Source organism: Paraburkholderia solisilvae, from assembly GCF_902859875.1.
Lineage (GTDB): Bacteria > Pseudomonadota > Gammaproteobacteria > Burkholderiales > Burkholderiaceae > Paraburkholderia > Paraburkholderia solisilvae.
On record NZ_CADIKF010000002.1, the window covers coordinates 1 to 113,356 of the forward strand.

Sequence of the window (113,356 nt, forward strand, 5' to 3'; positions counted from 1 at the left end):
TGAAGGCCGGCTTGCGGAAGGCGGAGCGAGCTCGTACTTCGCAGTGGACGGCCTCGGACAAGAGCCCCGGTAGTTTTGATCAGCCTGCATGAAGCCACGCGACGACGGACCGATACTCCTGCAACATCAAACACGGTGCGGACTTCAAACCCGAGCTTCTCGTACACGCTGGCCGCGACGCCATTATCGTTTTTCATGTGTAGAAACGCAGTGTCGCCACGTTCGAGGATGGTTTTGGTGATCGCACCGATCAGTAGTGGCGCGTAGCGCTTGCGCCGGTGCTCAGGGTGCGTGCAAACGCCGCTCACCTCCATTACACCATTGAAGCGACGTGACCCGGTCAGGGGCCTAGCTCTTTGTAGCAGTCGACATCTGGTGAGCAACCTGGGCGGCACGTTCAGCGCTTATCCGGCCGTCTGCGCATAACTGTGCTCCCTGGCGCCCGATTTCCTGCTCACCGCTTTGCAAAGCCGCCTGCTCCGTATGCACGGAGTAATAGCCCTCGATCAGATCGAACGGACTGTGTTGAGCCGATCCCAGTAGAAAACCACAATCCTCTTTTGCAAGAAAGTCGACGCTGTGCCCGGATTGCTCAAACACCACCAATTCGCCCTCCGAAACTTCCTCACCGGCATCCAGAGAACCGGAATACACCGAAATCCATAACACATCGTGATCGCGAGGCGGCGTGTAGCGCCATCTCTCGCCTTGACTCAGGCGGACATTCAGGCAAGCCATGGGCTGCGGCTCACTTATCGGACTTGCTTGCCCGTTCAGACGACCAAGCAAGACCTGAGCGGGGCCCTCCGACGGCATCTCATCTGCTTTCAGAAATATTTCAGACGGCGTACTCAATTCGAGCGCCGGAGGCAGCGCAATCCACAGCTGATAGAGCTTTACTGAGCCAGTGGTCTTCGCGAAGCCCCCATGCCATACGCCGCAACCGGCCTGCATCCATTCAATGCCCCCGGCCGACATTGACCTCGGCCGTCCCTTGCTGTCCTGATGATGCAACGATCCTTCCACGAGCGCCGTGAGGGTCGCAATGCCCGAATGAGGATGCAGGGGAGTTTCGGTCTCGATCGGCGATTTGACGCCGATATAGCCCAGGAACACAAATGGCTTGATCAGTTGTCCAATATCCGATGGGCCGGCTAGCCGGGTGATTGGTCCCGTGGCTTTCCCTCGGGTTCGTTGCAGAACCCGACGCACGTTTTGAGAGCCGGCACTTACCCGAAAATCTGTCGCTTGCTTCATATGTCACCATTCCTTCAAGATAGCGGCCATACCGTAAGCTTTCGTTACTGGGCACTGCTGGGGCGGCTGCTTGTCACGCTTGCAGCGACCGCAGTAGCCACCGTCTCACTGCTCTCTGTATAACGTGCAACGCTGCTTTCTATTCCTGTGCCCGACACAGGCACGCGTACCTTCACGCGACCTTCATCAATGAGCGCAACACTCGAAGTGAGTTGTGAACCTTCCGGCTGCGCACGCCCCGGGCGCGACGTGCGAAGGCTTCGGTGATCGCAGATGCCTTGCCAGGCAGTGAGCGCGGTAAGCGGCACTGCGCCTGCGGCGAGGATATCGACAGAATGTGGCGTCTCGGCGAGCGCTGCGCTGTCGACAATGACATAGTCGGCGAACGCTCTCTGCCCCTGACCAACAAATGCGTACACAAGCTGATCAGCGCGCCATTGCACCGCGTCGCGGCCGACGCGCATCACCTTGCTCGCGAAATCACGTCCCAACATATAAGGCAGTACCGTCCGGAATCTCGCGGAGCGGACATTCAAACAGTGTGGGCATGGTTGCGCCCAACGGCCCTGCAAAAAGATGAATCAATATAGCGGCCATGCGAGAGTTTTTCTTCGATGAAGCTTAGGGCCGGATCTCATGTCGCTGTGCGCCAAGATGTTCGATGCCGCATTCGAGTACGTCACCGACCTGCATGAAGCGGTCTTTGCCGAAACCGACGCCCGGCGGCGTACCCGTGGCGAGCAGATCGCCCGGTAGGAGCGTCATGTGGGTCGAAAAGTAGGCGAGCATCTCGCCGATTCCGAACAGCATGTCGCTCGTATTGCCGCGTTGTTCGAACTGGCCGTTCAGTTTCGTCCATAGATCGAGATTCATGCCGTCGACACCGGTGACAAGGTACGGCCCGATCGGCGAGTAACCCGGCCGGGACTTCGCGCGCACGAGATGCTGTTGGCCTTCCGCGTCGACTTGGGTGGCACGGTCCGAGATGTCGTTGATGCAGACGAAGCCGAAGATGTTGCTGGCCGCGTCCGCCGCTACGATGTCGCGAGCCTCGCGGCCCACCACAATCGCCAGTTCGACTTCCCAATCGAGCTTGACGCCGGGGTTGGGGCCTCGCGCGATCGCGTCGTTTGGCCCGGCAAGCGACGTGACTGCCTTGAGAAAGACTTCCGGTTCCGTCGGCGGCTTCATCTTGAACTCTTCGATATGCTTGCGGTAATTGAAGCCGGTGGCCGCGATCTGGCGGACGCCGGCGATCGGCGCCAGGTAGACGAATTCGCCGCTCACCGGCTCAAGCGCAGCCGTATCGACCTGGTTTAGTATGCCGCTCGCGATTGCTTCGGGTGTGATGTCCGCCACGATCGGGCGCAGGTCCAGATGTTCGCCACCGTTGACAATGATGGGAACGGCCTGGCCTTTCACTAACACTCGGGCAAATTGTTGCATGATCAACGCTCCTTGATTTGAGGCTGCACACGGCGTGTGCCGCAAATACCGGCGATCACGCCGATTGCGGAATTGCAACACCGATAACTGCGTAGTCACCGCTTCTCACGTTCGGGACTATAGCGGCGGTCCGCGATGCGTTCTCGTCTGAAACTGCGGAATTCGTCCGAAACGAAGAGAAAGTTCACCGGACCCGGTGAACGGCGTTGTGCTCACGTTGCGAAGCGATGAACGGCTTTATTCGTTGCTTTTCTTGCAAGGGCGCAAGAGAATGCCTGCTGGGCTGTCGCTTACAGCCCTGCTTGGGTAGGCCCTTTGGGGAGCTATCATGCAATCCAACATGCCCCGGATTCGATCCGCGGAAGTCGCGGTCGGAACGCCAGCGCCCATGTTCAGCGCCCCTGGTCATCCTGAAACCATATGGTCGGACGTCAACGGAACCGTCAATCAGTCGAGGCATATCAAATGGGCGGGAGGCTCCGCCGCCGCCCACAGGATCGGTTCTGTAGCAGGTGCCGCAAAAATCGTCACGCGCGCGGTCGCGTTGCAATTTTCGTGGAACGGTGGATTCGTCGAGGCCGACGCGGAGTCGGGAAAGCATATCTTCAGCTATCGAAACCGACCGCGTTATGGGCTTGTGCTGCCGCCAGGTAGTGAGGTCGAGTTTCGAATCAGGGAAAAGTCGAACTATCGCTTCCTGTCTATCGAGCTGGAACCGGAATACATCCTGCAGACCTGCGAATTGCAACATCTGAGTGCGATGAACATTCTTGAGACGTGGGGCTACGACCACCCCCTGTCATGGCAACTTGCGCACCTCCTCTACGAGGAATGCGAGCGCGAAGGCCGACAGGGTCTTCTCTACCTCGAGACTGCGGTCACGCTTCTCTCGCTCCATCTCGTTAGGCATCTTTCAACCTTCACCGGGACAAACAATCTTTGTCGCCGCGGAGGACTGCCGCCCAATGTGTGCAAACGGGCGTGCGATTACATGATTGCGCGTCTCCATCACGATCTGTCGCTCACGGACGTTGCGAGCCTGTGCGGCCTTTCCGCCGGACACTTTTCTTCGGCCTTCAGGCAATCTATGGGAATGCCGCCTCACGCCTGGCTGCGCTCCCAACGCATCGAAAGAGCGAAGGCGCTGCTGCGCGACAATGCGTTGAGCTTTCCAGCCATCGCACTGGCGGTGGGATTTGCGAATCAAAGCTCATTCGGTGTGGCGTTCAAGAAGGAGACCGGGCTCAGTCCATCCGCGTGGCGGCATAGTTTGCGTTGACCGCTGCACTGACCAGCCTGATTGCTTCGGCTCATGCTTCAGACGTCCGCTTCTCAGGCACGTTCGGACAGTCGAGCCCTGACTGGCGAGGACGTCTTTGGGTCGGCTGCGGAAATTCGAAGCTGACGTTGCGCCCGGGCGGGGCGACGACTCATTTCAATTTCCGGGTTCGGCCAGAAGCGGCCAAGCGACTGAAGCACGCGAGGGTTCGCTTTGCCAAGCTTAGCCGACGTTCTGCCTGCCTCGCGCAATCGAGAAAGCAGAACGTCGACGCTTCAAGTATCTTCCCTTGTGCTCGCTTGCTCGACGATACGTAGCAGATTGCGCCGTAACGGCGCTCGACCTTGATCCGACCCGGCCATGGTTCCTGGTCAAAACAAAGACAGATGCGGAGCGTGACTGCTGAAGTAGTCAACATTCTGAATGTCGGGTGTCGGCGACCCTGAACGACCGCTCAGGGTCAATTTGACCGTACCCCCCACCGCACATTAACCAGCAAGCACCCGAAGAGATCTCTCCAAAGCTCGAAAAACATCGTCCCACTCACCCAGCGCAGACTGACGATACAAAGTCGCGCTGCGATACCAAGGACTGTCAGTACGCTTCAACATCCAACGCCAGCACGTATCCAGACGATTCAAAATCCAGACTGGTTTACCCAACGCCCCAGCGAGATGAGCAGTCGAGGTGTCTACCGATATCACGACATCCAGATTCTGTACGAATGCTGCCGTATCGGCGAAATCAACAATCTCATTGGTGAAGTCAATGATCTGTCGGTCCTCAGGCAGGCGCGCATTCATCTCCGCCAGCCGATTTACCGCCGGGCCTTTCTGCAAGCTGAAAAAACGCACGTTCTCAACGCCGAGGACCGGTGCGAACGCTTCCAGCGAAACCGAACGTCTCTCATCGTACTTTCGCAATTCCGCGACATGTGGACGATTGCCGCCCGCCCAAACAAGGCCAACCTTCAGTGCATTGCCGGAAATCGGATGGATGCGTCGTCCCCATCTATCAACTTCCGTGGAATCGGCATGAAGATAAGGGCCCGGTGAAGGAATCGATTCAGACTCGGTTCCGACCGCCAACGGCAGACTGAGTAATGGGCAATAACAGTCGAACGCCGGCAGCGGCTGTCCCTCTTCAATCACCTGTGCAACGCCCTTAAGCCCTTGCAGCAGCCTGACCAGCTCGGGCGGCACCTCCAGCAAGACCGTCGCGCCTGACGCAGCCACCTTTTCTGCGTAGCGACAAAACTGAATCGTATCGCCAAGCCCTTGTTCGGCATGCAGAAGGATTGTCTTTCCGTCTAGCGCAAAATCTCCAAGCCACAAAGGTTGTTGGAGTCTACGTTGACTCAAGCTGACCCGACGACGTTTCCAACGCCACTCATACTCTGTCCATCCTTCGTGGAACCGCCCCATGCGCAGCAGGCAAATTGAGCGATTCCAATGTGCTTCCACATGATTTTCGTTTTTCGAAAGCGCGTGGTCGAAACACGCAAGCGCTTCATCATGCCGGTCAAGGTCTACGAGCGTGAGTGCGAGATTGTTCCAGGCGTCTGCGAAGCCGGGCGCCAGCTTTATCGCGTGCAGATAGCTTTCCCGTGCCTCCTCGGGTCGTTTCAAGTCGCTTAACGCGTTAGCACGATTACTCCACGCTTCCGCGTAAGCCGGTTGCAATCGGATTGCCGTGTCGCAACTGCTCAGTGCATCCTGCGCACGGCCCAATTCGCGTAACGTGCAGGCCCGATTGTTCCATGCCGTCGCGACTTCCGGATGCAACGCGATTGCTTCGTCGAAGCTCACCAAAGCTTCCTGAGCGCGGTCGAGGCCAGCCAGCGCCATTCCTCTATTGTTCAATCCGTCGAAAAAGTCGCGCTTCAGCGCGACAGCACGGTCCGCACTCTCGAGTGCTTCCTGATGGAGTTGCATCGCGTTGAGTGCAAACGCCAGATTCGAATGAACCGGCGCCTGCGTCGAACTAATATCAATCGCGGCTCGCAACAACTCGATACCTTCGTCAAATCGGCCACTCTGTAACATCAGCGCACCCAGAAGTTGCAAAGCATCGAAGTGTCGAGGACGGGAGACAAGTATCTCCCGATAGAGATCTTCCGCCTCAGGGATCGCACCGTTTTGTTGTAGCGTTACAGCCTGGCTTAACAGGCTTTCGATGTGTCGTGGCAGTGCGATTCTCTTTTTCATGCGTAACGAATGCGAGATGTCCGCTTGCGATTGCGTAAGTCGCGGGAATATAGCGCCACTACCTTTCATTTTCCCGGTCAGACCCGCGAGGCAACCCGTTCCATCACCGCTTGCGTCCCTGACGCGACGCACCCGAACGCCGGCGCGCAACCGGCGCCGCTCCAGTCGAATTACGCACCACAAGCTCAGCCGCAAACGTCACGCGCTGCGCCCCCGCGCCGTGCCCGGCAACCTGCGCGAGCAGCGTATTGACCGCCGAACTCGCCATCTGCTGAAACGGCTGACGTACGGTCGTGAGCGCCGGATGAAACTGCTCGGCCATCGGAATATCGTCGAAGCCGATTACGGAGATATCATCCGGCACGCGCAGCCCCGCCTCGCGCGCAGCAGCAATCGCGCCGAACGCGCTTTGATCATTGGCCGTGAAGATGGCAGTGGGCGGCTCAGGCAGTTCGAGCAGGCCCGACGCAACCTCGAACGCGGTCATTTGCGACAGATCGCCGGGCACGATCCATTCGCGCGTATGCGGCAAACCATGCCGCGACAAGGTGTCCAGATAACCACGCTGCCGGTCGCGCACGCCTTCGATCGATTCGCCGCCGCCCAGAAACGCAATGCGCGTGTGCCCGAGCTCGATCAGATGCTCGACCGCAAGTTGCGCACCGCCGTAGTTATCGACCGATACGGACGGCAAGCGGTTCATCGTGCCGCGCTGGTCGATCACGACGACCGGCAGGTTCGCTTTGGCGAGCAAGTCGAGCCAGAGCGATTCGCGCGGCAAGATGGCCAGCACGCCGTCGGAAAACTGCCGCACGAGACCCAGCACATCGTGATGTGTGCGGCGTTCTTCGTCCGACATCGTGTAGACCAGCACTTCACAACCCGCCGCCCGCGCCGCACGGCCCGCACCGAGTATCAACTCGCTCGAGAACTGTGTATCGAGCGTCGGCGTAATGATGCCGATGATGCCGTTGCGCCCGCCTGAGAGCTTCTGTGCAGTGCGATTGACGACATAACCGATATCGGACGCAATGCGCAGCACTTCATCGCGGGTTTCGCGCGACACGCCGGCACGCCCGTTGAGCGCACGCGACGCGGTCATTTGCGACACACCGGCAAGGCGCGCAACGTCTTCCAGCGTGGGGTTTTCCTTGGTCATGCCGTGACGGGCTCGTGATGGAAGTGCATGCGATGCGTGCGAGCGCTTCGCACTGTTAGCGATAACGTTAGTTTCCGGTCATTCTAGACGAATCGTCACCCGCTGCAATCAGGACTTGCCTGCGTCGCGCCCTGTCGCTCAAACACCCGTTTTGTTAAGGCTTGAAAAGAGAATATGCCAGTTGCGTAAAGCGCCCTCGCTTGCTTGAGGGTTAACCTCATCTGGCAACCGGATGACGACGTTACTAAGATCGCCAACGTTAGGGCTAACGTTGCGTGCTCATCATTCTAACGACGGGAGACTCCGAGATGGCGAATGCCGCAGTATCGAAGGCGTTATGTGTAGCGGCGCTGGGCTCAGCGCTCGCCATGGCAGGCGCCGCGCGCGCGCAGGACACCAAGGTCATCACCGTGTGGGACCAGCAAACCAACGCGACGTCGAGCAAGATTCTGCGCGACGCGTCCGACCGCTTCGAGCAGCAGAACCCCGGTTATAAGGTCGAGAATTCGCATGTGCTGAACGATGCGTACAAGACAAAGCTGAAGGTCGCGTTCGGTGCGAATCAACCGCCATGCGTATTCGAATCATGGGGTGGCGGCCCGTTGCATGAGTATGTGAAGGCAGGCCAGATCGTCGATCTCACGCCGTATCTGCAGAAAGACGCAGCCTACCGCGACCGCTTCCTGCCTTCGTCGTGGAAGGCCGTGACGTTCGACGGCAAGACCTATGGCGTGGCCGCCGAAAATGCGTCCGCCGCCGTCATCTTCTACAACAAGGACATTTTCCAGCAGTACGGCCTCACGCCGCCCGCGACCTGGCCCGACCTGATGCATGTCGTGCAGGTGCTCACCTCGCACGGCATTGCACCGTTGGCACTCGCGAACAAGAACAAGTGGACCGGTTCGATGTACTACATGTACCTCGTCGATCGCATCGGCGGCCCGGACGTCGTGCGCACCGCGCTCGAAGGCAACGGCAAGGGTTTTAGCGATCCCGCATTCGTCGAGGCGGGCAAGTACATCCAGCAACTCGTGAAGGCCGGTGCGTTCGCGCAAGGCTTCAACGGTCTGGACTATGACGTCGGCGCGTCGCGACGTCTGCTCTATTCGGGCCGCGCGGCCATGGAGCTGATGGGCGGTTGGGAAGCATCGACCATTCAGAGCGAAAACCCGTCGTTTTCGCGCAAGCTCGATTTCTTCCCCTTTCCCGGCGTGCCCGGCGGCAAAGGCGATCCGCGCGATGTGATCGGCACAGTCGGCGACGGCTTCCTGAGCATCTCGAGCCAGTGCAAATATCCGGATGCCGCATTCAAGCTGATCCAGTCGCTCACCGACGACCCCGCGATGCGTGCTCGCGTAGGCGACCGCAAGATTCCGCCCGTCAAGAACATCGCACTCGACGATCCGCTCCTCAAGCGTCTGCAAACCCTGATCGTGGATGCGCCGAACGTGCAGCTCTGGTACGACCAGGCGTTGCCGCCGCGCCTCGGCGAGGTTCACAAGGACACCACGCAGGCCCTGTTCGGCCTGTCGCTGACACCCGAGGCCGCCGCCCAGCATATGGAAGCCGCCGCGAAGGCCGGCGGTTAATCGTCAATCGCCCTCAACCGGATAGTCCGGCCGGCGCCGCGATGCGCCAGCCGGCAGACACGCTCGTGAATATCGCGCTCCCCGCCGTATCCGGACGCCGACGCCGGCTGCGCCTGCCGTCGCAGGCACTCGTCGCGGCTGTGTTCCTCGCGCCTGCCGTGCTGCTGCTGGCCGTCTTCCTGCTCTATCCGCTCGTGTCGAGCATGCGGCTTTCGCTGCTCGACTGGAACGGTCTCGGCAGCAATGCGCGTTTCGTCGGACTGTCGAACTGGGTTCATCTCGCGCACGACATCGTGTTCTGGCAATCGCTGCTGAACAATGCGATCCTTGCGATCGCATCGATTGTCGTCGAATTGCCGATCGCGCTTGCGCTCGCGGTACTGCTCGAAAAAGCCGGCCGCGGTTCGCGCGTGCTCAAGATTCTCTACTTTTTGCCGCTTCTGATGTCGAGCGTCGCGATCGGCGTGCTGTTCAAGAACGTCTACGATCCGAATTTCGGCCCGCTCAACGCCGCTTTGCATGCGGCCGGTCTCGACGCCCTCGCGCAAGACTGGCTCGGCAATCCTCATCTTTCGCTGGCGTCGACCATCGCGGTAATCTGCTGGCAGAACATTCCGTTCTACATGATTCTGTTCCTCGCCGGCCTCTCGTCAATGCCAGTCGAAGTCAACGAGGCCGCGCGTCTGGACGGTGCGTCCGAATGGGTCATCTTCTGGCGCATCAAACTGCCGCATCTGCAAGATACCGTGCGCACCGCCGTGCTGCTCGCGGTGCTCGGCTCGCTGCGCTACTTCGACCTGATCTACGTGATGACGGGCGGCGGTCCCGAAGGCTCGTCGGAATTGATGGCCACGTATATGTATCGCACGGTGTTCAGCTCATTCCAGCTCGGCTATGGGAGCACGATCGGCTCGGCGATGTTCCTCATCGTCTGCGCGGTCGCGGCGGTGTCGCTGCGCGTCACGCGCCGCTTCGAGACCGAGGTCTAGGCCATGAAGACGAAGCTGCAATTCGGCACGCCATGCCTCGCGCTGATCTGGTTGATCGTCACGACACTGCCATTTATTTTTGTCGTCGCCACGAGCCTGAAGACGCAGGACGAAACCTTCTCGGCGCCGGTCTGGGCGTTGCCGCAGCACCTGTATTTCGGCAACTATGCGGCAGTGCTCGAAGGTCCGTACTTCACATACTTTCGCAACAGCGCGTTTGTGGTGGGCGTCTCGGTGCTGCTGATCGTGCTGGTCAGCGCAATGGCGGCGTATGCGTTCGCGCGCCTGCGCTTTTCGTTGAACAAGACACTCTTCGCGATCATCGTCGCGGGCATGATCGTGCCGCTGCACGCGACACTCGTGCCGATCTACCTGCTCACGCGCAACCTCGGCCTCTACGACACGCCGTTCGCCCTTCTCGGCCCGTATGTGGCGCTGAGTCTGCCGGTCTCGATCTTCATTCTCACCGGCTTTATGCGCCAGATTCCGCGCGAGCTCGAAGAGGCCGCGCAACTGGACGGCGCCGGTCCGTTCCGCATCTTCTCGCGCATCTTCCTTCCGCTCTCGACCCCGGGGCTCGCCACCGTCGCGATCTATAACGGCATCGGCCTGTGGAACGAGTTTATTTTCGCGTACATGCTGACCTCGACGCCCGAACACCGCACGCTGCCGCTCGCGATATGGGACTTTCAGGGGCAATACTCGTCGAATGTGCCGGCCATGCTCGCGGTCGTCACGCTCACGTCGTTGCCGCTGATCGCTGCGTACGCATTCGGTCAGGAACGCGTGATCAAAGGAATGATGGCCGGTTCGCTGAAAGGCTGAACAATTGATATGAGTCGGCCCAAGCGCAAGCGCATCTAAACGCATCACCAGGTGGCGCATCAGCGGAACGTCGCCTGCGTACCCAACTTGTCAGGAGTCAATGTATGGCGCTTGAAGAAAGCCACGAGCTGCCGGTCTATCGCCGGGCCGATGCTCCGACCGATGCGCGCGTCGCCGATCTGCTTGCGCGTATGACGATCGACGAAAAGATCGCGCAGTTGCATGCGGTCTGGCTGAAACTCTCGGCAGACGGGCATCACGCGTGGCGTACCGAAGACTTCGCACAGCGCGACACCGGCGTGCCGCTCGATACGCTGCTGCGCTATGGCGTCGGTCAGGTGACGCGTCCGCTCGGCACGCACACCGTCGACCCGAAGGAAGGGGTGAAGGCGCTCAATGCGTTGCAGCGGCAGATGGTGGAAGAGACGCGTCTCGGCATTCCGGTGATGGCGCATGAGGAATGCCTGGTTGGGCTGATGATCAAGGACGCCACGCTGTTCCCGTCGCCGCTCAACTATGCGGCGACATGGAATGCATCGCTTATCAAACGCGTCGGCAAGATGATCGGCGAGCAGGCACGCTCGATCGGCTGTCATCAGGGCCTCGCGCCGGTACTCGACGTATCGCACGACCCGCGTTGGGGCCGCACCGAGGAAACCTTCGGCGAAGACCCGTATCTGGTCGGCGTGATGGCATGCCATTACGTGGCAGGCCTGCAGGGCGAACGCCGCGACCTGCTCGCGACGCTCAAGCATTTCGTCGCACATTCGGCCAGCGAAGGCGCGCGCAATCACGCACCGGTTCACGTCGGGCCTCGCGAGCTCAACGATACCTACATGCTGCCGTTCGAGATGGCCGTGAAGCTGGCGCACGCGGGCTCGGTAATGCCCGCGTATCACGACATCGACGGCGTGCCGTGTCACACCAACCAGCCGCTGCTGCAGCGCGTGCTGCGCGAGAAATGGGGCTTCGACGGGCTGATCGTTGCCGACTACGCAGCGGTGAATCTGCTGTATACGCATCACGGCGTCGCGCGCGACGCAGCCGAGGCCGCCGCCCAATCGTTCAATGCGGGGCTCGACGTCGAACTGCCGGGCCACGAATGCGCGTTGCACCTGAAAGAGGCGCTCGCGCGCGGCGAAATCAGCGAGGCGACGATCGATGCGGCCGTCACGCGGGTGCTGCGTGCAAAATTCGACATCGGCCTTTTCGAGCATCCTTATGCCGACCCGGAGCGCGTCAACCTGCGCAGCAACGCGGCACTCGATCTCGCGCACGAAGTCGCGCTCGAATCGGCGGTGCTGCTGCGCAACGACGGCGTGCTGCCGCTCGCCTGCGACGGCAAGCAGAAGGTCGCCGTGATCGGGCCGACAGCGGACGATCCGCTTGCGCTGCTCGCGGGCTACAGCTTTCCCGTGCACCTCATCAATAGCGGCGAGACGTCGAATTCGTCGATCACGACGCCATTGCAGGCGTTGCGTGACCTGCTCGGGCATGCGCAGATCATCTACGAGAAAGGCTGCGCGATTATCGAGGAGCGGCGTGCGGGCGCGCCCGTATTCCCTGGCGACGTTTCACTCGACACGCGCGATGTGAACAGCCACGATGAACTGATCAGCACGGACACCTCGCGCCTCGCGCTCGCCGCGCAGGCCGCGCGTGACGCGGACGTGGCGGTCGTGTGCGTCGGCGACCTCTCGGGCCTGTTCCAGTCGGGAACGGTCGGCGAAGGTTCTGACACCGATAGCCTCGCCTTGCCGGGCGTTCAACAGGCGCTCGTCGATGCCGTGATCGCAACCGGCACGCCCACTGTCGTCGTGATGACGGGCGGCCGCCCGTATAACCTCGGTGGCCAGGAGGAACGCGTCGCCGCGCAGGTGATGGCATTTGCGCCGGGTGAAAAAGGCGGCATCGCGCTCGCCGAATTGCTGACCGGGCGCGCCGGCTTCAGCGGACGTCTGCCGCTGTCAGTGCCGGCCAGCGCGGGCGCGGTGCCTTACGTCTACAACCATCGCCTGAAAAGCGCGGGCACGCCTGTCGCGCGGCACTTCGGCTCACGCTACCCGTTTGGCTTCGGGCTGACCTATACAAGCTTCGCGTACGGCGACCTGCAACTCACCGCGGCAAACGCGCCGATTGCCGATGGCACATTCGAGTTCAGCTTCAGCGTGGAGAACATCGGGGCGCGCCGCGGCGACGAGGTCGTGCAGATCTACGTGCGCGACCGTCTCGCTTCGACGTCGCGCCCCGTGAAAGAGCTCAAGGCGTTCGCCCGCGTGACGGTCGAGCCGCAAGCGAAAGCGCGGCTACGCGTACGGCTGCCCGTCGATATGCTCAACTTCACGGACGGAAACGGCGAGCGCATTGTCGAGCCGGGCGAGTTCGAACTGATGATCGGCAGTTCGAGCCGCGACATCCATCTGAACGCGACGCTCACCGTCACGGGTCAGGCGACCCGCGTGCTCGAACGCAATTGGCGCATGGTGAGCGATGTGCAGGCGATTTGACTCGCGGCGTGTCATCGATTTATTGCATGTAAAGGAGCGGATCGAACCCCACCCCGCGAAACAACTGACGAGAAACTGAACCGCGACATGCGCGATTTTGCCGTCGACGCATCGTGTCGGCCGCGCTTTCGGATGACGCGCGGGTCCCGGCCCGGCCCCGCAAAACGGCCCATCCGCCGCACAGAAAACCGGCAGACAAACCGTCAGGCGAGCCACTTGCTACCCAGCCGATGACCGCTCTGCACAAGCCGGCGGTGTGAGCGCGGCACGCGCGCGGCGATAAACCGCACCAGGGGTTGGGGCATGAACAGTGTCAGCCATCATGCATCGGATGAGCGAAGCATGTCGCGCACGCGCGGTCGGCGCGCGCAAACGCTCGTGGCGTACGCGGGCAAGCCTATCCAGCTGCTACTGCAGTACGTCCGCCGCCGTCCCGTCTCCCATACGCTGGTGCTGCTCGCGATCATTGCCGCCGTCGGCTGTGCGCTGGGCTCGCAGTTCGCCATCAAAAATCTGATCGATGCGTTGCCCGCCGGGCGCGATCATCCCGCCACCGTCGTGTCGGCATTTGTGACCATCGTCGTACTGCTGTTCGCCGACAATCTGTTCTGGCGCGTGGCGGGATGGATCAGCGTGCGCACCTTCGTGGCCGTGACGGGGGACGTGCGCCGGCAGCTGTTCGGCTATGCAACCGGCCACTCGCCCACGTATTTCTCCGCGATCCGCCCGGGCACAGTCGCAAGCCGCGTATCGGCAACCGCCAACGCGGTCTTCGCGATCGAAAACACGGTCGCGTGGAACGCGCTGCCGCCGCTGCTCTCCGTGTTCGGTGCGATCGGCATGCTGGGGTTCGTCAGCCCGTGGATGGCGATTTCGCTGCTGCTGGTGTCGGTCTGCATGGCCACCCTCCTGTTCTGGCTCGCAAGCCACGGCAGCAGCAAGCATAAGCGGTTCGCTTCCGACGCCGCATCCGTCGACGGCGAACTGGTGGATGTCATCAGCAATATGGCGACGGTCAGGATGTTTGTCGCGACGCAACGCGAAAGCGCCCGGCTCGACGCATTTCTGAACGGCGAGATGACCTCGCGCGAGGCCAGTCTGCGGTTCCTCGAAAAGCTGCGGCTGCTGCATGCGGTCGCGACTTTGCTGCTTTCCTCAGCGCTGCTAGGTTGGGTTCTGTGGCTGTGGACGCTCGGACGCGCAACCACCGGCGACGTCGTGCTCGTCAGTTCGCTCGGATTCGCGATCCTGCACGGCACGCGCGACCTGGCCGTCGCGCTGGTGGACGTCACGCAGCATGTCGCAAGGCTCGCCGAAGCGGCGCAGGCGCTGCTCGTGCCGCGCGACATGGAAGAGCCGGTCAGCGCGCCCGCCCTCGAAATCCGCGATGCGAATATCGACTTCGAGAACATCACGTTTGCCTATCCGGGGCGGCGCCCGGTGCTCGATCATTTCAGCCTGCATATCGATGCCGGCCAGCGCGTCGGCCTCGTCGGTCCCTCTGGTGCGGGGAAAACCACCGTGCTCGCGTTGCTGCAGCGTTCGTTCGATCCGCCGCGCACTTCAGGCGCCGTGACGATCTCGGGCCAGCGGCTGTGCGACGTGAGCCTCGCCAGCGTGCACGACGCGATTGCCGTCGTGCCGCAGGACGTGTCACTGTTCAATCGCACGCTGCTGGACAACCTTCGCTACGGCCGGCCGGACGCGACCATGGCGGACGTGCTGCGGGCTTGCGAACAGGCGAATTGCCGTGAGCTGATCGACTCGTTGCCGGAGGGCCTCGACACGATCGTCGGCGAGCGCGGCACGCGCCTGTCCGGCGGACAGCGTCAGCGCATTGCGATTGCGCGCGCGTTTCTGAAGGACGCCCCTATTCTGCTGCTCGACGAAGCGACATCCGCGCTCGATAGCGAATCGGAAGCCGCGATCCAGCTCGCGCTGGACAGACTGCTGGCCGGGCGCACCGTGGTTGCGATCGCCCACCGGCTGTCGACGCTGCGCAACTTCGACCGCATCGTCGTCATTCAGCACGGCCGGCTTGTCGATGACGGCACGCCGGCAGAGCTATCGAAACGCGCGGGAATCTATCGCGACGTGCTTTTACGTCAGGAACGTCGCACAGCGACGAGTGCCGGGGTATTCGAGTGACGGCCGCATTGCCTGAGGTGTCTCAGGTGGTCCGGCATGCCCGGCGCGCGCGCATCCATGCTGCTGCATGGCGAAGCGGTCTTGAAAGAGTCGCGCCAGCGCCGCGGGCCTCGGCCGAACTAGACTTTCGGCTGCGATTGCGACAACTGCTCATCGAGCGAGCGCGTCAACGGCGTTTCCACGTCGCCGGTGTGTTGCGTGCTCACCGGTTCGATCAGCACGATCCAGCATTCCTCATCCGCGACCGGATTGTGAAGCACGCCGCGCGGCACCACGTGAAGCGAACCGGCCGGCAAGCGCACCTCGTTCCCCTGCTCGTACTGAATGCGCAGATTGCCGCGCACGATATAGAAGAGTTCGTCCTCCCGAGCGTGGTCGTGCCAGACAAACTCGCCGGACAGCTTCGCAACCTTGACGTAGCTGTCGTTCACGCGCGCCACGACTTTCGGCGACCAATAGTCGGTCAACGATTCGAATGCGCGCTGCAGGTCCACGACGCCGCCAAACGGAAATTCATGGATTGGAGTGGGTTGAGTGGTGCTCATTAGATGCTCCGTCAAAAACAGATCGGGGACCAATATAAAGCGGCGCGTTGCATTAGAGAAACGATATAGTTTGATACATCACATTAGATACGCTAATACGTCGTGAACCGAAACCTCGATATTCCGCTTGTGCGGACCTTCGTCATGGTTGCCGAACTCGGCAGCATGACCGCTGCCGCGAATCGTCTACATCTCACGCAAGGCGCGGTCAGCCAGCAGATTCGCCGGCTCGAGGAAACCCTCGACTGCCCGCTGATTCGCCGTGAAGGACGGCGGCTCGAATTGACACCGGCCGGCGAACGGCTGCTCGCCAAGGCGCGGCACCTGCTGAAGATGAACGACGAAATCTGGGCGGATATGAGCGCGCGTCCGCTCTCCGGCACGTTGCGGCTCGGGTTGCCTTACGATCTCGTCGGCACCTGTTTTCCGGCCATCTTTCAGGCGTTCGGCGAAGCGTATCCGTATGTCGACATCGCGCTGCGCTGCGCGACCTCGCCCGAATTGTCGGCAGCCATCGCTGACGGCGCGCTGGAAATCGCGGTCATCGAAGAGCCCGCCGACGAGGCGAGCGGTGAAGTCTTGCGGCTCGATCAGCTGGTTTGGGTCGGCGCGCGCGGCGGGCTGTCGCATCGCAAGCGGCCGCTGCCGGTGTCGATGGTGGCGGAGACCTGCGCGTTCCGAAGCAGGATTCTCGAACTGCTCGGCGAAAGCCAGATTGGCTGGCGAACCGTGTTCGAAAGCGGCAACATCGAGGCCACACGTGTCACCGTGCGCGGCGATCTGGCCGTCACCGCATGGCTCGCGTCGACGGTGCCCGCCGATATGGATATTCTCAGCGCCGAATCCGGCCTGCCGACACTGCCCACATTCGCGATCACGTTGCAGATGACGTCGGGAGCCGGACCCGTCGCGCAGGAATTCGCGCGGTATGTGCGGGATGCGATGCCGCGGTGGCGCGCAACTGATGGATAAAAAGTTCTGGTCGTCTTGGCGCAGGCCGATGCCGAACGCGACGCGACGATTACATCCCATGTAATTGGCACGCGGAACAGTCGCCTCTACTCTTTGGCCATCGCGCTGCTGATCCGGCGGCGCTCAATGCCAAGGAGCTAACATGTTCCACTATCCCGCTCATACGATCGAATCGGCGCCGGCAGAATCGAAGCCCGTGCTCCGGCAATTGCAACAGGCGTTTGGTCTGATCCCGAACATCGCCGCCACCATGGCCGCTTCTCCAGTGCTGATCAACGGGTTTATCGGCCTGTTCGAGCGCGTGCATGCGAGCAGTTTGACGGAACCGCAGATCCAGACGCTGTTGCTGACCAACGCGGTCACGAATGCCAGTGAGTGGGCGGTTGCGTTTCACACCGCCCTCGCGCTCAAGCAAGATGTGCGTCGCGCCGATGTCGACGCAATCCGGCACGGCGGCCTGCCCGCTGACGCCGGCCTCGCCGCGCTTTCCACATTGGCACGCACGCTGATCGAAAAGCGCGGCCGTCTTGCTGAAGCGGATAAGCAACGCTTTTTCGATGCCGGGTTCAGCGCCGGGCAGTTACTCGAAGTCATTGCGGTGGTGGCCGCATCGACCATCACGAACTACACCGGCAGCGTGACGCAGCCTGAACTGGAAGCACCGTTCACCGAGTTTGTCTGGCGCGCGCCGGTTGCGTGAGGCTGTTATCGTCATGCGTCTGAATGAGGGAAATCGCATGAATGTCAGCAGTCGCAATCCGGCAGCGTCAACGGGCGAACTGGGCAATCTGTTGCGCTATTGGCGCGACGTGCGTGGCGTCAGTCAGCTCGATCTGTCGCTCGAGGCAGGCGTCTCGCAGCGGCAGATCAGCTTTATTGAAAGCGGGCGCAGCGTGCCCGGCCGCGACACGCTGCTGACGCTCGCACAAACGCTCGACGTGCCGTTGCGCGAGCGCAATGCGCTGTTGCTCGCCGCCGGATACGCCCCGCTGTATTCGGAGGCGCCATGGAACGCGCAGGAGATGCATAGCGTGGTCCGCGCGCTGGAGCGGGTGGTTCGCCAGCACGAACCGTATCCGGCTATCGTCATGGACCGGCACTGGAACGTGCTGATGACCAACGACGCCGCACTGCGCTTTTTCAACTGCTTCATCGATATGGCGTCGCGGGAAGGCCCGCGCAACATGCTGCATCTGATGTTCGACCCGCAAGGGATGCGTCCGTTTGTGGCCGACTGGGAAACCGTATCGCGCAGCCTGCTGCAACGCGTGTATCGCGAATCGGTCGGTCGCGTGGTGGATGACGATACCGCGCACCTGCTCGACGCACTGCTCGCGTATCCCGACACCCCGCGCGACTGGAAGACCCATCACGCACGTTCCGCCGCGCCGTCGCTGCCCGTGATCCCGCTCGGCTTTATTCACCATGGCATCGTGCTAAGGTACTTCTCGATGGTGACGAGTGTCGGCGCGCCGCAAAACGTTGCCGCGCAGGAGTTGAGGCTTGAATGCCTGTTCCCCGCCGACGATGAAACGGAAGAACATCATCTGCCATTGCTCGCCACGCATTCGAAGCTGCGCTAATCGATTTGGGCCGTTTGAAAGACTGATGGGCTTTCAACCCTTTCGGCACGCGTGCCGTCCGATGGATGCGACGCGAATCTCGTTTGCGCATCACAAGGCGCGGTAATCGCAAGACGGTGTCGCTTTGCCGGGACGCACTGCCCTCTTGCCGCGACACATACCGGCACACGTTGCCGGCAACGGACACGCTGATTGCCCAACACGTCCGCCGGGTTTTCACCGGGTCGACGCATTGTCCAAACACATGCTTGTGGCCGCTCTTCCGTTAGCGCTTCAAACCGGCCGTTCGACACCTGTCGGCAAATCGATGACAATGTGCGCGGCCTGCAGAAATCGATGCGGCGCGCCGGCCTCGCCGGCTGTCCGCGCAAGACAGCAACCGGGTTGCATCAGACTGGAGAGTGACGAATGAAATGCACGATCGTGGGGTCACGATATTTCGGCGCATCGGTGCTGGAAGCGTTTCGCGCCGACGGAATCGAGATTGCAGGCGTCGTCGCGCCTTCCGCCGATGACCGACTCGCGGTGGCGGGCCATGCGGCCGGCCTGCCGGTTGCCCTCCACGACAACCCAAGGCTGATCGAAGGCAGCGCGATTCCCGCGGACACCGGCCTGATCATCGCCGCACACACGCACGCGCGCGTCAGCGACGACGCGCTGGCGCGCTCGCGCCTGGGCGGCGTCGGCTATCACCCATCGCTGCTGCCGCGCCATCGCGGCATTGCGGCGGTCGAATGGACCATTCTCGAGGGCGACCCGATCGCGGGCGGCTCGATTTATCACCTGTCGCACGGCTGGGATGCCGGCGCGATCGCCGCGCAAGACTGGTGCTTCGTCAAAAAGGGCGAAAGCGCGCGCGAACTCTGGGAGCGCGCCCTGGCGCCAATGGGGCTCGCGCTGCTGCTGCGCGTCGCCCATTACGCGCGCGAACACGGCGCGCTGCCGGCCACAGCTCAGGACGAGCAATTCGCGACGCGCGCGCCGATCATTCGCCGCCGCATCGAACTCGCCGAAGAACCGTCGGGGCCGCTCGCGTCGCTCGTCGTCACCGCGATCGGCGCCGACCGTCCGGGCATCGTCAACCTGCTGTCGGAACGCGCGCGCGCTTTCGGCGCGAACTGGACGGGCAGCCGCATGGCGAGTCTCGGCAGCCAGTTCGCCGGCATGGTGCAGTTCGAAGTCGCGCAGCGTCACGCGGACGCGCTCACCACCGCGTTGCGCGACCTCGAAAGCGCCGGGCTGCGTCTCGTGATCGCGCGCAGCGATCTGCCGCCGCTTGCGCGCGGGCGCCGCCGCGTGTCGCTGGAGTTGACGGCGCCGGACCGGCCGGGCATCGTGCAGGACCTGTCAGCCAGCCTGTCGGCGCACGACATCAGCATCGAGGAATTGAACACCGAGCTCGCGCAGGCGCCTGCCGGACCGCATCAGTTCGGCGTGAAGGCAGTGCTCGCAGTGCCGGAGACGATGTCGATCGACGGGCTGCGCGCGCTGCTCGAATCGCTGGCCGCCGACATGATGGCCGACATGGCGCTGGACGAAGGCGGCGCCTGATCGTTACGCGCGCCGCAAACCATCATAGAAGCGCTGCTCGAACTGTCCGTACAGTTCGACGACGCGTGAGTCGTAGAACGGCAGAGTCTGCGTGAAGAGCGATCCCGCCACCCGCTTGACCGGGTCGATCCAGAAGTAGGTGTTCAGAAGTCCGGCCCAACTGGCGCTGCCTACGCTACGGCCATGCGGTCCCGGCTGTGTGTTGATGTCGAACGAAAGCCCCCACTTGTGCGGCTGCCCGGGAAATTGATCGAAACTGTTCGACCACGACGGTTGAGCCGTCTTCGTTTCGGTCACGAGCAGATCGCCGATGTGATTCTGAAACATCGTTGCCACCGTGTCGGCGCGAAGGATGCGTTCACCGCGATACGTCCCGTCGTTGAGCAGCATCTGCAGGAAGTTCATGTAGTTGCGCGGCGTGCTGAACAGTCCGCCGCCGCCCATGAAGAATTCAGGGCGCTGGTTCATCTCGAACGGTTCCGGCGTGAGCGAGCCGTCGGCCTCGCGCCGGTGCATCGTCGCGACGCGCTGCTTCTGCGCGCTGCCGAGCAGAAAGCCGGTATCGTGCATTCCGAGCGGCTCGAAAATTCGCTCGCGGAAATAGACTTCCAGCGACTGATCCGTTGCCGCTTCAACGAGTTTGCCGACCCAGTCCATACTGATCCCGTACTGCCAGCGTTCTCCGGGCTCGAATTCGAGCGGCGCGGCGAAGGCGCCGTTGAGCGAATAGCCGATATCCGGCATACCCGTCACTTTTTCATAGCGGCCGAGCGGCTCGCTCCAGATGCTGTACGTGTAGCCGGATGTATGCGTAAGCAGATGACGCACCGTGATCGCGTTGCGCGCCGGGCGCAGGATCGGCTGGCCGGATGCATCGAATCCTGCGAGGATCTTCGGCGCTTTCAACTGCGGCAAGAGGTCCGACGCGGGCTGGTCCAGACGCAGCTTGCCCTGTTCAATGAGTTGCATGCATGCGGTCGCGGTCATCGCCTTGGTCATCGACGCGAGCCAGAAGACCGTATCCGGGCCGATCGCGTCGCGGGTGCGGGCATTCGCGTGGCCAGCCGCGCCCTGATAAACGAGCCCGCCCCGCGTCGCGGCCATCGCGACGACGCCTGCGGTAACGCCGTCGTCGACCGCGTGTCGCAGACATTGATCGATCGACTTGTATTCGGGACGGCGTACTGGTGCCTGGCCTTGCGACGCATCAGGCGACGCGGCCGACGCGTCGCGGTCCGCGAACGCACCCAGTGCAACGGCTGCCACCAGACCGGATGCCCCTTTGAGCAGTTGGCGGCGATGAGGTCGAACAGTCATGTCTTCTCCAGAACGATGAATGGCGGTCGCGTCGCCTGGCCGGTCGTGACCGTTGACGCGATGATGGTTTCCGCCTCGGCCGGCAGATTCTGGATGAGTGGCGATCGAAACTGAATGATCCGAATGGCACTAGATAAGTGACACGTAATCACGAACGACAACGCGGTCGGCATATCAGCGCACCGGAGAAGCGTCACGCTTCGCTCTCCCCGGTTCTGCTTGACTACGCCAGCGCTCTTTTCCAAACTCGTAGATCGGGAAACGCGATCTGCGGCAAGCCTTCTTGTACGACAATTCGGCTTGCGATTCGATGCAGGCATCGCCTGCACATCGTCGGAAGCGCGAATCGCCGCTGCTGTAACTTGCCTGTTTGCATGAGCCGTCCTTGTAGCACCCCAATCGCAAGGAGTTCGACATGAGCAATGGACAGACACACAGCGAAGCCGCGTCGTCGACCGGAAAAGCACAAGCGGTCGATATGAAACTGGAGGTTATCGTCATCCCGGTAGCGGATGTCGATCGCGCGAAGCAGTTCTACACGAGGCTGGGTTGGCGACTCGATATAGATCTCGCGAAAGACGACGAATTTCGCGTCGTGCACTTTACGCCACCGGGCTCGCTATGCTCGCTTCTGTTCGGCAACGGTGTCACGACTGCGAAGCCAGGCTCGGTGCAGGGACTTCATCTGATCGTCTCTGACGTCGTGGCCGCGCACGCAGAACTTGTCGAGCGTGGCATCGAGGTAAGCGAAGTGTTCCACGATGTCGGCGGCGTCTTCCATCATGCGGGTGAAGAAGGGCGCGTGAGCGGCCCGCATCCGGCACGCACCAGCTACGGCTCGTTTGCTTCGTTTAGCGACCCCGATGGGAACGGTTGGGTCTTCCAGGAGGTCACCACTCGCCTGCCCGGCAGAGTGGATGCGCACACCGCAACGGAACTCGCAGGTGCGCTGCGCCGCGCGGCGGCGGCGCACGGCGAGCATGAGCGGCAGACCGGCAAGCACGATGAAAACTGGCCCGACTGGTATGCCGAATTTATCGTCCGCGAACAGCGCGGTGCGTAATTGCCGGCATGCGTTGCGCCGGCAGCGGCGCATGGCGCGATAGATAGGCATAGAAATTACGCACCATGCGCCACTCGCCGTTCGAGAGGCAAGGTCCGCCACAGCAGTGTTCGATATGCTATCGAGCGTTACGACCCGCTACCCGGAAAATACGATGCGTCGACGAGATAGTGCTCACGGGTAAAGGCGCCGTAAATATTCTGCGGCTTCTCGACATCCTTGTTGTAGTACTCGTGCCACCAGCTCGCCGACTGCCAGATCGCCTCGGGGCAACTGGACCGGCTCTCGAGTCCCGGTGTGAGATCGAATCCATTGGCCGCATAGGCTGTCTCCAGCATCGCGGCCGAAGGCATGCCGAAGCCTTCGCCGAGCGGGTTCGCGGGCACGCCGCAGCCCCACGCATAGCCGATCCACCGTAGCAGCAAACTCGACAGATCGATCGACATCCGCTCACGGCGCAACTGCCCGAGACTGGCTTGAATCGCTTCGCCCGCAACCGGCCATGCGATAAGCGCCAGGTTCGGATACTGCGCGGGGGAATCGATATGGGCGAGCGTGCCCGCCTGGATCGCATTGCAGATCGGCGCAAATCCGTCGGGCGGATACCATGCTGCCGGCGCAAGCGACACGCTGATCACTTCCGTATCCTTCGCCGCGGCTTTGCTTTTTGCGTCGACGAACATCGCCTGCGACCACGAACTCGGCGACATGTCGCTGCGCACGTGTGCCTGCGCGAGTCTCAAGCGGAACGACAGCGGATCGGCGCCGCCGATCAACAGAATAAAACTGTGGGCCTTGAGGCTTTTCAACGGGACGCTCTTAAGCGCCCGGTTGATCCACGCGACGTTGCTTTCCTTTTTCTGCCGTGTCAGCTCAAGCAGATGCTCGTTGCGTGCAGCCGCCCTCGACCGGCGTGCGATGAGTGACATGATGTGTTTCTCCGTTTATCGTTTCAGTGAGCCGCCGTGAGCTTGAAATGCGTGCTCCAGCGCGTTTTCGCATTCACTTCCTGATCATGATGAAGCGGGATGTAGTCGACCTGCACATCGAGCGACCCGCCCACACGCTGAATGCCGAGCATCAGCGCCAGATTGCCTCGCATCGCCGAAGAGGGCTTGGGGTCGAGCGTTGTCGGCAGCAGCAGCGATTGATAGTCGCCCAAGGTGCCGAATCTCGACGGCGGATCTTTAGGGTTGGGATGCGTGGGCCACGGGTCGCGCGGTCCGAACCAGCCGGCTATCGCAGACCTCGCCTCCTTCAATTCGTCGATCCCGATCGACTTGACGAGCGACGTGGGCGATGAAATCACCTCGTAGACAGGGCCGCGGTTCAAGGTATCCGCGCGCAGTATCCTGCCCCAGTGAACGTCACCGGTCAGGCAGGTCAGCGGCAGTCCCGCCGTGGAGACGCGCTCGATCTGTTCCATCAGGTAGCGATAGTCGGCTGCGTAGTTCGCCAGCTCGTAGTCGGCCACGTGGCCGTCGAACGCGCTCGCCGGGTCGGCGAAGAGCGACTGCCCCGTCAATAGAAAACCGTAGCGAGGTTTCGCCGTGTTCGCGGACGCAACGAGCGTGTCCACCCATGCGGCGAGCGCAACGCGGCCCGCGTTGCCGAGCAGCGCACCTGGCGGGTTGAGCATGGTCGCGTGATCGGGCGCATCGCCGGCGCCTCGTTCGCGCTGACTGCGCGTATCGAGCAGCAGGATCGACAGAGGCTCGATGTCGATGACGCGCGGCTGTCCCATCGCGCCCGCATAGCCCTGCTGAAACATGCCGAAGCCGATTTCGGCCGCGCGGCGCCAGCGGTCCCGCCCCGCCGCGGTCCAGCTGTTCTGGATAAGCGGGCTCCTGAAGGGCGCGTTGTTCCAGTACTCGTGATCGTCGGGAATCGATGCAACAGGCGCCAGCGACAGCAATTGCGGAAACCCCTCCGGAATGCCGCCGCCGCTCGCAGGCGACGCGCCAGGCGCATACCAGTTGCTCACGTAGTCTTCCTGGAACTTCGCTTCGAGCCAGTCCTGGTCATCTGCAAAGTTGCGTTCGGTGGGCAGGTCGAGATAGACCTGATCGCCAGCGAACAGCACGAGGTCCGGACGCGGCTTATACGATGAGATCCATCTGCCGGCCTCGCCATGCCGGTCCTGCGCGCCATGAAAACACGACAGCAGCAGCAGATTGAACCGCTCGCCGAATTCCTGAGGAATCGCCTGGGGCAACGTGCGAAACGACCGCACGATGGGTTCGGCGGCATCGACGCTCAAGCCGACTTCATGCTCGGAAGCGGACGCAAGGCCGCCGAATTCGACAACCGTCGAGCAGAACGGGAGCTTGCCCTGAACCTTCCAGCATTGCAGCGGGCGCACGATCGATGGCACAACCGGTTTGCCGCCGAGCGTCCAGGTCAGCGCCGACGCCGTGCCGTTCGTCGCCGCGAGAATACCCGCCCATACGCGCAACGTCGTGGCGTTGTCAGCGACATGATTCACCAGAGACACGATCATTTCGATGGCCCACCCGGTCGGGATGTCGTCCCCGCAACATCTTAGGAATAGACCTGACAATTTGTAATGAGGGTTTCCCGCGCCGCCGGACAAGCGCAAAGCGCGCTGCAATGTGGGCAAGCCAACATTCAGACCGCAGCGAAAGGTGTAGGTGGGCCTTGCTCACGCAGCGCCAGGGCTCCAGCTCGGCGATGTATGGCTACTGGCTGGCAGGAACGAAAAACTTCATGATGGTCTCCAGAAACAACGTGCCGCAAACGCATGTTCACAGCGCCTGAAAAATCGAATACCCAGGAATACCCCACGTCGCTTCAATGAGGAACATCCCCTTGCGCATACGTTGATTCCCATCCACCACCGAGCACCTTGCATAGCGTGATCAGATTGACGTCGGCATCGGCCTCGCTCTGTTCCAGATCGCTCTGCGCCTTGAGCAACTGCCTCTGCACGTTCAGTACGTCGAGGTAATCGAGCGCGCCCGCCTTGTATCGTTGCTGCGCAACCGACAGCGCGCGCAGGTTCAGGCTCACCACCGCTTTGAGCCGATCGCGCCGCCGTTGCTCCGCGTTGTACACAATCAGTGCATCGTCCACTTCGCGCCAGGCCTGAAGAACCGTGCGCTTGTAGAGGATCGCGGCCTCCTGCTGTTGTGCCTCGCGCAGTTGCAACGTTCCCTTCAGACGCCCGCCCTCGAATATCGGCAACGTAATCGACGGTCCGACCACGAACTGGCCCGACGCCCAATCCGCAAGGTTCGATAGCTGAAGACTCTGGAACCCCGCGCTGCCGTTCAGCGAGATACGCGGGTAGAAATCCGCTTTCGCCATGCCGATCGCGGCGGTCGCCGCATGCAACTGCGCGTCTGCTCTTCTGATATCGGGCCGGCGCTGCGCAAGTTCCGACGGGAAACCGATCGGCACCTGCGCCGGGAGACCCGGAACATCACGCGGCTCGCCGAGCCGCTCCTCGAGCGCGCCGGGTTCCTTTGCCAGCAACACGCCGATCGCGTTGATCGTGGTGTCGGAACGTGCTTCAAGCGTAGGAATCAGACTTTCGATCGACTCCGCTTGCGCGGACGCGTTGGCGACGTCGAGATCGGTCGTGACGCCTTCGTGCACGCGCACTTCCGTGAGCTTCGTCGCGTCGCGTGCAATCTCGAGGTTTTGCTTCGCTATCCGCAGCAGCGCCTGCGTATCACGCAGTTCGATGTAATTTCGCGCGAGCTCCGCGCGCGCCGACAGCAACACCGCATTGCGGTCTTCATATGACGCTTCGGTAAGCGCCGTCGCAGCCTCGACGCCACGCCGCGCCCCACCCCAGATGTCGAGCTCCCACGACGCATCGAAGCCGAACTGGTAAAGGTCGTACGCCGGCGAACCTTTGGAGCCAGGCAACGGCGCCACGCCGAGCGGCGCGCTGCCCGACGCCGATTGCAACGGACTTCCGTTCGGATTCACGCCGAGCAGCGACAGGATGCCGTTTGGACTGCCGCGCTCACGGTTATACGATGCGGCGGCATCGAGCGTCGGATATTCCGCGGCGCCTGCAATACGCTGCCCCGCCCGGCTTTGTCGCAGACGCGCCGATGCGGCAGCCACGTCGAGATTCGCGCCGGCCAGTTCCTGTTCCAGCGCATTCAGCATCGGGTCGTCAAGAAGCGTCCACCAATCCGGATTGAACCGGGATTCAACGGCCTTGCTCGATGCTTGCGCAGATTGCGTACGGTCAAACACGTCCGGTGTAGCTGTCTGCGGATGGTCGAAGTTCGGTCCGACCATACAGCCTGCCAACGCGGCGCACAGCAGTGCCGCACATGCCGGCGTGCGGATGGAGAATGCGCGCGCGTTCATTTTTTGCCTGCTTTTTTGTCTGCTTCTTCGACCACCACCGCGTCGCCACGCCGGTCAACCGCCACTTCCGCTTCGACGGACAGTCCCGCGCTCAATTCGGCCGCAATTTCCTGCCCCGGGTCGAGGGTAATCTTCACAGGCACGCGCTGGACGACCTTCGTGAAGTTGCCCGTCGCATTGTCGGGCGCGATCGGTGCGAAGCTCAGACCGGTAGCAGGCGCAAGACTATCGACATGGCCTTGAATCACCACGCCCGGCATGCTGTCGATCTTGAGGCGCGCGCTTTCGCCCGGCCGCATTCTCGTCAGCTGGTTCTCCTGGAAGTTCGCGACCACATAGGCATCCGCGAGCGGCACGATCGCGAGCACCGGCGCGCCGGGCGTGACGAATGCACCGACTCGCGCAGAACGTCTGCCCACCTTGCCGTCGATCGGCGCGCGAATCTCCGTATAGGAAAGATTGAGTCTCGCCTGTTCGAGCGCCGCTTCGGCGCGCGCCAACGCACCGGCCGCCTTGTCGCGCTGGGTGCGCAAAACGTCGAGGTCCTGCTGCGTCGCAAGCAATGCAGCCTGGTCGTGCGACTGACGCGCGAGCTGCTCGGCCAGCGTGCTCGACGCATGCTGCTGTTCCTGCGTCGTTCCCGCGCCGGCATTCGACAGGTTCTGGTAGCGCGCCGCGTTCTCGCGCGCAAATGCAATCGACGCATCGTCGGCACGCAGCGTCGCACGGGCCTGATCGACCAGCGAAGGCTGCCGCGCCATCTCGGCGTCGTAGTTCGCGACCGATGCTCGGGCCGCGGCCACGTCCGCCTGCGCACTCATCAACGCGGCGCGGAAGTCGCGGTCATCGATACGGACGAGCGGTTGTCCGGCCTTCACACGCTGATTGTCTTGCGCCAGCACTTCCGAAATCTGGCCGGCAACGCGCGGCGCCACGAGCGTGAAATCGGCTGCTACGTACGCGTCGTTCGTAGACTCCGTATCCGATCCGGCAAGCAGCGACGTGCCCCCGCCTGCGGCGACACCGATGACGGCCATACATACGGCAACGCCAATCGCTTTATGAGGGAATTTGATGACAGGTGACATATATCGTCGCTCAGCGTGAAGAAGGTGCCGTGCTCCATGGCGGATAGATACGCACGGGCAAGACCGGAACAAGGACAAGAAGAACAAGCGCGATACCCGCCATCAGCCGATAGAGATCGGCTGATGTCAGCACCACGGCTTGCAGGTGGATCCGGTGCGCGAGTTCGCCAAAGCCATGCGACGCGTCGCCGCTTTGACTCGTCACCAGCATCGTGTTGCCGAGCCGGTCCACGAGCATGCTCGAATGGAAATGCTCGCGGGCCGTGCCGACACTCTCGATCAGCCCCGTGGCGGCCGCCGCGGAAAAAGTCTTGAGCGAGTTGAACATCGCCGAAGCAAACGGGCCTTCCGTAGGTGGCAAGCCCGTTGTGACGCCCATCAGAATGCAGACGATCACCATCGGCTGCGCGATGATCTGCAACGACTGAAGCCAGTAGAAGTTCTCGCGTACCCAATCGGACGTAACGAAGCTACCCATGAAACAGGTGGCGGCCATCAGCGCGAGTCCAAACGCGAGCACCCACCGGTAGTCCACGCGCCGGATATTCAGCACGGCGGCCGTCAAAGGAAGCGCGATCAGCAGCGGAATCGCGACCAGCAACGCCAGCGGCGTGGTTTGCAGCGGCCTGTAACTGTGAACGTTCGCGAGATACTGGGCCGGTATGACCGCAACGCCGGTCAACAGCACGACCGCGCCTGCCAGTGTCAGAAGTCCGTGCGCGAAATTCCTGCGTGAAAGCAGCCGCAGGTTGAAAAACGGCAGCGGGTGATGCCACTCGTTGATCAGGAACGCCACGAGCAGCAGCGTCCCGCCATAAAGCATCACGCAGACGAACCCGGAATTCAGCCAGTCGAGGCGATCGCCCTGAAGAAAGCCGACCACGAGCATCGCGATAGCAGGAAAGCCCGTGATGAACCCGGTCCAGTTGAATGAACGGAACCGTTCGATCTTGAGGGAGTCTTGCGGAAGCCCAATGTGGATCGCGACGCAACTCACGATGCCGAGCGGCACGATTTGCCAGAACGCCATTCGCCAGCTGACATACTCGGTCCATAACGCGACGAGCGGTGTGCCGAGCGCCGGTCCGAAAGTCGCCGTGAGCGCATAGCCGGCGAGTCCGTATAACTTGATTTTCGGCGGGAGGTAACGCAGCGCCACGATAATCAACATCGGCGGAAGGCATCCGCCGGATAGCCCCTGCAACACGCGCAACGTATAAAGCGCCGGCAGAGTCGGTGCAAGCGGGCAAAGAAGGCCGAACACCATCGTGGCCAGCATCGCTCCGATAGCGAATCGCTTCAGCGTGAACGTCACACCGAACCATGGCGCAAACACCATCACGGCGACATTAGCCGCCTCGAACAGCACGGTGAGCCATGTGCCGTCGTCATGCCCGATCGACAGCGCGCCGCGAATATCCGTCATCGCCTGCCCGGTGACCTGCTGGTTGAGGATCGCCGATAGCGACGCAAGCAGCATCCCGATCAGGCCGATCGCAACAGGCAGCGACAACCCCGCCTGAGCGGACGGTTGCTGAACGGCAGTCTCCGCTTGCCGTGCGGCAGCCGACGACGATAGTGGCTCGACCGTCTGCTCCTGCATTCCGGTTGTCCAAGGGTTCGCGGTGTCGGTGTTCATAAATTGCGCTGGCACTCGTGTTTAACGGTTCGCTCAGATCAAGCGTTTCGCCGCTACGTGATAAGCCGAAAATTCTAAAAGAGGATTCCGAAGTTATCGAAGCTGTCACTCGCCCTGTTTCTGGCCAATTCATTCTGTAATCTGGCCAACGCCAATGTTGGGCCTGAGACGGCTCGACCGCGCTCTGCACATGCCGCTTTTGAGCCGGCATCGCCAAACGGGTGGTCTAACGCCTTAGGCGCTAGCCAGGTTGCTTTTCCTCGAAGTGCTGCGGCGCCTCGCGGCGGTCAAACATTCCATACTCGCGGACAACGCGGATATGTCGCAGACGCACGCCGTCCGGCAGCGTCGTATTGCGCGCAAACGCTTCGGCCGCCGCCTGATCGCGCCACGTCGCCACCACGATCACGTCGCCGGGCGTCAGCAACGCATCGAACGCGTCCCATGCGACGAGGCCTTGCGCCGCCAGATCGAGCCCAAGCGAGCGCGCGACCGAACCCGCGCCGGCCTGTTTGACCCAGTCAGACGCACGCTTTCCATCGAACAGCGCGACCGCTGTGCCGACGCCGGTTTCGGTCACATCGAGACGTTGCTCGAGCAACGTGTGCCCCGCCGGCACCTGTGTATCCGTAACGACCTGGCCGATGCGCAGGCGATAGTCCGCAAAGACGCGATCACGCGCTGCCTGCTGCACCTTGTGGTGTTTCGTTGAAACGCGCCAGCGCACGAGCGACTTCTCATCGCGCCAGCTCGACAGCGAGAGCAGCCATCCGTCGCGTGTCAGACTTGCATAGCGCGTATTGTCGATAAAGCCATCGACCGCTTCGAGCTCCGGGCGCAGCATCTTCGCCATGCCGAGATAGGCATCGAATTGATCGGCAAACGGATTGACTTCAAGCATGGCGGCAAACATGATCGATTCCTTCTTCTGGTTAGGGATGCTGATACCGGACATCGCACCTCAAGTGGGTTGCTTTATTGTCCGGGATAGACAGCATTTCCTGAAGCAAAAGCAGGCTGCAAAACGGGTCAATCAATGCGCGAAATTTGCCAACGCAACTAGTCGATACATGGCCGAGGTGCTCTCGGGAAAGGTCGATCGTCGGCCATTCGTGATCTTGTTTGGGCCAACCGGAGCGACGCGCCATCGACACGCATTCAGCGCGCTTACAATCGCGCCAAGCGATGCTGTTAATCGCGATCGTGGTTGCCGATAAAGGCATGGGAAGGGTGAAGCGAGATGGACAGATTACGCGAGATGGAAGTGTTCGTAGCCATCGTCGATCGGGGCAGTTTCACCGGGGCATCGGAGAAACTTGGCATGTCGGCGCCTGCGGTCTCACGGGCGCTCACTTCGCTCGAAGCCCGTCTCGGCACGCCATTGCTGACGCGCACGACCCGCTCGATCCGTCCCACGGAAGCAGGCTTGTCCTATCTCGATACGTGCCGCAAGGTGCTGGATACGATTACGGACGCCGAAGCGAATATCGCGGTTGATCGCGACAACCCCGTCGGCACACTGACGATATCGGCCCCAGTACTGTTCGGGCAACGATTTATCGCGCCGCTCGTCAATGCCTATGCACGCCGCTATCCGGACGTGAACGTCAATGCAGTGTACGACGATCGCACCACGCGGCTGCTGGAGGAAGGCGTGGATATCGCGATTCGTATCGGCCATCTCGGCGATTCGTCGATATTCGCCGTGCCTTTGGGCTTTGTCCGGCGCCGAACGTACGCCGCCCCCGCCTATCTCGCGGAGCACGGAGAACCCGTGCATCCCCGGGAGCTGATAAACCATCACTGCGTGTCCTTCACAGGAGTGAGCAATCCGTTCGAATGGGAGTTCTATGAGAACGGCTTGAGGCTGCCGGTCCGCCTTCAACCGCGGATGATCGTCAATCTGGCGCCGGTGGCCGTGACGGCCGCGGTCGAGCGCATCGGCATCACGCAATTGTTCTCGTATCAGGCCGCTCCCGAAGCGCATGCAGGCACGCTGCAGCCTGTGCTGAGCGCGTTCGAGCCGGAATCGACTCCCGTGAATCTGCTGCATGTGGAGCGGCGCGGCGCAAGCGGCAAGGTCCGAACCTTCGTCGAATTCGTCACCGGGACGTTGCGCGGCAATGTGCATCTTCAATACGGGGACAACGCGGCGATAACTGACGCGATCGGCCCAACACCCGTTCCGGCCGAACGCAAGGTCGCGAGGCGGGCAAAGAGGCCGACCAGCGTCTCAGCACGCAACAGCTGAACGCGTAAACGCCGCCCTATGAAGTTCGCGATACGCGTTCACGAGCGCATCGAGACTGAATGCGCGGTTCAAGCCGCTGGGGTTCGGCAATACCCACGCACGCGAGCCGCCGAACGGCGCGGCCTGTAGGCCCCATTCGATGTCGCGCTTACCGGACATCGCCGCAAGCGCCATCTTCCCAAGGAACGCCACGTACATTGGCGCATAGCGTTCGATCTTCCGCTCGAAATCGGACGCCGCTGCTTTGAACTCCAGGCGGGACAGGTCGGCGGCCCGTGACGTTGCGCGTGGTGCGGCTGTTGTCAACCCACAACCGTATTGCAGCAACGCATGATCGTCTTCGGGGCGAAGCAGTTCAGGCGTAAAGCCCGCCAGATGCATGACCCGCCAGAACCGGTTGCCTCTGCCCGCAAAGTGGCGACCGGTCGACGCCGCCAGCATGCCCGGATTGATGCCGCAAAACACGACCGATAAGCCGGGCGCCAGAATATCCGGCAGACATTGAAGTGAATCGGAGCAGGTCATCGAGGGTGTCGATTCCTTGAGCAAAAGGTGCGGCATGGCGAAACATCGGGTGTACGCGCATGCTAGGCCATTTCTTCTTCCATGTCGTCGGTCTGGACCTGCGCTTCGGCGCGCTGATAAGTCCAATGCGGCTGGTTCGTCGCGCCGCCATGGAACCGTTGGCGGTATTGCTTCGGCGTAACGTTGAGCCGCCGTACAAAAGTGATCCGCATATGCGTCGCGCTGTGGAAGCCGCATTTGAATGCGACGGTCTTGAGCGGGGCATCGGTCTCTTCAAGCAGTTTTCTCGCCGCATCCACGCGAACCTGCTCGACAAACGCAGACGGTGTCACCTTCGCATATTTCTCGAACAGCCGCGAGAACGTGCGCCGGCTGACTGAAACCGCCTTCGCAATCTGTTCGATCGACAGCGCATCGGCAATGTGCTCGGTCACGTATCGATGCACCTTGCTGATGATCGGATCATCGCCTTTGCGTATACCGATGTACGGGCTGTATTGCGACTGCCCGCCCTCTCTCTGGATATATACAACCAGACGTTTCGCGACCCGCACCGCTATCTCGTGCCCCCAGTCTTCGGCCACGAGCGACAGGCACAGATCGATGCCTGTGGTCACACCCGCCGACGTAAAGAGGCGTCCGTCGCGCATAAAGATCCGGTCGGGCTGCACATGTGCTTGCGGAAATTCGTCAGCGAGGCGCGCTGCATCGGCCCAGTGCGTGGTCACTTCCTTGCCGTCGAGCAGACCTGCGTGGGCAAGCACGAACGCCCCGTTGCAAACGGAGCCGAAACGGCCGGCGCCGCGCGCCTGATTTTTCAACCAGTTCAGAAACTCGCTGCGCGGCTGGTAATCGGGCAAACGCGGCCCGCCCGCAATGAGGAGCAGGTCGGCTTGAACGTCGAAATCCGCGTAGCACAACGGTATGGATAGCTGCATGCCGTTCGAGCAGGTGACGGGGCCGCCCTGCCCTCTGACAAGAAAGACCTCGTATTTCAGGTGCTCAGGAAGGAAGGTATTGGCTTCGGCGAATACATCCATGGGGCCTGCAAGATCTAGCGCCTGCACACCATCGAATACCACAATGGCGACTTTCATCATGTGCCCCTCATCCAATCCGGCATGCTCCCGTTGCTGTCGCGGCTCGACCATTCATCGCGACAGTGGCGGTAACGAGCGATGACCCAGATTACCTGAACGGCTGCATAACGAGGACACCCTTTCCGTTAACTTACTCTTGCGTCGGTGTAACAAGTTGGAGTCCGAGCGGCGCTCAGCCGGCCACGTTCCCGAATCATGGGGCACGCGAGCATGTCGCGGGCGCGACGCGGCCCAGATCGCGTATTGAATGGCCGTGTATCGCACGAGGCGCTCGCTTCCCGTGTGCGCCCGCCTTTTACACCTGGCTTCAAGTCAGTCGAACTCCGGACAGCGCAAGGCAAGCGTCGCGCCGTCCGCCGTCTCAGTCGTGGCTGCCTGGAACGGCATGCCGCGCGCGGTCGACACGGGTGCGATGCGGCCCGGCCTGGCAGTAATGGCCGGAATACGGTGCATTTTGGCCTGTGAATCCCTCACGAGGAGGCACATATCGCTGCAATAGTTGGCAGAATAGTTAGTACTTAGTAGCGCCCTCACAATTCTTCCAGAAGCACATCTACCAGGTGCTGGATGGACCGAGCGATGCGGAGAACCCGCCGAAGCCATCGTCCATGAGCTGGTGCCGAACATACGCTGTTCTCGAGTTGAAAGGGAAACCGCCGTTTATCTGGCTGCCGGCATGCAGGCAGCCGTTTCCATTCGAGAGCCAGTTGTGACCCAAGACCCGAACCTCACGTCCTCCGCTTTGTGTGATTCGTCTGACGCCGGCGAATGGATGTCCGGTGCCGACATCATCCTGCGCGTACTGAGCGAACAGGGCGTCGACACCGTCTTCGGATACAGCGGCGGCGCGATCCTGCCGACGTATGACGCCGTGTTTCGTTTCAACGAAATGCATGAGCAAAATCCCGAACGCCAGATCAAGCTCGTTGTGCCGGCCAATGAACAGGCCGCGGGCTTCATGGCTGCCGGCTACGCGCGCGCCAGCGGAAAAGTGGGCGTGTTTATGGTGACGTCGGGCCCAGGAACCACGAACGCGGTCACGCCCATCGCCGACTGCAACGGTGATTCGATTCCCGTCGTCCTGCTGTGCGGACAGGTGCCGCGCGCCGCGATCGGCTCCGATGCTTTCCAGGAAGCGCCCGTCTTCAACATCATGTCGGCGTGCGCGAAGCAGGTCTTTCTGGTCACCGACCCGGCGAAGCTCGAACAAACACTGAGAAGCGCATTCGAAATCGCGCGGACCGGCCGCCCCGGCCCGGTTGTCGTGGACGTGCCGAAAGACATCCAGAACTGGCGTGGCCCGTTCAAAGGACACGGGACCTTGCAGTTTCGCGGCTATTCGGATCGCCTTCGAATGGTGGCGCAAGGTGCGCGTCTCGACGCGCACAAACGCGACGAATTCTTCAGCCTGCTTGCGCAAAGCGAGCGACCGCTGCTGTACGTCGGCGGCGGCGTGATCGCGGCCGGCGCATCGGCCGAACTGCGTCAGTTCGCGCAGCGCTACAGGATTCCCGTTGTGACCACGCTGATGGGGCTCGGCGCCATGCCCGCGAAACATGAATTGCAGCTCGGCATGCTGGGCATGCACGGCGCCGCCTGCGCGAACTATGCGGTAGAAGATTGCGACTTCCTGATTGCAGTGGGTGCCCGATTCGACGATCGGGTGGCCGGCGGCCGCCCGGAAGCATTTGCGCCCGGTGCGCGTCATGTCGCGCACATCGACATCGACGAGGCGGAGATCAACAAGGTCAAACGCACACACTGGAGTCATGTGGGCGATGCGAGGGACACGTTGCTGTCGTTGATGGAGAAAGGTTCCGTCGCGCAAGCGCAAGCGCCATCGCTGTGGCTCGACCAGGTGCAGGCGTTAAAGCGCGACTACGGCATGAACTACGACCGGAACAACCCGTTGATTCAGCCGCAGTTCGTCATCGAAATGCTCGACGAGATTACCGGGGGACGGGCCATCCTCTGCACGGGCGTCGGGCAACATCAGATGTGGGCGGCACAGTTTTTCGATTTCGTCGAACCTCGCAGCTTCCTCACCTCGGGCAGTATGGGGACGATGGGGTTCGGGCTGCCCGCCGCTATCGGCGCCCAGCTGGGCCGGCCGGATGCGCTTGTGATCGACATCGACGGCGACGGCAGCATCCGGATGAATATCGGTGAACTGGAGACGGCAACCACCTATGGTGTGCCCATCAAGGTGCTGCTGCTCAACAATCTCGGCGACGGGATGATCCGGCAATGGCAACGCCATTTCTATGAAGGGCGTCTGTGCGTGAGCGACAAGGCCCTCCATAGCAAGAACTTCGTGATGGCTGCCAGGGCCGATGGCTTTGAATTTGCCCGTCGCGTAGACAGAATCGACAAGCTCGAAGACAACCTTAGGGCCTTCGTCGAATTCGAAGGGCCCGCGTTCCTTGAAGTGATGATCGATCAGAACGCCGATGTGTTTCCGATGGTCGGGCCCGGGCAGAGCTATGCGGAGATGGTCACCGGGCCGTTCATTGCTGCGCGGTCTGCGCAGGACGCGCAAGCGAAGGGCGCCGAGCGCCGGCAGGCTGCGGACATGTTCTAGTCAGATGATCGATTTCGACGCTGCCATGCGGGCGTTGGCTCACCCCTTTCGCAGACAGGTGCTGCAGTGGCTGGCCGATCCGGCCACGCACTTTTGCGAGGTTGAGCCTTCTCCTATTCAAGGGGTTTCAGTGGGCATGCTCCGCGCGAGAAGCGGCTTGTCGCAGTCCACGGTGTCGGCCCATCTGTCTCAGCTCGAACGCGCGGGCCTGATCAAAGCGCAAAAGATCGGACAGTGGGTATTTTTATCGCGTAACGAAAGCGCGATCCGTGAATTTGCGGAGCGGCTGTGTGGCGATATCGCGAAGATCGACAGCCGGTTTTAGCGTCGTTGCGCTGGCGGGTCAGCGGACGCGGCACGACAGCGCCACGCGGCGTCGTAGTACCGTCATGCCGCTGCCCGCCCGATCTCAATCCCGGTCGATCAACGAAGTCTTTTTCGTCTCCGGCATCCACAGGTAGCAGATCAGCGAAGCGCAAATACACGCCGACACGTACCAGAAGAACCAGTTTTCGTGTCCGCTCTTCTTCGTCCACAGCGCGATGTACTCGACGGTTCCGCTAAACACCGACACACTGATCGCATACGGCACCGCCAGCCCGAACGTGCGCACTTCGACCGGAAACAGCTCGGCTTTCGTGATCGTGCTGACCGACGAATACATCGCCACCACCGCAAGCGCCGCCATCACCACGACAAACGCGACCCAAGGACTCTGCGTGCCCTTCAGGAAGGTGAAGAGCGGCACGGTGCCAAACGTTCCCAACACGCCGAAGGTCAGCAGCAACGGACGGCGTCCGATCCGGTCCGATAACGCGCCGTACACTGGCTGCAAGACGGTGAAACCGATTAGCGACAGCACCGAAATCAGGCTCGCGGTGCTTTTGGCCATGCCAGCGCTGTTCACGAGAAACTTCTGCATATAGGCGGCATACGCATAGTTCCCGACCGAACCGCCGAGCGTCAGGCCGAACACCATCCAGCACGCCTTCTTGTGGCGCAGCGCTTCACGAATCGCGCTGACCTTTCTAGCGCCCTTTGCGCCTTTCACACCCTTCGCGTGCTTTTCGAACGATTCGGTTTCCTTCATGTTCCGCCGCAGCAGAATGCCGACCAGGGAGATCAATGCGCCGATCAGGAACGGAATGCGCCAGCCCCAACTCTGCAATTGCGCCTGCGTGAGGAAGAACTGCTGCATCAGCACCAGCGTTCCCATCGCCAGCAATTGGCCGAGCGAAATAGTCGTATACAGGAAGCTCGAATAGAACCCGCGCTGCCCTTTCGGCGCGGTTTCGCTCAGATACGCCGCAGCGCTGCCGCCTTCGCCGCCGATGCTCAAGCCCTGCAGAATACGCGCGACCAGCAGAATCACCGGCGCTGCAATGCCGATCGTCTGATAGCCCGGTGTCAGGCCGATCATCAGCGAGCCGAAGCACATCATCGAAACCGATAGCAACAGCGCCGCGCGGCGGCCGCGACGGTCCGCGTAGATGCCGAGCACCCATCCGCCGACCGGCCGGGCCAGAAAGCCGATCGCAAACACCGCGGCGGTTCTCAGCAGCGACACGGTCTCGTCGCCGGCCGGAAAAAACTCTCTCGAGAAGTAGATCTCCAGCCCGACGTAGACGAACCAGTCGTAATACTCGATCAGGTTACCGATCGAGCCGCTGAAGATGCCCCATACACGCTGGCGCATGTTCATATCGACGACGGCGTGCGGCCGTCCCTCCGCGCGCACGGGCGCGTACCCGCCCGCGTTTCCGCGTACATCCTGCGTCATTCCTGTCTCCCCCAAACATCGCTTCGTGTTCGGTTATGGCGATGCGGTCCGTTACGACTAGTCTGTCGAGCCGCGTTTCTTGTTCGCCCATTCAGCGTAGCGGGCCTTGTTGGCCTCGTTCGGCGGATAGAGGCCCGGCAGCGGCGCGCCGCCCTCCACTTCGTTCATGATCCAGCCTTCGAGTTGCTCCTGTTCGACCGAAGCGGCCACCACCTCGTCGACCATCGCGGCGGGGACCACGACCGCGCCATCCTGATCGATCACGATCAGGTCGTTCGGGAACACCGCGACGCCGCCGCACGCGATCGGCTCCTGCCACCCGACGAAGGTCAGGCTCGCGACCGAAGGCGGCGCCGCGGTGCCCTGGCACCATACGGGCAGCTTCGTGCCCAGCACGCCCGCGAGGTCGCGCACGACGCCGTCCGTGACGAGCCCGGCCACGCCGCGCTTCTTGATCCGCGCGCAGAGAATGTCGCCGAAGATGCCGGCATCGGTCACACCCATCGCGTCGACCACCGCGATGCAGCCCTCGGGCATCGCTTCGATCGCGGCGCGCGTGGAGATAGGCGAACCCCACGAGGCAGGCGTCGCGAGGTCTTCGCGCGCCGGCACAAAACGCAACGTAAACGCGCGGCCGACGATGCGCGGCTGGCCCGGCGCAATCGGGCGCGTACCGCGCAGCCATACATTGCGCAGGCCATGCTTGAGCAGCACCGTGGTCAGTGTCGCGGTCGAAATGCCCGAAAGCGCGGCGACCACACGCGCGTCGAGCGGCTGGAATTCGGTAGTCATAGGTTCGGTATCCGAGAGAAAAGTTAAACGCTGGCGATCAGCCCGCCGTCGATGCGGATCGTCGAGCCGGTGATGTACGACGCGCGCGCACTCGCGAGGAAGGTCACGGCGTCCGCATATTCACGCGGCTCGCCGTAACGGCCCACCGGGATCGACGCCGTGCTTTCGGCTGCGACGTCTTCGACCGGGCGCCCTTCGCGCTTCGCCTTCGCTTCGTCGAGGAAACGGATACGGTCCGTCGCGATGCGGCCAGGCAATACGATGTTGCACGTCACACCGTCGCGGCCCACTTCTTTCGCGAGCGTCTTCGACCAGCCGACGAGCGACAGCCGCAACGCGTTGGACAAGCCGAGATTCGCAATCGGCGCGACCACACCCGACGACGTGCTCGTGATGATCCGGCCGAAACCGCGGCTGCGCATGCCCGGCAATACGCGGTCGGTGATCGCGATAACGGACAGCACCATGCTGTCGAAATGCTTGCGCCAGAGCGCCGCATCCTGTCCGTGCGCCGGCGTCGGCGGGGGTCCGCCGGTGTTGTTCACGAGAATATCGACGTGGCCGAATTCGCTTTCGATCTTGCCGACACGCGCATCGATACTTGCGATGTCGGCGAGATCCCATTGAATGGACAGCGCGCGGCCGCCTGCTTTCTGTATTGCGTGAGTGGTGTTGTCCGCTGCGGCGAGATCGACGTCGGCGACCGCGACGCGCACACCTTCCGCGGCCAGCGCGCGAGCGATCGCTCCGCCCAGACCACCACCGGCGCCGAGTACGAGCGCCACTTTATCGTTCAATTGCAAATCCACCGGATCCTCACATAGACGATCGACCGGACGCCTGCACGGACCTCGTCTCCGGTGAGGGCCGCGTCGCGATCGAAGTGGGAAACCAGTATAGGAACGGTTGAATTTCCGTGTAAAACGGAAATTTACGGGCCTTAGCCTAAGAAATTTTGATCGAACCGGCTTTCGCGATACCGGCTCGCCTGATGTGCGAAGTGCTACAGGTGCGAAGCGCGCGCCGCGCGCCGCTTCGTTTGCCCGCTGATTTTCGATGCTTGCGCGGCGAGGCTGTCGACCAGCGTTTGCGCGGACGGACGATCGAGTACCGCAAGCCTCGCGAGAATGCCGATTTCGCGCACCAGCGGGCCGCCGGGCAATCCAAGCACGCTGATGCCGCGGGTCTGCTTCACCGGGACGAGGTCGCCGGGGATGATCGAGCAGCCGAGTCCTTCGCTGACCATATTCAGGATGACAGAAGGTTCGTCGAGCTCCATCGTGTCCATCGTCGACAGTCCGTGTTGCTTCAGATAGCGGTCGACCAGCTGCCCGCCGGGCGAGCGGCGGTCGTAGCGAATGAATGGATGCGTACGCAACAATTCGGGGAGATCGGTTGGCGCGCCTTTCGGCGCGATACCGACATAATGCTCGCTGATCAGCGGAATCCATTTGAGGTCCGGCGGCAACCCGAGGCGCGGCTTGATCATCACGGCCATATCGAGCTCATGCGAGTCGACTTTCGCGAGCAGTTCGGCCGACACGCCTGGCGCGATATTGATCGACGCCGCCGGCTGCACTCGTCTGAACTGCTGCAGCGCCTTCGGCAGAAAGCTCGCCTGCACGGTCGAAATGGCGCCGATATTCAGCCCACCGCGATCCGGAAATCCGCGCTGCCGTTTCATGCCATCGAACAGATCGAGAATCTGCGCCGCCTGTTCGAGCGCATGCCGGCCCTCTTCGCACAGCGTCACCGACTTGGCCTTGCGATCGAACAGCGCGAAGCCCAGCTCGTCTTCCAGCCGTCTTATCTGAGTGCTGACCGCGGACTGCGTGAGCCCGAGCCGATTGCCGGCGGCCGAGAATGATTCGGCTTCGGCCGCCACGACAAAAGTGCGGAGATAACGGATCATGATGCCTGGAGACGCATGGGCTTGTCCCTGCAAATTGAATAGTACCGGCGACGATTGTACTTTCTTGCGCGCGGCGACGTAGGCTCAGGCAATCCGTTGCTCTCCGCGTCGCCGTGCATCAACGGCCGCGGCGGCGATCTGACGGCGGAATGCGCGAGGTTCGATGGGTTGGCGGGCCGCGCTGGAAAGCGGCGGTGAATGCGGCGTATCACGCTTATAACGCTTCAATCACCGACCGGGTGTGAGCCCATGAGTCAAGGCACTCGCGCTTCGTTCGTGCTTCGCGCGGCCACCAGTGCCGATACACGACGAATCTCGCGAGCCGCCAGAACGGACATCGACAGCGCGCCCGCAACCCACGCCGCCGCGACATAGCCCAACGCGTGAGCGCCAAACACGCGAATGCCTGCGGCGCCGATCACGCCGGCCGCCGTGGCGCCGAAGAAAATTGCGGAATTGTTCAGTCCGATCACAATCGGCGCGATGGCCGGCGCAATCGTCACGATGCGATATTGCTGAGGCACGAGAACGCCCCAGCCGCACGCCCCCCAAACGATCACGGCCGGAACCGCCGTCCAGAGACTCGCCCCCGTCCACGGCACGAAAACGAAATCGGCCATCACACACACCAGCATCGCGACAAGCACTTTGTGCGCGCCGATTTTGTCGATCAATCGCCCCGCCAGAAGATTCGAGACCGTTCCCGCAGCACCCCATAGCACGAGCAATGCGCCGAACCAGGCTGAACTGCCGCCGATCGCGCGATCGAAAACCACGGCGAAATACGTATAGAGCGTGAATGCGCCGCTGAAGAACAGCAAGGTTGCCGCGAGCGTCAGACCGATACGTGCGTCGGCCAGCGGCGCGACGCGCTTGGCCAGCGTCACGGACGGCGGCATCGGGATATCGGACAGCAGTGTCAAAACACCGACGCCCGATATGGCGGCCAGCGCCGCAACGAATAGCATTGTCCAATGCCAGTTGCCGAGGCCGCCGATGATCGTGCCGGTGGGTGAGCCGAGCGCGGTGGACACCGTCATGCCTGCCACCACCACGGCGAGCGCAAAGCCTCTGCGCTCTGGCGGCACGATCATCGACGCCGCGCTGGTTGCCGTCGGAGAGAACATGGCCGCGCCGAGTCCCGCGATCGCTCGCGTCGCCAGCGCGATGCCGAAGGTCGGCGCGAACGCCGTCCCCAGGTTCGCCAACACGAAGACCGCAAGGCCGGCCAGCAGCAAATGCTTGCGCGGCATTCCCGCGGCCAGCGCGGCGATCACCGGCGCGAGCAACGCGTACGTCACAGCATAAGCCGTCGTCATTTGCCCTGCGGCGCCGATGCTTACGTCGAAACTGCGCGCGATTTCCGGCAGCACACCGGCGACCACAAAGCTGTCGGTGCCGAGCGCGAACATGCCAAGGGATAAAACAAGAAGTCGTCGATCCATGATCAGGTGCCGGTACGTTGGTCAATTGGAGGTCAGTGTAGCCGCCGGTCCCGTCAACCTGATATAGTCGCAAACGACAACTTTACGGTCATTTACGCCATGCGCATTTCGATCCTCGCTCTCGACGGACTCTTCGATACCGGGCTCACCGTCGCGCTCGACGCCTTCTCGGCCGCGAACGGTCTCGCGGCCCGGGAACTGGGCGGAACACCGCGCTTCGAGGTGTCGATCGTCGGCATGCGCAAGCGGGTCCGCACGCGCCACGGGCTGATCGTGCCGGTGCAGGCAGTCACGCCGGATTTGAAACCGGACTGGGTATTCGTGCCGGCGTTGAGCACGATCACACCCGAACTGCTGATCGAGTCGCTAGCGCGAACCGATGTGATTCAGGCCAGGACGCAACTGCTGAAATGGCACGCGGAAGGCGCACTGATCGGCGCGTCGTGTATCGGCACCTTCCTGCTTGCGGAGACGGGGCTTCTCGACGAGCGGGACGCGACGACGAACTGGTCGCTGGCGCCGCTCTTCCGGCAGCGTTACCCGCGCGTGCGGCTCAACGAATCGCGCATGCTCGTGCCGTCGGATACAGGTGTGACGGCCGGCGCGGCGATGGGGCATCTCGACCTCGCGCTCTGGCTGATTCGCAAGGCCAGCCCGGAGCTGGCCTCTCTCGTTTCGCGCTATCTGCTGGCGGATATTCGCACGTCGCAGGCGCCGTACATCATCCCGAATCATCTGGCGCAGGCCGATCCGCTTATCCAGCGCTTCGAACAGTGGGCGCGTACGCATCTGAAGGCAGGGTTCTCGCTGCAGGAGGCGGCCGGCGCGCTGGCGACCAGCGCGCGTTCATTGCAACGCCGTTGCCAGGATGTGCTCGGCAAATCGCCGCTTGCCTATTTCCAGGACCTGCGCGTCGAACGCGCGCAATCGCTGCTTCACGGCAGCGGCCTCGATCTCGAGGCGATCGCGGCCGAAGTCGGTTATGCCGACGGTGCGACATTGCGAACGCTTTTGCGCCAGCGTCTGGGACGCGGTGTGCGCGACCTTCGCGCCGACTTGCGTTGATGGGTCGCTCAGTTGGAAAGCGATCGGCAGCGTTAGGCGGGTAAAGGTGAGAGAAAACGGGAGACGAACGCGCGGCACTACCGTTCAATGCGCATATGCCGCAGCGGATGAGTTGAAAGAGCAGGTTGCCGATGCGGGCGGCGAATCGCGCGGCGCAAGGCGAACCCCGCTGTTCCGCGTGCCATGACAACGGTCGCCCGTCATGAGGTCATCGCGTCATGAGTCGTCTCAGTCACGCTCTCGTGATCGATTCGCGCGGCGAGTCCGCACGACGAATGGCGATGACGGAGGGATAAAGCAGGTTCGGCTCCCGAATCTTCTCACCTTGAAGGTTTCGCGCCGAACCGCTGCGCACCTCAACTGCTGGGTCGGCACGGACTAAGCGCCTCGCGAGCAGTTGAAGAACGCTCCGATCACGCGTTTTGCCACGCTTTTACGAGCGGCGAACATGCCGTCGCTCATCGCAGCGGCGTATCTCCAGCGGCGTCGCATCACCCGCGCCGTTGCATCACCCGCGGCTCAACCGGTCATCGGCAACGTCGCGCGCAGGAAACGGGCGGCTCCAGATCCGGCGCGAACGCGACAGCCGAATCCACAGGCGCACCGCCCGCACGATCACACCGGACACGAAGCGCATATCGAATGGCATATCGCGGCGCTTGATATCCAGCAACAGCACGACGCGGTTCTCGTCGCTGTCGTTCCACACCGCATGTTCGAAGGTGTCGTCCCAGAGAAGAAATTGCCCTTCTTCGAGCCGGTACTCGCGCCGGTCGATCTTCAGTACGGCAGCCGGCTTGCCGTCGCCGCCGCGCGGCATGACCAGCACCAGATAGCCACGCAGAATGCCGCGGAACGGCCCGCGATGCTCGGGCACATGCTTGCCCGGTCCGAGAATGGAAAACGACGCGGACAATACGTCGGGCGCCTGCGCGAGCACCGACGCCACCGTCGGGCACTGCGCGAGATTCGGATCAATCGTCACGCCATACGCGCGCATGATGAACATGCGCCAGTCGCGTGCATCATTCGCGGAAATGGACGCCTGGCTGGCCATCAATTCATGAAAACGCGGGATATGTTCGATATGCCGCGTCACGCCGAATGCTTCGTCGCGAATCGCCTGCCAGTTTGCCTGGAAAAGTTGAGCATCCGGAAACAGACGGGCGCTCTCGAGAATCGCATTGCCGGAAATCCGGCGATCGAACCATGCGCGAAGCGCATTGGCGAGGCCGTCATAGAGTGACAACTTACGGGTGCTCTCAGGAATGTTCATTGGTTCTCCACGCCGGCCCGCATGCAATGGGCGCGGCTCCCGAATCAAACAGCGGCTGGTGCAAGGGCGAATTCGTCCGTCACCCCTTATAAGGCATGCAAAGCAGGCGCGATGTTCCTCTCACGCATGCATTTTTATCATTTGCGAATTCAATTAAAATCGAAAGCAAACTTCAACGGAATTGTTAGAATTCGCTTGTGCGGCTTTCGGTTCGCAATACATGGCGAACTCGCGTCGCAGCCGATCCAGACAGATTGTCGCGTAATGAGCGACGTTTCGTCTTTCTAAATATCACGCCTGAAACAATTGGAAATGGAATCGTGCTTCAAGCCAGGCCGAGCCGGAACCGACGCCATGCATGACGCCGTCAACACTGCGATCCGCTTGCGCGCCGCCACGCCGGACGATGAACCCTTTCTGATCGAATTGCGCGAGTGCACAATGACCGGGCACCTCGAACGCATGGGCGAACCGACCGACGCTGAGTCGCACCGGCTTCGCGTGCGCTCGAACTTCGACGTGGCGCAGATCATCTGTTGCGATAGCCGGCGCATCGGCCTGTTGAAGGTGGTTCGCTCGGATTCCGTCTGGCGCATTCAGCAGATCCAACTACTACCCGCCTGGCAAGGCCGGGGCATCGGCGCCGGCGTCATTCGCGACCTACTCGCACAAGCGCATCGAGCCGGCGTTGCCGTCACGCTCAGCGTGCTGCGCGGCAATCCGGCGTTGAGATTGTATGAACGTTCAGGCTTCCGGGTGGCTGCGGAAACACCCATCGAACTCAATATGACATGCGATCCATGACACGCGCTTTTTGCAGGCAAACCTCAAGCACGATTTAATTTACGCCTCATTTCCGGTCGATAAAATGGTTATCGACGTGTGCGTGACCCACGCAATCCCATGTCTAAAGCACGAAGGCGTCAAATGAATATCCGTCAAAAACTTGCCATTGGGCTCGTCGTTTCGCTTTGCGGTTTGTCCGCAATTGCCGCACATGCCGACACTCAACGTTTTTCACCGGAACCTATGTGCAAGACGACGGATCCCCAGGCCGGCATCGCGGCCAGCGCGGTAGAGCAGATTGCCGACACGCCGCGCGGCCCGATCGCTTACTACAGGCTCGGCACCGGCAGTCCGCTCGTGCTGGTGACGGGCTTTCGCTCAACGCTGACCGAATGGGATGCAGGCTTTCTCACCGAACTCGCGAAGCATCATGATGTGATCGTGTTCGACAATCGCGGCGTGGGCCGATCGGAGCCGAACGCTCAAACGTTCACGATCGAAGATATGGCACGCGACACCGCCGCGCTGATCGACACGCTGCATGTGCGGCATCCGGTCGTGGTCGGCTGGTCGATGGGTGGCGCGATCGTCCAGCAACTGGCAATCGATTCGCCCGCGTCGGTCGGCAAGATGGTCCTGCTCAGCGCGCCGGCGCCCGGCAGTTTCGGCACGCCGGTCTCGCCGCAAGTGGAAGCGGCGCTGTCCGGCAAGCCCGGCGTGACGCTGCGCGACGTGATGGGCGTGCTGTTTCCCGCCGCGGATGTCGACGAGGCCGAGCGCTGTTTCACCAAGGACATGTTCAGGCCAGCCGATTACGGCAAGCACCCGATTTCCAGCGCGGTAACCGCGGGACAAACCGAAGCGCTGCGCAGCTGGGAAGCGAACGATCACGCCGGACAGGCGCTGCGCGCCGTGCAAACGCCAACGCTCGTGATGAGCGGCAACGACGATACGGTCGTCGTGCAGAAGAACGCCCAGGCGTTGAAGCAGTTGCTGCCGAATGCGCGCCTGCTGCTCGTCGATGCGGCCGGTCACGCGATGATGTATCAATACCCGGCCGCGCTCGCGCGCACGATCAGTTCGTTTGCGACGCAGTAACGTCGCGCGCGCCCCGTCAACTTTTCGCGGCAGCGTCGTTCAGCATCACGGTCCAGCCGAGCCCGCGCACGTTGCGTATCACCGATACGCCGAATTTCTTGCGTACGGAATGGATCAGCACGTCGACGGCGTTGCTTTCCACCTCTTTGCCCCAGCCGTACAGGCGGTCCTCGAGTTGCTCGCGGGAGAGAATCGTGCCGGGCCGCTCGAGGAACGCGAGCATCAACGCGAATTCGCGAGCCGACAACACTGACGTCACGCCGTTGCAACTCAGCGTGCGCTTGTCGAGGTCGAGGCTCAGCGTATCGTCGCCCAGACGCGAAACCGCATAGCCTGCCTTGCGCCGGATCACCGCACGGATTCTCGCGAGCAGTTCCGGCACCTGGAACGGCTTGAGCATGTAGTCGTCCGCGCCGAGATCGAGCCCTTGCACGCGCGCGTCGAGATCGTCGCGCGCCGTCAGGATCAGCACGGGGACCGGGTTGCCCTTCGAGCGGCAGGTTTTCAGCAGGTCGATGCCGCTCATGCCGGGCAAGCCGAGATCCAGCAGCACGACCGTATATTCGGCGGCCTCGATCGCCGCGCAGCCGGCCACGCCGTCGCGCACCCAATCGACGCTGTAATCCGCGTCCTTCAATGCTCGCAGCAGGCTTTGTCCGATCTGCAGGTCGTCTTCAATCAGTAGCACTCGCATGATTTCGTGTCACGGCGACAGAAACAGGGGTGTCGATCTGCGGCGCGAGGGCCATGAAAACCGGTCGGCGAACCGGTTTCGAGCCAGGCCGTAGCCCACCGGCGCGGGTGAATAGAGCAAAGCGAATGACCGCCGACGCCGGGTATCGGAATAATAGCCGACTCGCGACCGCTCAGGACAACGGAAATAGCGCACGTTGATTTCGTTGCGCGTACCACCAGATTGCGCGGCATTCGCAACCGTTCACGCTGCGCGGCGCGGCGCTCCGTGCAAAAAAAGGCCGACCGCAAGCGCGGTCGGCCGAATGATTCTGGCGTACACCGATCGCCGAGCCAGAATCAGAGGGGCCGGAGATGCGGATCAGCGGGAAGCGTGATGTATCGCAGGCCTGTCCTCGGGAGACGATTCGATAGTACGTGCGCAGAATGAGCTGCAAATGAGCACGACGGCTCGCGCGCTACGCGGCTAGTCGGAAAGCCTGAAGCCAATCGATGCGACGATTCCCGTTTTGCCGTCGTCGCGATTTCTCAGCGACGCGGAACCGCCGTACTTGGCGACGATCGCCTTCACGATCGAGAGGCCGAGGCCGCTGCCTTCGATTTCCGTATTCGCACGGAAAAAGCGGTCGAAGACGCGCGGCAACAGTTCTTCCGCGATGCCCGGGCCGGTGTCGATCACTTCAATCCAGACCATATTGCCGCGCACTTCCGTGCGCAAATCGACCTTGCCGCCATCCGGCGTATAGCGAATCGCGTTGCTGACGAGATTGCGCACGGCGATGCCGAGATCGGCCTCGATCGCCCGCACCTTCGCGCTTGCCATTTCTTCCGCGCCGATATCGATATCGCGCTTCATTGCGATCGGCAGCACCTCGGCGACCGCCGCGACGACAACTTCCGACACATCGACCTGCGTCACCGCTTCGCGCTGCAGCGACGCATCGGCCCGCGCAAGGCGCAGCAATTGCGCGATCATGCTGCCGCTGCGCGCGATGCCGCGGCGCAGCTCCTGAAAGCGCTCCTGATTGCCCGCCACGATATCGCGCTGCAAATTGTCGGCCTGCAGTTGCAGCGCGGTCAGCGGGGTGCGCAGCTCGTGCGCCGCATCGGAAATGAACTTGCGTTCGGTTTCGATCGAACGCGCGAGGCGTTCGATCATGCGGTTGATCGAATCGATAAACGGGCGCAGTTCGATCGGCACGCCGGCAGTCGGCAGCGCTTGCAGATGCGCGGCGTCGACCGCCTGCACTTCCGAACCGAGCCGGTTCAACTGGCGAAACGAGAAGCGCACCACCAGCAGAACCGCCGCGCAGACGAGCGGCACCAGCACCAGAATCGGCCAGAGCGTGTTCACCGCGGCCTCCTCCGACAGTTCGTGGCGCACCGACGAGCGCTGCGCGACCTGAATGACCTTCGGCGCTTCGCGCAGCGTATAGATGCGCCACTGCTCACCGTTCACCATCGTCGAGCTGAAGCCGGGCGCCGCTTCGCGCGGCAGCGGCAACGACGGCTCGGTGGAGCGGTACGGCGTTTCGAGATCGTCACGCCAGATGGTGATGACGATGTCGCGAGCCGGCTGCGAGCCGCGCGCGGGGATGCTCGGAAGCGCGTCGCCGAGCGGGCCGCGCAGGCGGCTCGCAACCTGCTCGAGACGCAGATCGAGCAGCGCGTTCATGCCTGCTTTGGAAAGCTGATAGGAGCTGATGCCCTGCACGATGCCGACCACGCTGACGACCGCGCACAACGCAAGGACGAGTTGGGTTCTGAGGGATCTGATCATAAGCGGCGCGGCGACAGAATGACGTTGATGAAGACGCCCGAGTCCATCCGGAAGCCGAAGGCCGGATCCGGCCGGTCGCAAAGCGATGGAAGAAGCCTGTCGAAGAGGCCTTTTTTTGCGAGTCGATTCTACTCCACCGCTATAGCACGGCACGCCGCACAAGCGCGGCCTCGACCGCTGAAACGACAAGGGCGCGCAGCGTGTGCTGCGCGCCCTTGTTCAGGCTTGCGATGCGAATCGATCGCCGGCCGCATCGGGACGGCGACCACACGGCTTAGTGATGCAGATAGATCGAGTTCATGCCGACATCGTTGGCCGGATTGAACGCGGCGGCGCCGGACTTCGAGGTGCCGCTCACGACACCGCCATAACCGTCGGCCTTGGCCGGTTGCGTCGCATTCGTTTGCGCGGGCGCGGCAGCGGGCTGGCCTTGATCGGCGGCAGGCGCGTAGGTGATTTCCTCGATCTCCACGACTTGCACATAGTCGTTGGAATCGGCCGGCTGCTGGGCGGACTGAGATGCGGTTTGAGGTGCTTGCGGTGCGGACTGCGCAAAGCAGGCGACCGGCAACGCAAGAGCGGCGGCAACGGCAACAGCTTGGATCAGCGATTTCATGGTAATTCCCTCCAGGTGTTTTGATGGTGTGTGGTTCAGGCGTTGTGTCTTCCCACGGAAACCATCGTAGCTGGGGAGAATTAGCGAAAAATGAGTACGCTCCGGTTGCCCGATGCCGCCATGCGCGCGCGTACCGCGATGGCCTCAGCGAGCGCCGCTGAAAACAAAGACATCCGAACGATCGGGCCTCGGCAGCGCCACCAGCAGTTGCGATTCGTCGAGCACCGCGCTGCCCGATACCGTTGCGTTCGCATCGATACACGGCGCGCCGCCGTATGTCACCGACACGTCGTATGCGGTCAGGCCGCTACTGGGTGTCAGCGAGCCGCGAAACTCGCAGCCGTTTGCCGTCATGCCGGCAAGAAGCCCGCTTCCCGTCACCGTGACTTGCGCGCCGGAGGCGCCCTGCAGCGAACTCGCGGTGCCGCTGAACAGGCCCGCAACCGATGCAAGCGTCGGCGGTTCGCCCAATATCTGGGCCGGGTTTGCGCTGAAGGCCACGTTGTCCGCGCTGTCGCCCGGCACCGCGACAAAGCCGCTCACCGCCGGTGCGCGCGAAAAGTCGATGTCGACCTGGACCGGCGTCGCTTTACGCGGCTGAACGAGACGGTAACGGGTTGCCTGGCTGCTTTCGAACTTGCCGTCTTTTGATTGCCGCGCGTTGCGGACCACGACGACGTCATCGACCGCCGCACGTGCAGTCGAAGGCGATCGATAGAAGAGATACGCGCTGCCGTCGAGCTTCGTGAGCAGCGTCAGTTTCTGTTGTGTGGACAACGGGCCCGTATAGATGCCCGCCGAAGACTGCAATACCGGGGTGGCCTGCGACGCAGGCGGGAGCGGGCTGCTGCTGCATGCAACGAGAGAAGCGCACAGCGCGGCGCTGACGGCGATTGTTTTCATAGGGCTGTCTCCGGAATATCCGGAGTGTGCAGCGTTTTTTGCCGATTGTCGTCACGCGTGCCGGCCGGCCGCCACGCGTTAAGCGTGGAGACGGCCGGCCGGCGCGATGCTGATCCGGACAAGCGATCCGTTACGCATCAACGCCAGTAGCCGTATGCGTAGTAATGACGATGCCACCCGTACGGATACCCGTAGTAGCCGGCAACGACCGGCGGACCTACGTACACCGGCGGCGGTGGCGCGTAGTAGACAGGCGGAGGCGGCGGCGCATACACGGGCACGGGAACGACCGGCACGACGGGCATGACCGGCGCGATGCCGACCCCGACGAATACGTGCGCTTGCGCAACACCGATCATGCCGCCGGTCAGGGCGGCGGCGAGCAGCAGGTGGCGAATCCCTTTCATGTTGTTCTCCTCGAACATCGGTGCGGCCGTTTGGCTGCACCGGTTGATGGAGAACATTGTGGACGCTCACAATGAGCGAAGAATGAGGACGGCGCCAGCCTGTCGCGAGCGGCCGCCGCCCGGCCTCACCGTCGCACCGCGGTCCGTCGCGGCCTGGCCTGGCTACCCGAAATGCACCGACCCGATGAGGTCGGCCAGTCCGAGCCACGCGATCTGCACGCCGATGCACAACAGCACGAACGCGAGCAGCCGCATCGCGACCTGCACGCCGACCGCGCCGAGCAGTTTTTCGAGGTGCCCCGCGAATCGCACGCACACATAAATGCTCGCGCACAGAATGAGCAGCGCGATGCCGACGCCGATCCAGTGAACCGGCTGCAGCCCCGCTTTCGGCGAGCCCGTGCCCAACGCGATGGCCACCGAGATCGCGCCGGGGCCGACGGTGATCGGCAGCGTCAACGGGTAGAACGCTTTGGCGCGCAGCGATGCGCCGTGCTCGATGCGGGCCGGCGGCGCGTCCTGCCCGGCGTCGTCGTCGGTCGGCGCCTGCAGCAGGCCCCAGCCGGCTGCCGCGATCACGAGGCCGCCCGCAACACGCAACACCGGCACCGAGATGCCGAAGAACGACAGCACGTACGCGCCGATCGACAACGAACCGAGCAGGATAAAGAGACTGTTGAACGCAATCCGCGTGGCCAGTTCGGCGCGTTCCGCCTGCGTCGCATGCGGAACCATCGTCAACGTGATAAAGGCGGTCGCCGGCGGATTGATGATCGGGAACAGGCCCGTCACCAGCAGGAGAATGGTTTTGATCAGTTCGTTCAGCATGGGCCGGACGTCCATCGGTTTCGCGCGCGGGCTGCGCCTCGACCGCCTTTTTACCCGCCTCGCGCCGGTGTGGCAAGGTCAATGCGCGCCAGACGCCGCCCCGCCCGCGCCGCCCTTGCCCGGCTTCGTCATCCAGATGAGCGGAATAATGACGATGAAGATGACCGCCGACAGCCAGAAAATATCGTTCAGCCCCAACATCGCGGCCTGTGCATTCAACGACTGCTCGAAGAATGCCAGCGCCTGGCCGCTGCTGCCGCCGAGCGTCGTATGCACTGTGTCGATCGCGCCGGTAAAGGTCGGATTGTCGATGCTCGACTGCTCGACGAGCCGTGCGTGATGCAGGATCGTGCGATTATTCCAGCCGGTCGTCGCGAGCGACGTGCCCACGCCGCCCGCGAATACGCGCACGAAGTTCGACAGGCCGGCGGCCGCCGGTATCCGCTCGGGCGGCAGACCCGACAGGATGATCGCCGTCAGCGGTACGAAGAACAGCGCGGTCGGAACGCCTTGCAGCAGCGTCGGCAACACGAGCGTCCATGCGTCGACGCCGGTCGTGTAATTCGAGCGCATGAAGAATACGATCGCGTAGCCGACGAACGCCATGGTCGCCAGCACCCGTGCATCCGATTTCGGCATGATGCGCGCCATCACCGGCGCGAGCAGCACCGCGAAGATGCCGAGCGGCGCGGTCACCAGGCCCGCGTCGACCGAGCGGTAGTTCAGGTAGGCCTGGATCCATTGCGGCAGAATCACCAGGTTCGAAAAGAACACTGCATACGCGACCGAAATCGCGATCGTGCCGCCGCGGAAGTTCTGCGTCGCGAACAGCCGAAGGTCGACCACCGGGTTCTTTTCCGTCAATTCCCAGATCATGAAAAACAGAAAGCTGATCGCGGCGACGACAGCCAGCGCGCAGATCACCGGCGAATTGAACCAGTCGAGATCCTTGCCCTTGTCGAGCAGGATTTGCAGCGATGCGACCCATCCGATCAGCGCGAGCAGACCGACCTTATCGATCGGCAGGCGTCGCGCCGGCGTTTCGCGATCGCGGTAGATCATCCACGTCACACCGGCCGCGAACAGGCCGACCGGAATGTTGATATAGAAAATCCACGACCACGAATAGCTGTCGGTAATCCAGCCGCCGAGCGCCGGGCCGGCGATCGGACCGACCGTCGCCGTCATCGCCCAGAGCGCGAGCGCACTCGAGCTTTTTTCCTTCGGATACGACGCGAGCAGAATTGCCTGCGACAGCGGAATCAGCGGGCCCGCCACCGCACCCTGCAGCACGCGGGCCGCGAGCAGCACGACAAGATTGGGCGCAATGCCGCACAGCCACGACGACAGCACAAACAGCAGAATCGCGCCGACAAACAGCTTGATCTGGCCGACGCGCTGCGTGAGCCAACCGGTGAGCGGAATCGCCACCGCGTTTGCGGCGGAAAACAATGTGATCACCCATGTGCCTTCGTCGACCGACACGCCGAGGTTGCCGGAAATCGTCGGAATCGCGACGTTCGCAATCGACGAGTCGAGCACATTCATGAACGTCGCAAGGGCGACTGCCAGCGTCGCGAGCACCAGCTTTCCGCCGGAAAGCGGCGGCGGACCGGCGCGATTCGTCGAAGTGTTCATGTTCTCCGTTCCTTTGGTTTAGGGTCAGTTGACGGATACAATTTGACCCGTCAGATATAGGGGCTTAAAAAAAAGCGCGTCAGGTCGTTCGACTCGGTTCAACCGGCCGGTTGTGGCGGAACGCGCCGTGCAACGGTCTTTGCGGCGATGGCGCCGGCTTCTGCGCCCGCCGGACGGCTTTGTTTCGCAGCGACGGATGCCACCGCGCCCTGTTGCACTGTGTTCTGCGCGATGATTCGCGCGATTTCCGCATCGGCCTGCGCGCCGTACCCGGCGAATACATCGGTCCGATAGGTCGTGTTGAGCGCCGCGCCCAGTTGGCCGCCGGAATCGTCGTGCGTGTCGACGTCGACCTGCATCGACAGTCCGACGCGCAACGGGCGCGCGTCGAGTTCGCGCTGATCGAGCTGGATGCGCACCGGCAAGCGCTGCACAACCTTGATCCAGTTGCCGGTGGCGTTCTGCGCGGGCAGCACGGCGAACGCGGCGCCCGTCCCCGCCGAGAATCCGACCACGCGCCCGTGATACTTGACACCGCTGCCATAGACGTCCGCGCTCAGCGTCACCGGCTGGCCGATGCGCATACGCGACAACTGGCTTTCCTTGTAATTGGCATCGACCCACACGCCATCGAGCGGCACGATCGCCATCAACGGTGTGCCCGGCGCGACGCGCTGGCCAACCTGCACCGAGCGGCGCGCGACATAGCCGGTCACCGGCGCGGGCAGCGTGTTGCGCGCATACGCGAGGTACGCGTCGCGTACTTTCGAGGCGGCAGCCTGCACGTTCGGATGGTCCGCGACCGTGGTGCGATCGGTCAGCGCACGGTTGGCCTGGGCCTGCTGCCGCGCCGCATCGAGCGCGGCCTGCGCAGCGGCGACCGCATCGCGCGCATGTGCGACATCTTCGGCGGACACCGCGCCGGTATCCGCGACCGCCTGGCGGCGCCGCAAATCGCTGGTTGCACGCGCAAGGTCGGACTCGCGCTGCGCGACCGTCGCGTTGTAGTAGTCGTTGTTCACGTAGAGGCTGCTGACTTGCCGCACGGTTTGCGCGAGCGTCGCTTCCGCGTTGCCGAGCGCGACCTTCGCATCGGCCGCGTCGAGCGTAACGACCGGATCGCCTTGCTTGACGACCTGCGTGTCGTCGGCGTTGACCGCGATGACCGTGCCCGTTACTTGCGGCGTCAGTTGAACGAGATTGCCGCTCACATACGCATCGTCGGTGGACTCGTAAAAGCGTGCGTAGGTCTCGTAGTACGCGCCATAGGCGGCGCCCGCCACGACGACCGTTGCGCCGAGCAGCGCGAGCAGGGCCTTGCGCTTGCGCGCTTGCGGTTCCGGTTGAGATTTCTGCGGCGCCGCCGGGGCTGCACCGCTGGCTGGCGCGGATTTCGTCTGCGTCGGGGTATCCATTTCGCTCATTTCAATTCTCCAGGACTGGCTTGTTCTTGTGTTGCGTGTGCATGTGGCTGATGTGCCGCAATGTGCTTTAACGCGCCGCGATCGAAGCAGACGCGGCATCAGCGGTAGCGGCCGTGGCTGCGGTGGCCGCTGCGTCCGACGCGTCCGTATAGCCGCCGCCCAACGCGGCGGCGAGCGCGATCTGCTGGTCGCGCCGGTTCATCAGCAGGTTGGCGACGGCCTGGTCCGCGGACAACGCGTTCGTGTCCGCGTTGAGCACCGTCAGCTGGTTCGTCAGGCCGGCCTTGTATTGCGTCAGCGCCAGTTCGTCCGCACGGCGGGCAGCGCTTTGCGCGGTTTGCGCGTCAATCAGCTGCCCATCGGTTGAGCGGATATCCGCCAGTTGCGTCGCCACTTCGCTCAGCGCGGTCACGAGCGTCTGGTTGTAGGTTGCGACCGCATAGTCGAATTCCGCGTACCGCCCTTTTAGTTGCGCTCGCAACTCACCGGCGTCGAAGATCGGCAGGTGGATCGCCGGGCCTGCGGAAACGGTGCGGCTTGCCGCGGTCAGAAAGCGGCCGAAACCGAACGCGTCGAGACCGATTGCCGCGCTCAGGTTGATATCAGGGTAGAACTCGGCCTTCGCCGATTTCACCTCATGCGTCAGCGCATCGACACGCCAGCGTGCCGCGACGATATCCGGCCGGCGGCCCACCAGGTCTGCCGGCAAGTTGTCCGGCAGCCGCACTTCGTCGCCCACGCCGAGTTCAGGCCGTGCAATCGCGAGGCCGCGGTCCGGACCGGCGCCGAGCAACGCGGCAATCTGATAGCGCGTCGTAACGATGGAGCCGTCGATCGCCTTGAGCGCCGCGCGGCTTGTCGCGAGATTCGCCTGCGCGGTCTTGCGTTCGACTTCGGTATCGAGGCCTGTCGCAATCCGCCCTGCGGTCAGGCGATCGATCTGTTCACGCTGCGCGATTTCCTGCTGCGCGATATCGCGCAATACGTAGAGCCGCGCCAACTGGTTGTACGTGCGCGCGACGGCCGTCGTCAGCGTCAATTGAACGACTTGCGCATCGGCTTCGCTTGCCTGCAACTGCGACAGCGCAGCCCTGAGCGCCTCACGATTCTTGCCCCACAGGTCGAGTTCGTACGACGCGCTCAGCACGCCCTTGTTCTCCGACTGCCAGGTGCCCGCGACCGGCGGCGGCACGAGCGCCGTGCCCGAATACTGTTCGCGGGTGTACGAATAGCTCGCGTCCGCATGCGGCAGCGTCGCGGCCTTTGCTGTTTCGCTATACGCCGCTGCGGAAGCCACCCGAGCGCGCGCCTGGTCGATCGTCGGACTGCCGCGCAGCGCCTCGTCGATCAGCGCTTTGAGTTGCGCGTCGCCGAACTGATCCGCCCAGTCGGGCGCCGGCCAGCGGCCGCCTTGGGCCGGCACGCTCTGTTGCGTCGCATAGTGCTGCGGCTGGGCGATCTGCTGGTCGCTGTGAATGCCCGCATAGTTCACGCACGCGGACAAAACCGCCGCGCACATTACCGAGATGCCGGCTTTCAGTCCACGAACCGCATGACCCGTCGCTTTTGATTGACTGCTCATTTTCTGACCTATCAGATATATGGGTAAAAAAACGGCTCAGCCGCTGATCAGCTTGTTCAACAGACGGTGCAACTCGTCGAATTCCGCTTTCGAGAAGCTTCGCAGCCGTGCGTTGAGCACATGCGGCGCGACCTCCGTGATGCGCAGCGCCGCCTCGCGTCCCGCGGCGGTAAGCTGCAGATTGACGACCCTGCGGTCCACGGTATCGCGTGAGCGCACCAGCAAGCCGAGCGCTTCGAGCCGGTCGAGCATACGCGTCATCAGGCCGGTATCCATGCCGAGATAGCGCGCCAGTCCCGCCGGCCGGCTCTCCGTCCCGCGCAGCAGCGACATCAGGATGCCGATGTGCTGCGCCTTGATCTGCAACTCCTTCAGCGCCGCGTCCAGATCCCCAATCAGCACGTTGCGCGCCTTGTTGAGCACGAACCCGACGCTCTCGGCTTGACGATAGTTGTCTCGCGTATAGAAAGACATCTCTGACTCCTCATTCACTGCCGGAACAATAGCTGATGTGTCAGATATGTTCAACAGCCAATTTCCTGAACTGTGCTGTTCAGGATTTGAATCTAATGGGGAAAATGTGGTGTGTTAGACGCGCGGTCGCAAAGCCGCTCAGTCGGCTACGAACTTGCGCAGCAGACGGCGCAATTCTTCGACTTCGGTCTTCGTGAATTTCTTCAGACGTTCATTCAGCACGGCCGGTGCGATTTCGGGAAGCCGTGCCGCCACGGCCCGGCCGCTACCGGTCAACGTCAGATTGACGACGCGCCGGTCTTGCGCGTCGCGCGAGCGCACGATCAATCCTTTGGCTTCGAGCTTGTCGAGCATGCGGGTCATCAGGCCCGTGTCGGTGCCAAGCGTCTTCGACAGCTCGAACGGTGTACTCGCGGTTTGCTGCTTCAGCAACAGCAGAATGCCCATTTGCTGGCTCGAGATATCGACTTCCTTCAGCGCCGCATCCATTTCCATGATGATCAGGTTGCGCGCCTTGTTAATCGCAAAGCCGACGCTGTCCATCAGACTGAAATTCTCTTTCGTGTAGTGCCGCACGGGAATCTCCCTCCATGGACGAACGCCGGTCTGGCTGACAGATCAGATACTACCAAATCGGTTCCTGCCACACGAGGCGCGCCGGCGACGCGGCCGCCACAGCGGGAATACCTGCGTCCGCTACTTCAACCCGAGCCGCTTCGCGAGCCGGTTCAGATTTGCCCGGTCCATGCCGAGCGCGCGCGCGACCGCCGCCCAATTGTTGTCGTGCCGCTCCAGCGCCTCGGACACGAGCGAGCGCTCGAACGCGATGACCGAACTGCGAAAGTCTTCGGATGCTTGCGCGCCGTCCTTGCCGTCCGGTTCACCCGGTTCGGCTGCGCGTGACGCCGCGACCATGGCGGGCGCGGTCGAAATGCCGAGGTCGAGCGCGGTCAGCGTCAGGATGCGCGGCCGCTCGCGGTGCCGCGACAGCGCCTTGAACGCGCTGCGGCCGATCATGTGCTCGAGCTCGCGCACATTGCCCGGCCAGCGGTACGCGAGCAGCGCCGCCTGCGCATCGCTCGCGAGCCGGATGCTTAGCAGCCCGAGACGAGCACGATTCTCTTCGAGGAAAAAGCCGGCCAGCAGCAACACGTCGCGTGCGCGCTCGCGCAACGGCGGCACACGCAGCGGGTAGACACTCAACCGGTGATACAGGTCCGCGCGAAACCGGCCGGCGCGCACTTCTTCGGCGAGATCGCGGTTGGTTGCCGCGATCAGCCGCACATCGACCTTGTGCTCGCTGTCGGATCCGATGCGCTGCAGTTGCCCGTTTTGCAGCACGCGAAGCAGTTTCGCCTGCACAGCGAGCGGCAACTCGCCGACTTCGTCGAGCAGCAGCGTACCGCCGTCGGCAAGCTCGAACTTGCCGCGCCGGTCCGACGATGCACCGGAAAACGCGCCGCGCACATGGCCAAACAGTTCGCTTTCAACGAGCGTATCGGGCAGCGCCGCGCAGTTCAGGCTGATCAGCGCCTTGTAAGCGCGCGGCGAACCCGCGTGTATCGCATTGGCCACGAGTTCTTTACCGACGCCCGTCTCGCCGGTGATCAGCACTGTCAGATCACTGTTAGCGACCGTGCGGATTTCGTCGAGCAATTGCTGATGTGCGGCACTGCTACCGATCATCTCGCGGCTTCTCGGTCCGCTCGCCTGGCGGTAGGCTTCGGCTCGCTGGCGTTCCTCTTCGGTATTGCGCGCGAGCGTATCGATGCGCTCGGCCACACTGACTGTGGCAGCAGCAAGACTCAGGAATGCTTGCAGAAGGTGCATGTCGAGACGATCGAAGCGCGCCGGGTCGAGTGCGTCGAGTGTCAGCAAGCCCCACGGGCGCCCGTTGATATAGAGCGGACAGCCGAGGCAATCGTGCACTTCCAGGTCGCCGCTCACGCCTTGCACGAGACCGTCGTACGGATCCGGCAAGCCTGAATCGGCAGGAAAGCGGGTGGGATCGCGCCGCGCGAGCAGCGCGACGAAACGCGGATGGTCGCTGATGCGAAAGCGCCGGCCCAGCGTGTCGCTGCTGAGCCCGTCGATGGCGAGCGGCACCAGCATGTCGCCTTCGAGCCGCAAGAGCGCGGCGGCGTCGCCGGGAAAGAGTTCGCGCAACGTAGTCAGCAAACGCCGATAGCGCTCGCCGTCGGACAGGTCACGGGACAGGTCCTGGACTAGCGGGATCAACGCATCGAGCACGTGCGACGCAGTCATTCCGACTTCGTCAGCAGTCGATTTGACTCGTGTCATATCAACTTCTTTTATTCGTAAAGCACTGATTTTACTGCAGATCAAAGCTGGCCTGATCTATGCCTATCAGAGCGCGGGTCCGCTTGCGGACGTTTAGCCACTCTCTTTCAACGAGGTCGTTTCATGCTGTCAGCCGAACATCGCACCATCGTCAAGGCCACCATTCCGCTGCTCGAAAGCGGCGGCGAAGGGCTTATCAGCCACTTCTACAAAACGATGCTCGACGAGCATCCGGAAGTGCGTCCGCTTTTCAATCAGACACACCAAGCCAACGGCGACCAGGCTCGCGCGCTGGCGAACGGCGTGTTGATGTACGCGCGCCATATCGATCAGCTCGAACAGCTGGGCGGTCTCGTTTCGCAAATCGTCAACAAGCACGTGTCGCTGAATATCCTGCCGCAACATTATCCGATCGTCGGCGCCTGTCTGCTGCGAGCGATCCGCGAGGTGCTTGGGCCGGAGATCGCGACCGATGCGGTGATTGAAGCGTGGGGCGCCGCTTACGGCCAGCTCGCCGAGCTTTTGATCGGCCTCGAGGAAAGCGTGTATGCGACCAAGGAAAACGCGAAGGGCGGCTGGCGCGGCACGCGCAAGTTCACGGTCACGCGCAAGGTGCGCGAAAGCGATGAGATTACGTCGTTCTATCTGCGTCCCGCGGACGACGGCGATCTGCTCGACTTCGAGCCGGGCCAGTTCATTGCGCTGCGCGTCACGATTGACGGCGTGGAGGTGCGCCGCAACTATTCGCTCTCCGCAGCCGCGAATGGACTCGAGTATCGGATCAGCGTGAAACGCGAACCTGACGGCAAGGTGTCGAATTACCTGCACGACCACGTGATCGAAGAAGACACGCTCGATGTGTTCGCGCCGTCCGGTGACTTCACGCTGCAGGACAGCACCAGGCCGCTCGTGCTGATCAGCGGCGGTGTCGGCATTACGCCGACGCTTGCGATGCTGCGCGTGGCGCTGAAGACGTCCCGGCCGGTGCACTTCATTCACGCGGCGCGCCACGGCGGCGTGCATGCGTTCCGCCATTTCATCGACGATCTCGCCGCGCGACATCCGCAACTGAAACGCTTCTATGTGTACGAAAAGCCGCGTGCGGAAGACCTCTCGCACGACGCGACCGGCTATCTCGACGAAGCGCGGCTGCGCGAATGGATGCCGGCGACGCAAGACGTCGACGTGTATTTTCTTGGGCCGAAGTCGTTCATGAAGGCGGTCAAGAAGCATCTGAACACGCTCGGCGTGCCGGCGGCGCAAGCGCGCTATGAGTTCTTCGGGCCGGCTTCCGCGCTTGATTGAACGTTCGGTCTGTGCGCCGCTGGCGGTGGGTGATCTGATCGCAACCGCCAGCGGCTCGCTCCCTGTCGAAGTTTGACCCGTGACCGCTGTTCCAGCCGCTGTGCGGCGCGCGGGAGCGGGTTTTGTACGTGTCAGATCGCCTTGCGCGCGAACCGCGAGCCCAGCAGATCCGCGAACACGCAGACGAAGAAAGCCGCCGCGGCGATGACGAACAGCGTGCGATGGTTCCCGCCGCTGCCGTTGAAAATCGACGAACAGATGTAGCCCGCGGCCGCCTGAAACGCCGCAAATACGATTGTCAGACGGCTCCATACGATATTCTGCCGCGCATGATTGCCGGGTATCACTTCATGCACGCGAGCCAGCATCATCGGCACGATGCCGGGCGGAAAGCTGCCGATCAGCACGGCCAGCGCGCCAATCGCGATACGGTTGCCCGACATTGCCAGCAGGGCCGCGAAAACGGCCTGCGCGAGCATCACCACGCGCATTCCGCGCACGCCGCCGAGGCGGTCGGCAAGCCAGCCGTACAACGGCGGACCGGCGATCGCGCCGACCCCGTACAAGGTCCAGACCAGCGCACCGACGTGCGTGCCCGCGCCCAGCTCGCGCGCGACGAAGTCGACGAGAAACACCATGGTCGGCACGATGCCGAACGCCATCACCGCATATTGCATGTACAGCATGCGCACGCCGGCGCTTGCAGGCTGATGCGGCACGTCAGCCTGCGCGTGCGTTTGCACCACCGCGGCATGCGCGCGCGCCGAAGGCCAGGCGAACCAGGTCGCCGCGGTCAGCAGCGCCGACAGCACGCCGAGGCCGATCCACGTCTGACTCAAGCCGAGCTTCATCAGCGGCGGAATCAGTGTGCCGGAAGCGGCAATGCCGAGTCCGAGCCCCAGAAATAGCGCGCCGCTCACGAGGCCCTTGCGCTCGCCCGGCACGTGCGGCATGACCGTCGCGGCCACCAGCACCATTACCGCGCCGCCGGCCACGCCGGAAAGCAGTCGCCAGACGAAAAACCACGCGACCGAAACGGGGAATCCGCAGGCAAAAAATGCGGCCGTGACGAGCAGCATCATCGCGCGCAGCGTATGGGCGTTGGTCAGACGGCGCGCGAGCGGGCGTCCCGCGATCGCGCCGATCAGATAGCCCATCAGGTTTGCCGCGCCCAGGTAGACGACATCGGACGTGGCGAACCAGTGCGCCTGAATCAGCGATGGCAGCAGCGGCGTGTACGCGAAGCGCGCAAGCCCGATGCTGACGAGACTGGCGCATAAGCCCGCGAAAATGTAGCGCCACGCGGAGTTGCGGCGGTCGGCAATCGGCATGGTCGTCGATATATCGGTAGACATTGATGGTTTCCGGGTGGATCCGCATGGATCTGCGGAAAGGGACGGACTACGCCGACGTGTTCGAACAGCGCATCAGACGCGCATCTTAGTCATCTTGGTCAAAGATGATTAGGGGCTTTTTCAGAAAATATCTGTTCCTGGCGGCTCTTGAAAAACGCTCAAAAGAGGTCTAGTCTTCGAACTACGATTTCGTAAGTCGCAGTTCGAAACGTTTTTCTAGCCGTTTTGCATGGTGCTTCGCGGCCGTTTTCCGTCTTTCTGCCTGATCGCGCCATCCACCCCCTTAAGGAGATTCCGATGAAATCCACGAAGGCTGTTTTTGCCGCCGCTGTTGCGTCGTTCGCCGTTCTCGCATGGTCACCCGCTGCTCACGCACATGGCGGTGACGGCGCGCAAGAGTCGATTCAGCCGGCATTCAGGACGCCCGTCGCCAACGTGCCCGGCAAAACGATGACGGCTTTAGTGGTCACCTACGCGCCCGGCGGCAAATCCATGTCCCATCGGCACGGCGAAGCATTCGTGGTGGCCTACGTCCTGCAGGGCGAAATTCGCAGCGGCGTCAACGGCGGCGAGCCACACGTCTACCACGCCGGGGAATCGTGGACCGAAGCGCCGGGCGACCATCACACGGTCAGCGAGAACGCGAGCAAGACGAAACCCGCGAAGCTGCTGGCAATTTTCGTTGCCGACGACAACGACAAAGACCTCGTGATCCCGGACAAGAAGTAAGCCGCCGGACGGCTCGCGAAGCCGGCTGTACCAACGTACAGCCGGCTCCGTCACGCGCGTGCGTGCGGCCCGACATTGCGCACGGCAACAGAACACTGTGTCTCGCCGGGAACAACCAACCCGTGCTTGCGCAACGCCACCTGATCCTCTACTCTGCAACTACGATTTCGTAAGTCGTAGTTAAAAGAAATAGGTCCGCGGTTTGCCGCGAATTGCGGTGAACGGCACGTTCAGGTTTGCATATCGGAGAGCCATCATGAAGCTGTTCCACGTCGATGCGAGCGCAAAGCGCGAAACATCCAATTCGCGCGCACTGGCGCGTTTCTTTATCGGGAACCTGCGGGCGCAAGGCGTCGAGGTGGAAGTGGATTACCTGGACGTCACGGTCGATACGCCCCGGCATGTCGATCTGGAGTTCGCGGTGGCAACGTACCGCGCGGAAAGCGAGCGCACGCCGGCCATGAAAGCGAGACTCGCGGCGTCGGATGCGCTGTGCAAGCGTCTTTTCGAAGCGGATGCGTTCCTGTTTGCGATGCCGATGTACAACTGGTCGATGCCGTCCGTCTTCAAGGCCTTTATCGACAACATCACGCGCACCGACCTGACGTACCGGAAAAATGCGCATGGCCAATACGTCGGCCAATTCTCGCGCCAGAAAACTTTATTCGTGACGACGCGCGGCGCTGACCTGCGCCCCGGCAATCCGTTCTCGTCGATGGATGCGCTCACGCCCGCGCTCAAGGCGTCGTTCAGCTTTATCGGTGTAGTCGAGCCGCGTTTTGTCGATGCGCAGCCGTTGCAATTCGCCGATCAGGAAGCGCGTGCGGCCGCGCTGGTGCGCGCGCAGGAAGAACTCGTCGAGGTGGCCGCCGAATGGGCAGCCTGGGAACAGGCGCGGCTTGCTGCGGACGTGCTCGAAGCCGCGTAACAAGACAGAAGTCGCACGCGTCAGTTTGAACCGGCCCCGCTGCGGTCGCGCCGCCTGCCCGCGGCGCGGCCTTCGATCCACTTGACCACCTGCGGACCGAACCCGCGCGGCGCTTTCGCCGATACCCGCACCGCCATCTCGGCGAGCGACTGCGACGCGAGCGACTCGCGCATCCGCTTTTCGGCCTGCTGCATCACCGAGTGGATCGTACACACACCGCTCGTTGCCCAGCCAGGCGGCTCTTCGTCGAACACCGCGCAGCGCTCGCGCACCTCCTGGCATTCGAACAGCCGTTTGTCGCCGTCGATGGCGAGCACGACGTCGAGCACCGAAATCTGCTCGGCGGACCGCGCCAGTGCAAAACCACCTTTCGCACCTTCTGTCGCAATGACGAGGCCGGCCTTGTGCAGTTTGGTAAACAGTTTCGCCAGATAATCGACCGGTACACCCTGCAATTCGGCGAGGTCTCTGACGCTCGCTTCGCGTACGCCTCCCTGCTCCGTCAGATGAAGCAGGCAATGCAACCCGTACTCGACTCCTGTGCTGATGTGCGCCATGCGCCACTCCGACTTCAGATATCGGAGTCAGGCTACCGCGTTTTGGCCAGCCGCGCAACCCACCAGCCTTTTACGAACCGGAACCGCCCGGCCAGCCTAAACACGTCTAGCCGCGCGCATCAACGCGACATACGCTACGGCGCCGGTAATCGCGCCGATCAGCCAGCCGAAGTTGTTCTCGGGCAATACATGCAGCATTTGCGTGCACAACTCCCAGCCGATCGAAATGCAGCCCGAGACGACGAGCGCGATGACGCCCATCCTGTTCCAGCCGCCGTCATAGTAAAAGCGCCCCTTCGGCGACATCGAATAGAGCTCGGCGGTCTGCACCTGCTGCTTCTTGACGAGATAGAAATCGGCCATCATGACGCCGTAGAGCGGCGCGAGCACCGCGCCGAACACGCTGACGAAAATCGTGATCGCCTTCGCGCTGTCGACAAAAATCCACGGGCAGACCAGCACCGCGAGAATGGACGCGATCAGTCCGCCGCGCTTGAAGTTCACATGCTTCGGAAAGAGGTTCGCGATGTCATACGCGGGCGACACGAAATTGGCGACGATATTGATGCCCATTGTCGCGACGATAAACGTCACGCTGCCGATCACCACCGCCACCTTGTTCTGGATGTGCGCGACAATCGCGACCGGGTCCATGATCATCTGGCCGAACACGGTCGCGCTGCCCGACGTGACAATCACCGTGATGATCGCGAATACGATGAAATTCACCGGCAAGCCCAGAAAGTTACCCACTTTCATCTGCTGCTCGCTTTTTGCAAAGCGCGAGAAGTCGCCGAAATTCAGCAGCAGCGCGGCAAAATAGCTGACCACCAGCAGAATCGCGTTGCCCATCGAAGCAAGCTGTTCGCCGCCGGTCAATGCCTTGCCGCCCAGCGTCAGGCTCAGGCTGCCGAGCCCCGCCTGCGACAGAATCCACGCCATCAGCACAAACATCACCACATAGACCGCGGGACCGCAAAAGTCGATGAACTTGCGGATCGTATCCATGCCGCGCTGAAAAATGATCAGCTGGAAGATCCACATGAAGAGAAAGCTGACCCAGCCCAAGCCGTCGAGCCGCATGAAGCTCACTTGCGTGAGCGACGCGGACGCGGGAATGAACAGCACCAGCAGCGTGGCAACGGCTTTCGACGCGAAATAGGTTTGCACGCCATACCAGACGATGCCGACCACGCCGCGAATCACCGCGGCGAGGTTGGCGCCCATTACGCCCATGCTGACGCGCGCCATCACCGGAAACGGAATGCCGTGCACGTAACTCGGCTTGCCGACCCAGTTCATCAACACATAGACGATCAGAATGCCGATCGCGAGCGCGATCAGCACCTGCCAGCCAGAGATGCCGAGCAGAAACAGACTGGCGGCGAAGGTATAGCCGCCGACGCTGTGCACATCGGACATCCACATCGCGAAGATGCTGTAGCCGGTCCATGTTCGCTTATCGTGCGGCACCGGCGCGAGGTCGCGGTTGTGCAGCCGCGCATCGGCTTGTTCAGTGGTCCCATCGATTCCGTGCGGCGCGTCGCCGTCGTAGAGTGGTGACGTGGACATGGCTTCCCCCTTTTAGGGTTGACGACCGGTTAGCTGCGAGAGAGATGCACGGCGTTGCCTCGTGCCATCGCGCGGTCCGCGGATGCGGCGCAAGCGTGGGATCGCGTCGGGGGAATCGTATTTATGCTTGCAATATAGATTGTTTTAATAACGCAAGCGCTTGTCCAGTCGACAAAAAAGTCTTTGCACGCGCGCCGGCGCAAGCGTTCAGCTGACCGCCTGCGTCACCCGCGTCACGTCTGACGATCGTCGCCGGCCGCTTCCGGTTCGTGCGACACGCGCGCGCCCGCCTCGCGCACCTTCTCGAGCGTCTTCGGTTCGAGACGCAATGCAATGCCGATGGCGAGCGCGTCGACCACACACAGATGCACGAGACGCGACACGCCCGGCGTGTGCGGCTCGACCGCGTTCGGTGCACGCAACAGCAGCGGTATATCGACGAGCCACGCGAGCCGCGAACCGACATTGGTCAGCGCGATCGTCGTTGCGCCGCGCTCTTTCGCGATCTGCATGCTTTCGTTCACTTCGACGCTGCGTCCGGAATGCGAGATCGCGAACGCGACATCGCCGGGTTCCATCAGGCCCGCGTACAGGCGTTGCAGATGCGCATCGGTGAACGCGCTCGCGGCGACGTCGAGGCGCAGCAAACGCAATGCCGCGTCCTGCGCGACCAGCCCCGAACCCGCGCCGACCCCAAAGAAGTAAACGCGCCGCGCGCTCGTCAGCGCCGCGAGCGCCGCTTCGACCGCAACCGGGTCGAGCGCGCTGCGCGCATGGCTGATCGCTTCGATTGCCACGTCGCCGACCTTGTCGAACAAGGTCAGGATGTCATCGTTGCGTCCGACCGCCTCGGACGCGTACGGCATGCCGCCCGCCACACTTTGCGCAAGCCGCATCTTGAAGTCGCGCAGCCCATGTGCGCCGACCGCGCGGCAAAAGCGCGTGACCGACGGCTCGGACACGTCCGCACGCTGCGCGATCTCGGTGATGCTCGCCCGCATCGCGAAGTCGACATCCGCCAGCACCATGTCGGCAACCTTGCGTTCAGCGGGGCGCAGCGACGGCAGCGCGTCGCGGATGTGTGGAATCAGGTTTGCTGCGGACACCCGGGTATTCCTCTAGGGTTCAAGGTCAGCAATCCGCGCCGCGGGCCGGCGCGACAGCAACGGACAAAGCCTCGCGCGCGGCGTCGCCGCGCAACGGGGTGCACGCGGTTATGCGAGCCTGCGTCCGCTCCCGGTGTCGAACAGATGCCGATGTTCGGCCGGCAGCCGCAACGACACGCGCTGGCCAGGCTCGACCGATGCGCGCTCGCGCGACGTCACGCACCACGGGTTGCCGCCGATCTTGCCGTACAGGTGCGTTTCCGCGCCGGTCGGCTCGACCACGTCGATCGTCATCGGCATGCCGTCCTGCGCCGCGCCGGTTTCTATATGCTCGGGCCGCACGCCGAGCGTGACCTTCGCGCCCGGCTGCAGCGTCTGACTGGCCGGCGTGCCGGTCAACGCAATACGCAGGCCGTCGGCCAGCAGCAGCGCCAGACCGCCATCGCCGGCCACCACCTCGCCTTCGGCGAAATTCATCGACGGCGAGCCGAGAAAGCTCGCGACGAACAGATTGTCCGGCCGGTCGTACAGTTCGAGCGGGCGGCCGATCTGTTCGATGCGCCCGGCGTTCATCACGACGATCCGGTCGGCCATCGTCATCGCTTCGATCTGGTCGTGCGTCACGTAGATCACGGTGTTCTTCAAGCGCTGGTGCAGCGCCTTGATCTCGGTGCGCATCTGCACGCGCAGTTTCGCGTCGAGGTTCGACAGCGGCTCGTCGAACAGAAAGAGCGACGGCTCGCGCACCACCGCGCGGCCCATCGCGACACGCTGCCGCTGGCCGCCCGACAGCGCGCGCGGCAGGCGGTCCAGATAGCCGCTGAGATTCAGCATTTTCGCGGCCGCTTCGATACGCGGCTTGAAGTTCGACGCGGACTCCTTACGGATGCGCGGTCCGAACGCGATGTTGTCGTACACCGACAGATGCGGATACAGCGCGTAGCTTTGAAACACCATCGACACGTTGCGCTGCTGCGGCGCGAGCGCATTCGCGCGCGTGCCGCCGATCGTCAGCTCGCCGCCGCTGATTTCCTCGAGACCGGCGACCATCCGCATCAGCGTGCTCTTGCCGCAGCCCGACGGGCCGACCAGCACGACGAATTCGCCATCGTCGATATGCAGGTCGATGCCGTGCACGACCTGCGTGTCGCCGTAACGCTTGAAAATGCCGCTCAGTTGCACTGCTGCCATGCTGTCCTCATCGTTGTGCGCTGCCATTGCCTTTGCTTTGCCTGCGCGTTGCCGAGCGCCCGCTCATGGCCGGCCCAGCCGCGCTCATAGCGATTCGAGCGTCAGCTCCTCGGCCATCAGCCGGTTGCCCGCCATCAGGCCGCCATCCACCGGCAATGCGACGCCGGTAATCACACGCGCGAGCGGCGACGCGAGAAACAGCACCGCGTTCGCGATGTCGTCGGGCGTCGCGAAGTCGCGCAACGGGTACCACTTCTTCAGGTTCTCGAACACCTGCGGGTTCTTCTCGACGCGCGCACGCCACGCCGGCGTCTGCACGGTGCCGGGGCAGACGATGTTGGCGCGGATGCCGTAGCGGCCGAGTTCCACCGCCAGCGCCTTCGTATAGCTGATCAGGCCGGCCTTCGCGGCGCTGTACGCCGGGTGGCCGAGCATCGCCATGCCGTTCACGGAGCCGATCAGCACCAGCGCGCCGCGTTGCCGTTCGATCATCGACTCGCGCACCGCTTCGATCGTGTGATACGTGGCGTTCAGGTTCGAATGGACGTCGCGCTGCCAGGTCGCCGCGTCGGTCGTCGCGAGCGTCGGGCCCGTGGCTGAACCCGCGTTCGCAACGGCTACGTCGACCGGCCCGGTCTGCGCGCTCGCGCCCGCCACCGCGGCGCGCACCGCGTCCGCATCGCCGAGATCGACCGCGAGCGGCGTGACCTGCGTCGTGCCGAGACTATCGACGAACGTCTGCAGTTCCTCCGCCTTGCGATCGAGCGCCAGTACATGATCGCCCGCTTCGACGAAGCGTTTCGTGAGCACGCTGCCGATACCGCCGCACGCACCCGTCACCAACACCACACGTTTCATGTCCGTCCTCGTGGGTTCCGTTTATGCCCGCCGCATCGTGTTCGATGCCATGTAAATTTCCAACATGTGAGATACCGACAGCGCCGCGAGCCATGCCATTCCGCTAGAGCCAAGCGTGCTGGGCATTCGCCCGCAACGCAACAAAAAGCCCATCTTTACAGGATGTTATGCAAACAATACGTCGTCAAAATATTATCGGCATCCCTACGTGACAAGCTTTTTTTCGTCATGTAGGATTTTTTCAAACAATTCAACCCAAAGCGGCCGGCGACGGCAGCGGACCACCCAGGAGAGAGAAATGTCGTTGCATGCACGTGCTTCCCTCACGCTCGGCAAGCTCGCCGTAGCGCTCACGTTTGCAGGTATGGCCATAGCGGCGCACGCCGATACGGTTCGCGTCACGGTCGCGCACTACAGCGATCAGACGGCGCCGTACTTCGAGAAGATGGCGCGCCAGTTCGAAAAGGCGAATCCCGGCACGACGATCAAGATCGAAGACGTGAACTGGGACACGCTGCAGCAGAAGCTGCAAACGGACATCTCCGGCAACGCGAACGCCGATCTCGCGATCGTCGGCACGCGCTGGCTGCTCGATTTCGTGAAGGACGGCGTTGCGGAGCCGCTCGACGGCTATATGGACGCGAGCTTCAAGAACCGCTTTATCGCGCCGTTCCTCGCCCCGGGCCAGATCGACGGCAAGACCTACGGTCTGCCGATTGCCGCGTCCGCACGCGCGCTTTACTACAACAAGGATCTGCTCGCGAGCGTCGGCTACCCGAACGGCCCGAAGACCTGGAATGACGTGATCGACGCGTCGAAGAAGCTGAAGGCGAAGGGCATTGCCGGTTTCGGCCTGCAGGGCAAGGAAATCGAAACGGACGTCTACTACTACTACGCGCTGTGGACCAACGGCGGCGAAGTCGTCAACAAGCAAGGCAAGGCCGCGTTCGATTCGCCTGCCGGCATCAAGGCCGCGACGCTCTACAAGACGATGATCGACGAAGGCCTCACGCAGCCGGGCGTGACCGGCTATAGCCGCGAAGATGTGCAGAACCTCTTCAAGCAGGGCCGCGTCGCGATGGTGATCTCCGCGCCGTTCCTCGCGAAGCAGATCAAGAAGGAAGCGCCGAACCTGAAGTACGGCATCGATCCGCTGCCGACCGGCACGAACGCGGCCACCTACGCGGTCACCGATTCGATCGTGATGTTCAAGAACTCGAAGGTGAAGAAGAGCGCGTGGAAGTTCCTCGACTATCTGTTCACGAAGGAGCCGCGCGTCGAGTTCACGAGCACCGAGGGCTTCCTGCCGACCACGAAGGCTGAAGCCTCGGACCCGGCCTTCAACGATCCGGACACGAAGGCGTTTATCGCGTTGCTGCCGACCGCTCGCTTCGCGCCGACCATCACCGGCTGGGAAGATACCGCGAAGGCTGTGTCGAACGCGATGCAGTCGGTGTATCTCGGCAAGGCGAAGCCGGCTGACGCGCTGAAGCAGGCATCGAGCGAAGCCGACCAGTCGCTCGGTCACTGAGCGCCTGACGTTTGACCCATCATGACGCCGCATCGCCACGCGCGCGCGGCGTCGACTCCGACTGGCCTGTGCCGCCGCTTGCCGGCGGCACAGGCCATAAGGTACCCGGCCCGAGTGCCGGTGCTTTCCTGATCGAGCACGCATGAGCCGTCCCGCCTCCGCTTCCGCACCCGCTGCGCTTCCCGCTTCCGGGTCCGTGTCGCCACGCATGACCACACCGTGGCTGTTGATCGCGCCTAGCCTGATCCTGGCGCTGTTCATCATCAGCTACCCGATTTTCAATATCGTGTATCAGTCGATACACGAGGTGTCGCGCTTCGGCGCGATTCGCGATTTCAACGGACTGCAGAATTTCTACACCGTGTTTTCCGACCCGGTGTTTCTCGACGCGACGCGCCGTACGATTGTGTGGACCGCGTTTGTGGTCGGCGGCACGGTGCTGATTTCGGTGCCGGTCGCGCTTGTGCTGAACCAGGATTTTCACGGCCGCGGCGTCGCCCGCACGATCGTGATGCTGCCGTGGTCGGTATCGCTGACGATGACCGCGGTGGTCTGGCGCTGGGCGTTCAACGACGACTACGGGATGGTGAACGTCACCCTGCAGCGCCTCGGTTTGATCGGCGGGCCGATTCACTGGCTCGCAACGCCCGAGCTCGCGTTTCCGGTGGAAATCGCGGTCGGTATTCTCGTGTCGATTCCATTTACCGTGACGATTCTGCTCGGCGGCCTGTCTTCGGTGCCGGGCGATATCTATGAAGCCGCGCGCATCGACGGCGCGAGCGCGTGGCAGCAGTTCCGCCAGCTCACGCTGCCGCTGCTGCGGCCGTTTATCAACATGGCGATTCTGTTGAACGTGATCTACGTGTTCAACTCGTTCCCGATTATCTGGGTGATGACGCAAGGCGGCCCCGACAACGGCACGCATATTCTCGTCACCTATCTGTACGAACTGGGCTTCCGTCTGGGCCGGCCCGGTCAGGCGGCTGCGGTGTCGCTGATCATGCTGGTGATGCTGTTCGTGTTCTCGATGGTGTACCTGCGCATGCAGCCGTCGAAAGAAGGAGACGCCGCATGAACGCGAAAATGAAACGCTCGCTGTGGTGCTGGCTCGCGCTGTCGCCGCTGGTGGTGGTCGTGCTGTTTCCGTTCGCGGTGATGTTCTTCACCGCGTTGAAGCCCGCACAGGAAGTGTTCGTGTATCCCGCACGCTGGCTGCCGGTGCACTGGCACTGGCAGAATTTCGTCGATATGTGGGACGCGGCCAACTTCGGCGTCGCGCTGCGCAACAGCGCGGTGATCAGTTGCCTGTCGACGCTGCTCGCACTCGCGGTCAGCCTGCCGGCCGCGTACGCGCTCGCACGCTTCCCGTTCAGCGGCCGCGGCGTGTACCGGCAGTTCCTGCTCGTCACGCAGATGCTGTCGCCGATTCTGCTGGTGGTCGGCCTGTTCCGCCTCGCGGCAATGATTCCGTACGGCGACGGCAATCTCGTCGATTCGAAGATCGGCGTGATCGTGTCGTATGCGGCGTTCAACATTGCATTTGCGGTGTGGATGCTGTCGTCGTATTTCCAGACCGTGCCGCGTGATCTCGAGGAATCCGCGTGGCTCGAAGGGTGCAGCCGTACGCGCGCGGTGTTCAAGGTGTTTCTGCCGCTCGCGGTGCCCGCCATTGTCGTCACCGCGATCTTCACGTTCATCAATGCGTGGAACGAATTCGCGGTCGTCTATACGCTGATCCGCTCGCCGGAAAACAAGACACTGACCGTGCAGGTGACCGATATGGTCGCGGGCAAGTACACGGTCGAATGGCATCTGGTGATGGCCGCGACGTTGTGCGCGACGCTGCCGGTGTCGGTCGTGTTCGCGTGGTTGCAGCGGTATCTCGTGAAGGGGCTTGCGCTGGGTGCGGTGAAGTAACGCCGGTTTCATGCGCGCGTCGTGTGTGCGCTCGCGCGCGCACGTGGTCGGCGAAGACGAGGAAGTGGTCACCATAAAATCGCCGAAATTGGTCATTTTGCGGGACCAGTTTTTTGCCTACTCTTGTGTTGTCGCGCCACTCGATGCGCACATCTACCAAGGAGTAAAGCATGGAACCCCGTCTCGACTTCTATAAAGCCAATCCGCCTGTGATCAAGGCGATGCTCGCGCTCGAAGAGCGCATCGGCAAGAGCGACCTCGAAAAATCGCTGACCGATCTCGTGCGTCTGCGCGCATCGCAAATCAACGGCTGCGCGTTCTGCGTCGATATGCATTCCGCCGACGCGCGCAAAGGCGGCGAAACCGACCGGCGTCTCGCGGCCGTCGTCGTGTGGCGCGAAACGCCGTTCTTCACCGAGCGCGAACGCGCCGCGCTCGAATGGACCGAAGCGCTGACGCTCATTTCGCATAACCACGCGCCCGATCATGTGTGGGAAGCCGTGAAGCCGCATTTCAGCGAAGCGGAACTGGTCGACCTGACGCTGGTCATCTCGGCCATCAACGCGTGGAACCGCTTCGCGATCGGATTTCGCAAGCTCCCCACCTGAGGAAAACGCGCAAGCACAGCGTCTCCCCTCCCATACCAGACACAGCCCGGCAGCGGTCAGGCCGGGCTTTTTGTCGTCCGTCGCTTGTTCAAGCGCCTCATTCGCGGTTGAAGCGGACGCCCTCGCCGACTAGACTGACGGTCTTTATCGCATGACGAACTATCTATAACGAACGGAGACCGATCGGATGACTCACAACATCGAAGGACGCACGCGCTGGCTGGCACTCGTCGTGCTTTGTCTCGGCGTGCTGATGATCGTGCTCGACACGACCATCGTCAATGTCGCGCTGCCTTCGATCGCAGCCGATCTCGGCTTTTCGGAAACGTCGCTGGTGTGGGTCGTCAATGCGTACATGCTGACGTTCGGCGGCTTTCTGCTGTTCGGCGGCCGGCTCGGCGATCTTTACGGGCACCGAAAACTGTTTCTCGCGGGCATCACGCTGTTTACGCTCGCCTCGCTCGCATGCGGGCTCGCAAATTCGCAGGTCATGCTGGTGTGCGCACGCGCGGTGCAGGGACTGGGCGGTGCGATCGTGTCCGCCGTGTCGCTGTCGCTGATCATGAACCTGTTCACCGAACCGGGAGAACGCGCCAAGGCAATGGGCGTATACGGCTTCGTTTGCGCAGGCGGCGGCAGCATTGGCGTGCTGCTCGGCGGACTGCTGACGAATCTGCTCAGCTGGCACTGGATCTTCCTCGTCAATCTGCCGATCGGCATTGCCGTGTACGGCTTATGCGTCACACTGCTGCCCGCCGGCCGTGGACATGCGCACGGCGAACGGCTCGACATCGGAGGCGCGGTGACGGTCACCGCATCGCTGATGCTCGCGGTCTATGCGATCGTCAACGGCAATGAAGCCGGCTGGATCTCCGCGCAAACGCTCGGCCTGATCGGCGCGGCGGTCGTGCTGATGGCCGTGTTCCTTGCGATCGAGTCGCGTGTGCGTCATCCGCTGATGCCGCTCGCGCTGTTCAGACTGCGCAATGTGTCGGTTGCGAATGTGATCGGCGTGCTATGGGCCGCCGCGATGTTCGCGTGGTTCTTCATCTCGGCGCTGTATATGCAGCGCGTGCTCGGCTACGCGCCGTTCCAGGTCGGGCTGGCGTTTTTGCCGGCGAATCTGATCATGGCGGTTTTTTCGCTCGGCTTGTCGGCGCGCATCGTGATGCGTTTCGGCATCCGCCGGCCGATCGCCGCGGGCCTGCTGCTCGCCGCGATCGGGCTGCTGCTGTTCGCGCGCGCGCCGGTGGCCGGCCAGTTCCTTATCGACGTGTTGCCCGGCATGCTGCTGCTCGGCATCGGCGCGGGCGTCGCGTTCAACCCGGTGCTGCTCGCCGCCATGAACGACGTCGAGCCGAGCGATTCGGGGCTCGCGTCCGGCATCGTCAACACGTCGTTCATGATGGGCGGCGCGCTCGGTCTGGCCGTGCTCGCGAGCCTCGCGGCCGCGCAATCCGGCGAATCCGGCGCCACGCACGACTTGCGCGCCGCGCTCACCGACGGTTACCACCTCGCGTTTCTGTGCGGTGCGATTTTCGCCGCGGCGGCCGCGATGCTTGGCGGGTTGCTGCTGCGCACCGCGTCGCAACAAGCCGCGCAGCCGTCGCGTGAAAGCGGCGGCGGTCGCGCCGCGACGGATCAGCTTTGACCGCGCGCGCGGCACGCGCGGTTCCCGGCAGATGCGCAATGCCGATCAAATGACGCTTGCGCGCGGCATCTATGCTGGGTTCATGCCCGTCAAGAGTCCGTATGAACCCTGTCGCCAAAGCGCTCTGGTTTATCGAAAGTCACTTTGCAGGCGACCTCACGCTCGACGAGATCGCGCAATGCGGCTGCGTGTCGCGCTTTCATTTGTCGCGCGCATTTGAAGCGGCAACCGGCAGGCCGGTCATGCGCTACGTGCGTGCGCGCCGCCTGAGCGAGGCCGCGCGGCGGCTTGCGCGCGGCGCGCCGGAGATTCTCGCGGTCGCCATCGATGCCGGCTACGGCTCTCACGAGGCATTCACGCGCGCGTTTCGCGAGCAGTTCGGCATCACGCCGGAAGCGCTGCGCGCGCAAGGGCATGTCGACAACCTCGCACTCGTGGAGCCGATCAAAATGGACGAAACCCTGATCACCAACCTGCAGCCGCCGCGCTTCGTCGACGGCGAGCCGCTTCTCGTCGCGGGATTCAGCGAGCGCTACCACTGCGAAGGCAGTTCCAATATTCCGGCGCAATGGCAGCGCTTCGTGCCGCATATCGGCTCGGTGCCCGGGCAGATCGGCAACGTTGCATACGGGGTCTGCTATAACGCGGACGATGCCGGTAATTTCGACTACCTGTGCGGCGTCGAAGTCGCCGATTTTGCCGCTTTGCCGGTGAACATGAGCCACGTGCGCATTGCCGCGCAGCGCTACGCGGTGTTCGCACACCCTGAGCACATTTCAGCGATCCGGCGTACGTGGAACACGATCTGGAATGCGTGGCTGCCGGCCTCGGGGCACACGCCCGCGGACGCGCCGAACTTCGAGCGATACGACGAGCGGTTCAATGCGACGACCGGCATGGGCGGCGTCGAGATCTGGCTGCCGCTGAAAGGGTGATGGACCGGAAGTGATGCAGGGATGCGGCGCCTTGGGGGCGCCGCACGAAGGGTCTTTATTCAAGCCTGGAAGCGGGCGCCGCGTTGCGCAGCCCGCCGCATCGCACCCGTCAATGTGGGCCGTTGGTCGGTTTGTCGTGCGGTTCGAGCGGCTTGTGCGCATCGCCGCCGGCGCCCGGGAAAAATGCGTTCCATACGGCCCGCACGCCTTCGGCCGCCGCCACTTCGCCGCCGATGTTCTCGGTCTCGCCGGCACGCGCCGGATCCTTGCTCAAGCCGCGCCAGTGCGTAAACACAAGCAGCGGCTTTTCGGTCCACTCGCCCTCGGCAAAGCGCGCGAACGCGGTTTCACCGCTCACCAGCTGCACTTCGTACCATCCTTCGCGCGCCGGCTTGTATTCGTCTAACGGAAACCACTCGGTCGGATCAATTTCCATATCGTCCCTCTTTCGGTTCATCGGTCATGACGGGTGCCACACAACAACTGCCAATACGCATTGTACGTGGGGAATGGGCGGACTTTGCTCACGGCGCTGCGCGCCATTGCCGAAAGGCGGAACGGCCAACTCGTCCAATCCTATCGAACGAGTTGGCCATGTCATTCGTACGTCATTCGTCATTCGAGCGACCACAATTGCCTTCACATTGAACACGTTCATAGGAGAACGTCATGAATCGCTTTGAAGGCAAGACCGTACTCGTGACCGGCGGCAACAGCGGCATCGGCCTCGTTACCGCGCAAGCTTTTGCAGCCGAAGGCGCACGCGTCATCATCACCGGCCGTGATGAGGTGACGCTCGCTACGGCCGCCGCGACGCTCGGCAAGTCGGCGCTCGCGATCCGCAACGACGCCGGCTCGGTGGCCGGCGCCCGCGAACTCGGCAAGCGTCTCGCAGAGGAAGACGTGCGTCTCGATGCGGTGTTCATCAACGCAGGCATTGCCAAATTCTCCGCATTCGCGGATGTCGCCGAATCGATGTGGGATGAGTCGTTCGACATCAATGTCAAAGGCCCTTACTTCCAGATCCAGGCGTTGACGCCGCTGCTCAACAAGGGCGCCTCGATTGTGCTGAACGGCTCGATCAATGCGCACATCGGCATGCCGTCGTCATCGATCTACGCGGCGAGCAAGGCTGCGCTGATCTCGCTCGCGAAGACGCTGTCGGCCGAACTGTTGCCGCGCGGCGCACGCGTCAACGTGATCAGCCCGGGGCCGGTCACCACGCCGCTGCACACGAAGCTCGGCCTCGATCCGGATTCCGCGGAGCAACTCAAGAACCAGATTCCGCTCGGCCGCTTCGGCAAGTCGAGCGAGATCGCCGCGACCGTGCTGCATCTGGCGGCGCCGGAATCGGGCTTTATCGTCGGCACCGAGATTGTGATCGACGGCGGAATGATTCAGCTGTAAGCGCTGCATGGCTTGATGCTGGCTTGGCGCGGCGCACGGCCGCGCCAGCGTTTTTTCCTCCGGCGCGTTTTGTCGTATCGTTCGCGACAGGCATACTTGCGACACGACACACACACAACGCAACGTCACGCCGGCTTCGCCGCCGGCGCCGTCGAGGAGAAAGAACGTGCAGCAGAGGAACAACGAGTTCGGTCAGCCGATCGGCGCGCCGGTGCCGGACTGGCACGGCGCGCAAAAGCCCGATGCGACGCCGCTTACCGGCCGTTACTGCCGACTCGAACATGTAAGCGCCGAGCAACACGCGAACGAACTGTACGACGCCTATCAACAGGCTGGCGACGCGCGCGACTGGACTTACCTCAGCGTCGGCCCATTCGACTCATTCGACGCGTACCGCGCCCACCTGACGCGCATCGCCGCATCGGCCGATCCGTTTCACTACACCGTCATCGATCTGGCGACCGGCAAGGCGGTCGGCACGCTCGCGCTGATGCGCATCGACGCGGTACACGGTGTGATCGAGGTCGGTTTCGTCACGTATTCGCGGCTCCTGCAGAAAACGCGCGCGGGAACCGAGGCGATTTTTCTGCTGATGCGTCACGCGTTCGACACCCTCGGCTATCGCCGTTTCGAATGGAAGTGTGATGCGCTCAATGCGCCGTCGCGCGCCGCGGCACTGCGCTACGGCTTCACATTCGAGGGGATTTTCCGGCAGGCGATCGTCTATCGCGGGCGCAACCGCGACACCGCGTGGTTTTCGATTATCGACGGCGAATGGCCAGCCATTCGCACAGCATTCGACGCGTGGCTCGAGCCGGCCAACTTCGATGCGCACGGCGTTCAGGTGCGCAAGCTGGCTGATCTGGTCGACGAGCAACGTGCGCGCACGCCACGCACGGATGCCGCTTAAGCAGCGAGCCGGCTAGCGAAGCAGTAGGACGACGCATAACGGTAGCGCGCTTCAATGCGCGCCGCCGTCATGCGTGTGCATTCGCTTGCGGCAGCGCTTCGCGCGCCGCCGCATGTAGCGTAGCGAGGCGCCGGCCGATCAGCCCTTGATGAACGCGAGCAGATCGGCGTTCACCTTGTCCGCGTGCGTCACGCACATTCCGTGCGGCGCGCCTTCATACACCTTCAGCGTTGCGTTCTTCACGATCTTCGCCGACATCCGCCCGGCTGCATCGATCGGCACGATCTGATCGTCGTCGCCGTGCAGCACCAGCGTCGGCACGTCGATCTTCTGCAGGTCCGCCGTGTAGTCGACTTCGGAGAACTGCTTGATGCACGCGTAGTGACCTACGATGCCGCCGGCCATACCCTGCCGCCAGAATTCGTCAATGGTGCCCTGCGATACCTTCGCACCCTGACGGTTGTAGCCAAAGAACGGCATGGCGAGGTCCTTGTAGAACTGCGACCGGTTGTCCGCGACGCCTTTGCGAATGCCGTCGAACACGTCGATCGGCAGGCCGCCCGGGTTCGCCGCGGTCTTCAGCATCAGCGGCGGCACCGCGCCGATCAGCACCGCTTTGGCGACCCGCCCGGTGCCATGCCGGCCGATGTAGTGCGCCACTTCACCGCCGCCCGTCGAGTGGCCGACGAGCACGGCCTCCTTCAGATCGAGATGGTCGATCACGGCGGCAAGGTCGTCCGCATACGTGTCCATATCGTTGCCGTTCGACGTCTGTGACGAACGGCCGTGACCGCGGCGGTCGTGTGCAATGACGCGGAAGCCGTGTTGCACGAAGAACAACAATTGCGGATCCCACGCGTCGGCGTCGAGCGGCCAGCCATGCGAGAAGACAATCGGTTTGCCGCTGCCCCAGTCCTTGTAGAAGATTTGCGCGCCATCTTGGGTCGTGACCGTATTCATCGTATCAAGCTCCGTGCTGGTGGAAAGAACTGCGGATGATTGCCGCGACGCGAGCCAATGCGGCCGGCGCCGTAGCGATGCAACGCTTCGGATTGCGGAGGTTCATCGGACGATCACCTGCCGCCCGACGATAGGGATGCGAGTGCTAGATGCCGGCTCACCTATCCGGCATCGGCACACGGCGTTGACGCTGCTGATGTGCGTGCCGCACGTCGCTCCGTGGAATGACGAGCAGATTATGCGTCGAAAAATTCGGCGGCGCATCAGACGATGGTTTATATTGCGCGCGCAACAATGCTATGGCCATGCGGTAAAGTGCATGGGCAAGTTATATTTTCGCGAAGCGCGCCGGCGCTTGAGTTCGTGTCTGTCGCCATGCTGTCACGAGTGTGGTTAGCGCGGAAAATGGCCGGCGACCGAATCCCGGCAAGCGGCGTGCGACCTATCGCCCCGCGTAGGCATCCTCGAGCGCGGCGATGTCGAGCTTCACCATACCCATCATCGCCTCCATCACGCGCTTCGCTTTCACGGGGTCCTTATCCTGCAGCATCTTGCCCAGCACCGTCGGCACCACCTGCCATGACACGCCGAAACGGTCGGTCAGCCAGCCGCATTGCTGAGGCGCGCCGCCTTCCAGCAGCCTGTTCCAAAGTGCATCGACTTCCGCTTGCGTTTCGCATTTGACAAAGAATGAGATGGCCGGCGAAAACGTGAACTGCGGGCCGCCGTTCAGCGCGATAAATTCGCGCCCTTCAATATCGAACGTCACGCTCAGCACCTGGCCCGCCTTGCTCGGGACCGCGTCGTTGTAGTACATCACGTCGCCGATGCGCCCGTTTCTGAACACGGACACATAAAAGTTCGCGGCGTCTTCCGCGTGACCGTCGAACCACAGACATGTGGCAATCCTGTCCATCGATTCTCCATTTTGCTCGCGTGAGCGTTGGGTGCGGACGGCATGCTCGCGCGACGCGTGTTGTCATGCGCACGGCGCCGCATGACACGGCGCCGTGTATGAAGCGCCGCCCGATAAACGCGAATGGCGGCGCGGCGCGATGCGAATTACTGCCGCGACTTCATCATTTCCTGCATGGCGGCCTGCATTTCTTCGGGCGTCATGTCGACCTTGTGAGTCGCGACCGACCAGCGGTGACCGAACGGGTCTTCCAGTTGACCGTAACGGTCGCCCCAGAACATATCGGCGACCGGCATCGTGACTTTCGCGCCCGCTTTCTCCGCTTGCGCGACCGTCGCATCGGCGTTGTCGACGTATAGATGAATCGTGACGGGCGAACCCTTCAGCGCCTTCGGCCCGACTGCGCCGGCACAGTCGGGCATTTCATCGACGAGCATCAGCGTCGAATCGCCGATCTTCAGCGACGCGTGCATCAATTTTCCGCCCGGACCGGGCATACGAACCTGTTCGACCGCGTTGAATGCTTTTTTGTAAAACTCGATCGCGTCGGCCGCGCCGGCACAGACGATATGCGGGGTCAGCGAATGCATGCCTTCAGGGATGGTTCTCGTGGCTGGCTTGGACATAGTCGTGGCTCCTGTCTATCGACGAATGAATGGGTGGCGAAGCTTCACCGGACATCGTGGCTTCATCACGACGACGAGTAAGCCATCTTCGAATCGACATAGGCAAGCGGAAATTTCTGATGCGCAGCGGGATCATGCTGCAATGCTGCGCCGCAACGGCCTACCCGGCACGTATCGTGCGAGGCGACTCATGACGCGGTTATCTGGCGTCCGAACCTGCGTTGCCGATAAGGGGTCTCTCGTGACGAAAAACTGGTTCTCCCAATTCTCGACCATGCTTTCGACGATGGCCGGCAGACCCGTCACATTCGTGATCGCGGCGCTACTGGTCGTCATATGGGCGGTGAGCGGGCCGTTATTTCACTTTAGTGACACATGGCAGCTCGTCATCAATACGTCGACGACGATCGTCACGTTTCTGATGGTGTTCCTGATCCAGAACACGCAAAACCGTGACACCGCGGCGATGCAGATCAAACTCGACGAACTGATCCGCGCGCTCGCCGGCGCGCACAATGCGCTGCTCGATCTGGAGGAACTCGACGAAAAGGATCTGACGCGCTTTCGCAAGCGCTATGAACAGCTCGCTGACGAAGCGCGCACCGCCTTGCGCGCGGGCGGCACCGATACCGATTCGCCGTTTGTCGAAGACGACCGGAACGCGAATGACGATGCGCAGCAACATCAGCCGTCACGCGACCCGCATGCTGAACGCAAACAGGACCGGCGCGAAAGCTGAAAGGCCGCGCAATCTCGCATTGCGCGGCCTTTCTTTCAGTCGTTCGTCGGTGCGGGCGGTAAGCCGCGCGAAACACGCGGCGTGCCGCCGTCACTCATGCGCCGCTCATGCGGAAATCGACCGCATCAGCTTGTCGATCGCGATAGCGATCTCGTCGACATGCGTTTCCAATGCGAAATGCCCCGTGTCGAGCATCTCGACCGTCGCATTCGGGTTGTCGCGCCGATACGCCTGCGCACCCGGCGGAATGAAAAACGGATCGTGCTTGCCCCAGATCGCCAACGTCGGCGGCTTGCGGTCGCGGAAGAACGCCTGGAACGTTGGGTACAGCTTCAGATTCGACGCGTAGTCGAGAAACAGATCAAGCTGGATTTCCTTGTTGTTGCCGCGCTCGAACAACAATGTATCGAGCGTGTACGTTTCCGGCGCCACCGCGTCCGCATCATTCACGCCATGCACGTACTGCCAGCGCGTGCCTTCCAGCGTCAACACCGCGTCGCGCACCACCGCGCGGTTCGCTTCGTTGGGCTGCGCCCAGTACGTGCGAATCGGACCCCACGCGTCGCCCAGACCTTCTTCGTATGCGTTGCCGTTCTGCGAGATCAGCGCTGTTACCCGCTCAGGGTACGCCACCGCCAACCGGAAGCCGACCGGCGCGCCGTAATCGAACACATAGAGCGCATAACGCTGCAAATTCAACGTATCGACGAACGCGCGCACGGTTTGCGCGAGGCTGTCGAACGTGTACCGGTAATTGCGCCCGGCCGGCACGTTCGTGAAGCCGAAGCCCGGCAGATCCGGCGCGATCACCCGGTAGCGTGCAGCAAGACGCGGCATCAGCTCGCGGAACATCAGCGACGAAGTGGGATAGCCGTGCAACAGCAACAGCACCGGCGCATCCGCCGGACCGGCTTCCCGGTAGAACACGTCGACACCGTCGGCTTCGACGCGCTTGTTCAGCACGCGAGGAATGGCGGGTAATCCGGCTTGCTGCAAGGCTGCTGTCGACATGATCGGCTCCTGGGTCGTTTGACGCATCAACGGAAATAGCTCACGCACCGGACTGTGAAACCGTTAAATTAATCCAATCTCGGTTACGTATGCGCACATCATAGTCATGCGACGTAACTTGTCAACCGCAATTTCGAAGGTTACCAAAATTGCATGAAACGACGCGACGGCCGAAGACGCGCAATGAACGTTTGTTCGCAGGGGTTTAGGCGGGGAGAGTTTAGTGCGCGTCGTTGCGCATCTGCTGCGCACGTTCCAGCAGAAGATCGCGCTCGCGCGCATTGCGCGTCATCGCAGCCGCACGCTCGAATTCGGTGCGTGCTTCATCGCGACGGCCGAGCTTCGCAAGCAGGTCGCCGCGCACGCTTGGCAGCCAGTGGTAGTTCGCCAGCGCGGCGTCCGCGCCGAGCGCATCGACGATTTCAAGACCGGCGGCCGGACCGAACGCCATGCCGAGCGCCACCGCGCGGTTCAACTCGACCACCGGTGAGGGCGCGACCTGCGCGAGCGCGTCGTAGAGTGCGACGATGCGCTCCCAATCGGTTTGATCGGCAGTATGTGCGCGCGCATGGCATGCCGCCAGCGCCGCTTGCAGCGTATAAGGGCCGCTGCCGCCGCCCAGCGCCTCGGCTTGCGCAAGCGCCGCCAGCCCGCGCCGGATCAGCAATGGATCCCAGCGGCTGCGGTCCTGGTCGAGCAGCAACACCGGTTTGCCGTCGGCATCGACACGCGCGGCAAGACGCGACGCCTGAATTTCCATCAACGCGACGAGGCCGTGCACCTCGCTTTCGTCAGGCACGAGCCCCGCGAGGACGCGGCCGAGCCGCAATGCCTCCTCGCACAGCGCGGGGCGCGTCCAGTCGTCGCCGGCTGTTGCGGAATAGCCTTCGTTGAAGATCAGATAGATTACTTCGAGCACCGATGCGAGCCGGGCCGCGCGCGCATCGGCTTGCGGCACCTCGAACGGCACTTTTGCCGCGGACAACGTGCGCTTCGCGCGCACGATGCGCTGCGCGATGGTCGGCTCCGGTACGAGAAACGCACGCGCGATTTCGTCGGTCGTCAGACCGCCCAGCAGACGCAGCGTCAACGCGACGCGCGCGTCCGTCGACAACACCGGGTGGCACGCAGTAAACACGAGCCGCAGCAGGTCGTCGCCGATGTCGTCCGCGCGTGCGGCATCGAGCGCATCGACGAAATCGGGCACGAGGTGCGCCTCGAGCGCGTCGAGGTCGTGGCCCAGCGCTTCGCGCTTTTTTGCGTGCAGCGCGTCCTGACGCCAGCGGTCGAGCGCGCGGTTCTTCGCGGTCGCCATCAGCCACGCTCCCGGGTTGTCGGGCACACCGGCCTCGGGCCAGTGCTCGAGCGCGGCGACCAGTGCGTCCTGCGCCAGTTCTTCGGCCACGCCGACGTCGCGCACGATCCGCGCGACGTGCGCGATGATCTTTGCGGATTCGATCCGCCACACCGCCTCGATGGCACGATGCGTCGCGGCCGTCGACACGGCCGGCCTCACCGTTGCGTCGTGGCGGACGCCGCCGCCGGCTGCTCCGGCATCGGCACGTTCGGGTCCATGTATGCGAGCTCCCAGATATGGCCGTCCGGGTCTTCGAAACCGTGGCCATACATGAAGCCGTAGTCTTGCGGCTTGCGCGGCGCGGTCCCGCCCGCGGCGATCGCCTTCGCGACCAGGTCGTCGACTTCGGCGCGGCTGTCGCACGACAGGCAGATCAGCGCTTCCGTGGTTTTCGACGGATCGGACAGCGGCTTGCTCGTGAAGGTGCTGAAGAACGGCTTGGTCAGCAGCATCGTGAAGATGTTTTCGCCGACGATCATGCAGGCGGCGTTTTCATCCGTGAACTTCGGCTCGAACGTAAAGCCGAGCTTCGAGAAGAACGCCTTCGAGCGTTCGAGGTTATCGACCGCGATGTTCAGAAAGATCTGCTTGTGCATGGTGTGCCTCGTGCCGGTGATCAGTGGTTGGTGCTGTCGAGCTTGCGGATGCGCTCCGTCGCCGGGCCCGGTTCGAAGTCTTCGAGCCCAAAGAGCTGGCGCACTTCGATTTCACCATCGGCGTGTTCGCCGAACGGCGCGGGAAAGCGCCGCGCCCATTCCATCGCTTCTTCGCGCGAGCGCACCTGGATCAGCGTGTAGCCGGCCAGCAGTTCCTTGGTTTCGGCAAACGGGCCGTCGACAACCGTACGCCGGCCGTTCTCGTAGCGGATGCGCCAGCCCTTCGCGGTCGGCTGCAAGCCGCTTGCGTCGAGCAGCACGCCGGCCTTGGCCAGTTCCTCGTGATAAGTCGCCATGGCCGCGATCAGCTGTTCTTCCGGCATCTTGCCGGCTTCGGTGTCCGCGTTCGCCTTCACCATGATCATGAATCGCATTGCCGTTTCTCCTCTTTCGTTATTTGACAGGCAGTGGCGCCGCGCGAACCGGGTTGTTCCGCGGCTTCCTGACTGCACGACGCGCGGGCCCCGGCGATATCGACATCCGGCGCCCGGCATGCGCACCAGGGAAAACCCGAGGACGACTAAACGGCGGCGGCCGTTCGCGGGCTGCGTGCTCCGCTCCCGGCGCCGTGCGTGTGCTATTCGTAGCAAGGCCCGAGCTTGCGGACTTCGATCGTGGACCAGCGCGCCGCCGGACACTCGGCCGCGAGCGCAAGCGCTTCGTCCTGGGTTTCGCAGTTCAGCAGAAAGAAGCCGCCGATCATTTCCTTCACCTCGGCGAACGGACCGTCGACGACGCGCGTCCCGCCGTCGCGCACCTGCAGGCGCTTGCCCTTCTTCGCAGTGGCAAGCGATTCCGCCGCGATCAGCACGCCGCGTTCTTTCAGCGTGTCGCGGTAACGCACCATTTCGTCGAAGACCGCGCGACCGGCGACTTCGCCCCGTTCGTCGCGCTGATCGACCGGTTCGACGATAAGCAGCATATAAGCCATGGAACCTCCGGTTGAGACATTCACTGCAACGGTTGCCGCCGCACCGGCGACGGACAAGTTTCGCCTTGCGCGCGCAGTCTGGCAAGCGGATGCGGCACGCGGCAAACGCTCGCACCGGGATTCTCGTGGGTTGCAGACATTCAATTGTAAAAGCCAGCAAAAACTGCAAACGAATGCCAATTTTCCTTTAATAAGATATGGATTGCTTCATTATTTTTTGACGTTTCATATAGCCAAATGGATTAGGACATTTCCTATTCAAATTCTTATTATTGACCCAGTCCATTAAGCGAATTTCACATCTCATGCTATTTTCCAAGTCTTTGTATTTTCGAGATAAAACGAACCCTATAGCGAGTTCCGGCGTATTTTCGTTGTCACCACACAACGCCAATCTAATCTCTAAATTCAAGTCTGTTTTATTTGAGATGAATATTTCAAATAAAAACAAAATCCTATCGCTCTCCAATCTATTTATTTCTTATTCAGCAAAAGTTCATTGCCAATTATTATCGAAAGATTGATTAGGGAGCCTACCTATACTGCGACCGTTCCCGAGACAGGGAATGGACCGGCCTCACGACGGACCACCGGCATGCAATGCGTGCCGCGCTCTCCAGCAGACCGGCGCGTGACCAATAGGACATAGAAGGAAGTTTCGATGAAAAAGACTCTGATCGCGGCGGCAATGGCCGCATCGTTTATGCCACTCGCTCACGCACAAAGCAGCGTCACGCTGTACGGCCTGATCGATGCGGGCTTCACCTACACGAACAACGTCAACGGCAAGGGGCGCTTTGCAGTGGGCAGCGGCATCGACCAAAGCCGTTGGGGCCTGCGCGGCTCCGAGGATCTCGGCGGCGGACTGAAGGCCATCTTCAACGTCGAAAGCGGCTTTGACATCAACAACGGCAAGCTTGCGAACGACGGCTCGCTGTTCAACCGGCAGGCGTACGTCGGCCTGTCGAGCGGCTACGGCACGGTCACGCTCGGCCGCCAGTGGGATTCGATGCAGGACTACGTCGCACCGCTCACCGCAACCGGCAGCTGGGGCGGCACCTACTTCGCGCATCCGTTCAACAACGACAACCTGAACACGAACGGCGGCTTCCCGGTCAACAACTCGGTCAAGTACACGAGCGAGAACTATGGCGGCTTCACGTTCGGCGGCACCTACGGCTTCTCGAATCAAAGCGGCTTCGCGAACAACCGCGAGTACAGCTTCGGTGCGTCCTATCAATACGCGGGTCTGCATATCGCCGCCGGGTACTCGCAGCAGAACAACCCGGGCGCCACGTCGAACGGCGCGACGACTGATCCGGATATGAGCGCGATCAATACTGTTCTCGGTGGGTTCCGCCAGCGCGAATTTGGCGTCGGCGCAAGCTACGCGTTCGGCCCGGCTATGGTCGGCGTCGTGTGGACGCAAACGCGCCAGGACAACTTCGCCGAATCGGCCGGCTCGTCCGCACATCTGAACAACTACGAAATCAACGCCAAGTACAACTTCACGCCGGCACTCAGCGCAGGCCTCGCCTATACGTACACGGACGGCGACTATGCGGTGGCAGGCAGGAAGACCAACGTGGGCCATATCCACCAGGTCGGCGTACAGACGGACTACGCACTGTCGAAGCGGACCGACGTCTACGCGCAAGTTGTGTATCAGCGCGCAACGGGCGATGAGATCGGCGCCGCGGGCATTTACTCGGGCAACGCAAGCCTGCTCTCGTCGTCGCAGAACCAGGCGGCCGCAACGGTAGGTCTGCGTCACCGCTTCTAATCGTTCATTGCATGCGGCTTAGCCGCAAGTCGCAACGCGACAACCTGGCTCCCGCGTTTTACGAGACGCGGGAGCTTTTTGCGTCTGGCGCGACGCGACCGGCCCAGCCGTGACGGGCGTCACGGCCGCCGGGTGCGATCAGCGAACGCGCGCGGCCTAGCTGGCGCAAGACTGCGGCGCCACTTCGGGCTCGATCGGTATCACGCGCCGCGCCGGCGGCGCACCGCATTCGCGCAGCAGATCGCGCAATTCGTTGATGACCGGGAAGACCTCGTGGTTCCAATCCGCGCCCTGTGCGTCGTGCGCCTCCTGCTCGCGTTCGACAATCCAGCGGTCTTCCTTGAAGATCCGCTCGGTGAACCACACGAGCAGCGGCCACGCGATATCAAGCAACACGCCCACCTTCGGCCGCTTGACCGACAGCAGACCGAACGTGCGGTTGGTGCGCTGTTCGGCGTCGAGCGGCACGTAAATAATCCACAGGTCCATTACCAGCGTGCCTTCCGACGTGCGGATCTGCAGCGTCTGATACGGATACTGCGTGCGGATCGTCATCACATCCTTGTGCTTCGTCTTCGATCCTTGCCGGCTCTGGCCGAATACGAGCGCCTCGCCGATCGGCTGCTGGCCGGCTTCGCGCGAGAAGGTGTAGTCGACCTCGACCCAGTCGTCGCCGCGGCGCCGGCCGAGCGAACGCGCGCGCATCTGGCCCATTTGCCGGCGGTGCAGGAACTGATGGTTCATGTCCATCAGGTTCTCGTGCATGAACGAGTAATGGCACGCCACCTCGCGGCCGAAGCGCCGCGTCTTGTAGGCCTTGTTCGCGACCGAGCCGAGTGGCGGCAGCGGCGTCGACTTCGCGAGTTCCGCGTTGCCCGGGAATACAAAAATAAGGCCTTCGACTTCCCGGCACGGATACGCGCGCACGCCATTCGGCAACCGCTCGCGGCCGAGATACGGAACGTCGATGCAACTGCCCGTACAGTCGTACGTCCAGCCGTGATAGCAGCAGCGGATCGCTTCGCCGTCGACCACGCCGCCGTGCAGCGGCACCTGCCGATGTGCGCAGCGGTCTTCAAGTGCGAACACCTTGCCGGATTCGGTGCGCACGAGCACGATCGGCTCGCCCGCGAAGCGCACGCCGTGCGCCTTGCCGCGCTTCAACTCATGCGACCACGCAAGGGGATACCAATAGTCCGGGTGAACGTGAACGCGGCGCAAATCGCGCACTGGCGCCCCGCCCGGGGTTTCGACCTTGCTGCTGCTTTCCGCAGCACTGACTGCGTGCATGTATGACGCCCTCCTCTCGCGACTGAGCCCCCGCAACGTAGAGGCGAAGTTTTAAAGCTTTCTAATAAATTACTGAATGCGTCGCTCAGTCTACTCGAAGTGCGGACGATTGATGACGTTCGAGAAAATATCCGTGCCAGCGGACCCAACCGTCACCGTGGCGAGGCAGGGTATATGCGTATGTGGCGAAGAGGGTTCCGTTGATAATCAACGACGTCAAGCGGAGGAGGTCGGAGGAATTCAGACGGGGGATCGAAAGGAGGCGATGCAGAAATGCGAAGCGGCTGCGGCGCCTTACGCGCCGCAGCCGCTCTGTCAGTTCGAGCCGTAGTGCCGCTTCGGCTTATTGGTCGGATGGAGTCGGCGCGATCATCCCGGAGCGATGCTGCTTGCCCCACGCCTTGCTGCCGCGCAGGAAGTGAAACCAGCCGAGCACCGCACCGGTATGCCGCAACAGCTGGAACGTGAACGGCTCGGCGACCGCCGCCGCCATGGCCAGCCACAGGCTGTTGCCGGTGCGCAGACCGGTCCAGCGGCGATACAGATGGATGCTCCAGACGTAGAACGCCAGATCGAGCGCGGTCTTCAGGAAAATCACGCTGAAGATCGAAACGACGATCGTGCCATGGCCGCCGAACAGAAACGCGAGCAGCAGCGCGAACGCGGTCAGCCCGTAGACCGGCTGCATCGTGTCGAACGCCTTGACCGGCAGCATCAGCATGCCGAGCGTGCCGTAACGGCTGTTGCCCGTCATGTCGCGATTCCACGACTGCGTTTCGAGGAAGCCGGCGAACCAGCGGCGGCGCTGCCGCAGGAAGCTTCCGAGCGTATCGGGCGCGTCGGTCTGCGCATGCGCGTCGCCGACCACGCGCACATCCCAGCCGAGCCCCTGGTCCACCGAATAGCGCCGCAGCCGATGGATCAGTTCATAGTCTTCGACGAGGCACTGCCCGTCGAAACCGCCGACCGCGACCAGCGCGTCGCGCCGGAACGATGCGAACGCGCCGGACACCAGCAGCAGACTGTTGGCGCGCATCCACGCAAAGCGCGAGATGAAGTTGCGCATGTACTCGTAGGTCTGGAACCACTGGAACAACCGGCCGCCGACCGACTTGCTGCACACCGGCACCAGAATGCCGGTCGCGGCGACGAGCCTGTCATTCCCGGCGAATGCCGCGCGCATCGCACGCGTCGCGTCGGCGGCAAGCAGCGTGTCCGCGTCGACGGTCATCACCGTTTCGGTGGTCATGATGCCGATCGCCGCGTTCAACGCGCGCGCCTTGCCGCCATGCGGCAGGCGCAGCCAGTAGAGATTCGGATAGCGCGTGCTGGGCGCGCTCAGTTCGCCGAGCGCGGGCGTGGTGAGGCCGAAACGGGTGGTCAGCAGCGCTTCGGTGCCGTCGCTGGAACCATCGTCGGCAATCACGATTTGCGCGGGACCGGCGACCTGCTCGAGCAGCGCCGCGAGCGTGATGGGCAGCACGCGCGCCTCGTTATGAGAAGCGACGATGATGCCCATCTCCGGCAGGCGATGCCCTTCCGCCACCGCGCGCGACGGCGCCATGCGCCCGGCGAGCGGCCACGACTTCAGCGTGACGAAGACGAGCAGCAACGTGTCGTAGACCACATACGCAATGCCGGTCGCCCATGCGACCACGCCGTGCAGAAAGAATGCGCGCGCAAACAACAGCAGCCACAACGCGGTGACGCCGCCGTGGATCAGCCGGCCCGCCCATGTCGCCTGACGCGGCACGATCCGCGGCGACAGTGCGGCGAGCGCGTCTTCGAGCGAAAGTCTGGACGCGCCCACGGCAGTCGCAGGTTGCACTGCCGGAGCATCTTCGATCACAGCGTCTGCACACATTACGGCACCATCCGTTTGATGACTGAATGACGGTCCAGCCACTGATGCTTCAACGCGCCGCCGATATGCATCGCCAGCAGCGCATACAGCGCATAGCCGAGCCACGCATGCAGCGTGCCGAGCTTGTCGTGCAAGTGCAGCTGTTCCTTGACGGCGGGATCGATATTCATGATGAACCCGATGCGCGGCCATTCGAAAAGGTTGAAATACTGCATCGGATGCGTTGCCGCATCTTTCCAAGCGGAGTCGTGCGCCCAGCCTGAAAGCGGGATTCCGATCATCAGCAGATACAGCAGGAAGTGCGCGACATGCGCCGCCATCCGCTCCCATGCCGGAAATTCGCTCGGCAGCGGCGGCGGGCGATGCGACACGCGCCACAAAATGCGCAACAGCGCGAGGCCGAGCACGGTGATGCCGATCGACTTATGCGTGTCGATGACCGGGCGCACCCAATCGTCGGGCAGCGAGTCCGCGCTCAGGCCGAGCACGACGTTGGTGATGATCAGCAGCGCGATTACCCAATGCAGCACCATTGCCACGCGTGTGTATTGCAACGGTTCGGCGGCGCGCGCGAGCGTCGTGTGTCCGTGCCGGGACTCGATTCGGGTCGTCATGAATCTGTTTGTAGGAAATAAGTTAGCGACGAAAGCTGTTCGAAATAGATGCACAAACAAGGGGCAAATATGCGGCGAGTTCGCTTATCCGTCTAACGGACGGACAAGCGCTTTTATTCCGCGTTTCCAGTATTTTGTTGAGGATCTATTTCGGATTATTGCAAGGCCGCTGTCACGCAACGTTCATCGAACGAACGCGTCGACGCCTTGCACCAGGCGCTTCGCGAGACGGGGCTGACGAAGCTGGTCGATCCACCACTGCAGTGCGCGGCCTTCGTGGTCGCCGCGCCATGCGACGTATAACACATTCGGCTCGCGCGGGTCGGCCGTGACTTTTTCGACCAGCTCGCCGCGCTTGAGCAGCGACGCGATACGCTGCCTCGGCACCCAGCCGACGCCCAGGCCATCGCGCTGCGCGAGTATCTTCGCGCGCATCGTCGGCACCGCGAGCACCGTCTGACCGCCGACCACGCCGTACGCGCGGCCGCTTGCGCGCGACGAGTCCGCGACCACGACGCCGCGCTGCTTCGAGATCTGGTCGCGCTTCAACGGGCCCTTGACGGCGGCGAGCGGATGACGCGGCGACACCGCGAACACCCATTCGACGACACCCAGCTCAAACCAGCGCAGGCCGGGAATGGCGGGCGGCTCATTGGTTGCGCCAACAATCAGATCGGCGCGGCCGTCGCGCAGCGCTTCCCACGTGCCGCTCAGCACTTCGTTCGTGAAGCGCAGCTTCACGCCTGACTGCAGCGCATCGAACGTGTGGACCAACGGCATCATCGTGTCGAACTCCATCAGTTCATCGCTGACAATCCACAGGCGGTCTTCCCAGCCGCTTGCCACCTGGCGCACGCGTTGCGTCATCCGCGCGACGTCCTGCATCAGCCGGGCCGCTTCCTCGGCAAGCAGTTGACCAGCGGGCGTCAGTTGCAAACGGTAGCGGCGGCGGTCGAACAGCAGCGCATCGAAACGCGACTCGAGCTGGCGCGCCGCATGCGACACGGTCGACGGCGCCTTGCCGAGACGCGCCGCCGCGCGCGACAGGCTGCCGCTTTCGCGAATGGCTTCGAGCAGGGTCAGTTCTTCATCGGTCAACATGTTCCATTCCATCGAACGAATCAGGGCGGAAATATCGTACGGCAGAATAATCGATCGGGCCATATCAGGAGCATCGCGGCCAGCCGGCGGCCACGCCCGCGCGGTCGCGCCAAGGCGCTGCGCTAGACTGGCTTCTTCAGGACGCCGCCCGAAGGAGACTCGCATGATTCGCAAAACGCGCACCGCATCCCAGTTGCAGGACGAAGTCAGCCGGCGCATCCAGCGGCTGCCCGACATCGTCGAAGAAGGCGTGAAAATTCGTGTGCCGCGGCCGCAATTGCAGCAACCCGACGCGAGCGGCTGCAACTGGGACATGAAGCACTTCGGCAACCTCGCGGGCCACGAACGCAGTGTTGCCGCGATCGTCGCGGCAGTGCGCAAGGAGTTCAGCCTGTCGACCGACACGAAAGACCTCAACAGCCTGTTCGGCGATGGGACGCCAGGGGAAAAATGAACCGGCTGGCGGCATCGTCGAATGTCCCGCGACGCCCGCGAAGCAGGAAACCGCCCACAACCGCCTACGCCAGCATCTTGAAAATCGCGTCGTGCCGGCGTTCGATGTCGCGCACACGCTGCCATGCCTCGCGTCCGATGCGGTAATTCGACGCGACCGGCATGGAACTGAACTCCGCTTTCCCGGACGACGGGTCGTATGCCGCCCACCAACGGGTCAAGCTGTCCAGCGTGCTGGCCCTGAGGTGTCCGGGTTCCGGCGACGTCAGATAGAAGCCGTCCCTGAACAGCCATGCGGCGTTCTGCTCGCTCAGCCAGGCCGACACGTCGCGCACTTCGGCGGGCGTCATTAACGCATGCAGGTTCGCAAAATCGCCGCTGTGCGGATCAACCGGCACGGCCGTGACGAAATGCGTCGCGCCGAGCGGCAGTGCCGAATCCGGATCCTTTTCGAAACGGTAGAGGCTGTATTGCCCGCCGGTTTTGCCCGCAAATGTATGCTGGTTGAACGTCGGCGGCCTGGCGGGCGTCCCGTCGGGTTTCCTGAGCGCCCAGCGCGAGCGCGCCCCCGCGATCGTCCCGGACAGGAAAGGCGTCCAGACCGAGATGCCGGTCGTCAGGAACCGGTTGTCTTCACGGTGAATCAGATTCGAACCCACGAAGTCGAACACGCCGTTCGAGCTTCTCAGGTTCGACGGTGTTCCGCCAAGATAAACGTTACCGTCGCCGTTCACCCGCAATACCTGGTCGTGGTCGTCGGCGAGATGCAGGCGTCCGTCGTCTCCCATCGTGAATGTGTGCCGGCTTTTGGGATCTCGCGAGTATGACGATGTCCTGCCCGAAACATAAGGCCATCCGCCTCGCGCGACATAGAGGTGCGTTCCGTTGCTGCTGTCGCCGGCATAGGCTTCGATTGTGAAAGGGCCGCGATAGTCGAGGCCCAATGCCTGCCGCGAATGGAGGTTGCGCACCTTTTCCCATGCGTTGTCGTAGAAAAAGGCGTGGACCCGATTGGGATCCTGGTTGAATTTCGTCACCTTGCCTTCGTTATCCTTCGCAACAAACGAACCGAAGCTGGTTGCTTGCCACGCGTCGTTTGCGATCGGAAAGCGAGCCAGTTGCGGTTGGGTTCCCGCGGTTTCGGTCTGGTTGAAGACATCCCATCGATAAGCGCGGTTACGGACGAACTCGCCCTCCACACCGTTCTTCACCTCGCGCCACCCGCGGATCTGCGCATAGTCGATCCGCCCCATCGCGGCAAGCTCCGCGGTTTCCGGTGCACGGGCCTGCGACCCCAGGCTCGCATTCACATCGACCATATTGGGTGTCGGCGCGACGAAATAGATGTACCCGTCAGGCGCCATGCTGGACAACCTGGCGGCTGCCGTGCGTTCATCACGAAACGTCCCGAGATAGCCCGCGCTGTCGATCAGCCCGGGTTGCGATGCAAGGTCGAAATCGTGCAAGTCGAGATTCACGTTGCGCAGTGTCGTGCGCTCGCAATCGAAACCGCCGCGCTCGGCAAGGTCATCCGGCGTCAGCGTCGAAGGCCGGAACAGCGCATATGGCTTGCGATACCGCGGCGGGTCCCACGATCGCTTTAACTCGTCATGGCTTTGCCTGCCGGATTTCGGAACGGGACCGCGAGGTTCGCCGTAACCGAAATCCGGCTCAGGTGTCGGCTGCTCCAGCGGCGGTGTTTGCGAAGGAAACCCGGTGACGTCCAGCCGCCGCTCGGTCTCGCCAAGCGATATATTGGCGCCCCGCGAGTCATGCTGCGCGGGCCTCCCGCGCAGCGCGTGCAGCGCGGTCTCGTTATCGTCGTAATGACCGAAATACACGGTATCGGCATGATCGATACCCCCTGCTTCCGGATAGCCTCGTAGCATTGCGCTGGTCAAGCCGGCAGCCAGCTCGTTGAAGTCGCTAAACCTGTAGACGCCGCTCGCCGGATCGTGCATCTCATAACGGTCGCTCATGAAGTCGGCGGACAAACCGCGGCGTTGTACGACAATCGAATAGGCGTCGGCAGCCCGTCTGTTCGGGCGGCGTGCAACCGCACCCACGCGCTCATCTGTTTGCGGCCGCCTGAAGGTCAAACGAATTTCCGCGAAATCGTTGAGATAAGCGACGCCGTGATTCTCCGCGTCACGCGAGCTGCCGAAGTGCAATCGCAGATCGCTGACAAGCTGCTGCCCAGAATGGATGCCGCGGCTGCCCGGGCGCCTCGTTCGATTCGGCAGATCGGTTATCAGGCCGTGTCTGTTCTCTTCCTGCAGCCTGCGGATTTCCCGAATGGAGCCGGTTCGGCGCACATAGTCCGCGAGCTGCTCCCGAATCTGTTCAGTCGCTTCCGTCAGATTCGGCACCCTGCCGCGCGCAACCTCGCGCAACGCGTAGTACGCAACCCCTTGCGGAGCATTGGCGAGCGCACGTTCACCGCCTGCAGCGCCCGCCAGCGCCTCGCCCGACAATCCGTTCGACTCGTCCGCAATCTCCTCGTACAGAGCGGGCGTGGCCGGCAACGTATGCGGTACAGCCAACAGCGGCGGCTCGTTCGACGGCGTCGAACCGGGCATGGCCACGGTTCCCAGCGCCGGCAACGATGCGGAAAAAGAGTCCATGCTATGTGGAACGACGTGTAGACCCAGTTCCTCTTCGGAAAACGCATCCGCTGCATAGGCGCGCAGCGCGCTCTGCATTTGCGCCGCGCCGCGGTAGAGAAACGCGCCGTTATTCGGATCGAAGATCACGAATTCGTCTTGAGGAAGATGTTGCACGAGCAATGCGTGACCGAATCGCTCGCCGCCCGATGCCGCCGGATTCAGAAGAAGACGCACGAAGGCGATTTCGTTTTCGCGCAATTCGCTACCCAGCACGGTGGCCATCGAGTCGATCGAAACGTCGTCCGATCCACGGGGATTGAACTGTTCTACCGCCATCAAACGGAATCGCTGCAATCCGAGGGACGCGCTGTTGAGCTGGAATCCCCCTACCCGGCTAAACATTTCGCCGGCCACGCCGCTGCGGCGGCTCGTCGTGTCGCGACGCATCGCGTGCACGACATCGAGCAGACTGACCGGGCCCGTCGCGAGGCCGCGATCGATCCGCCGCATCGCTTCGCGCACCCATCCTTCGCACGAGCCGCGTCCGCCGATATGCGGCTCACCGACATAGCGAATCTGATCGAACGGCACATACGACCACGCGGTTGCGCGCAACCCTTCGCCGCCGCGGCATTCGCGAAACGGCGAATCCTCCGCGCATTTGCGCAGCGTGCCACCGCGCGGCACGCGGGTTGCCGCCTCTGCGTCGCGCCGCATGCGGGCTGGCTTGTCAACACCGCGTGTTTGATGCTGAAGCCGGGCGCCGCCTCCCAACGATGGCACCCGCGGCAAACTTGTGGCCGGTGCGTCCGCCGGCGCCGCGGCTGACCTCTGTGGTTGGACCAGATCACCGTTCAAGCGGGTAGTGAACATGCTCACTCCTCGTCAGTGGAACCGCTGTCGCTAGCGACGCCGTTATTGCACAGACTCGCTGGGCTGCCGGGTCAACGATAACGGCCGTCATGCCCGAGCGGCGCAACCGCTCATGCAAGAGGCTCCATTGCAGCACGTGCTTGCTCAGCAGAAGCGGTATCTGTTCATGTCGTCGGGCATCGTTGCGACCGTCCGCATAAGGTCAACCAACGACATACGTATGCGCCAGCATCGCGATCAATCGCGCGCGACGGTCTTCGCGATTCAATACCAGCCGCCACGCGTCGTCGCCGATCCGGTAGCTCGCCGCAGTCCGCGCCGGCAGGCGTTGCCGCATGCCGTCCTTGCCGCCGACGACCGCATCGGCAGACCGCCAGACTGCGGTTCCCCCTAATGTGCGCACCTCGAGCCCGCCCGATCCGTCGGGAACCGCGTAATAGCCGTCCCTGAACAACCACGCGGCATGCTCCGTATCCAGCCGGCGCGCCGCGTCGCGCGCGTCGCGGATGGTGATCCGGTCGACGTAAGCGTTGAAATCGCCGCGATAATCGTTGTCCGGCACGCGCGTGACGAAGTGATCGGCGTTGTCCGGCAACGCAGCGTCCGGATCGCACTCGAATTCGTAGAGTTGCTGACGGGTGCCCTCGGCCATCCCGCGAAACGTATGCAGGTTCGCCTGCGGCGGAACGGCGCGCCGCCGGTTCGGTTGCTCGAGCCGCCAGGCCGATCTCGAACCGCAGTCATCTGTCGTGACGAACGGTGTGTAGACGGTCTTGCCGATGGTCAGAAACTTGTCGTCCTCCTGATGAATCAGATGGCGTCCGTCGTACGCGAACACGCCATTGAGCGATGCGGGATCGCCGGGTACCGGGCCGAGGTAAATGTATCCGTCGCTGCCGACGCGCAACACGGAACGACCGTCGCCGCTCAGATGAAAACGACCGTCGTCGCCCATCCTGAACTCGTGACGATTGCCGGACCGCCCCGCGTAGCGCGTATAAGCACTGTCGGCGAGCACATTGCCCCGCTTGTCGACGAAAAGATGCGTGCGCCAACGACTCCCGCCGTACGCCTGAAGCGTCAGCGGCCCACGATAGTCCACGCCCATCGCCTGCCGCATCTGCAGATCGCGCACCTTCTGCCATGCGTTGTCGTAGAACATCGCGTGCGCGACGTTCGGGTCGCGCCTGAACCTCGGCACATCCGTATCGTCGCTGGCGGACACGTACGCGCGATAGGGTCCGTCACGCCATGCGTCGCTCCCGATCGGAAAGCGTGCGAGCTGCGGTTGCGCGCCGGCGATGCGGGTCTGGTCGTAGACGTCCCAGCGATAATCCGGGTTCGCGACGAATTTCCCGGGCACGCCATTTTCGACCCGTTGCCAGCCGCGAATCTGCGTATAGTCGATGCGTCCCATCGCGGCGACTTCGCCGGTTTCCGGCGCTCGTGCATGGGAGCCGAGACTCGCGCGCACGTCGATCATGTTCGGTGCAGGTGCGACGGAATAGATGAAGTGCGCGCGAGCGTCGGCGGTTGGCAAGCGCCCGAGCGCAGCCCGCTCGCTGCGAAACGCGCCCAGATATCCGGCGCTATCCGTAACGCGCGGGCGCGATGCCAGATCCGCATCATGCAGATTCAGGTCGATATCGCGCAGTTTCGTGTCTTCGCTGTCGAAGCCGCCGCGCGCCTTCACCGTTTCCGGACTCACCGGCGACGGCCGGAACAACGCATAGGGCTTGCGGTCGGCAGCAAGCTGCGGCGCGCGCTTGAGTTCGTCGTGCCCCGGGTACAGCGGCAAACGCGCCGGATCGACATCGGGCGGCGCAGGCAGCGCGGCATGAGGCGGCGTCATCGCCGGACTGCCGCCGATACCGAGCCCACGCTCGACACTGCCGAGCGGCAAACAGGCGACCGGCGATTCGCGCGGCGCACGCGACACCGATCCCGGAAGCGCCGCGGCTTGCTCGCTGCCGAGATCGGCAAAAAACGTGTTGTCCGCGTGATCGATGCCGCCGGACTCGCCATAGCCGGCTTCGAACAGACTGCGCAACGCCACCGACATTTGCGCGAAATCCGCGTATCGGAATGCACCGACGTTCGAATCGTAGATCTGATATTCGTCGTGTTCGTAATCCGCGGAAGGCCGCAGCCTTTGCACGACGATCGAATGGCCGTCTGCCTGTTCGCGATCGCTGTCGTGGTTATTTCCGCTTGCACCGCCGGCGTCGCGATCATTGCCGCGGAACGTCAGGCCGATTTCCGCGAAGTCGTTGCGATAGCCTCTTAGTGCGTGGTCACGAAAATACGCGTTTGCGAAGTGGTGGCGCAGATCGTCGATCAGGTCTGCGGCTGAATGAATAGCGGACCCGCCCTCGTGCCGGAGGCGGTTCGCGATGGGCGTAACAAACGCGTACCGATTCCGCTCCTGCAGATCGCCCATTGCGCGCATCGTCGCGCTTGCGCGTGTGGCATCGCTCAACGCTTGCCGCAGGTTTTCCGTTGCGCTCATCAGGTCCGCCGAACGGCCGCAGGCAATGTCGGCCATCGCATACACCGCGAGGCCGCTGCGCATGCCTGCTAACCGCCCGGCTTGCCCGGCAACGGTGGACAGTACGTCGCCGGACGACCGGTTCGACGCGTCCGCCGTCGTGGAATAGGCACGCCACGCGGGAGAATCCTCGTCAGGACCACGAGCGAGGCGGGATTCGGGCAGGTCCGCGGGCAACAGTAGCGGTTCGAGCGGCTTCAGCTCAGGATCGCGCTGCAGCGAGGACGCCGTGTGGCACTCGATTCCGTCGGGGATGACTTCCAGCCCTGCTTCGGCGAATGCGTCGTCGAAATATTCGCGCAGCGCGCTCTCCATGTCGCGCGTTCCGGCATAGGCGAAGGCTCCATTGTTCGGATCGAAAATCGTATAGCGATCCTGCGGCATGCGCTGCACGGCCAGCACGTGACCGTACCCGCCCGCGCCGTGCTCGGGCGCCACGACACCCAGCCGCAAAAACGCGACGTCGCGTACACCGAGGTGGTGCCGCATGTCGGTGAACAAACGGTTGATGCGTTGGTCACGCGTGGCGCCGCCACTCAGATCGACGAATGACGCCTGGTGGTAGCTGCGCAACTCGAGCGCCGCAGGGTTGCCATGGAAGGCGACCACGCGGCCGAACATGTCCGTTGCCACGCTGCCCCCGCGGTTCGCGTCGGCGCGCATCTCGCGCACCGCTGCCGACAGGCTCAGCGGTTGCGCGCCGTCGCTCCTGTCTATGCGCCGCAATGCTTCGCGCACGATGCCTTCACACGTTCCGCGGCCTTCCGGCGTGCACATTCTCCGGTAGTCGTACTGATCGAAGTGGACGTACGAAACCGCATTTCTTTGCAGCGCCTCGCCGCCACGGCATTCGCGAAACGGCGAGATTCCGATGCATTTGCCCAGCGCCCCGCCACGTTTCTTGCGCACTTGCGCATGACCGGCGTCGCCCGCTTCGTCGCGCGGCGTCTGTATGGGTGAAACAAAGTAGTCGGGTCGGACATGCATGGGCTGCGAGCTCGGTGTCGATTAGAAGGAGCTTTCCGAGCCGCAATTTGAGCATGCGCTGCACCAGGCGGTGTGGTGAGCATGCATGTGGCATAAGCCCACACGGGACGGCCATCGCCGACCGCCATGAGGGCCGCGTAAGGGTGTTTGAGAGAATGCGAGCGCGCTGTCCGGCAGGACCGGCAGCGGCTAGCCAAGCGCCTGAAACGCGTCCTCGATCTGCGCAGGACTCGTGGGCCTCACGACGCGCGCCACTTCGACGCCGTCGCGCATGAATACCAGCGTCGGCCACAGCTTGACCCGGAACGAACGTCCGAGCGGGCGGCCGGGCCCGTCTTCGATTTTCAGATGACGCGTGCCCGGATGCGCGGCAAACGCCGTTTCGATCAGCGGCTGCGCGCCCTGGCAGTAGCCGCACCAGTCGGTGCCGAACTCGACGACGGTCGTGCCGGCCAGCGCATCGACATCCGCGCGCGTCGGCGCGGTCTTGGCGTATTCAGTCACGGTGCTCATGGTTCCTCGTACAACGGTGGATCAACGCGGCGCACGCAGGCGCCTTTGCTCCATGTTGCACGGAATCGGCGTGTCATGCTGAGCACGGCATCGCATGACGTGGCATCGACGTACATCGTCGCGCCTGACGCTCGCCGTCGCGCCGAACACAGCGCTCAACCGCGTTGCCGCCGTGCGCGCACCGCCTGGGCGAGTCCGTCGAGCACCGGCTCGGTCTGCGTCCAGCCAAGGCAAGCGTCGGTGATCGACACGCCGCGCTTGAGCGGCACACCCGGCTTCAGATCCTGGCGCCCGGCTTCCAGATGGCTCTCGACCATCACGCCGATAATGCGTCGATCGCCGTTCGACAACTGCCGCTCGACATCCTGCGCGACATCCACCTGCCGCTCGTGCGACTTGCCCGAATTCGCATGCGAGCAATCGATCATCACCTGTTCGCGCAAGCCGAGCTTCCGCAGCGCCGCACAGGCTTCCTCGACGCTCGCGGCATCGTAGTTCGGCCCTTTCTTGCCGCCGCGCAAAATGACGTGCGCGTCGTCGTTGCCGCGCGTTTCGAAGATCGCGGCCATGCCCATTTTCGTCATGCCCATAAACGCATGGCTCGCACGCGCGGCAACGATCGCGTCCGCGGCGATCTGCACGCCGCCGTCGGTGCCGTTCTTGAAACCGATCGGGCAGCTCATGCCCGACGCGAGCTGCCGGTGCGACTGGCTTTCGGTCGTGCGCGCACCGATCGCGCCCCACGCGACCAGGTCAGCGATGTATTGCGGGCTCAGCAGATCGAGGAATTCGGTGGCGGTCGGCAAGCCGAGGCGGCTGATTTCGAGCAGCAGTTCGCGTGCGCGGCGCAAGCCTTCGTTGATGCGGAAGCTGCCGTCAAGGCGCGGATCGTTGATATAGCCCTTCCAGCCGACCGTCGTGCGCGGCTTCTCGAAGTACACGCGCATTACGATCAGCAGATCGTCGCGCAACGCGTCGGCCTTCGCCTTCAGCAGATGCGCGTATTCGATCGCCTGATCGTGATCGTGAATCGAGCACGGCCCGACGACGATCACGAGCCGGTCGTCGCGGCCGTGCAGCACGTTCGCCACTTCGACACGGCTTTGCTCGACGAGCGTTTGCACCGCCGGCGGCACCGGCAGTTCGTCGAGCAGCAGCGCCGGCGAAATCAGCGGGCGCACCGCGCCGATGCGTGTGTCGTCGATGCGCGTGATGTCCTGGGTGGAATCGGCGAAGCCGGCTTCCTGGTCTCGTGCGGGGTTGTCGATGCGGCTCAAGATTGTTCTCCGGCTTTAGGCGTGCGGCTTGCGAAACCGTAATTATCGCATTTCGCCCAAGCCGCGAGAGGCCGGCGCATGGGGGGCGTCAGCAGCGGTTCGGCGGGCGTTCAGCGCCGGGCGTTCAGTGGGCCGCTCAGTGCCCGCTCAGCTGCCGCTCATCAGCTGCACGAGGTATGGCTTCCATACCTCAGGATGCGCGAGCGTCTGGTGCCCGTACGACTGCGCGGTTTCGGGCATCTCGACGAAGCGGCCGCCAGGCACTTCGCCGACCAGTTTTTGCATCACGCCGAGATCGGTCGCGTTGATCAGGTCGTCGGCGAAATTGACCGCGAAGAGCCGCCCGCGGATTTTCGGCAAATCCGGCTCGGGGTTGTAGTCCCACGACGATTCGAACCAGTACAGCACGTCGTTGGCATCCGTTTTTCCCGCATTGGCGACAAGCGTGTCGTACAGGTGCGTCGCCGATGCGCGGTCCGGTGCTTCGGCCTGGATCCGCGCGGAGTTGTTCGTCATCAGCGTGAAGACCGGCATCACGCGGGTCCACTGCGTGGGCTGCACAGTGTACGCGCCGTCCTGCCAGCCGGGATCGTTGCGAATCGCGCCGACGATCATCTGCCGCCACAGCCAGTTGCGGCCCGCCATCGGAATCGGCTGGCTCGCGATCGGCATCAGCGCGTCTGCCATGCCGGGATAGCGCTCGCCCCACATCCATGTCTGCATGCCGCCCATCGAGGTGCCGAGCACGAGCCGCAAATGTTTGATCTTCAGGCCCTCGACGAGCAGCCGATGGTTCGCTTCAACCACATCGCCGTAGCCGTAGTGCGGGAAATGCGTGCGCAGGCCGTCGCTCGGCCTGGTCGAGCCACCGCGGCCAAGGCCGTCCGGAATCACGATGAAATAGCGGCTCGTATCGAGCGGTTCGCCAGACGCGAACAGTTCCTTGTGCATCAGCGGCGTCAGGTACGCCTGACCGGTGCCGGTCGTGCCGTGCATCAGCAACACCGCGTTCGTCACGTCGCCGTGCGCATCGCGCTGCGGCGTGCCGAGCGTCACGTAGTGAATGCGGACTTCGGGCAGGATCGCGCCATCCGAAAACCTGAAGTCGTGTGCGACAAAATCGGCCGCCCGTTCAGAAGCCGCGCCGTCCGGCGACGTGGCGGCGTAAGCATGGCCAGCAAGCGAGAGGGCCGCGAACATGAGGGCTCGCGTGACGATCGATCGGGACACGTCGGTCTCCTTTTGTTGTGAAGATTTTGGTGTGCGATCGTACACGAACACGAACTTTGATATTTATCGATTAACTGTCACATTCCTTTCATTTGATGAATTGCGGCGTCACGTCGCAATGCGGCGTGCCGCATATCGGACGCCCGCCGAATTGATGCCGGCATGATGCGATTTTGCGGCGACCCGCGCCAGGCCTTAAGCGGCCGGCTGGCGTCGAGGTGATAGTTCGATTCAATTGGAAACGGGACACTGGCCGCACTCTAATGAGAGTTCCCTGTTTTCGCCGTTTCCTCATGACCGCCACCACCGGAGACATCTATGGCCCAGCCACAGCCCAACGCCGATGAAGTCGTGAAGGCTATTGCCGCTGAAACGAACACCCCTCCCGAAACCGTCTCAAAGCTTTACTCCGATACGCTGGCCCACTACAAGACCGACGGCCGCATCCTCGATTACATGCCCCTTCTCGCCGCCAAAAGAGTGCGAGAGACGCTGCGCCACTCGTCGTCGGGTTGAGTAGGGTTGAGCTCACCTGTTACGTCGTCCTCCTGCTCTTGCACTGCGTGCACCACGTGCACTACATGCACTACGCGCCGCCGGAACGCGTCTTCCTGCGTGCCCGCCGCGCGCGTGTACGGCGGCTAGCGCGTTCGCGCATCGCGGCGCGGACGTATGCGTGAGCGGCGAAATGTCCTAATCTGGTCCGGCCATCGAACCTTCACGATAAGGAGGCGTACCCATGACCAGCTCGCTCCAGATTCGTCCCGCAACACCCGAAGATTTCGACGCATGGCTGCCGCTGTGGGATGGCTACAACCGCTTCTATAAACGCGTCGGCGACGCGGCGGTGCCGCCCGACGTCACGCGCCTGACGTGGGCGCGGTTCTTCGATGGTCTGGAGCCGATGCATGCGCTCGTCGCGGCGCGCGACGGCAAACTGGTGGGCTTCGCGCACTACCTGTATCACCGCCACACCACGATGGCGGGGCCGACGTGCTATCTGCAGGATCTCTTCACTCACGAATCGGAACGCGGCAAAGGCATTGGCCGCGCGCTGATCGAACGTCTGTACGAGGTGGCGCGCGCTGCGCGGGCAGAGCGCGTCTACTGGACCACGCACGAGACCAACGCGACCGCGATGCGGCTGTACGACGACGTCGCCGAGCGCTCCGGCTTCGTCGTCTACCGCAAGGCGCTTTGACTGCGCATGGTCATCGCAGGTCGTTCAGCAATGACGCGCGAACACTCGCATCGACGGTCTGCACCGGCACCGGGTAATTCGCGTGATCGCACCCGATCTGCAGCGCGGCGCCGTCGCGCAGGCGTGCCTTCATCTGCGGCGTCAACTCGAAGCGCACGAAATGCACGGCGGACGTCTTCTCGTCGTTTTCGCGCTCGAGATCTTCATCGGCGATCGCGTACACCGGCGCTTCGCCTTCGACCTGAACGAACACGCTGTCTTCGATGCCGATCAGCCTCGCTAACGCCGCACGCCGTTCAACTTCGTTTTCGTATTCGATCTGCAGCGTCGCCTTCAGGTTGCTGCCATCGGGGACGAGCGGCAGATACGCATCGAGTTCGCCCTGAATGCCCTCCTCGTCGAAGATTTTCTCGATGTGCAGCATTTCCTGGATCTGATAGCGGATCGTCAATTCATCTTCGAACAGAAACGTCAGGTGGTTGCCGAGTTTTACCGTGCGCTGTTTCTTGTGCTCGATCACGCGGTTGCGCATCGCCGTGCGCGACTTCGAATACTGCTCGAGCGACAACAGGGAGTTCCTTGCGATGGTCATCGGATGTCCTTGCGAAGTATGAGCGCTCATAGACCGTAGGCCTTGCGCAGCAGCGTCAGCGGATGCGCGAGCAGCGCCTGCGGCAGACCGTTTGCGTCGAGTCCCTGTTCGATATGGTGGCCAGCCAGCTGACAGTCCGACGAGATGTAGTCCGGCTGCGGCTGGGCCATCGCCTTGAAGACCGGCTTGCCGATCTGCATCGCCGTTTGATGGAACTCCTTCTTGACGCCGAACGTGCCTGCATGTCCCGAACAACGCTCGACCACTGTGACCTGGGTATCGGGCACCAGCGCCAGTGTCTCGGACGTCTTGCGGCCGATGTTCTGCACTCGCGCGTGACACGGCACGTGATACGACACCTTGCCGAGCGGCGTGTTGAAGTCGGTCTTCAACAGGCCGTCGCGATGCCGCGAGACGAAGTATTCGAACGGATCCCAGAACGCCTCGCTCACGGCGCGCACGTCGGCGTCGTCGGGAAACATCAGTGGCAATTCGTGCTTGTACATCATCACGCAGCTCGGAATTGCGCCGATGATCGCGTACCCTTCGCGCGCGTATTTCGCGAGCACCGGCAGATTTTTCTCCTTCTTCTGCGCGACACCGTCGAGGTTGCCCTGTTCGAGCAGCGGCATGCCGCAGCACGCTTCGCTCGTCACCAGTTCGTACGGAATGTCGTTGTGCGCGAGCACCGCAAGCAGGTCGTGCCCAATGCCCGGCTCGTTGAAATTCACGTAGCAGGTCGCGTATATCGCGACCTTGCCGGGCGTGCGCTCGCCGTCCCGTATCACGTTCTGCGGTGAGCGTTTCGCTGCGCTGCGGAATTTGCGCGGCGCAAATGACGGCAGCCATGCGTGCCTGTCGACGCCGAGCGCCTTTTCCATCAGTCCGCGCGCGACCGCCGTACGGTTCACCGCGTTGACGGTTTGCGTGACGACCGGAATGCCCGCTAAATGGCCCAGTGCGTCGGTATTCGACAGGAAGCGCTCGCGTAATCCGGCCTCGCCGCGTTTATAGCTCGCGGCTTTTGCGCGCAGCATCAAATGCGGGAAATCGACATTCCACGGGTGTGGCGGCACATAGGGGCATTTCGTCATGTAGCAGAGGTCGCATAGATAGCACTGATCGACCACCTTGCCGAAATGCGCGCGATCCACGTCGTGCGCTTCGCCGCTATCGGTTTCGTCGACGAGATCGAACAGGGTCGGGAATGCGCCGCATAACGATACACAACGGCGGCACCCGGCGCAGATATCGAAGACGCGCGTCAATTCCGCGTCGATCGCGTCCTGCTCGTAAAAGCTGTCGGAACGCCAGTCGAGTGCATGCCGGGTGGGTGCTTCGAGACTGCCTTCCTTGTGGGGCATGATGTCAGTCTCCTTATCATCGTTCTTGTATCGGTCGCGCGCCGCATCGCTGCAAAAGCCGCACGCGAAACCGCGCGAGAACCCGCGGTGTTTCGCCGCGGGTTCTCGCGCAATGCCGCTCAAATGCCATTCAATGCCGCCATCAGACGGCATGAATCAGCGTCGGCCTTCGCGTCTTCAATCCACCAGTGCTTCGAGCGCTCTCGAATAGCGATTCGCGTGACTGCGTTCCGCCTTCGCAAGCGTCTCGAACCAGTTGGCGATTTCGTCGAAGCCTTCGTCTCGGGCTGCTTTGGCCATGCCGGGGTACATATCGGTGTACTCATGCGTTTCACCGGCGATCGCGGCCTGCAGATTCAGGCGCGACGAGCCGAACGGCAGACCCGTGGCCGGGTCGCCCGACGCCTCCAGATACTCGAGGTGCCCATGCGCATGACCGGTTTCTCCCTCAGCGGTCGAGCGAAACAGTGCCGCCACGTCGTTCTGGCCCTCGACGTCCGCTTTGGCTGCGAAATACAGGTAACGGCGATTGGCTTGCGATTCACCGGCGAATGCAGCTTTCAGATTTTCTTCTGTGCGGGATCCCTTCAGTTGCGTCATCTGAGCCTCCATGCATGCTTTGTAATGTGGGAACGCGCGTTGGGGAACGAGCTAGTCGCAAGCGACTCCGGCTGGACGCGCGTGCCTGAGCCGTGCATTCAATCTAGAAGCTCGCCGATGCGTTCCCAATTGTGTTTTTCAATCCCGCCGATAGCGGTTTGGGTTGAATAACGTATCGTCCGACATAGACTGGTGTAGGCGCACGAACACTTTGCAAATGGAACGGAAATGCGGCTGACCATCCTTATCAACGGTTCGGACCCGACCGTCAATCATGACTATGCGGTGTTGTGGCTCGACACCGAGCAGGGTCGCTGGTCGAGAGAAGCACACGAAGGCGTTTACTTGCCGCCGTGGGGCGAATTGCACGATCAGGACGGCGTCACCGAGCTATGCGCGCCGAGTGCCGATTCGCCCCTTTGTACGCTGCAGGGTTTGCATGTCGATCGCAGGCAACATGTCAGTTCGTCGCAAGGCGCCGCAGCGTGGAAGTCCGAACGCACGCAATCGCCAATGAGCGGTTTCTGGCGCCTGCAAGCGGTCGACCGGCAGCCGGTGCAAGCGGAACACAGCATCTTCGGGCGCTAACAGAGGCGCGTGAGCATTGGCTTCCGCGATCCGGCATAAATGGTGCGATGCGCCGATGTCCGTGCGATACGCATGACATCGGCGCTTCTGTTCTGCCTGCGCGTCCCCCGTTTGTTTATGCAACCCGGTGCTAGTGGCTCGCGCCGTCGTATCGCGCGGGCTTCAATGCAGTGGGATCGACGCCGTCGAGGCATCGCGCATTGACCGCGACCATCGGCGTGCCGTCGGGCATCGCGCCGTACGAAAACGCCTCTACGCCGCAGGCGCGGCAGAACTGATGCCTGATCATCCGCTTGTTGAACAGGTATTCCTGGGTCGCGCCGTCGGCGGCATCGAGCTGGAAGCGGTTCACCGGCGCAAACGCGAGAATCAGGCCTCGCTTCCTGCAGATCGAGCAGTTGCACGAAATCGACTGGTCGAGATCGAGATCCACGGTGAACCGGACGGCGCCGCAATGACAGCCGCCCGCATAGTGTTCCTGTGCCATTTCAACTCCCTTGTCTGCATGAGCCGGACTTTGAACCTTGGTGTCCTTACGATGCGACGCGATGATCGACCGATAGCACGTGATGCGTCGCCGAATCGCGCCGCCTGCAAGTGACCTGAGACGCAACCGGCGTGGCCGGGAAAGCATTGCTGCAGCGCAATTTTCCACTCGCGACTGCACGACGCGCGACGCTATACTTGCGCACCTTGCTGTTCCTGCCAACTCCTTTTCTTCCGGTCTCTCGCACTCCCGATTTATGAAGAAGTGGTTTTTCTGCCTGCTGGCCGCCGTCGCGGCTCACGTATCGGCGGCGCCATCGTGTGCCGATTTCACACCTGGCGGTCAATGGCCGGTGCTCACCAACACGAAAATGGCGCCGAAAACGCGCATGCTGTGCTATTCGGATTTCGCGGTGCTGCATTCGGGGATCACGCATGGGCCGCTCTGGTCCGCCGAACATCTGACGCGCGATCATATCGAAGCGGCCAAATATATGACGCGCACGAATCGCTTCTACGAAGATGAGCGTCTGCCCGCGGGCGAAGGCGCTACACTCGCGGACTACAAGCGCAGCGGCTTCGACCGCGGACATATGAGTCCGGCCGGCAACCGCTGGAACGAGCAAGCGATGGCGCAGTCGTTCTCGCTCGCGAACATCGTGCCGCAGAACCGGGAAAATAACGAGCGCTTGTGGGCGCGTATCGAAAGCGCCGTGCGCACGCTCTCGCTGAAGTACGACGACACCTACGTCGTGACCGGCCCGATGTTTATCGGCCAGCAGTTGCAGACCATCGGTCCGAGCCGCGTATTCGTGCCGACCCGGTTGTTCAAGGCGATCTATGTGCCGTCGAAGCGGCTGGCATTCGCAGTGGTCGTGGACAATCTCGCGACAAGCCGCTACAACATTGTCACGGTACATGAACTCGAGACGGCGAGCGGCATCCGCTTTCCGGGCATTCCTGAAAATGTGAAGGACGAGCGGCCGGGAGGGCTGACAGGTGTTTAACGCATATTCGAACGACGTCGACGTGCTCAATATTCAGGGCGATGCATTGACCGTGACGAACGGCACCACGCGTGTCGCGATCAGCGGTTCGCTCGAACTCACGAAGGACAGGCGCGGCCTGAAGGCGGCACTCGCGCTCAAGCAAGCTGTCGACAACGTCGTCGCCGCATTGCAGGCACAGGCTGATCTGCCGGAGCGGATCAAGGACGAGCCGGACGCGAAGCCCGGCGTGGTCGATAATCCGTTCTAGCGAGACGGCCGCGCGCTCCATTGCGTCGCGATGCGCACTCGACCGGAGGGGACGGACGATGAGAACGCTGACAGAACAGCTCGCAGGCTATGCCGCCTACCATCGCGACCCGCGCAATGTCGCGACGCATTGTGTCGGTATCCCGATGATCGTGTTTGCGCTGGGCGTGCTGCTCGGTCGACCGGCGGCGACATTCGGCGTGTTGCCGGTCGAGGTATCGCCCGCCTGGATTCTGTTCGTTGCCGGCACGATCTACTACCTCGCGCTCGATGTGGCGCTCGGCATCATGATGGCGCTGCTGTCCGCGCTATGCGTCGCATGCGGACAATGGATTGCCGCACAATCCACCCCGCTCTGGCTGACCACCGGCACCGCCCTGTTCGCGCTCGGCTGGGTCTTCCAGTTCTTCGGGCACGCGGCTTTTGAGCATCGCAAGCCCGCATTCGTCGACGACCTGGTCGGCTTGATGATCGGTCCATTGTTCGTATTGGTCGAGGCGCTGCTCAGCGTCGGCTGGCGCCCCGCGCTACGCGAATCGATCGAGCGGCAGATTGAAGCGGCGCATCCGCACGCGAAGCCGGGCCGTTCATAAAGCGTTAATTCCGCGGCGCCTGCGGTTCGACCCGATCGACATCGGCGAAAGACCTCCGCGCGGCTCCGACACCCGTTTGCCGGTATGTCCGTTCGGCACATCCGTTCGGCGTATCCCGACATGACCGTCACCCGGCATTTGCGCGTTTAATTGTCCATGCTTCGCATCCGAAGCGCTCACATGAATGAGCCTCACGAGGACTTCATTCCATTTTCCTTTGATAAAACGGATTGAATTGCAATGGACATGAACGTAAGCAATGCAAATTCAAATAACGCGCTATTCGTCGACGAGGTCGGATCCCAATACCATCCCGCTCCCGCAAAAGCAGCACCGCCGCGGCGCGCTCAACCCGCACCTGAAAAGCCGCGTACCGCATGCAGACAAAACGGCGTGGCCCACGCCATATCGCGCAGCATGGCCCCGTCGACCGGACAGCAACTCAAGGCACGCGCGAATGCGCCTACTCGCGGTGCGCAGGCGGCACCCGCTGCGGCAGTGAATTGCGCGCATCACTGGGAGACGTCGGGTGCCTGCATCAATGGCTCGGTCGAATACGATCTTGCCCAACAGGCAAAGCAGAATGTGGAAGTGAAAAGAAAGTCCGCCAGCGATGCGGAGGAGGCAATGAACGATGCCAAAACATCATGGGAGAGCGCGAAAGGCGGCCCAGGGAAGGAGACGTTGAAACGCCTGTATGAGCAGGCAAGGTCTGCTCATCAAAGCGCACAGACCGGCTACGACAAGGCGGCGGCGGAATTACCCGCGATCGTCAAAAAACATATGGACGCCGCATCTCCATACGTTGCCGGAAAACTCGGTCTCGATGCCAATAATCACCTTGTGCGCAATCGGGCAGCCGGCGCGGCCGATTGGGTGTATTCGGCATCCGATACAGGAAACGTGCTCGACGAGGCCGCCACGCACGCGAAAGCCAGGATCGACAGCGATCTGGCCAATGCGTGGACCGCGCAGGTGGTGGACAACAGGGCATGGCGCGACAAACATGCAATCGGCAGTCTCGACGCGGAGAATATCGACCGGCAGATGTACCAATCGTCAGAAGCCTATTTGTTGCTCAAGCAAAATGCCGATCACAGAAAACGGGCGATTGACGAAGCGGTGACCGCGTTCAAGCAGAAGCTTGGCGAAAACCTGACGTCCGTCATTCACGAGGTCGAGGACAACCCGGGTAAAAACCAGCAGCAATTGATCGCCAGCATGGACGAACGCGCGACAAACCTTGCCGGCACCATTGCCGACCTGAACGATCAGCGCAATCTGTTCGCGGCGCTCTCATCGCAAACGGTCAACGAGATGAGGGTCGGCACGGGTAAGACGACTGTGCCTCCTTATGTTTCCGAGCAGTCGGGCGCCACACATGCGGAAGGGCAGAAAGACATCGACTCGATGGCGGAAAAAATCAGGCAGTCTGCGCGGCGCATGGGAGATGCAGAGCAAGCCGCGCGAAGCAAGGAAATGCCGAAGAACGCCACTGCGGCAGAACAGGAAAAAATAGACGCGCAATACCGGGAAGCACAAGGCTCGATCGCGAGGGAACTGTACGACACCACCAGGAGCATGGCGGAGAGCATCGGGAATCTGACCGAGGAGGAAACCCTCCTCGGCAAATGGAGCGTGCCCGGCAAAACCACACTACCAGGCGGCATGAGCCTGATGGAGGTCGGCCTATCGTTGAAGAACTTCGGCGAGGAGATCAGCGAATACGTTGAAAAGAGCGAGCAAGGCACGTTGACAACCCGCGACAAGATAAAAATGGCGGACGCGACCCGGCACACGGTCGGCGCGCTGGTGCCATACATTCCTGTCGTTGGCCCGATCATTACGCCGTTCACAACTGTTGCGAACGCGATGGTAGACATGATCGAAGATGACGAGACATCCCCGATACGGCAAACCGCCGCCGCCATGACGTCGCAGACTGCCAAAGCATTGACGGGCGACTATCAACAAATAGCACCGCCGTCCCTGTGAATCGCCGATCGGTCGCAGAGATGCCGCGCGAACACAGCGCGTCCTGCCACGGCGGCGAGCGCACAGCTTGCGAGCACGACCATCGGCAAGCGCTAACGCATCTGCAACCGGATCAGCCGCGCACCATGCCATGCCGTCAACGCGACCGCGAGCCAGATCGGTCCATACGTCGCGAGTTGCGCGGCGGACAGGTGCTCGCCGAGCAACGTCACCGATACCAGCACGAGCAGGACCGGTTCGACATAACCGAGAATGCCGAATAGCGCCATCGGCAACAGGCGGCTCGCCTTCAGATATGACGCGAGCGCAACGGTGCTCAACACGCCGAGACCGGGCAGCCACAGCACCCACATGTCGACGCGGCCCGCCAGCAACTTCAATGAGCCGCCCGTCGTTGCCATCATCGCGGCGACCGGAAACAGCAATGCCATTTCAACCGCAAAGGCGGTGAGCGAATCCGCGTTGATCTTGCGGCGCAAGACGAAATACGGCGGATAGCCCAGCGCGACAAGCACCGTCGGCCATGCGAAGGCGCCGGTCACCCACAGTTCGTGCGCTACGCCCACGGCCGCGCAGCCGACTGCCGCCCATTGCAGCGGATCGAGCCGTTCGCGATAGTAGAAGCGCCCGGTCAACACCATCGTCAGCGGCAATAGAAAGTAGCCGAGCGACACTTCGAGCATGCGTCCATGCAACGGCGCCCACAGGAACAACCAAAGCTGTATGCCCAGCAATGCCGCGCTGACGATCAGCGCAAGCGCCGTCCAGCGTTCGGTCACCGCGCGCTTCACGAGCGTGCGCAATTCCGGCAGGCGCGAGCGCAATGCAATCAGCGCGAGCGCGCCGGGCGCGGTCCACACCACACGCCACGCGAAAATATCGAGGCCGGTGAGCGGCGCGAGCAACGTCGCGTACACCGACAGCAACGCGAACAGCGCCGACGCGCCGACCGACAAGGCGATGCCGCGCCCGGGCTGATACGCGCTCATCGGATCGTTGCCCACTCGGGAACGCGACGGGCGCCGCCACCGCGGCGAAAAGCCTGGCGGGCAAGGCCCATCCGGTACATGGCGGCCATATGGTTGTTCATGCAAGCGTTTGTTTCGACCGTTTGGATAATCATCGACAGAGTTGTCTAACGTGCCCGGCGATTCCGGCGCATTGTCCGTTGCCGGTCGCCGGCCAAGCCGGCATTCTAGACGCTCGACGTATGCCATAGGCGGCGCCGGGCATACGAATGGATGCGTGCACGATTTCGCACATTGGAGTAGAACGTAACCTCTGCCAATGATGGTCCGTTCACCTCGGGACACATTACCGTAATCGGCAAGCGCGATTCTTGCTTGACAACGCGTTCCTGGCGCCGCGAGTACCGAACGCAATGTCCTCTTAATTGCGCACTCAGGTTCGCGGTCTTATGCGCCCCTCGCGTGTGCCGTTCATCGAATGGCACACGCACGCGATCCCGCAATGCAATCACCGGCAGCATCGAAGGCCGCCGCCGGAATAGACCATATGGAGCGAACATGATCCAGCCAGCCCTATCGCACGACGTTTCCCCCGAATTCGCCTCCGCCGTGCGAGCCGGCCTGACGCATGCGCCGCAAAAGGAGCTGCCGTCGATGTATCTGTACGACGAAGTCGGTTCGGCGCTCTTCGAAGTGATTACTGCATTGCCCGAGTACGGCGTCACGCGCGCTGAAGAGCGCCTGCTCACGCGTCATGCGGCCGATATCGTCGCGCACGTGCCGCACAATGCAATCGTCGCGGAACTCGGCAGCGGCAGCGGCCGCAAGACCCGGCGCATTCTTGAAGCGTTGTGCAAGAAACGCCCGACCTCGTCGACCACCTATTCGCCGATTGAAATTTCGCGCACCGCTTTGCAATTATGTCGCCGCGAACTCGGCGATCTCGAGCGGCTTTCGATCGTCGGTTACGAGCGCGACTACCTCGCGGGACTCGCGGAAGTGAGCAAGCGGCGCGCGCGCGACGAACCGCTTCTCGTGCTGTTTCTCGGCAGCACGATCGGCAACTTCGGACGGCTCGCCGCCACGCGCTTTCTGCGCGACATCCGCGGCATGCTGTTGCCCGGCGACGCGCTGCTGCTCGGCACCGACCTCGAAAAGCCGGTGCCCACGCTGATTTCCGCTTACGACGATCCGATCGGGGTGACCGCGGCGTTCAATCTGAACCTGCTTGCGCGTATCAATCGCGAACTGGGCGGCACTTTCGATCTCGATGCATTCGAGCACGTCGCGCGGTTCAATCCGGACGCGCGCAGCGTCGAGATGCATCTGCGCGCGAAGCATCGCGTCAGCGCGCAGATTCGCGCGGCGCAGCTTAATGTGACGCTCGAAGCGGGCGAAACGATCTGGACCGAAAGCAGCCACAAGTACCGCGCGAACGAAATCGGCTCGATTGCCGACGATGCCGGCTTCGCATGCCAGCAGCAGTGGGTCGAGCAGGATTGGGGATTCGCCGAAAGTCTGCTGGTCGCGCGCTGATTTGCGCTGATTTGCGTTAATTGCCGGGCGACGCTCCTGCGCGGCCAGCCGGAGCGTCGAGGCGGCGCGTTTTGCATCGACATTGCGCGTGCGCCGACACCGGCGCGCCCGCGTCAATGCTGCTCGAAACGCTCGTAGCGCTTGTCGGTGACGCGTTCTTCGCTGGTCACTTCGGTCACGCGCGCGGCCGGCGGCCCGTGCCGCAACCAGGTCAGCATCCGGTCCACCTGGTTCGCGGACCCTTGCAGCACGGCTTCCACCGAGCCGTCGTCCAGATTCGCCACCCAACCTTTGATGCCGAGCGCGTGCGCCTCCCGCACCGTCGCAAGGCGAAAACCGACGCCCTGCACCACGCCCCTCACCCGCGCGTAGTACGTTTCGACCCGCGAATCGAGATCCGTGCCGGTCATGCTTTCATCTCCTGATAGTCCTTAAAGCGGGCATTCTAGTCGCGTCGCGGCGGAATGGTCACGTGCGTTGCGTCATCGGTCCGATGACGAATACGTCAACG

Annotated in this window: 105 protein-coding genes; 41 read left to right on the forward strand and 64 right to left on the reverse strand. The window is 62.6% G+C overall.

Annotation, left to right across the window (positions count from 1 at the left end; translation table 11 throughout):
- The 4 genes from HV675_RS01465 to HV675_RS01480 form a co-directional block, all read right to left on the reverse strand.
- Positions 1 to 308 (reverse strand): GNAT family N-acetyltransferase (locus HV675_RS01465; RefSeq protein WP_217477993.1); only part of this gene is annotated, 308 nt, incomplete at its 3' end.
- A 40-nt stretch (positions 309 to 348) separates the two neighbouring features.
- Positions 349 to 1,257, reverse strand: a complete 909-nt coding sequence (locus tag HV675_RS01470; RefSeq protein WP_175108979.1) for a pirin family protein — start codon at positions 1,255 to 1,257, stop codon at positions 349 to 351.
- A gap of 44 nt (positions 1,258 to 1,301) precedes the next feature.
- Positions 1,302 to 1,751 carry an MDR/zinc-dependent alcohol dehydrogenase-like family protein gene (locus HV675_RS01475; RefSeq protein ID WP_175108980.1) on the reverse strand — a complete coding sequence of 150 codons (450 nt, stop codon included), beginning with the start codon at positions 1,749 to 1,751 and terminating at the stop codon, positions 1,302 to 1,304.
- A 127-nt stretch (positions 1,752 to 1,878) separates the two neighbouring features.
- Positions 1,879 to 2,784 (reverse strand): fumarylacetoacetate hydrolase family protein, encoded by a 906-nt coding sequence (locus tag HV675_RS01480; RefSeq protein ID WP_175108981.1) that lies wholly within the window; start codon positions 2,782 to 2,784, stop codon positions 1,879 to 1,881.
- Positions 2,785 to 3,031: 247 nt separating this feature from the next.
- Between HV675_RS01480 and HV675_RS01485 the strand changes: the two genes are divergently transcribed.
- The gene (locus HV675_RS01485) at positions 3,032 to 3,982 is read left to right on the forward strand and encodes an AraC family transcriptional regulator (RefSeq protein ID WP_175108982.1); all 951 of its coding nucleotides are present in this window, start codon (positions 3,032 to 3,034) and stop codon (positions 3,980 to 3,982) included.
- Between the two features lie 488 nt (positions 3,983 to 4,470).
- Here the strand turns inward: HV675_RS01485 and HV675_RS01490 are convergent, their stop codons facing one another.
- Together HV675_RS01490 and HV675_RS01495 are read right to left on the reverse strand one after the other, a co-directional pair.
- Positions 4,471 to 6,189 carry a tetratricopeptide repeat protein gene (locus tag HV675_RS01490; RefSeq protein WP_175108983.1) on the reverse strand — a complete coding sequence of 573 codons (1,719 nt, stop codon included), beginning with the start codon at positions 6,187 to 6,189 and terminating at the stop codon, positions 4,471 to 4,473.
- A 103-nt stretch (positions 6,190 to 6,292) separates the two neighbouring features.
- A complete protein-coding gene (locus HV675_RS01495; RefSeq protein WP_175108984.1) occupies positions 6,293 to 7,348 on the reverse strand; it encodes a LacI family DNA-binding transcriptional regulator in 1,056 nt (351 codons plus the stop codon).
- 308 nt (positions 7,349 to 7,656) lie between these two features.
- On the opposite strand from HV675_RS01495, the gene HV675_RS01500 reads away from it, so the two are divergent.
- From HV675_RS01500 to HV675_RS01520, 5 genes are all read left to right on the forward strand, one after another.
- Positions 7,657 to 8,937, forward strand: coding sequence for an extracellular solute-binding protein (locus HV675_RS01500; RefSeq protein WP_175108985.1), 1,281 nt, complete (start codon positions 7,657 to 7,659; stop codon positions 8,935 to 8,937).
- Positions 8,938 to 8,978: 41 nt separating this feature from the next.
- Positions 8,979 to 9,926, forward strand: coding sequence for a carbohydrate ABC transporter permease (locus HV675_RS01505; protein ID WP_246270050.1), 948 nt, complete (start codon positions 8,979 to 8,981; stop codon positions 9,924 to 9,926).
- 3 nt (positions 9,927 to 9,929) lie between these two features.
- Positions 9,930 to 10,751, forward strand: coding sequence for a carbohydrate ABC transporter permease (locus HV675_RS01510; protein WP_175108986.1), 822 nt, complete (start codon positions 9,930 to 9,932; stop codon positions 10,749 to 10,751).
- A 104-nt stretch (positions 10,752 to 10,855) separates the two neighbouring features.
- The gene (locus HV675_RS01515; protein WP_175108987.1) at positions 10,856 to 13,258 is read left to right on the forward strand and encodes a glycoside hydrolase family 3 N-terminal domain-containing protein; all 2,403 of its coding nucleotides are present in this window, start codon (positions 10,856 to 10,858) and stop codon (positions 13,256 to 13,258) included.
- Between the two features lie 342 nt (positions 13,259 to 13,600).
- Complete coding sequence (locus HV675_RS01520; protein WP_246270051.1) at positions 13,601 to 15,406, forward strand: ABC transporter ATP-binding protein; 1,806 nt, start codon at positions 13,601 to 13,603, stop codon at positions 15,404 to 15,406.
- Between the two features lie 119 nt (positions 15,407 to 15,525).
- On the opposite strand, the gene HV675_RS01525 is transcribed toward HV675_RS01520, so the two are convergent.
- Positions 15,526 to 15,951: a cupin domain-containing protein gene (locus HV675_RS01525; RefSeq protein WP_175108989.1), complete on the reverse strand. Its 426-nt coding sequence runs from the start codon at positions 15,949 to 15,951 to the stop codon at positions 15,526 to 15,528.
- Between the two features lie 102 nt (positions 15,952 to 16,053).
- Here HV675_RS01525 and HV675_RS01530 point away from each other — a divergent pair, with 102 nt between their 5' ends.
- The 4 genes from HV675_RS01530 to HV675_RS01545 all read left to right on the forward strand — a co-directional run bounded on the left by HV675_RS01530 (position 16,054) and on the right by HV675_RS01545 (position 20,057).
- The gene (locus HV675_RS01530; RefSeq protein WP_175108990.1) at positions 16,054 to 16,923 is read left to right on the forward strand and encodes a LysR family transcriptional regulator; all 870 of its coding nucleotides are present in this window, start codon (positions 16,054 to 16,056) and stop codon (positions 16,921 to 16,923) included.
- Positions 16,924 to 17,065: 142 nt separating this feature from the next.
- On the forward strand, positions 17,066 to 17,623 hold the full coding sequence (locus tag HV675_RS01535) for a carboxymuconolactone decarboxylase family protein (RefSeq protein WP_175108991.1): 558 nt from the start codon (positions 17,066 to 17,068) through the stop codon (positions 17,621 to 17,623).
- Between the two features lie 37 nt (positions 17,624 to 17,660).
- Positions 17,661 to 18,506, forward strand: a complete 846-nt coding sequence (locus HV675_RS01540; protein WP_175108992.1) for a helix-turn-helix domain-containing protein — start codon at positions 17,661 to 17,663, stop codon at positions 18,504 to 18,506.
- 408 nt (positions 18,507 to 18,914) lie between these two features.
- Positions 18,915 to 20,057 (forward strand): ACT domain-containing protein, encoded by a 1,143-nt coding sequence (locus tag HV675_RS01545; RefSeq protein WP_175108993.1) that lies wholly within the window; start codon positions 18,915 to 18,917, stop codon positions 20,055 to 20,057.
- A 3-nt stretch (positions 20,058 to 20,060) separates the two neighbouring features.
- Here HV675_RS01545 and HV675_RS01550 read toward each other — a convergent pair whose 3' ends face one another.
- Positions 20,061 to 21,374: a serine hydrolase domain-containing protein gene (locus tag HV675_RS01550; RefSeq protein WP_175108994.1), complete on the reverse strand. Its 1,314-nt coding sequence runs from the start codon at positions 21,372 to 21,374 to the stop codon at positions 20,061 to 20,063.
- A gap of 415 nt (positions 21,375 to 21,789) precedes the next feature.
- On the opposite strand from HV675_RS01550, the gene HV675_RS01555 reads away from it, so the two are divergent.
- Positions 21,790 to 22,437 (forward strand): VOC family protein, encoded by a 648-nt coding sequence (locus HV675_RS01555; protein ID WP_175108995.1) that lies wholly within the window; start codon positions 21,790 to 21,792, stop codon positions 22,435 to 22,437.
- Positions 22,438 to 22,565: 128 nt separating this feature from the next.
- On the opposite strand, the gene HV675_RS01560 is transcribed toward HV675_RS01555, so the two are convergent.
- The 6 genes from HV675_RS01560 to HV675_RS01585 all read right to left on the reverse strand — a co-directional run bounded on the left by HV675_RS01560 (position 22,566) and on the right by HV675_RS01585 (position 30,427).
- Positions 22,566 to 23,366, reverse strand: a complete 801-nt coding sequence (locus tag HV675_RS01560) for a hypothetical protein (protein ID WP_175108996.1) — start codon at positions 23,364 to 23,366, stop codon at positions 22,566 to 22,568.
- Between the two features lie 23 nt (positions 23,367 to 23,389).
- Positions 23,390 to 24,931 (reverse strand): metallophosphoesterase family protein, encoded by a 1,542-nt coding sequence (locus HV675_RS01565; protein ID WP_175108997.1) that lies wholly within the window; start codon positions 24,929 to 24,931, stop codon positions 23,390 to 23,392.
- A 317-nt stretch (positions 24,932 to 25,248) separates the two neighbouring features.
- Positions 25,249 to 26,787 (reverse strand): efflux transporter outer membrane subunit, encoded by a 1,539-nt coding sequence (locus tag HV675_RS01570; RefSeq protein WP_175108998.1) that lies wholly within the window; start codon positions 26,785 to 26,787, stop codon positions 25,249 to 25,251.
- Entirely contained in the window at positions 26,784 to 27,824 is a 1,041-nt protein-coding gene (locus tag HV675_RS01575) for an HlyD family secretion protein (protein ID WP_246270052.1), read from the reverse strand. The genes HV675_RS01570 and HV675_RS01575 overlap by 4 nt, the downstream gene beginning before the upstream one ends.
- Before the next feature lie 61 nt (positions 27,825 to 27,885).
- Entirely contained in the window at positions 27,886 to 29,514 is a 1,629-nt protein-coding gene (locus HV675_RS01580) for an MFS transporter (RefSeq protein ID WP_377700700.1), read from the reverse strand.
- Between the two features lie 241 nt (positions 29,515 to 29,755).
- Positions 29,756 to 30,427: an antibiotic biosynthesis monooxygenase family protein gene (locus tag HV675_RS01585; protein ID WP_175109000.1), complete on the reverse strand. Its 672-nt coding sequence runs from the start codon at positions 30,425 to 30,427 to the stop codon at positions 29,756 to 29,758.
- On the opposite strand from HV675_RS01585, the gene HV675_RS01590 reads away from it, so the two are divergent.
- Together HV675_RS01590 and HV675_RS01595 are read left to right on the forward strand one after the other, a co-directional pair.
- The gene (locus HV675_RS01590; RefSeq protein ID WP_175109001.1) at positions 30,426 to 30,731 is read left to right on the forward strand and encodes a hypothetical protein; all 306 of its coding nucleotides are present in this window, start codon (positions 30,426 to 30,428) and stop codon (positions 30,729 to 30,731) included. The two genes, HV675_RS01585 and HV675_RS01590, sit on opposite strands and share 2 nt — an antisense overlap.
- A gap of 23 nt (positions 30,732 to 30,754) precedes the next feature.
- Positions 30,755 to 31,765, forward strand: coding sequence for a LysR family transcriptional regulator (locus HV675_RS01595; protein ID WP_175109002.1), 1,011 nt, complete (start codon positions 30,755 to 30,757; stop codon positions 31,763 to 31,765).
- On the opposite strand, the gene mug is transcribed toward HV675_RS01595, so the two are convergent.
- A complete protein-coding gene (gene mug / locus HV675_RS01600) occupies positions 31,748 to 32,290 on the reverse strand; it encodes a G/U mismatch-specific DNA glycosylase (RefSeq protein WP_175109205.1) in 543 nt (180 codons plus the stop codon). The two genes, HV675_RS01595 and mug, sit on opposite strands and share 18 nt — an antisense overlap.
- Before the next feature lie 62 nt (positions 32,291 to 32,352).
- Positions 32,353 to 33,387: a GlxA family transcriptional regulator gene (locus HV675_RS01605; RefSeq protein WP_175109206.1), complete on the reverse strand. Its 1,035-nt coding sequence runs from the start codon at positions 33,385 to 33,387 to the stop codon at positions 32,353 to 32,355.
- Positions 33,388 to 34,162: 775 nt separating this feature from the next.
- Here HV675_RS01605 and ilvB point away from each other — a divergent pair.
- Both ilvB and HV675_RS01615 read left to right on the forward strand, forming a co-directional pair.
- Positions 34,163 to 35,971 carry a biosynthetic-type acetolactate synthase large subunit gene (ilvB, locus tag HV675_RS01610; RefSeq protein WP_246270053.1) on the forward strand — a complete coding sequence of 603 codons (1,809 nt, stop codon included), beginning with the start codon at positions 34,163 to 34,165 and terminating at the stop codon, positions 35,969 to 35,971.
- Between the two features lie 4 nt (positions 35,972 to 35,975).
- Positions 35,976 to 36,296 (forward strand): ArsR/SmtB family transcription factor, encoded by a 321-nt coding sequence (locus tag HV675_RS01615; RefSeq protein ID WP_175109004.1) that lies wholly within the window; start codon positions 35,976 to 35,978, stop codon positions 36,294 to 36,296.
- Between the two features lie 84 nt (positions 36,297 to 36,380).
- On the opposite strand, the gene HV675_RS01620 is transcribed toward HV675_RS01615, so the two are convergent.
- From HV675_RS01620 to HV675_RS01640, 5 genes are all read right to left on the reverse strand, one after another.
- Complete coding sequence (locus HV675_RS01620; protein WP_217478008.1) at positions 36,381 to 37,673, reverse strand: MFS transporter; 1,293 nt, start codon at positions 37,671 to 37,673, stop codon at positions 36,381 to 36,383.
- A 135-nt stretch (positions 37,674 to 37,808) separates the two neighbouring features.
- Positions 37,809 to 38,543: a ribonuclease activity regulator RraA gene (locus HV675_RS01625; protein ID WP_175109006.1), complete on the reverse strand. Its 735-nt coding sequence runs from the start codon at positions 38,541 to 38,543 to the stop codon at positions 37,809 to 37,811.
- Positions 38,544 to 38,566: 23 nt separating this feature from the next.
- Positions 38,567 to 39,352: an SDR family oxidoreductase gene (locus tag HV675_RS01630; protein ID WP_175109007.1), complete on the reverse strand. Its 786-nt coding sequence runs from the start codon at positions 39,350 to 39,352 to the stop codon at positions 38,567 to 38,569.
- 194 nt (positions 39,353 to 39,546) lie between these two features.
- Positions 39,547 to 40,455, reverse strand: coding sequence for a LysR substrate-binding domain-containing protein (locus HV675_RS01635; protein WP_175109008.1), 909 nt, complete (start codon positions 40,453 to 40,455; stop codon positions 39,547 to 39,549).
- 254 nt (positions 40,456 to 40,709) lie between these two features.
- Positions 40,710 to 41,900 carry an MFS transporter gene (locus tag HV675_RS01640; protein WP_175109009.1) on the reverse strand — a complete coding sequence of 397 codons (1,191 nt, stop codon included), beginning with the start codon at positions 41,898 to 41,900 and terminating at the stop codon, positions 40,710 to 40,712.
- Between the two features lie 99 nt (positions 41,901 to 41,999).
- Between HV675_RS01640 and HV675_RS01645 the strand changes: the two genes are divergently transcribed.
- Positions 42,000 to 42,965: a GlxA family transcriptional regulator gene (locus tag HV675_RS01645; RefSeq protein WP_175109010.1), complete on the forward strand. Its 966-nt coding sequence runs from the start codon at positions 42,000 to 42,002 to the stop codon at positions 42,963 to 42,965.
- Positions 42,966 to 43,473: 508 nt separating this feature from the next.
- Here the strand turns inward: HV675_RS01645 and HV675_RS01650 are convergent.
- On the reverse strand, positions 43,474 to 44,241 hold the full coding sequence (locus HV675_RS01650; protein ID WP_175109011.1) for an aspartyl/asparaginyl beta-hydroxylase domain-containing protein: 768 nt from the start codon (positions 44,239 to 44,241) through the stop codon (positions 43,474 to 43,476).
- 354 nt (positions 44,242 to 44,595) lie between these two features.
- On the opposite strand from HV675_RS01650, the gene HV675_RS01655 reads away from it, so the two are divergent.
- Together HV675_RS01655 and HV675_RS01660 are read left to right on the forward strand one after the other, a co-directional pair.
- On the forward strand, positions 44,596 to 45,045 hold the full coding sequence (locus HV675_RS01655) for a GNAT family N-acetyltransferase (protein ID WP_175109012.1): 450 nt from the start codon (positions 44,596 to 44,598) through the stop codon (positions 45,043 to 45,045).
- Positions 45,046 to 45,270: 225 nt separating this feature from the next.
- Positions 45,271 to 46,125 carry an alpha/beta fold hydrolase gene (locus HV675_RS01660; protein WP_175109013.1) on the forward strand — a complete coding sequence of 285 codons (855 nt, stop codon included), beginning with the start codon at positions 45,271 to 45,273 and terminating at the stop codon, positions 46,123 to 46,125.
- Between the two features lie 16 nt (positions 46,126 to 46,141).
- Here HV675_RS01660 and HV675_RS01665 read toward each other — a convergent pair whose 3' ends face one another.
- The 12 genes from HV675_RS01665 to norR all read right to left on the reverse strand — a co-directional run bounded on the left by HV675_RS01665 (position 46,142) and on the right by norR (position 58,735).
- On the reverse strand, positions 46,142 to 46,819 hold the full coding sequence (locus tag HV675_RS01665) for a response regulator transcription factor (RefSeq protein ID WP_175109014.1): 678 nt from the start codon (positions 46,817 to 46,819) through the stop codon (positions 46,142 to 46,144).
- Between the two features lie 465 nt (positions 46,820 to 47,284).
- A complete protein-coding gene (locus tag HV675_RS01670; protein WP_175109015.1) occupies positions 47,285 to 48,598 on the reverse strand; it encodes an ATP-binding protein in 1,314 nt (437 codons plus the stop codon).
- Positions 48,599 to 48,872: 274 nt separating this feature from the next.
- Complete coding sequence (locus tag HV675_RS01675; RefSeq protein ID WP_175109016.1) at positions 48,873 to 49,214, reverse strand: hypothetical protein; 342 nt, start codon at positions 49,212 to 49,214, stop codon at positions 48,873 to 48,875.
- Between the two features lie 144 nt (positions 49,215 to 49,358).
- Positions 49,359 to 50,117, reverse strand: a complete 759-nt coding sequence (locus HV675_RS01680; protein WP_175109017.1) for a hypothetical protein — start codon at positions 50,115 to 50,117, stop codon at positions 49,359 to 49,361.
- 137 nt (positions 50,118 to 50,254) lie between these two features.
- Complete coding sequence (locus HV675_RS01685; RefSeq protein WP_175109018.1) at positions 50,255 to 50,524, reverse strand: hypothetical protein; 270 nt, start codon at positions 50,522 to 50,524, stop codon at positions 50,255 to 50,257.
- A gap of 162 nt (positions 50,525 to 50,686) precedes the next feature.
- A complete protein-coding gene (locus HV675_RS01690; RefSeq protein ID WP_175109019.1) occupies positions 50,687 to 51,352 on the reverse strand; it encodes a MarC family protein in 666 nt (221 codons plus the stop codon).
- Positions 51,353 to 51,430: 78 nt separating this feature from the next.
- Positions 51,431 to 52,990, reverse strand: coding sequence for a DHA2 family efflux MFS transporter permease subunit (locus HV675_RS01695; RefSeq protein ID WP_175109020.1), 1,560 nt, complete (start codon positions 52,988 to 52,990; stop codon positions 51,431 to 51,433).
- Positions 52,991 to 53,088: 98 nt separating this feature from the next.
- Positions 53,089 to 54,414: an HlyD/EmrA/EmrK family protein gene (locus tag HV675_RS01700; RefSeq protein ID WP_175109021.1), complete on the reverse strand. Its 1,326-nt coding sequence runs from the start codon at positions 54,412 to 54,414 to the stop codon at positions 53,089 to 53,091.
- A gap of 67 nt (positions 54,415 to 54,481) precedes the next feature.
- Positions 54,482 to 55,996: an efflux transporter outer membrane subunit gene (locus HV675_RS01705; RefSeq protein ID WP_175109022.1), complete on the reverse strand. Its 1,515-nt coding sequence runs from the start codon at positions 55,994 to 55,996 to the stop codon at positions 54,482 to 54,484.
- Between the two features lie 36 nt (positions 55,997 to 56,032).
- Complete coding sequence (locus tag HV675_RS01710; protein ID WP_175109023.1) at positions 56,033 to 56,470, reverse strand: MarR family winged helix-turn-helix transcriptional regulator; 438 nt, start codon at positions 56,468 to 56,470, stop codon at positions 56,033 to 56,035.
- Positions 56,471 to 56,608: 138 nt separating this feature from the next.
- Complete coding sequence (locus HV675_RS01715; protein ID WP_175109024.1) at positions 56,609 to 57,046, reverse strand: MarR family winged helix-turn-helix transcriptional regulator; 438 nt, start codon at positions 57,044 to 57,046, stop codon at positions 56,609 to 56,611.
- Between the two features lie 120 nt (positions 57,047 to 57,166).
- Positions 57,167 to 58,735: a nitric oxide reductase transcriptional regulator NorR gene (gene norR, locus HV675_RS01720; RefSeq protein ID WP_246270054.1), complete on the reverse strand. Its 1,569-nt coding sequence runs from the start codon at positions 58,733 to 58,735 to the stop codon at positions 57,167 to 57,169.
- A gap of 159 nt (positions 58,736 to 58,894) precedes the next feature.
- Between norR and hmpA the strand changes: the two genes are divergently transcribed.
- On the forward strand, positions 58,895 to 60,076 hold the full coding sequence (hmpA, locus tag HV675_RS01725; protein ID WP_175109026.1) for an NO-inducible flavohemoprotein: 1,182 nt from the start codon (positions 58,895 to 58,897) through the stop codon (positions 60,074 to 60,076).
- A 131-nt stretch (positions 60,077 to 60,207) separates the two neighbouring features.
- On the opposite strand, the gene HV675_RS01730 is transcribed toward hmpA, so the two are convergent.
- Positions 60,208 to 61,431, reverse strand: a complete 1,224-nt coding sequence (locus HV675_RS01730) for a YbfB/YjiJ family MFS transporter (protein ID WP_175109027.1) — start codon at positions 61,429 to 61,431, stop codon at positions 60,208 to 60,210.
- Between the two features lie 297 nt (positions 61,432 to 61,728).
- Here HV675_RS01730 and HV675_RS01735 point away from each other — a divergent pair, with 297 nt between their 5' ends.
- Both HV675_RS01735 and HV675_RS01740 read left to right on the forward strand, forming a co-directional pair.
- Positions 61,729 to 62,160: a cupin domain-containing protein gene (locus HV675_RS01735; RefSeq protein ID WP_175109207.1), complete on the forward strand. Its 432-nt coding sequence runs from the start codon at positions 61,729 to 61,731 to the stop codon at positions 62,158 to 62,160.
- Between the two features lie 256 nt (positions 62,161 to 62,416).
- Positions 62,417 to 63,088, forward strand: a complete 672-nt coding sequence (locus HV675_RS01740) for an FMN-dependent NADH-azoreductase (protein WP_175109028.1) — start codon at positions 62,417 to 62,419, stop codon at positions 63,086 to 63,088.
- Between the two features lie 20 nt (positions 63,089 to 63,108).
- Here the strand turns inward: HV675_RS01740 and HV675_RS01745 are convergent, their stop codons facing one another.
- The 5 genes from HV675_RS01745 to HV675_RS01765 all read right to left on the reverse strand — a co-directional run bounded on the left by HV675_RS01745 (position 63,109) and on the right by HV675_RS01765 (position 68,372).
- Complete coding sequence (locus HV675_RS01745) at positions 63,109 to 63,645, reverse strand: RrF2 family transcriptional regulator (protein WP_175109029.1); 537 nt, start codon at positions 63,643 to 63,645, stop codon at positions 63,109 to 63,111.
- A gap of 96 nt (positions 63,646 to 63,741) precedes the next feature.
- Complete coding sequence (locus tag HV675_RS01750; protein ID WP_175109030.1) at positions 63,742 to 65,217, reverse strand: NCS1 family nucleobase:cation symporter-1; 1,476 nt, start codon at positions 65,215 to 65,217, stop codon at positions 63,742 to 63,744.
- A 233-nt stretch (positions 65,218 to 65,450) separates the two neighbouring features.
- The gene (locus HV675_RS01755) at positions 65,451 to 66,323 is read right to left on the reverse strand and encodes a MurR/RpiR family transcriptional regulator (protein WP_175109031.1); all 873 of its coding nucleotides are present in this window, start codon (positions 66,321 to 66,323) and stop codon (positions 65,451 to 65,453) included.
- Positions 66,324 to 66,431: 108 nt separating this feature from the next.
- Positions 66,432 to 67,514: an ABC transporter ATP-binding protein gene (locus HV675_RS01760; protein ID WP_175109032.1), complete on the reverse strand. Its 1,083-nt coding sequence runs from the start codon at positions 67,512 to 67,514 to the stop codon at positions 66,432 to 66,434.
- Between the two features lie 84 nt (positions 67,515 to 67,598).
- Positions 67,599 to 68,372 (reverse strand): SDR family oxidoreductase, encoded by a 774-nt coding sequence (locus tag HV675_RS01765; RefSeq protein WP_175109033.1) that lies wholly within the window; start codon positions 68,370 to 68,372, stop codon positions 67,599 to 67,601.
- 298 nt (positions 68,373 to 68,670) lie between these two features.
- On the opposite strand from HV675_RS01765, the gene HV675_RS01770 reads away from it, so the two are divergent.
- The 6 genes from HV675_RS01770 (at position 68,671) to HV675_RS01795 (ending at position 75,014) form a co-directional block, all read left to right on the forward strand.
- Positions 68,671 to 69,903, forward strand: a complete 1,233-nt coding sequence (locus tag HV675_RS01770) for an ABC transporter substrate-binding protein (protein WP_175109034.1) — start codon at positions 68,671 to 68,673, stop codon at positions 69,901 to 69,903.
- Positions 69,904 to 70,045: 142 nt separating this feature from the next.
- Complete coding sequence (locus HV675_RS01775) at positions 70,046 to 70,978, forward strand: carbohydrate ABC transporter permease (RefSeq protein ID WP_377700699.1); 933 nt, start codon at positions 70,046 to 70,048, stop codon at positions 70,976 to 70,978.
- Complete coding sequence (locus HV675_RS01780) at positions 70,975 to 71,820, forward strand: carbohydrate ABC transporter permease (protein ID WP_175109035.1); 846 nt, start codon at positions 70,975 to 70,977, stop codon at positions 71,818 to 71,820. The genes HV675_RS01775 and HV675_RS01780 overlap by 4 nt, the downstream gene beginning before the upstream one ends.
- Positions 71,821 to 71,990: 170 nt before the next feature.
- Complete coding sequence (locus HV675_RS01785) at positions 71,991 to 72,428, forward strand: carboxymuconolactone decarboxylase family protein (RefSeq protein WP_175109036.1); 438 nt, start codon at positions 71,991 to 71,993, stop codon at positions 72,426 to 72,428.
- Between the two features lie 187 nt (positions 72,429 to 72,615).
- On the forward strand, positions 72,616 to 74,079 hold the full coding sequence (locus HV675_RS01790; RefSeq protein ID WP_175109037.1) for an MFS transporter: 1,464 nt from the start codon (positions 72,616 to 72,618) through the stop codon (positions 74,077 to 74,079).
- Positions 74,080 to 74,180: 101 nt separating this feature from the next.
- Complete coding sequence (locus HV675_RS01795; RefSeq protein ID WP_175109038.1) at positions 74,181 to 75,014, forward strand: AraC family transcriptional regulator; 834 nt, start codon at positions 74,181 to 74,183, stop codon at positions 75,012 to 75,014.
- A gap of 109 nt (positions 75,015 to 75,123) precedes the next feature.
- Here HV675_RS01795 and HV675_RS01800 read toward each other — a convergent pair whose 3' ends face one another.
- The gene (locus tag HV675_RS01800) at positions 75,124 to 75,450 is read right to left on the reverse strand and encodes a hypothetical protein (RefSeq protein ID WP_175109039.1); all 327 of its coding nucleotides are present in this window, start codon (positions 75,448 to 75,450) and stop codon (positions 75,124 to 75,126) included.
- A 233-nt stretch (positions 75,451 to 75,683) separates the two neighbouring features.
- On the opposite strand from HV675_RS01800, the gene HV675_RS01805 reads away from it, so the two are divergent.
- Entirely contained in the window at positions 75,684 to 76,421 is a 738-nt protein-coding gene (locus HV675_RS01805; RefSeq protein ID WP_175109040.1) for an SDR family oxidoreductase, read from the forward strand.
- 166 nt (positions 76,422 to 76,587) lie between these two features.
- Positions 76,588 to 77,331, forward strand: coding sequence for a GNAT family N-acetyltransferase (locus tag HV675_RS01810; protein WP_175109041.1), 744 nt, complete (start codon positions 76,588 to 76,590; stop codon positions 77,329 to 77,331).
- 138 nt (positions 77,332 to 77,469) lie between these two features.
- On the opposite strand, the gene HV675_RS01815 is transcribed toward HV675_RS01810, so the two are convergent.
- The 3 genes from HV675_RS01815 to HV675_RS01825 form a co-directional block, all read right to left on the reverse strand.
- Complete coding sequence (locus tag HV675_RS01815) at positions 77,470 to 78,291, reverse strand: alpha/beta fold hydrolase (RefSeq protein ID WP_175109042.1); 822 nt, start codon at positions 78,289 to 78,291, stop codon at positions 77,470 to 77,472.
- Positions 78,292 to 78,733: 442 nt separating this feature from the next.
- On the reverse strand, positions 78,734 to 79,207 hold the full coding sequence (locus HV675_RS01820; protein WP_175109043.1) for a VOC family protein: 474 nt from the start codon (positions 79,205 to 79,207) through the stop codon (positions 78,734 to 78,736).
- A 146-nt stretch (positions 79,208 to 79,353) separates the two neighbouring features.
- On the reverse strand, positions 79,354 to 79,833 hold the full coding sequence (locus HV675_RS01825; RefSeq protein WP_175109044.1) for a VOC family protein: 480 nt from the start codon (positions 79,831 to 79,833) through the stop codon (positions 79,354 to 79,356).
- Between the two features lie 286 nt (positions 79,834 to 80,119).
- Between HV675_RS01825 and HV675_RS01830 the strand changes: the two genes are divergently transcribed.
- Positions 80,120 to 80,572 carry a low affinity iron permease family protein gene (locus tag HV675_RS01830; RefSeq protein WP_377700712.1) on the forward strand — a complete coding sequence of 151 codons (453 nt, stop codon included), beginning with the start codon at positions 80,120 to 80,122 and terminating at the stop codon, positions 80,570 to 80,572.
- Positions 80,573 to 80,677: 105 nt separating this feature from the next.
- Here HV675_RS01830 and HV675_RS01835 read toward each other — a convergent pair whose 3' ends face one another.
- The 5 genes from HV675_RS01835 to HV675_RS01855 all read right to left on the reverse strand — a co-directional run bounded on the left by HV675_RS01835 (position 80,678) and on the right by HV675_RS01855 (position 84,527).
- Positions 80,678 to 81,583, reverse strand: coding sequence for an alpha/beta fold hydrolase (locus HV675_RS01835; protein WP_175109046.1), 906 nt, complete (start codon positions 81,581 to 81,583; stop codon positions 80,678 to 80,680).
- A 220-nt stretch (positions 81,584 to 81,803) separates the two neighbouring features.
- The gene (locus tag HV675_RS01840; RefSeq protein ID WP_175109047.1) at positions 81,804 to 83,087 is read right to left on the reverse strand and encodes an RNA polymerase sigma factor; all 1,284 of its coding nucleotides are present in this window, start codon (positions 83,085 to 83,087) and stop codon (positions 81,804 to 81,806) included.
- Positions 83,088 to 83,095: 8 nt separating this feature from the next.
- Positions 83,096 to 83,536, reverse strand: a complete 441-nt coding sequence (locus tag HV675_RS01845) for a VOC family protein (RefSeq protein WP_175109048.1) — start codon at positions 83,534 to 83,536, stop codon at positions 83,096 to 83,098.
- Positions 83,537 to 83,556: 20 nt separating this feature from the next.
- Positions 83,557 to 83,970 (reverse strand): YciI family protein, encoded by a 414-nt coding sequence (locus HV675_RS01850; protein ID WP_175109049.1) that lies wholly within the window; start codon positions 83,968 to 83,970, stop codon positions 83,557 to 83,559.
- A 203-nt stretch (positions 83,971 to 84,173) separates the two neighbouring features.
- Complete coding sequence (locus HV675_RS01855; protein ID WP_175109050.1) at positions 84,174 to 84,527, reverse strand: YciI family protein; 354 nt, start codon at positions 84,525 to 84,527, stop codon at positions 84,174 to 84,176.
- On the opposite strand from HV675_RS01855, the gene HV675_RS01860 reads away from it, so the two are divergent.
- Together HV675_RS01860 and HV675_RS01865 are read left to right on the forward strand one after the other, a co-directional pair.
- Positions 84,526 to 84,816 (forward strand): hypothetical protein, encoded by a 291-nt coding sequence (locus HV675_RS01860; protein ID WP_175109051.1) that lies wholly within the window; start codon positions 84,526 to 84,528, stop codon positions 84,814 to 84,816. The genes HV675_RS01855 and HV675_RS01860 overlap by 2 nt on opposite strands.
- 372 nt (positions 84,817 to 85,188) lie before the next feature.
- Positions 85,189 to 86,310 (forward strand): porin, encoded by a 1,122-nt coding sequence (locus HV675_RS01865; protein ID WP_175109052.1) that lies wholly within the window; start codon positions 85,189 to 85,191, stop codon positions 86,308 to 86,310.
- Positions 86,311 to 86,466: 156 nt separating this feature from the next.
- Here the strand turns inward: HV675_RS01865 and HV675_RS01870 are convergent, their stop codons facing one another.
- The 4 genes from HV675_RS01870 to HV675_RS01885 form a co-directional block, all read right to left on the reverse strand.
- A complete protein-coding gene (locus HV675_RS01870; RefSeq protein ID WP_175109053.1) occupies positions 86,467 to 87,600 on the reverse strand; it encodes an aromatic ring-hydroxylating oxygenase subunit alpha in 1,134 nt (377 codons plus the stop codon).
- Between the two features lie 343 nt (positions 87,601 to 87,943).
- On the reverse strand, positions 87,944 to 89,464 hold the full coding sequence (locus HV675_RS01875; RefSeq protein ID WP_175109054.1) for a glycosyltransferase family 2 protein: 1,521 nt from the start codon (positions 89,462 to 89,464) through the stop codon (positions 87,944 to 87,946).
- Entirely contained in the window at positions 89,464 to 89,997 is a 534-nt protein-coding gene (locus HV675_RS01880) for a cytochrome b (protein WP_246270071.1), read from the reverse strand. Before HV675_RS01880 ends, HV675_RS01875 begins: the two co-directional genes overlap by 1 nt.
- Before the next feature lie 264 nt (positions 89,998 to 90,261).
- Positions 90,262 to 91,179 (reverse strand): LysR family transcriptional regulator, encoded by a 918-nt coding sequence (locus HV675_RS01885; protein ID WP_175109209.1) that lies wholly within the window; start codon positions 91,177 to 91,179, stop codon positions 90,262 to 90,264.
- A 163-nt stretch (positions 91,180 to 91,342) separates the two neighbouring features.
- On the opposite strand from HV675_RS01885, the gene HV675_RS01890 reads away from it, so the two are divergent.
- Positions 91,343 to 91,633 carry a hypothetical protein gene (locus HV675_RS01890; protein ID WP_175109056.1) on the forward strand — a complete coding sequence of 97 codons (291 nt, stop codon included), beginning with the start codon at positions 91,343 to 91,345 and terminating at the stop codon, positions 91,631 to 91,633.
- A 64-nt stretch (positions 91,634 to 91,697) separates the two neighbouring features.
- Here the strand turns inward: HV675_RS01890 and HV675_RS01895 are convergent, their stop codons facing one another.
- The 5 genes from HV675_RS01895 to HV675_RS01915 form a co-directional block, all read right to left on the reverse strand.
- Positions 91,698 to 94,955: an enterotoxin A family protein gene (locus HV675_RS01895; RefSeq protein WP_175109057.1), complete on the reverse strand. Its 3,258-nt coding sequence runs from the start codon at positions 94,953 to 94,955 to the stop codon at positions 91,698 to 91,700.
- Positions 94,956 to 95,313: 358 nt separating this feature from the next.
- On the reverse strand, positions 95,314 to 98,646 hold the full coding sequence (locus HV675_RS01900; RefSeq protein WP_175109058.1) for an enterotoxin A family protein: 3,333 nt from the start codon (positions 98,644 to 98,646) through the stop codon (positions 95,314 to 95,316).
- A 189-nt stretch (positions 98,647 to 98,835) separates the two neighbouring features.
- Complete coding sequence (locus HV675_RS01905; RefSeq protein WP_175109059.1) at positions 98,836 to 99,159, reverse strand: thioredoxin family protein; 324 nt, start codon at positions 99,157 to 99,159, stop codon at positions 98,836 to 98,838.
- A gap of 155 nt (positions 99,160 to 99,314) precedes the next feature.
- On the reverse strand, positions 99,315 to 100,436 hold the full coding sequence (locus tag HV675_RS01910) for a 3-deoxy-7-phosphoheptulonate synthase (RefSeq protein ID WP_175109060.1): 1,122 nt from the start codon (positions 100,434 to 100,436) through the stop codon (positions 99,315 to 99,317).
- Positions 100,437 to 100,583: 147 nt separating this feature from the next.
- Positions 100,584 to 101,636, reverse strand: a complete 1,053-nt coding sequence (locus tag HV675_RS01915) for an alpha/beta fold hydrolase (protein WP_175109210.1) — start codon at positions 101,634 to 101,636, stop codon at positions 100,584 to 100,586.
- 348 nt (positions 101,637 to 101,984) lie between these two features.
- Between HV675_RS01915 and HV675_RS01920 the strand changes: the two genes are divergently transcribed.
- Positions 101,985 to 102,182 carry a DUF3562 domain-containing protein gene (locus HV675_RS01920; RefSeq protein WP_175109061.1) on the forward strand — a complete coding sequence of 66 codons (198 nt, stop codon included), beginning with the start codon at positions 101,985 to 101,987 and terminating at the stop codon, positions 102,180 to 102,182.
- Positions 102,183 to 102,405: 223 nt separating this feature from the next.
- Positions 102,406 to 102,867, forward strand: coding sequence for a GNAT family N-acetyltransferase (locus HV675_RS01925; RefSeq protein ID WP_175109062.1), 462 nt, complete (start codon positions 102,406 to 102,408; stop codon positions 102,865 to 102,867).
- Positions 102,868 to 102,877: 10 nt separating this feature from the next.
- On the opposite strand, the gene HV675_RS01930 is transcribed toward HV675_RS01925, so the two are convergent.
- The 3 genes from HV675_RS01930 to HV675_RS01940 form a co-directional block, all read right to left on the reverse strand.
- Positions 102,878 to 103,459: a DUF3501 family protein gene (locus tag HV675_RS01930; RefSeq protein ID WP_175109063.1), complete on the reverse strand. Its 582-nt coding sequence runs from the start codon at positions 103,457 to 103,459 to the stop codon at positions 102,878 to 102,880.
- Positions 103,460 to 103,485: 26 nt separating this feature from the next.
- Positions 103,486 to 104,823 (reverse strand): heterodisulfide reductase-related iron-sulfur binding cluster, encoded by a 1,338-nt coding sequence (locus HV675_RS01935; RefSeq protein ID WP_175109064.1) that lies wholly within the window; start codon positions 104,821 to 104,823, stop codon positions 103,486 to 103,488.
- 177 nt (positions 104,824 to 105,000) lie between these two features.
- A complete protein-coding gene (locus HV675_RS01940) occupies positions 105,001 to 105,423 on the reverse strand; it encodes a rubrerythrin family protein (protein WP_175109065.1) in 423 nt (140 codons plus the stop codon).
- A 228-nt stretch (positions 105,424 to 105,651) separates the two neighbouring features.
- Here HV675_RS01940 and HV675_RS01945 point away from each other — a divergent pair, with 228 nt between their 5' ends.
- Positions 105,652 to 106,011: a DUF3564 domain-containing protein gene (locus HV675_RS01945; protein ID WP_175109066.1), complete on the forward strand. Its 360-nt coding sequence runs from the start codon at positions 105,652 to 105,654 to the stop codon at positions 106,009 to 106,011.
- Positions 106,012 to 106,141: 130 nt separating this feature from the next.
- Here the strand turns inward: HV675_RS01945 and HV675_RS01950 are convergent, their stop codons facing one another.
- The gene (locus tag HV675_RS01950) at positions 106,142 to 106,498 is read right to left on the reverse strand and encodes a GFA family protein (protein WP_175109067.1); all 357 of its coding nucleotides are present in this window, start codon (positions 106,496 to 106,498) and stop codon (positions 106,142 to 106,144) included.
- 256 nt (positions 106,499 to 106,754) lie between these two features.
- Between HV675_RS01950 and HV675_RS01955 the strand changes: the two genes are divergently transcribed.
- The 4 genes from HV675_RS01955 to HV675_RS01970 all read left to right on the forward strand — a co-directional run bounded on the left by HV675_RS01955 (position 106,755) and on the right by HV675_RS01970 (position 110,341).
- On the forward strand, positions 106,755 to 107,504 hold the full coding sequence (locus tag HV675_RS01955) for a DNA/RNA non-specific endonuclease (protein ID WP_175109068.1): 750 nt from the start codon (positions 106,755 to 106,757) through the stop codon (positions 107,502 to 107,504).
- Positions 107,497 to 107,754 carry a hypothetical protein gene (locus HV675_RS01960; protein ID WP_175109069.1) on the forward strand — a complete coding sequence of 86 codons (258 nt, stop codon included), beginning with the start codon at positions 107,497 to 107,499 and terminating at the stop codon, positions 107,752 to 107,754. Before HV675_RS01955 ends, HV675_RS01960 begins: the two co-directional genes overlap by 8 nt.
- 58 nt (positions 107,755 to 107,812) lie before the next feature.
- Entirely contained in the window at positions 107,813 to 108,346 is a 534-nt protein-coding gene (locus tag HV675_RS01965; protein ID WP_175109070.1) for an Mpo1 family 2-hydroxy fatty acid dioxygenase, read from the forward strand.
- Positions 108,347 to 108,586: 240 nt separating this feature from the next.
- Positions 108,587 to 110,341, forward strand: coding sequence for a hypothetical protein (locus tag HV675_RS01970; RefSeq protein ID WP_175109071.1), 1,755 nt, complete (start codon positions 108,587 to 108,589; stop codon positions 110,339 to 110,341).
- Between the two features lie 92 nt (positions 110,342 to 110,433).
- Here HV675_RS01970 and rarD read toward each other — a convergent pair whose 3' ends face one another.
- Entirely contained in the window at positions 110,434 to 111,330 is an 897-nt protein-coding gene (rarD, locus tag HV675_RS01975; RefSeq protein ID WP_175109072.1) for an EamA family transporter RarD, read from the reverse strand.
- Between the two features lie 537 nt (positions 111,331 to 111,867).
- Here rarD and egtD point away from each other — a divergent pair.
- Positions 111,868 to 112,845 (forward strand): L-histidine N(alpha)-methyltransferase, encoded by a 978-nt coding sequence (gene egtD / locus HV675_RS01980; protein WP_175109073.1) that lies wholly within the window; start codon positions 111,868 to 111,870, stop codon positions 112,843 to 112,845.
- A gap of 113 nt (positions 112,846 to 112,958) precedes the next feature.
- Here egtD and HV675_RS01985 read toward each other — a convergent pair whose 3' ends face one another.
- Positions 112,959 to 113,255, reverse strand: a complete 297-nt coding sequence (locus HV675_RS01985) for an acylphosphatase (RefSeq protein WP_175109074.1) — start codon at positions 113,253 to 113,255, stop codon at positions 112,959 to 112,961.
- Positions 113,256 to 113,356 lie beyond the last annotated feature (101 nt).

Excerpts from the sequence above, each read along its gene's own strand:
- HV675_RS01760 (WP_175109032.1), bottom strand. The coding sequence starts at position 67,514 with ATGGCAGCAGTGCAACTGAGCGGCATTTTCAAGCGTTACGGCGACACG.
- HV675_RS01705 (WP_175109022.1), bottom strand. The coding sequence starts at position 55,996 with ATGAGCAGTCAATCAAAAGCGACGGGTCATGCGGTTCGTGGACTGAAA.
- HV675_RS01785 (WP_175109036.1), top strand. The coding sequence starts at position 71,991 with ATGGAACCCCGTCTCGACTTCTATAAAGCCAATCCGCCTGTGATCAAG.
- HV675_RS01635 (WP_175109008.1), bottom strand. The coding sequence starts at position 40,455 with ATGATCCGTTATCTCCGCACTTTTGTCGTGGCGGCCGAAGCCGAATCA.
- HV675_RS01545 (WP_175108993.1), top strand. The coding sequence starts at position 18,915 with ATGAAATGCACGATCGTGGGGTCACGATATTTCGGCGCATCGGTGCTG.
- HV675_RS01945 (WP_175109066.1), top strand. The coding sequence starts at position 105,652 with ATGCGGCTGACCATCCTTATCAACGGTTCGGACCCGACCGTCAATCAT.
- HV675_RS01895 (WP_175109057.1), bottom strand. The coding sequence starts at position 94,955 with ATGCGGCGCGACGCAGAGGCGGCAACCCGCGTGCCGCGCGGTGGCACG.
- HV675_RS01795 (WP_175109038.1), top strand. The coding sequence starts at position 74,181 with ATGAACCCTGTCGCCAAAGCGCTCTGGTTTATCGAAAGTCACTTTGCA.
- HV675_RS01780 (WP_175109035.1), top strand. The coding sequence starts at position 70,975 with ATGAACGCGAAAATGAAACGCTCGCTGTGGTGCTGGCTCGCGCTGTCG.
- norR (WP_246270054.1), bottom strand. The coding sequence starts at position 58,735 with ATGACTGCGTCGCACGTGCTCGATGCGTTGATCCCGCTAGTCCAGGAC.
- HV675_RS01870 (WP_175109053.1), bottom strand. The coding sequence starts at position 87,600 with ATGCACGCAGTCAGTGCTGCGGAAAGCAGCAGCAAGGTCGAAACCCCG.
- HV675_RS01585 (WP_175109000.1), bottom strand. The coding sequence starts at position 30,427 with ATGTTTGCCGCCATGCTTGAAGTCAATCCGTTTGCCGATCAATTCGAT.
- HV675_RS01680 (WP_175109017.1), bottom strand. The coding sequence starts at position 50,117 with ATGAAAACAATCGCCGTCAGCGCCGCGCTGTGCGCTTCTCTCGTTGCA.
- HV675_RS01875 (WP_175109054.1), bottom strand. The coding sequence starts at position 89,464 with ATGTGTGCAGACGCTGTGATCGAAGATGCTCCGGCAGTGCAACCTGCG.
- HV675_RS01505 (WP_246270050.1), top strand. The coding sequence starts at position 8,979 with ATGCGCCAGCCGGCAGACACGCTCGTGAATATCGCGCTCCCCGCCGTA.
- HV675_RS01825 (WP_175109044.1), bottom strand. The coding sequence starts at position 79,833 with ATGTCCAAGCCAGCCACGAGAACCATCCCTGAAGGCATGCATTCGCTG.
- HV675_RS01510 (WP_175108986.1), top strand. The coding sequence starts at position 9,930 with ATGAAGACGAAGCTGCAATTCGGCACGCCATGCCTCGCGCTGATCTGG.
- HV675_RS01950 (WP_175109067.1), bottom strand. The coding sequence starts at position 106,498 with ATGGCACAGGAACACTATGCGGGCGGCTGTCATTGCGGCGCCGTCCGG.
- HV675_RS01490 (WP_175108983.1), bottom strand. The coding sequence starts at position 6,189 with ATGAAAAAGAGAATCGCACTGCCACGACACATCGAAAGCCTGTTAAGC.
- HV675_RS01985 (WP_175109074.1), bottom strand. The coding sequence starts at position 113,255 with ATGACCGGCACGGATCTCGATTCGCGGGTCGAAACGTACTACGCGCGG.
- HV675_RS01730 (WP_175109027.1), bottom strand. The coding sequence starts at position 61,431 with ATGTCTACCGATATATCGACGACCATGCCGATTGCCGACCGCCGCAAC.
- HV675_RS01575 (WP_246270052.1), bottom strand. The coding sequence starts at position 27,824 with ATGGCCGTCATCGGTGTCGCCGCAGGCGGGGGCACGTCGCTGCTTGCC.
- HV675_RS01675 (WP_175109016.1), bottom strand. The coding sequence starts at position 49,214 with ATGAAATCGCTGATCCAAGCTGTTGCCGTTGCCGCCGCTCTTGCGTTG.
- egtD (WP_175109073.1), top strand. The coding sequence starts at position 111,868 with ATGATCCAGCCAGCCCTATCGCACGACGTTTCCCCCGAATTCGCCTCC.
- HV675_RS01740 (WP_175109028.1), top strand. The coding sequence starts at position 62,417 with ATGAAGCTGTTCCACGTCGATGCGAGCGCAAAGCGCGAAACATCCAAT.
- HV675_RS01930 (WP_175109063.1), bottom strand. The coding sequence starts at position 103,459 with ATGACCATCGCAAGGAACTCCCTGTTGTCGCTCGAGCAGTATTCGAAG.
- HV675_RS01965 (WP_175109070.1), top strand. The coding sequence starts at position 107,813 with ATGAGAACGCTGACAGAACAGCTCGCAGGCTATGCCGCCTACCATCGC.
- HV675_RS01835 (WP_175109046.1), bottom strand. The coding sequence starts at position 81,583 with ATGTCGACAGCAGCCTTGCAGCAAGCCGGATTACCCGCCATTCCTCGC.
- HV675_RS01820 (WP_175109043.1), bottom strand. The coding sequence starts at position 79,207 with ATGGACAGGATTGCCACATGTCTGTGGTTCGACGGTCACGCGGAAGAC.
- HV675_RS01595 (WP_175109002.1), top strand. The coding sequence starts at position 30,755 with ATGGACAGATTACGCGAGATGGAAGTGTTCGTAGCCATCGTCGATCGG.
- HV675_RS01915 (WP_175109210.1), bottom strand. The coding sequence starts at position 101,636 with ATGTTCGCGGCCCTCTCGCTTGCTGGCCATGCTTACGCCGCCACGTCG.
- HV675_RS01750 (WP_175109030.1), bottom strand. The coding sequence starts at position 65,217 with ATGTCCACGTCACCACTCTACGACGGCGACGCGCCGCACGGAATCGAT.
- mug (WP_175109205.1), bottom strand. The coding sequence starts at position 32,290 with ATGACCTGCTCCGATTCACTTCAATGTCTGCCGGATATTCTGGCGCCC.
- HV675_RS01775 (WP_377700699.1), top strand. The coding sequence starts at position 70,046 with ATGAGCCGTCCCGCCTCCGCTTCCGCACCCGCTGCGCTTCCCGCTTCC.
- HV675_RS01660 (WP_175109013.1), top strand. The coding sequence starts at position 45,271 with ATGTGCAAGACGACGGATCCCCAGGCCGGCATCGCGGCCAGCGCGGTA.
- HV675_RS01485 (WP_175108982.1), top strand. The coding sequence starts at position 3,032 with ATGCAATCCAACATGCCCCGGATTCGATCCGCGGAAGTCGCGGTCGGA.
- hmpA (WP_175109026.1), top strand. The coding sequence starts at position 58,895 with ATGCTGTCAGCCGAACATCGCACCATCGTCAAGGCCACCATTCCGCTG.
- HV675_RS01520 (WP_246270051.1), top strand. The coding sequence starts at position 13,601 with ATGTCGCGCACGCGCGGTCGGCGCGCGCAAACGCTCGTGGCGTACGCG.
- HV675_RS01640 (WP_175109009.1), bottom strand. The coding sequence starts at position 41,900 with ATGGATCGACGACTTCTTGTTTTATCCCTTGGCATGTTCGCGCTCGGC.
- HV675_RS01620 (WP_217478008.1), bottom strand. The coding sequence starts at position 37,673 with ATGAACATGCGCCAGCGTGTATGGGGCATCTTCAGCGGCTCGATCGGT.
- HV675_RS01540 (WP_175108992.1), top strand. The coding sequence starts at position 17,661 with ATGAATGTCAGCAGTCGCAATCCGGCAGCGTCAACGGGCGAACTGGGC.
- HV675_RS01615 (WP_175109004.1), top strand. The coding sequence starts at position 35,976 with ATGATCGATTTCGACGCTGCCATGCGGGCGTTGGCTCACCCCTTTCGC.
- HV675_RS01850 (WP_175109049.1), bottom strand. The coding sequence starts at position 83,970 with ATGCGATTCATGATCATGGTGAAGGCGAACGCGGACACCGAAGCCGGC.
- HV675_RS01535 (WP_175108991.1), top strand. The coding sequence starts at position 17,066 with ATGTTCCACTATCCCGCTCATACGATCGAATCGGCGCCGGCAGAATCG.
- HV675_RS01865 (WP_175109052.1), top strand. The coding sequence starts at position 85,189 with ATGAAAAAGACTCTGATCGCGGCGGCAATGGCCGCATCGTTTATGCCA.
- HV675_RS01940 (WP_175109065.1), bottom strand. The coding sequence starts at position 105,423 with ATGACGCAACTGAAGGGATCCCGCACAGAAGAAAATCTGAAAGCTGCA.
- HV675_RS01645 (WP_175109010.1), top strand. The coding sequence starts at position 42,000 with ATGCGCATTTCGATCCTCGCTCTCGACGGACTCTTCGATACCGGGCTC.
- HV675_RS01745 (WP_175109029.1), bottom strand. The coding sequence starts at position 63,645 with ATGGCGCACATCAGCACAGGAGTCGAGTACGGGTTGCATTGCCTGCTT.
- HV675_RS01890 (WP_175109056.1), top strand. The coding sequence starts at position 91,343 with ATGATTCGCAAAACGCGCACCGCATCCCAGTTGCAGGACGAAGTCAGC.
- HV675_RS01690 (WP_175109019.1), bottom strand. The coding sequence starts at position 51,352 with ATGCTGAACGAACTGATCAAAACCATTCTCCTGCTGGTGACGGGCCTG.
- HV675_RS01655 (WP_175109012.1), top strand. The coding sequence starts at position 44,596 with ATGCATGACGCCGTCAACACTGCGATCCGCTTGCGCGCCGCCACGCCG.
- ilvB (WP_246270053.1), top strand. The coding sequence starts at position 34,163 with ATGTCCGGTGCCGACATCATCCTGCGCGTACTGAGCGAACAGGGCGTC.
- HV675_RS01880 (WP_246270071.1), bottom strand. The coding sequence starts at position 89,997 with ATGGTGCTGCATTGGGTAATCGCGCTGCTGATCATCACCAACGTCGTG.
- HV675_RS01790 (WP_175109037.1), top strand. The coding sequence starts at position 72,616 with ATGACTCACAACATCGAAGGACGCACGCGCTGGCTGGCACTCGTCGTG.
- HV675_RS01855 (WP_175109050.1), bottom strand. The coding sequence starts at position 84,527 with ATGGCTTATATGCTGCTTATCGTCGAACCGGTCGATCAGCGCGACGAA.
- HV675_RS01710 (WP_175109023.1), bottom strand. The coding sequence starts at position 56,470 with ATGTCTTTCTATACGCGAGACAACTATCGTCAAGCCGAGAGCGTCGGG.
- HV675_RS01770 (WP_175109034.1), top strand. The coding sequence starts at position 68,671 with ATGTCGTTGCATGCACGTGCTTCCCTCACGCTCGGCAAGCTCGCCGTA.
- HV675_RS01470 (WP_175108979.1), bottom strand. The coding sequence starts at position 1,257 with ATGAAGCAAGCGACAGATTTTCGGGTAAGTGCCGGCTCTCAAAACGTG.
- HV675_RS01920 (WP_175109061.1), top strand. The coding sequence starts at position 101,985 with ATGGCCCAGCCACAGCCCAACGCCGATGAAGTCGTGAAGGCTATTGCC.
- HV675_RS01815 (WP_175109042.1), bottom strand. The coding sequence starts at position 78,291 with ATGAATACGGTCACGACCCAAGATGGCGCGCAAATCTTCTACAAGGAC.
- HV675_RS01970 (WP_175109071.1), top strand. The coding sequence starts at position 108,587 with ATGGACATGAACGTAAGCAATGCAAATTCAAATAACGCGCTATTCGTC.
- HV675_RS01735 (WP_175109207.1), top strand. The coding sequence starts at position 61,729 with ATGAAATCCACGAAGGCTGTTTTTGCCGCCGCTGTTGCGTCGTTCGCC.
- HV675_RS01765 (WP_175109033.1), bottom strand. The coding sequence starts at position 68,372 with ATGAAACGTGTGGTGTTGGTGACGGGTGCGTGCGGCGGTATCGGCAGC.
- HV675_RS01665 (WP_175109014.1), bottom strand. The coding sequence starts at position 46,819 with ATGCGAGTGCTACTGATTGAAGACGACCTGCAGATCGGACAAAGCCTG.
- HV675_RS01515 (WP_175108987.1), top strand. The coding sequence starts at position 10,856 with ATGGCGCTTGAAGAAAGCCACGAGCTGCCGGTCTATCGCCGGGCCGAT.
- HV675_RS01695 (WP_175109020.1), bottom strand. The coding sequence starts at position 52,990 with ATGAACACTTCGACGAATCGCGCCGGTCCGCCGCCGCTTTCCGGCGGA.
- HV675_RS01555 (WP_175108995.1), top strand. The coding sequence starts at position 21,790 with ATGAGCAATGGACAGACACACAGCGAAGCCGCGTCGTCGACCGGAAAA.
- HV675_RS01560 (WP_175108996.1), bottom strand. The coding sequence starts at position 23,366 with ATGTCACTCATCGCACGCCGGTCGAGGGCGGCTGCACGCAACGAGCAT.
- HV675_RS01590 (WP_175109001.1), top strand. The coding sequence starts at position 30,426 with ATGATCGATTCCTTCTTCTGGTTAGGGATGCTGATACCGGACATCGCA.
- HV675_RS01525 (WP_175108989.1), bottom strand. The coding sequence starts at position 15,951 with ATGAGCACCACTCAACCCACTCCAATCCATGAATTTCCGTTTGGCGGC.
- HV675_RS01860 (WP_175109051.1), top strand. The coding sequence starts at position 84,526 with ATGGAACCTCCGGTTGAGACATTCACTGCAACGGTTGCCGCCGCACCG.
- HV675_RS01570 (WP_175108998.1), bottom strand. The coding sequence starts at position 26,787 with ATGAACGCGCGCGCATTCTCCATCCGCACGCCGGCATGTGCGGCACTG.
- HV675_RS01605 (WP_175109206.1), bottom strand. The coding sequence starts at position 33,387 with ATGAAAGTCGCCATTGTGGTATTCGATGGTGTGCAGGCGCTAGATCTT.
- HV675_RS01650 (WP_175109011.1), bottom strand. The coding sequence starts at position 44,241 with ATGAACATTCCTGAGAGCACCCGTAAGTTGTCACTCTATGACGGCCTC.
- HV675_RS01955 (WP_175109068.1), top strand. The coding sequence starts at position 106,755 with ATGAAGAAGTGGTTTTTCTGCCTGCTGGCCGCCGTCGCGGCTCACGTA.
- HV675_RS01905 (WP_175109059.1), bottom strand. The coding sequence starts at position 99,159 with ATGAGCACCGTGACTGAATACGCCAAGACCGCGCCGACGCGCGCGGAT.
- HV675_RS01925 (WP_175109062.1), top strand. The coding sequence starts at position 102,406 with ATGACCAGCTCGCTCCAGATTCGTCCCGCAACACCCGAAGATTTCGAC.
- HV675_RS01475 (WP_175108980.1), bottom strand. The coding sequence starts at position 1,751 with ATGTTGGGACGTGATTTCGCGAGCAAGGTGATGCGCGTCGGCCGCGAC.
- HV675_RS01935 (WP_175109064.1), bottom strand. The coding sequence starts at position 104,823 with ATGCCCCACAAGGAAGGCAGTCTCGAAGCACCCACCCGGCATGCACTC.
- HV675_RS01700 (WP_175109021.1), bottom strand. The coding sequence starts at position 54,414 with ATGAGCGAAATGGATACCCCGACGCAGACGAAATCCGCGCCAGCCAGC.
- HV675_RS01495 (WP_175108984.1), bottom strand. The coding sequence starts at position 7,348 with ATGACCAAGGAAAACCCCACGCTGGAAGACGTTGCGCGCCTTGCCGGT.
- rarD (WP_175109072.1), bottom strand. The coding sequence starts at position 111,330 with ATGAGCGCGTATCAGCCCGGGCGCGGCATCGCCTTGTCGGTCGGCGCG.
- HV675_RS01685 (WP_175109018.1), bottom strand. The coding sequence starts at position 50,524 with ATGAAAGGGATTCGCCACCTGCTGCTCGCCGCCGCCCTGACCGGCGGC.
- HV675_RS01500 (WP_175108985.1), top strand. The coding sequence starts at position 7,657 with ATGGCGAATGCCGCAGTATCGAAGGCGTTATGTGTAGCGGCGCTGGGC.
- HV675_RS01580 (WP_377700700.1), bottom strand. The coding sequence starts at position 29,514 with ATGAACACCGACACCGCGAACCCTTGGACAACCGGAATGCAGGAGCAG.
- HV675_RS01670 (WP_175109015.1), bottom strand. The coding sequence starts at position 48,598 with ATGATCAGATCCCTCAGAACCCAACTCGTCCTTGCGTTGTGCGCGGTC.
- HV675_RS01550 (WP_175108994.1), bottom strand. The coding sequence starts at position 21,374 with ATGACTGTTCGACCTCATCGCCGCCAACTGCTCAAAGGGGCATCCGGT.
- HV675_RS01625 (WP_175109006.1), bottom strand. The coding sequence starts at position 38,543 with ATGACTACCGAATTCCAGCCGCTCGACGCGCGTGTGGTCGCCGCGCTT.
- HV675_RS01830 (WP_377700712.1), top strand. The coding sequence starts at position 80,120 with ATGGCCGGCAGACCCGTCACATTCGTGATCGCGGCGCTACTGGTCGTC.
- HV675_RS01885 (WP_175109209.1), bottom strand. The coding sequence starts at position 91,179 with ATGTTGACCGATGAAGAACTGACCCTGCTCGAAGCCATTCGCGAAAGC.
- HV675_RS01800 (WP_175109039.1), bottom strand. The coding sequence starts at position 75,450 with ATGGAAATTGATCCGACCGAGTGGTTTCCGTTAGACGAATACAAGCCG.
- HV675_RS01805 (WP_175109040.1), top strand. The coding sequence starts at position 75,684 with ATGAATCGCTTTGAAGGCAAGACCGTACTCGTGACCGGCGGCAACAGC.
- HV675_RS01845 (WP_175109048.1), bottom strand. The coding sequence starts at position 83,536 with ATGCACAAGCAGATCTTTCTGAACATCGCGGTCGATAACCTCGAACGC.
- HV675_RS01900 (WP_175109058.1), bottom strand. The coding sequence starts at position 98,646 with ATGCATGTCCGACCCGACTACTTTGTTTCACCCATACAGACGCCGCGC.